Source organism: Parasutterella sp. St.1A3, assembly GCF_059728705.1.
In genome coordinates this window covers 288,358-401,933 of record NZ_BAAGFK010000001.1, presented here as the reverse complement: position 1 = coordinate 401,933, position 113,576 = coordinate 288,358, and the positions used below count along the sequence as shown (strand labels likewise).

The window sequence follows — 113,576 nt, the reverse complement described above, 5'->3', positions numbered from 1 at the left end:
CCGAGAAAAAGAGAAGTTATCGAGTTAGCTTCAAGAAGGTCGGTACTGTTACCTCCGGCCAGAAGGAAGGCCGAATCCGCTGGGACGAACACTTTTTAGCTGAGCGCCCTGAATTAAGGGATTTTATTTGCCAACGCAAGGGCAAAGACTATATCTTCACTGCGGTGAGTGAAGGCGGTTTTACTCTTTCTCAAGCAATGGCTGTCAAACAACTGCATGCGGGAGCCACGTGGGCGCTGGATCAGCTCGTTGCGCAATCTCCTATCGGAGAAGCTCTTAAAAGGGCCTTCCCACAGCGCCGAGACTATCTAACAGTTTTGTCGATTGCCTACTTCATAATGCTCAATCAAGACAACAATATTTCTAAATATCCGACCTTTGCCGAGGCGACTCGTCTTCCATGGGGCGGGGCTTTGCATCCTTCCTCAATAGGCAGGGTTTTTAGGAAAATCAAAAAACAACAAATAGAAAATTACTTTTCTGCCATCCAGGAGGGATTAATAGAGCAGAAGAAAAAAAATGGGGACGACGACAGGCTGACATTGGCTTTAGATTCGACCTCCATTTCGAGCTACGCAAATAAGCTGCCAAATGTAGAAAGAGGCAGGAACAAAGACGAGGACAACCTTCCTCAAATTAATCTGCTGATGTTGGTCGAGTCCAAAAGCGGACTGCCTATCTTCTATCGAACCTACGACGGAAACGTTCCGGACGTACAAACCGTCAGGCGGGTCATTGCTGACAACTCCAGACTAGGCATCCAAAACGTTGTTCTTGTGTCTGACCGAGGTTACAGCGGTACAAAAAACATCAATGACTGCCTGAGAAATAAAGTTGGCTTTCTGTTCAACATGAAGTGCGGGATATCAGGCAGCCTTACCCAAGAGCTCATTGATGAAGAAAGAGTTAACCTCCAGGACTTAAATCGAATGGATTGGTTTACCCAGGTCTTTCAGGTGACAAAGAAGATCAGCTGGATTTATGAACCTAATCCTGTAACGGGTCAGAGATCCACAAAAAAGACGCAGGAAACTGCGGAGCTTTACTGGCATATCTATTTCGATCGACAAATTGCTGAGAATGCCAGACAAGGGATGTTTGAGAGAATCATTCGTATACGCGAAAAGATGGCCACCGGTAAGTCTCTCGATGAAAACGAACAAACATTACTAGAAGAGGTGTTTGTAAAACATGAGAAAGACGGCACGGTCAGCTACAGCGTCGACAATAAAAAAGTGGATCAAAAGCTCCGCCACAAAGGCTACCGGGTACTGGTAAGCGACGAAATATCCGATGCTAGAAAAGCTTGGTGCGCTTACCAGGAACGCTGGATAGTCGAAGATACATTTAAAACACTCAAATCCCGCTTGGGCTGCTCAAGAAATCGAGTCTCGGACAACGAATCCTTGACTGGTAAAACGTTTGTACAGTTCCTGGCAACCTCTATTGCGATGATTGTCAGAACCAGGCTGAGAAAATACAGTGAGGAGTGCAAAAAGAATAATAGTCTGCCGATGGTGTATGACAGTGACTGCAGAGTTCTGGACTCTTTGAACAATGTAATGCAGACCAGATTCTGCGGAGGTTACTATTTCGGTGAAATCGCAGGGAAAAGGCGGATGTTATTTGAAGCCCTCGGAGTTCCGGTTCCTGATGCAGAGCCCGAAAAGGCCCAAGTCTACGAAGACGACGAAGAAGAGACAGACTTCTAAAGAAGATGCCTTCGGATTAAGAGCTGAGCCTCTGCTAGAGGCTCTAGATTCTGCAATATTTCAGCAGTAACGCATTGTATTTATTGAAGATAAAGAAAAACCCCGTAAAGCTACGGGGTCTCTCAGAATTCGGCGTGGTGCCCGGGACTGGACTCGAACCAGCACGCCCGTGAAGGCGCTAGCACCTGAAGCTAGTGCGTCTACCAATTTCGCCACCCGGGCAACCAAGAACCGTAATTCTACATAGACATCTTTAAATATGCAAATTACGGTTCTCGATAAATGTTACTAATTGTTATTCAGGCTTTCTGTGGCCTTCGACCTTGGCAACAAGCTGGCCGAGACGCATCACGTCGTAAACTTCAAACGGCTGATGAATCCAAGGATTATCGCCTAAGTATTCAACGTAATAGTCCGGTTCAACCTGCGAGCAGGACTTCCACCAAAGCACCGCGGTTCTCACTTCCGTAATGCCTTTGTAGTTGTTTCTCAGGTGCTCAGTCACGCGCTTAAACGTCAGACCGGAATCCACCAGGTCGTCAACCAGAAGAACCTTGCCTTTCAAAGAGTCCGGTCTGCTCGAGGCAATGTATTTGCCAATGTCGAGCGTGCCCTGGACAGTACCCGCTGCTTCTCGGTAAGAGCTCGTCGCCAAAATGTTCAGCGGCATATCAAAAATGCGCGACAGAATGTCGCCCGGTCTGAGACCGCCGCGAGAAAGGCATAAAAGAGAATCAAACTTCCAGCCGCTGTCGTAAACATTAAAGGCTAAAGTTTCAATTAAACGGTGATACTCATCCCAAGATACATGAAGGTCTTTCATTCAATATCCCTCAAATAAAAAATTTATTCAGCAAACGGGTCGTGAAGAAGAATGGTCTGACCTCTGTCCGGTCCGGTGGAAACCAGCGCGATCGGGCAGCCGGCAACCTCGGAAAGACGCTTCAGATACTTCTTCGCGTTTTCAGGCAGATCATCCCACTTCGTAATGCCGAAGGTGGGCTCTTTCCAGCCCGGGAAATCTTCATAAATCGGCTTGCATTCGGCAAGCATCTCGGCTCCGACCGGAGTTACGTCAATGCGCTTGCCCTGGTATTCATATCCGACACCAAGACGAACCGTCTCAAAGCCGTCAAGAACGTCAAGCTTCATAACGGCTAAACCGGAAAGGCCGTTCCACTCAACGGACCTTCTCAGCGCTGCGCCGTCAAACCAGCCGCAGCGGCGCGGACGGCCGGTAACAGCACCGAATTCATTGCCGCGTTTAGCGATCTCTGCGCCGACTTCATCAAACAGCTCTGTCGGGAAAGGACCGGAACCGACACGGGTGCAGTAGGCCTTCGTAATGCCGAGAATGTAGTTCAGTTTCTGAGGACCGATGCCGGCGCCGGGGCTAGCAAAACCCGCAACCGTGTTGCTCGATGTGACAAACGGATAGGTGCCGTGGTCAATGTCAAGCATGGTGCCCTGGGCGCCTTCAAAGAGGAACTGTTCGCCGTCGGCCATCAGCTTATTGAGTGTGTGAGAAACGTCGCAGATCTTGGAAGTGATTCTCGGCGCCATGGCAAGCGTCTCGTTAATCATCTTCTCAACGTCAACAGCTTCAGCCTTGTAGAAGTTAACAAGGAGGAAGTTGATCAGTTCGCAGTTAGCGCGAACCTTGGCGGCAAAGCCTTCCGGATCGCAAAGATCTTTCACATGCAGCGCGCGTCTTGCAATCTTGTCTTCATAGGCAGGACCAATGCCGCGGCCTGTCGTACCGATCTTCTTATCGCCAAGTGCGGCTTCGCGCGCATGGTCAAGAGCGATATGGTACGGAAGAACCAGAGGGCACTGACCGGAAACAAAAACTCTATTTTCAGCGTCAACGCCGTGCGATTTCAAATCGTCAATTTCTCTCAGAAGAGCTTCCGGACTAACAACGGCTCCGTTGCCGATGTAGCACTTGACGTGCGCATGCATCACTCCGGACGGGATCAAACGAAGCACAGTCTTGTTGCCGTTGATAACCAGAGTATGGCCGGCATTGTGTCCGCCGTTAAAACGAACCACGCCCTGCACTTTCTCGGTCAGCCAGTCAACAACCTTGCCTTTGCCTTCGTCGCCCCATTGGGCGCCCACTACAACTACGTTCTTACTCATATAGTCCTCTTTTAAATTCGACGACCGACAGATCGCTCCGTCACCGTCCAAGTTCCATCAACAAATAACAATTCTTCATCCAGTCGATAAGCTTCTTCCAGAGATTCAATACTGTCTTCCGGAAGGGACTGGACCACAATTAATCCCTTGCTTCTAAGTTCTTTAATTTTTGCGTTGAGCAAAGGGTCTTCATCGTTAATCGGGGCCAATACGGCATACGGTCTGCGGGTGTCCATCACCGCGACAATTTCTCTTAAATAAAGCGTGAAGCCAACCGCGGGTCTGCGTCGGCCGAATCTTGCGCCGATGTCGTCATAGCGTCCGCCTCTCAGCACCGCCTGATAGCGGCCCGGAATATTGACGCTGTAAGTCACACCGGTCAGATACTGATAGCCGTGAACGTCGGCAAAGTCATAGCTCACGCCGTCGGCTCCGCTCATTCTGCCGAGCCAGCGTACGTGATCCAAAATAGGAAGAATTTCAGGATAGTCGGAGAATTCTTCGGCAATCTTATCCAGAACCGATTCATCTCCAAACATGACGGCAAGTTTTAACAGCGCGTCAACCGTTCGATCCTGCAGTACTCCTCTGAACTCTTCGATCGAGGTTCTGTCTTTGTGGCTGAGCGCAAAAAGAATCTGATCCTGCACCGAGCCGGAAGCCGGATCCTTGTCCAGAATCGCCTTAACGACACCGGTGTGGCCGAGATCCAGCATAATGTTCTGAATATTAAATGTCCTGAGCGCCTCAAGACCGAGACAAATCACTTCTTTGTCACTGTAAGCGCTCGTGGAGCCGAAAAGCTCGACGCCCGCGACATACGGCTGGCGTGAAGCCATCGGATGCAGCGGTCTTGCATGCAGCACGCTTCCGACATAGCACAGTCGCGAGACGCCTTCGCGGTTGAGAATGTGTGCGTCGATACGAGCGACCTGCGGCGTCATGTCCGCGCGAATGCCCATCGTTCTGCCGGAAACCTGATCGACAATTTTGAAGGTACGTAAGTCCAGATCGCCTCCGGTCCCTGTCAAAAGAGAATCTACATATTCCACAAGCGGCGGACGGACAATTTCAAATCCGTGTGAAGTGACAAGGCTCAGAAACGAGCTCCTCATTGCTTCAATAACTCGAGCCTCCCGCGGAAGCATGTCCGCGATGTTCTCGGGAAGAAGCCATACTGACATAATTCAACCCTTCTAAAAAACTAACATTGTCGACCAAACAACAACCAACCCTAAGACTACACTCCCAAAGCCTATGATTCGGATCTTCTCGCTAGGAATTCTGGTCGATTCGCGCACGGCCCTCTTCCAGAAGTCAGGGGCGATAAAAGGTAAAAACCCTTCCAGTACAAGGACAAAGCCTATTGCACAGAGAAGGGTTTCCATTTTCTTACCTAGCGATATTTAGTTTTGAGCGCCGGCCTTTGAGTTTTTCAGATACTGGAAGAACTCGCTGCTCGGGTCAACAACCAGCATATCAGAGGGCTTGTTAAAGGACTGACGGTACGCCTCTAAAGAACGATAGAACTTCGCGAATTCCGGATCCTTGCCGAAGACCTGAGCATAAATCTCGTTGGCTTTAGCGTCACCTGCGCCCTTAATGTCCTGAGCGTCACGATACGCTTCGGACAGAATGACGGTTCTCTGACGATCCGCGTCCGCTTTAATCTTTTCTGCTTCAGCAGCACCCTTGGAGCGCTCTTCGCTTGCGACACGCTTACGCTCAGCTTCCATACGGCGGTAAACCGACTCGGAAATCTCCGGAGTAAAGTCCACGCGTTTGAGACGAACGTCGACCACTTCAATGCCGAGATCCGTTACGCGCTTCTGCAGCGCTTCGGAAATTTCAGCCATCGCCTGAGCTCTGTCGCGCGAAGTGATGTCGTTGACGGTTCTTCTGTTCACCGCCTGGTTCAGCACGTCGCGAAGCAGCGAAGACATACGGTCTTCGGCCGCTCTTTCGCTGCCCTGGAAAGAAACCCAGTAGCGGCGCGGATCGGAAATACGCCATCTGACGTAACTGTCGATCATCAGGTTCTTCTTTTCGCTTGTCTGGACCAAATCCGCAACCGGCGTATCAATCGTCAGGATGCGCTTATCCAAATAAACCACATTCTGAAGCGGAGCCGGAAGCTTCACATGAAGTCCGGGTTTGTCCACGATGTCTCTTAACTCGCCGAGCATGAACACCAACGCGTATTCGCGCTCATTGACGGTGTACAGGCAGGTGCGACCGAACAAGGCGGCAAGAAAAACAAAAATGGCAAGTACGATTATTTTTTTCATCTCTCAATCCTTATCTCAGCGTCCGGGATAAAGGACGGGAAGTGTATGAATTATCCTGAGTCTGCCCCTCAGCGCTCTTTGCAGGCGCAGCGGCCTGCGCTGCGGTGTCGGCTGCCGCAGTATCGGCAGAGAGACGAGTCGAGCTTTCGCTGCGCTTCATCAGCTGATCAAGCGGCAGATAAAGCAGATTGCCGGAGGACTTGGAATCAACCATGACCTTGGAGGTGTTGTTGTAGATCTGCTGCATAGCGTCTACATACATACGGTCACGGGTTACCTTCGGAGCTTTTTCATACTGAGCGTAAACCTGTGCGAAGCGAGAGGAGTCACCTTCGGCCTGAGAGACCACACGGGACTTGTAGGCTTCCGCTTCCTGTCTCAGGCGTTCTGCCATACCCTTGGCTTTCGGCACAACATCGTTGGCATAGGCTTCGCCCTCGTTAATCTGTCTCTCTCTGTCCTGACCGGCTTTAACAGCGTCGTTAAAGGCAGCCTGAACCTGTTCCGGCGGCTGAGCGTTCTGAATCGCCACGGAGAGAATCTGAATACCGCTGTGATAACGATCAAGCATTTCCTGCATGAGGCGCTTCACTTCTTCGGCGATCTCCTGTTTGGATTCAAATAAGACGCTGTCCATCTTCTTTCTGCCGACCACTTCGCGCATAGCCGATTCCGCTGTCTGAATAACCGCGCCCATCGGATCTCGGGTCTTGAAGAGGAATTCTGCTGCGCCGGGACCTTCCTTAATACGGTACTGAACGTTGAACATCACATCCACGATGTTCTCATCATCCGTCAGCATCAACGCTTCTTTAAGGCGCTGAGAGGAACCTCTCATACCGATTTCAGCTTTACGAACGGAGCTCACGTCAACAAGCTGAACATCCTGGATCGGATAAGGCAGATGCCAGCGGAAACCCGCGTTCATGCTTTCGGTATAGCGGCCGAAGGTCGTCACCACGCCCTTCTGGCCTTCGGGAACGATATAAAAGCCCGAAGCAAGCCAAGCGCACACCGCAATCGCAGCGGCTGCCGCGACAAAGCCTGCGGAGAAATTGCGTCCGGCCTCGAACTGAGGCGGACGGAATCCGCCGCCGCCCGTATTTCCGCCGCCGCTCGCGGGCTGCTTAAAGTCGTGGTCCTTGCGAAGCGGAGGTTCGTCAAAGTCATAATCGTCCTGCCGATCCTCGGTCTGAGGACGATTCATGTTCGCCTCAGCGTTGGATCGCGGCTGATTTTTCTGTTGTTTATTGCCAAATAAAGAATTCATACGGTCGTTGAACTGCTTCCAGAGCTCTTCCAAATCAACTTCCTGATCAGAAGCCTGAGGTCTTTTCTGCTCAGGCTGCCTGAATTCATCTTTTCCGGGTTGGACTTCTTGCTGACGATCAGTCTGAGGATTCTTTGCCTCATCTTTGTCGTTGGAAGGGTTTTCTTCCGAGCCTTTACGGCCCCAATGGGGGTCATTCAGTGACATTTATCTAAACAGTCCTTTGTAAACGCTCTATAGTCGGAGCGTCATATTAAATAATTGGACTAAGGATTCTATCACTTGATTATTAAGAACAAATATTGCGATAAATTTTGCAATACTTTTTCTTAATCTTTAATCTTCCGCCCGCAGCCGTTCAGCCCGATTCCAAACTTTACACCGCACGGCAAGACGCCGTCAAAAGCTATTCAGACAACTTCCGCGAAGCGTTTGTTTCGTGAAACGCCTATGCTAAAACCGCCTTGCGGCCGAAACCCTTAAGGATGCCGTTGCCGATCGCGCAGGCTAATTTGCGCTGGAAGGTCTGAGTCCGAAGCTTGCGCTCTTCTTCCGGATTAGAGAGGAAGGCTGTTTCCACCAGCACGGAAGGAATATCCGGCGCCTTCAGAACGGCGAAGTTCGCCTGCTCGACTTTAGACTTATGCAGCTGATTAATGCGGCTCAGTTCATTAAGAATATAGGCACCGTAAATCGTACTGTCGCTCACCTGAGCCGTAAACGACATATCCATCAGGATTCGGGCGATCTGTTTGTCTTTTGTACTAATGTTCGCGCCGCCGATTAAGTCGGCGTTGTTCTGGTTGCGGGCAAGCCACTTGTTTGAGCTCGAGACGCGTCCTTTAGTGTTCAGCACAAAAAGAGAGGATCCTTTGGCTGCCGGCTTAACCCATGCGTCCGCATGGATCGAAACAAAAAAGTCCGCCTTGGCCGCACGAGCTTTCTGCACTCTTCGCTGAAGGGGAACGAAATAATCTCCGTCGCGCGTCAGAAGCGCTCTGAAGCCTTCAAGGCGATTGAGTTCCGCTCTGAGAATTTTGGCGACGGAAAGAACGACATCCTTTTCTCGAGTGCGGTAGCGTTTACCGATCGCACCGGGGTCTTCTCCGCCGTGGCCCGGATCAATCATGATGACCAGCGCTCGGGTGCGTCTCTTGGAAGTTGTTTTTGTTTCCGTTTTCTGAGGCTTTTTCTTTGTCGAGGCGATAACGGGCGGTTTACTCTGAGAAGACGGCTTGGGTGTTTTACCCGCTGAGGGCTGCACTTCCGGTTTTACCGGCACCAGAGTTCCGCTTTCAATACCCGCAAGGATCTGCTCGAGCTGATCCGCATCGGCTTCCTCACGGTTTTCTTCCATTCGCTTCTGACCCTCGGCGACCTGCGCGACGAGTTTCTGGACCGCGTCGGGTTCCTCTTCTTCCTTCTTGAGGATCGCAAGGATCGGATCCTTCTCCTGGACCGGATAGACGTCAAAAACCGTGCGGTATTTATAGGTGCCCGCGGGCTTCAGACTAAAAATCTGAGGTGAGACGTCCTGTTTGAAATCGATCGTGATGCGAACGACCGTCGGTTTGTACTGACCGCAGCGTATCCTCTGAATATACGGATCGTTCGGCTTAACCTTCTGAATGATGTTTTTTAATTTGTCCGTGAGTCTGAGTCCGTCCATATCCACAACCAGGCGGATCGGATCAGCCACGCGGAGCATGAAGTAATTCAGTTTTAGGGGCGCGTCGCTCTCAATCGTCACGCGGGTGTATTCATCCGCAGGCCAAGTACGAACGTCGATGATCTGAGGCGTTTTAGCCGACACGGCCGGCACATACGTAAGAAATGCCGAGCAGAGAGAGCCGTAAATTAGATCGCGGCGGGTAAAGCAGCTCATTATCTTTCCAGACCTCTAACAATCCGCACGCCGTGATCGGTCAATGCGCTCACCTGAACTTCTCTTCCGTCGTCTTTGGGTAAAAGCGAGATCATCAGATCTGCGCCGGGAACGAGCGGCTCGGCTTTCTGAGTCCACTCCGTGACGCATACTCTTCCCGGGCCGAAGTTTTCTCTAAACCCCGCATCCTCAAATTCTTCCGGGTCTTCAAAGCGGTAAAAATCGAAATGGTTGAGCGTGAAGCCGTCAATGGAGTACGGCTCAAGCAGCGTAAACGTCGGGCTTTTGACTCTGCCCTCAAAACCGAGCGCTCTCAAAAGCGCGCGTGTCAGAGTTGTTTTGCCGGCGCCCAAGTCGCCGCAGAGACGAATATTCAATCCGGAAGAGAGAATTTCATCTTTATTTTCTAAGAGAACAGCGGCAAGCTCGGCTCCAAGTTCATTGGTCGCCTGCTCATCGGGAAGATACCGTTGAAAGAATACGTCAGCGTGGTTCATACATTCTTTTTAATGTGAAATCTAAAGATAACACAATGATCTTTTCGATTGTGTGAAAAAATCTCTGTTCACAATCTTTTGCCGCGCTGAATATTTTTCCACTCTCCGAGGCCCGCTCTGAAGGAAGAGCCATATTTGTTCACATGGAGCCGGGATATGAAACTTAAAAACGCTCGGTTAGATCCGACGAAAACCGCCGAATCATCTGCCGCAGGGCCAGACAAACCACTATTTGCCTAATTTTTAAATCTCTATATAATACGTTTTTCCTGTTGCCGGCATAGCTCAGTTGGTAGAGCAGCGCATTCGTAATGCGAAGGTCGGAGGTTCGACTCCTCTTGCCGGCACCATGGGATGCCTAGGTGGTGAAATGGTAGACACAGAGGATTCAAAATCCTCCGCCCTTAAAAGCGTGCGAGTTCGAGTCTCGCCCTGGGCACCATAAACAAAATTAGCATAATGAGCATGATGAGCAAAGCCCGTATTTACGGGCTTTTTTCTTGCCCTACCCCTTCGGATTTTGAGTATTATCCTGAATTCCGTGCCCTCTAGGTGATAAATCTTGGAGGCACGGCTATCTTCAGAGCTTCCATCGTCGCTCTTAGTTTCTTGGGGATTAGGTCCCAGTAAAAAGAGTTTTCTTCGTCAGATTTCCTGCTGGTTACGTCAACAGCCCCCATCATTCTCAGGAAGTCCGGTGTATCGTTCGGCAAGTACTTCGACGATGCGTCCAGCTTCGCTTCGGTTCTCTTTGCTAAGGTAAATCTCATCTTCAGATTCATTAGAAGGATCAGGCTTAAAAATAAAACGAAGACTTTTCCTTCAAGAGCTCTTTCCCGGCAGCGCATTCGACGGCCTGAGCACCGTTCTTTGAGATTGTTGAAGTTTTTTTCGATGATATCTCTCTGTCGATATATTCTGAGAGCTTCATTTGCTGAGCCTACGGTGTTCGAGACAAGAACGAACAGCCCGAGGCTGTGCGCCTTGTTTTCCCATTTCTTCGGACTGTAACTCCATCCCTGAGAGCTCTTTATGAAGAAACGTTTAATTAAATCCTTATCTGAGTCCTTGAGGGCGATTTTCTCTGCAAGTTTGTCTTGAACTTTCTTAATTTGCCTGAGAAGAGACTCATTTTCAGCGGCGGCTCGCGCCGGATCCAAATAGACATGAATGTAAAGAGGCCGCGTTTCCAAATATCCAGTTGCAGGGTCTCTGTAAGACCACGTTGTTGACGAAGTTTTAGCCTGGACGCCAAATTCCTCTAAGAATGTATCAACGCCTCCGAATCGGAGCTGGGGTTCGAAGCTGCTCAGAACAGATTTGCAGTAATTCAGATTAGTTTTAGAGCCACAAATAAATCCTAAATTCTGTTCGTAGAGCCGGTCGAGCAAAGTAGGAGAACTGAAAGCTCTATCCATCACTAAGTTCACCTGAGAGCTTCCTAAATCGGCGGCGTCCGCAAGCATTTGTCTTAAGGCTAATGGATCACTCAGAGAACCCTCCAGCACTTTGTAGTAGAGAGGTTCTCCGGAATATTCCGAGACAATCAACCCTAAATTTAATTGAGGCAATTCCGAGTTTTCTTTGCTATAGCCGTAAGCGACTTTGCGGATCGTTTCGGAATAAGACGATATTGATGTCGTATCAAAGCTCCAATAGACGTCTCCTTTAGTCTCCAGCTGCGAGTACAGCAGCCGTTTCCTCAGAAAAGACATTATCTCCGGGTTAGAGACTTGCTCAAAGAGATCAGAAACATGCTGAGAGGTAGTCGGCGTACAGGGAAGCCATGTTTGGGCGCTGTAAATTTCAAACTCAGAAGCAACTGCACCCGGGTCTGCTGCAAAAAATATAGCCAAAGAAAGAAGATAAGCAGCCCTGTCTTTACCGAAAACCGCTTCCAAATCAGCTTGTAAATGGTTTTGCTTAGCAATTTCCCATAAAACATATGAGGCACCGGCCGACAAACGTGTATCTTGATCAAGTTCATCAAGAAAAGCTTTCCTCTGCTCTGCATTTGGAACCAAAGGCGGCAAAGGACATGCGACGCCGCCAAACAATCGAACCTTCCTTCCAACAAGTTTTGCCTTGCAGTCTTTTAAAGCCGGATATTCAGCGAGAAACCTCCTTCCCAACTCAATTGAATCATCTTCCAAAAGTCTTCCAACAGTCTTTTGGAAAACCTTTTCACATTTATTGTTGTTCCAGCGGTTCTTGTAGAAAATCGCATAACGAATCCCATGATTGTTCTTCACGAACACGGGATGTATGAAACCTGTTTCTAAGAAGCACTGTTCCTGAGTTTTGCTATCCATATTTGTAGGGTGATTGGTTTCTTTCATAGGTTATAATTATCGCCTATGAAGTTAAAGAAGTCCATCCATGCATTGCTCAAAAGGGGTATAAAATCAATTGGTTAAATTGAAGATGAGACTATTTGTAAAAATAGCTCCTAGAATTTTGGGAATTCAGGGTATTATGAGCAGGAATAGAACTTTTTTAGAACTACTCACAGAACTTTTCTTCTAAAAAATTCGGAAAGTTTTACGGCAAAAAATCAGTTCTATCAGACAAAAATTTTTAGAGCTTTTTCTGCTCTGGGCAAGTTCTTTACATCAACAATTTTGTTCTAGGGGAATAAAAATGGCTTCAATTGCTCGCATCCCAAACGGAACATGGAAGGTACAGTTTTACAGAAACGGTACCAAGGCTACAAAAACATTCAAAACCAGAACTGAAGCCAAAAAATTCATGGCCATGTTGGAAATCAGTCCGCAGTCAAGCAGCTCGAAGATCACTTTTTCTCAACTTTTGGAGCAATACATGATGGAGGTCTCGCTCAAAAAGAAAGGAGCAGGCAAAGAATGCCTCCGCATCAAAGCGATCATGCGGCGCCCGATCGCAAATGTTTTTTGTCGGACCTGACTCCAGCCATGATTCAGAAGTCAATACACCAAAGGTTGGAAACACCGTCTCCAAGAGGCGGCACACTGAACCCCGCTTCCGTTCGTCGTGAGTTCGGCATTCTCCGCAGCATTTTCAATTGGGCCGTCAGAATGGAAATGCTCGATAAGCCTCCCACACAAGGGGTTCTTCTTCCAAAAGAGCCTGAAGCTCGCGAGCAGACGGCTTCCAAAAAAGACATTGAACGGTTGCTTTTTTCTTGTGATTGGGACGGGAAAAGTGTCCCTAAAAACAGCACTCAGCTGATAATGCTCACCTTCCTTTTGGCCTGCAAAACAGGGATGCGTGCCGGTGAAACCCTCAACATTGAAGAGAGTTGGATTGACGGCTCGCTCATCCACCTTCCCAAAGAAGCCACAAAAACAAGAGTGAAGCGTGACGTGGCCCTGACAGATTCGGCTCTGCGCCTGCTTCAATTAGCCAGAGCTTATAACCCCGATTCAGAAAGGATTTTCAGCGTGCTGAACGACTATGCAAGGGACGCATTGTTCAGTATGATTCGGGACAAAGCGGACCTTGGCCCCGTAAAGGATTCAAACGGGAAAATAATTTCCGAGGGCTTGCGTTTTCATGACAGCAGAGCAACGTTTGCAACGTGGGCAGCGTCTCCCAACCCGAGAACGGGCGCCCAAAGATTAGACGTGCTGACCCTTGCGAGACAGACGGGTCATAGAAATTTGAAGATGCTTCAGAAGTACTACCGCCCGACCGCCGCAACGATTGTCGAGCGGTTGAACAAGTCAGAAGAGAATGACGAGGACCCGATTTTTTTGACATTCTCTCCGCCCTGAACGACGAAGATTCTCCACTGCGTCAGCAGCTTGCGCTGCCGATCACTTCGGTGGATTCCTGCTGCTGATTCGACGGCGGTCTTTTGGACCGACCCGGATTCACTTGAGCCTGAGCATTTTTCTCAGACTCCCCACAGGGTGACTTCTCCCCGCCCTAATCGGGCGAGGAGAAATCAGTACGCACCCTTCAAATAATTTCGTTGTTTGAGTGTCCTCGATGCTCTGGGGACTAGAACAGGTCACTGTGCGATCCAGTGCGCACAAGAGTAAGAATTAAATTTACTTGATCTGAGTAATAGATCAACAACCAGTCAGGTTGGATATGACATTCTCGAACGTTTTTGTATTTTCGAGAATCTACAAGCTGATGATCTCGATACTTAGCGTCCAAAATTTCGTTATTAATAAGTTTGTCGATAACTATCCGCAGCGCTTCGGGATCAAGCCCCCTTTTCAACGCTCTTTTGTAATCCTTTTTGAACTGCGAACGGTATTTGACTTTAAGCATTTAAGGAATCCATTAGCTCGTCAGTTGTAGAAAACGGGCCAACGAGATCCTTCTCTTCAATGGCTTCATCAATTGCTTTCATGGTTTCCTGTGAAGGTTTTTCAAGCTCTAAGGCAAAAGGAAATCCGTTTCTTCTAATCATCGCTTTTGCAAAAGCATTAATAGCTGCCGAAGGAGAAAGTCCAAGTTCTTCACAAATTCGCGAGAATGCCGTTTTAACGTCTGGATCCATGCGAGCGCTAATCGTTGAGTAAGACATAACAAAACCGTTAATATGTAGTACAAATTACAGCTATTATAGTACAATCATTAAAAAAATAAGTGTCAATCACAACGAAAGAAGTCTGCAAATCGTTTCTCAGATGGCGATAGCCCGGATGTAGTCACGGACTTTATCGAAGCCCCGTCGGTCGTAGCGCTGAGAAGTATTGATCGACGAATGTCCCATTGCCTCTTTCACAATGGAAATGTCCGCTCCGACATCCAGCATTCTTGTCGCAAACGTTCTGCGAAGGTCGTGGGGAGTGAATTTCTCAATTCCAGCGGCCTTTGCCCGTTTTTCAATCATCTTGAAGATGGCCATCGGAGACATTTACTAACTTATAAGCCCTATTGAGAGTTAAATCATGCCAGCCTTCGCATACAAACGAGTTTCTACCGTCGACCAAGCTACTGACCGTCAATTAGCAGATTTAGATATTCACTTTGAGAAAATATTCGAAGACAAGGCCAGCGGGAAGGATACACACCGTCCAGAGCTCGAAAGAATGATCGAGCACCTTCGAGAAGGAGATACGCTTTACATCCATTCTTTAGACCGCTTAGCTCGTAATCTTGTCGATCTTCAAAAGACCGTTGACCTTCTCACCACCAAGGGAGTTGAGATTTACTTTGTTAAAGAAGGTTTAAGCTTCGGAAGAAACAGTCAGCAACCTGCACTAAACAAGCTCATGTTTCAAATGCTCGGAGCTTTCGCAGAGTTTGAACGCAACCTTATCAAAGAACGTCAGCGGGAGGGCATTGAACAGGCGAAAAAAAGCGGTGTATACAAGGGGCGGAAACCGATTGAGATTAAGTTATTTAACCGGACTTGTAAACGGCGGTATGAAAACCACGGAAGCAATTAAACAGACCGGAATTAAACCCGCTACTTATTATCGTTACCTGTCGAAGAATAAGTAGGTTACGTGGTAAGTTACTAAAATTTACATATACACAACTTATTGATTAATAAATATTATTATAGCCCGCCCTGGGCACCAAAACGAATTCTGAGAGACCCCTCAGCTTTACGGGGTTTTTCTTTATCTTCAATAAATACGGGGCGTTAGCCGCTGTAGCTATCCAAGGCTATACGAGACAAGCCAAAAACTTTTGCTATCCTAGATGGTATCTCGGATGGTATCCCTGCTGCTCATCAGAAGAAGCTCTCGAGTCACGACACTTCTTCGAGCAGAAAAAAATCCAAGTTCAGCTGAAGCAGACGCCTGTCTCTTAATTTTCACATTAGCCCATGGCGATATAGGCCTTTACGCATCCTTAGATAAGATAATCGCTGCAGCGATACCCGTATTCTTCATAATCGTTTGTGCATCCTCTAGCCAATACAAAGACGATGACAACTTGATCCGAGCCCCTTCCTAATAGCTCGAAGCCTATCAAGCGCTGCCGTATGGTTTCCTCACCAACCGAAGAATTCACTAAACCGGAAAAGTCAGAGTTTTTGCTCTTTCCGTTTTCTAACCAAATGGTCGGTCTTTTAAATCCGGAGACAGAATAAAAATACTTAATGCTTCCACAGAAGGCCTGTGTACCAATACGAATCGCTTTTTATCTCAATCAAAATAGCGCTTTTTAGCTACAACCTAAAGCTTAGACACGGGATTGCTCGCACCTGGAAAAGCCAATATTCTATAAACTCAGGTGACACAAGTGACTCTCTTAGCTTCGATCAGGCGTCTGGGCCTACCACTCATAATTGCTTCACAAGCTGTTTTTGTGCTGCAGGCTGCCGCGGCCGCCGATGAAGCCGCCATTGTTGTGGCTGTGCAGAACAGCAGCCAAACAGCATTGGAACGCTCATTTGCCAAAGAGACAATACGTTTTCTTTCGGACAGCAACTACGATCGAAGCATCGTCTTCAAAAAACTCCCGCTGGATCAAATAACAAAGCTTGCGCAGGAGCGCAAAATCGACTTCGCTCTGCTCGGACCTGACGCTTACGCGGCAATGGAAATCCATTTCGGCGCACATGCACTGTGCAGCCAGCGCCTGATTTCCGATGAAAGCAAAAAAGTCTCCGGTGCAGCCGTGCTCATTAGCGCAGACAACAAAAACATCAGAGAGCTTTCTGATCTCACCCGCGTCGCTGTCTCAAAAGACGAAAGCCGGGCATTTTTTGTTAAGGCGTTTAAAAGAGAACTCCTGCAGCTCGATTCAGACGCCGACAGAGGCAAAAATATCTCTATCGAGCTCTTCTCTCAGTCAGAAACACAGCTGCTTGATCTTCTTCTAAGCGGTCAAATCTCCGCTCTGCTGCTGCCTGCGGGCGCACTCGAAAAGCTCAAGAGTTCGGATGCATCTGCCGCAAAACTTCTAAAAGTCGTAGGAGAAACCTCTTCCAGTCCAAATTTGGCAAGTTCCTCTTCTTTGTATCCGGGTCTCACTTTCGCGGCCTTCCCGTCCGCAGATTCAGAAACCGCCGCCCGGTTAACGGCTTCGCTGCTTGGAATGCCTACCGCAGACGGCTACGAATGGAGCCTTCCGACAACGTTCGAATTCGTTCATGAGCTTTTGTCCGTGATTCGTGACGCGGACTACTTAAAGCGTCCCGACCAGTCTCTGCTGACACTGCTTAAAGAATACTGGATGTACCTCTGTTTCGCCCTGCTGGCTGTCCTTGCGCTAATTATCCATTCGCTCAGAACAGAGGTTCTGGTTAAGCGAAGAACCGCGCAGCTGACGCTCGCCCTAAAAGAAAGAGAAGCCATGAAAGAAGAAGTCAACGCGTACATCAAACGTTTGGCCTATATGGAACGTATCGGCATGGTCGGCGAGATTTCTTCAATGCTCGCCCACGAGCTTAAGCAGCCGCTTGCAGTGATTCATAACTATGCCCGTGCAATCACTCGAATGCTCGCAAAGGACATCGTTCCTGACAGACCGACAATGAGCTCCGTCATCGACAAAATTGATGATCAGTGCGACAAGGCTGCAAAAATCATCGACCATGTTCGCTCCTACACTAAGGATAAAGAGAAAACGAGGACCGTCTTGGACTTGTCGCTGCTCAGCCTGCTGGCTGTACAAAACTTCAAAATTCTTTTTAATCTTGATGTGCAGCACGAAATTGAGCCGAACGTACGTATTGTCGGCAATCCTTTAGAAGCTGAACTGCTTTTAAACAACCTTTTAAAAAACGCGATGGAAGCGGGAGAGGAAAACTCAGAACCGCAGGTGAAGCTGATCGTCCGCTCAAGCGGCTCTAACGCGTTAATCGAAATCAGCGACAACGGACCTCTTCTAACGGACGAAGAACTCGCCTCTATCGGTGTACCGCTTCAGTCAAGAAAAGCCAACGGTCTTGGACTCGGCCTTGTCATTGTTCAGAGAATCGTCGAATCGGCACGCGGAAAAATCCAATTCCTTAGAAATTCTCCGTGCGGTGTTCGCGTCATCGTGACTTGGCCGTTAAGTCAGAACAATCCTAATGAGAAGGAATAAAAAACTATGAGCGCAAATCCAATGTCAGTTGTCAGAATCGTGGACGACGATGAGGATGTGAGAAATTCACTGAAATTCCTTCTCGAGGCAGAAGGCTGGAAAACGCAAGTTTATGCGAACGCAGACGAATTTCTTGAAAAAGACAATGCCATGATTCCCGGCTGCCTCATTCTAGACATCCGTATGCCGGGGACCTCAGGTTTAATGCTCCAGAATCGGCTGATCGAGGCAGAATACGCGCTGCCGATCATTTTTATTACAGCGTTCGCCGAGGTCGGGACAGCCGTCATGGCGCTGCGCAGAGGCGCTTTGGATTTTCTGACGAAACCGATTAATGACGAACGACTCTTAGAAAGCGTGGAAACCGCTGTCAGCAACGATTGGAAACGCCGCTCCAGTATTGAGCACTCCAAAAAAGCGCATGAACTCGTCAGCCTCTTAACCGTACGAGAGCTCGACGTCGCGCGCCTCGTCGCTGAAGGGCTCAGCAATAAGCAAATCGCAGTCAACCTTGGAATCGCAGAGACAACGGTCAAAGTGCATCGCACCTCAATTTACCGAAAGCTCGAGGTCAAGACTCCGCTAGAAATCTTTAAGCTTCTTGAGCGATAAGAGGTAGTGAGAAGCGCTCTCTGCCGCAGTCCTTCCAAAAACAACCGCCGCAAGCTCCGAGTTGCCCGGCAGGCAGGATTTGCCGTGGACTCCCCCGACTGCTTCTCCGGCCGCGAAAAGCCCCATAATGGGCGAACCCAGCGCGTTCAGAATCTGCGCATGCGGATCTATACGCACGCCGCCAAGAGTCCTCTGCTTCACCAACGTCACTTTGACAAGCATCAGCTTCTCGCTGCCGATCCATTGGGGTAAAGCGGGCGTTTGCCGCTCGTTCATGCGCGTTGCTCGATCGGCATATGCACTAAGGTCCGCAGTCAGTGTCCGCCAGAACTGCTCGGACACAAAACTGAAACTTCCCTCCTGGACGCTTTCGCCTCTGTGCACGCAGACCGCTTCACCGATAGAAAACACTCGCCAGATCGCCTGTGCCTGAGCTTTCGGAAGATTCTCCGTCATACTTGAGGGAAAAAGCGCGTAGGCCGTATGATCAGGAGATGACAGCAGCGCCTCAGTTCGCTCAACGGAGTCAAGACCGGCAGCCAGGAGTCGGCCGTCCCTGCTCACAAGGACGGATGCCTGCGTCGGAAGACGAAGCTGTGTCGGCACGGAGTCATTGAGCACCGTCAGATAATCCAGAAAATCCATTCCTACGCAGCCCGCTCCGTTTCTGACAAGCGCTTTCAGAAAATCCGCGCTGCGGCCGTGCGTCGGATCAATACTCCGCAGTCCTTTATTTCTCGGATCATGAAAGGAGCAGATCCGATCATCGGAAACAAAACCGCCGCAGCATGCAATCACGGACAATGCGCGAACTTCTCTTATTGCACCCGAATTCTCAGCGTACGTTAACTTCCAGACTTCGTCTTTCCGCTCCAATTGTTTGACAGAAGCGGAACATACGCTGTCGACGCCGCCCGCTAAAAGCGCTTTTAATAAACACTCTCTGAATTGAGATAAATCTCTAAAGTAAGCCCCGCGCGGAAATCCCGATCCCGGGAGCTGTACTGTCTTGGGCATAAATTCCGCGCCAAGATTGCGAAGCCAAATCTTCGCATCGTAAGAACGGTAACAGAGTTCACGAACAAGTTCTGGCGAGGCGCGATAACCTGACCTTTCCAGTGTCTGCTGCATAAACAGTTCAGGGGAATCGAATATACCCTGTCGGCCCTGAGCTGCCGGATCAACCGCGTTAATCGCCCCGTCATAGAAGGGTTGTGTCTTTGTGTAAGGAAGCGGTTTTGAGGCGGATTCCAGAAGCAGAACGCGTGTTTTTGGGAAGGCTGCAGCAGAGATCGCCGCACAAACGCCTGCAAGACCTGCGCCTACTACCGCTATATCGTAATAAGCATACTCAGACATCACCCGATACTCCGCTCACCGCACTTCTTCCGGCGATTCTTCCAAAAACATGCGCTTCCGTAATCGCGTTGCCTCCAATTCGATTTGCTCCGTGGATTCCGCCGACGACTTCTCCGCAGGCAAAAAGACCTTTAATCGGAGCTCCTTCCCAATTCATCACACGGCAATACCGATCAATCAGCAGGCCGCCCATTGTGTGATGAATTGCCATATCGCACGAAGCCGCCCAGAACGGCTCCTGTGTAATGGCGTAGCGCATACTCTCTCTGCCGCGTCCGAACTGCCGGTCGTTTCCGCTCGAAACCGATTCGTTGTAATCCTTAATGGTCTTCACAAAAACAGCGGCCGGGATTCTGAGTTTTTCTGCCAATTCCGCGATCGTGCTGCCTCTGAAGACCCTCTGCTTTTTAAGCTCTTCTTCGGCGTTCTCGCGAAATGCGAGCGGACACTGCATATAGCCGTCGTTATCGACAATCACATAAGCGCGCTTATCGGGAAGCGAAAGGACTTTATCGCGAATAACGTCTCTGAACTCATCTTCTCTCACAAAGCGTCTGCCTTTTGCGTCCACAAAAAGCATTCTTTCGGTAAAAACCGCAAAACGAGAGAAGCGTACGGGAGACGGCATACATTCGATGTAATCGCAGCCTGCGGCATAGGCTCCGATCGCGATGGCTTCCAGCATGACCTCTCCGGTGGAACTTGGAGGATTGGTCGTTTCAAGTCCGCGCAGTCTGACGTCGTGCGCCTCGCACAGCGCAGCATTTGCGGCAAATCCGCCGGAAGCGAGAATGAGGGCTTTGCGTGCGCGGATAAATCGAGTTTTAGCTTTCTTGCCGCTCGGACCGGATATGTTCGAGGTCTTAACGCCAAGCACACAATTGTTTTCCGCAATGATTTCGTCCGCGGACTGAGAGTATTGAATTTCGATGCCGCGCTCGAGGCATCGCTCGACCAGAATATCTATATAGCTTTCATTCGGGTCTTGAACCAACGGAATATGTCCCCGCGGGAACATGCCGCCGTAGATTTGCGAGCAATTATCCGCATAGCGAACTCCGTAACCTTCCAGCCAGTGCAGACAGTCAAGCGCCTGAGAGCACAGTATGTGAATCAGCTCCTTGCTGCCCTTTCCGTGCGAGCTTTTAATGGTCTGAGCTTCAAAAAGCTCCAGCGAGTCTTCGATATGCATTGCCCGCTGCCGCTGCGGATCCACCGCGTTGAAGTAGCCGCAGGAGATTCTGGAGGCGCCTCCCGCAAAAGACATTTTTTCCAGAATGAGAATGCTGCGGCATCCAGCCTCATGAGCAGAAAGTGCCGCGGAGAGGCCGGCAGCGCCCGAGCCGACAATAACCACGTCAAAGGACGCGTCCCACCGGTGAGCATCTTTTGCCTGCGCACGAAACACCGGAGCGGCTGAAACTGCTCCGACATAGGTAAAAAACTCTCTGCGGGTGGGATGGCTCAGCGTCATGTTTCATTATCCTAAGCGGGGATAATTTCGCTTATTTAACCTTGAAATCAAAATTATGGCACTGGGCACAATAATTTTCAGGTTCCGCGTGCTGCACGTGGCACAGTGTGCATTCGAGCTGGTTTGAGTAATGGGGCGACGTATGCGGATTCTGAGGTTTCACGTTCTTCGTTTTCTCTACGAGCTCATCCGGATTGTGGCACTTAGTGCACTGGTTAATGTCCGGCGCGGAGATTTCATTTTTCTCTCCGTGGCATGCCGCGCAGGGGACGCCCTTGGCGACATGGCGGTCCGCACCGAACTTTCCTTGCTCGGCTGCCTGAGCGAAACCGGTGAAACACACAGCCAAGAAGCAGCTTAGCAGCATTATTTTTTTCATAGTATCTCCTTAGACAATCGGCCGCAGGGCAATCCCGCGGCCGATTCTGCGACTTAATTCGTTAAGAGTGATGACTTCTTATGATTTAGCGCAGTTTTCACCGGCCATACGACCGAATACGAGGCAGTCGAGAATGGCCACAGAGCCGAGACGAACCGCGCCGTGGACATGTCCGGTCGCTTCGCCCGCCGCGTACAAACCTTTGATGGGCTTGTCGGTTTTAACATCCAGGACTCGGCACTGATCGTCAGTGATAAGACCGCCCATAGAGTGATGAACCTTAGGCTGAAGTTCGCCAATGTAGAAAGGCGCAGTTTCAACCGGAAGCTGTTCATTATTGATGTAGCGGCCCAGAACCGGATCGTTCTTGGACTTCACGTAGCCGTTGAACTCAGCAATGGTCTTCTTCAGCTGTTCAGGATCAATGCCCTGAGCCTTCGCCATGTCATCAATCGTGTCGTACTTCATGACGAGTTTGCGCTCGATCTGCTTATCGAGCATGCCGGGTCGCTGGGCTACAAACGGTTTGATGCCGTTCGCGTCGGCAATAGCGAAGCATTTACGGCCGTTTGCCTGTTCAACCATAATCGCGTCTGCGCGAACTTTACGGTTAGCCAGTTCATTAACAAAGCGCTTGCCGGCGCTGTTGGTCCAAAGACCGTACTCGGCAGCGGCAGTCTGGTTAAACTGCCAGCCGATTCCCATGCCCTTCTCGTGAGGATTGCCCCACGGTCCGCACTGGATCCAATCGTTTTGAGCCTGCATACATCCGATATTGGAGGTTTCTCTCCAAAGCTCTGACGTAGCACCCGGCTGATTTGTTGTATCGAGTGTCGCGTTCAGTTTCGGATCCTGGATTGTTCTGTAGGGAACGTCCGCGGAGAAGCCGCCGTAGCAAAGGACAACGCCCTTATTGGCCTTAATTGACTTCGGTTTTCCGCTGCCCGCTTTCGGGAAGCGGTAGCCCTCGAACACTTCGACGCCCTGAACCCCCTCAGGCGTACGAATGATGCGGTCCACATAAGTTCTTGTGCGGACGGGGATACCAAGTTCTTTGCACTTTTCGAGTTCTTTATTGACGATACCGGCGCCGGAGCCGATCTTAGTCGTCACATAGCGCGGAACGGAATGGCCGCCCTCCTGGCCAATCGCGTCCGGCAGATACTCGACTCCGAGTTCATTAACTGTCCACTCATAGTTGGATAACACACGATCAACCATCTGACGAACTTTCTTCGGATCGTTCATATAGTTGCCGGCGACGAGAATATCTTTTTCCAGAAGTTCTTTAGAGTCCTGGATTTTGTGCATTTTCTGCTGCGGGCAGCCTGTCGCAGTCAGGATGCCGCCGTTAATGATTGAGTTACCGCCGGCCGTAGGCATTTTTTCTAAAACGACAACGTTGGCCCCGGCTTTCTTAGCCTCGATAGCGGCAGCTAGTCCGGCAAAACCGGATCCGATCACGATCACATCAACTGTTTCATCCCATGTCTTTGGCTGCTGAGCGACGGCAGCGGATGCGAAAGAACCGGATGCGACGGCGACAGCGCCGGCCATCGAACCTTTGATGAAAGAGCGGCGAGAAGTATTCTCCATTAATTTCTCCTTGTTTAAGACCTATCAAAAGATAGTGAAATCATTTTAGGATTCCCCTCTCATACGAAAAATAGTTCTATAAGCAAGTGGTTATCGCGTCGCAATGAATATATCCAGTTGATTTATCAGTAATTAATTTATTAGTTAAGCAATACTACCTACGACGTTAGGTGTACTTTACAAAGGGAGGAATCGGGATTTTATCCGAAATATTTTGATCAGTATTTGATCATTTACTTTATAACTTTTTGATTCATAAATAAATGGGTTAATTATATTTAGGGCTAAGTAGCTGAAGAATTCGAAAAATAAAAAAATACTGAAATCCCTTTCTAATTAGGCCGACGCGTAATCGACGAAGACCGCCATGCAAACAGAATTCTCGATAAGAGTCAGTACATTATTCATAACCTATTTTGTTCTTCGATCTTTCACGTTCTTCTTTAACTCTAGCACCGCCACATCTACACCCCTTAATTTGTTTTAAGCGTTTATACGAATTCAAAACTCTTTTACATAGTATCAAAATGTAATAATGTTCAATGGAGGTTATATGGACTCAAAGAAATTACTGGTAATTACAGCTCTAGCTATAGAGAGGGGGGTGTTAGCGGTTGCGCCGTACCCCAACTGCCTTCTCAACAAGCCGAACAACTTACCGTAGCTAAAGCTCAGCGTGAAATTAAAATCGGCATGACATCCGAACAAGTTGTCGAAGCCCTGGGTTCACCTAATATGGTAACAACAGACTCACAGCGCAGGGAAACCTGGGTTTACGACAAAGTTTCTACAAATGTCCAATATTCAAAGAGCAACGGTGGTGTCTGGTTGCTCTTATTCGGTGCAGGCGGCTCTGCTGGATCTCTGTCTCAAAACCAAAGAACTCTCACCATCATCGTTAAATTTAATTCTGACGGCAGAGTAAGAGACTTTGCATATAGAACTTCTTCTTTCTGAGGCCGTCATGAAAAAAACACTATTATCACTTTGCGCAAGCTCTGTGCTTCTTACGGGCTGCACGGTCCATACAGATCATCTTTATGTTCTGAACGAAAATTATCTGCAGGAACGTCAGCAGCAAACAAGGCGATTTGAGACCAAGGACGAGGAACTAATCCTTTCTTCATCCGCTCAGGTCTTGCAGGATCTTGGATTCACCTTAACCGAGAGTGAAACTAAGATGGGCTTGTTAACGGCATCCAAAGAAAGAGACGCCAAAAATGGGGGCCAAATTGCAGGGGCCATTCTTCTAGCCGCCTTAACGGGTGCTCGGATGCCTATGGATACTGTACAAACAATTCACGCCACGGTTGTTTCATCCAAAAGTAAAACTGAAGATGGCTATCTTGTGAGAGCCAAGTTTGCTCGTGTCATATTTAACGACATGGGAGGCGCAAAGATAGAAGTGATTCAGGAGCCGGAGATTTACCAAGAGTTCTTTAATAAGCTCTCGGAGTCCGCCTTCCTCACTGCAAATGATATTTAGGATAAAAAATGAAAAAAATTCTCATCGCCATTGCCGTCGCTTCTTCGCTCTTGACAGGATGTACTACTACTAATCAAGCAGTTTTAGGAACTACAAAATCTCAAGTTGAACTTAGAAGTTTCCAAAGCAGAGCCTTCGACACAACGGATAAAGCTTTTGTCCTGCGTTCAGTAGTTTCTACAATGCAAGACTTAGGCTTCATCATTGATAAAGCCGACACAACATTAGGAACTGTGAGCGGAACAAACTACGTTGTGCCTATCAGTAAGCTGACTGTATCCGTAAGGGATAACAAGGAGAAAAAGCAGATTATAGTGAGAGCCAGCGGACAAGTGGGTGTTAATCCGATCGATACTCCAAAGGCATATCAAAACTTCTTCAATGCTCTTTCTCAGTCATTGTTCCTTGAAGCTCACAATGTAGAGTAAGTTAAAAACTCTTATTCTCTGAATACGGCCCGCTGAGGTAAATCTCCTTCGAATTTTTGCCCCAGCAGGCTTCTTTTGTCTCTGAATTTAGTGAATCCGTAAAGCTATCAAAAGCTCTACCGACCTTCTGAAGATAAGGGGAGGAGCTGTAAGCAGCTTCAGGGTTAGTTTTTACAACCTCGTACAAAACTTCCTGCGCGAAAATCACATTCCAGAATTATTTTTAAAACTTCTTCCAAAGAAAAACACCGCCGGGTTCATTGATTTTTGCGACGGTGTTCTGCAGAGAAAAGAGCTGAAGAAAATAATTAATTCATTCTGTGCGGCGTATCAATTACGTCCGAGATTTCTTCCAGCCCTTTGCACTCGATCTCAATACCGAGCTTTTTGAAGCCTTCTTTTAGGCTTTCAGTAATGACCTGCTGGAGGACCTCGGGCGGAACGTCCTCTGAAAGAGAAAACCCGCCGATAGGAAGAGGCATTGCCTGGCTGCCAAGCTGAGCTTCCGCTTCGGCTACTTCTTCTTCCTTTTTGATTTTTTCAACGGCGTCTCGCAGCAGAAAGGCGCATATACACTGCTCGAGCCAGCTTTTGCGGTCTATCTGCAGCTCGTCAAGAGAGTCAAGCAAACGCTTTTTCAGCTCGTCTTCAATATCAAAAACAATCTTTGCCATTTCTAAATCTGTCTATGCGAAGGAGGATGAGTCTAACAACAAAGGCGCTCCAACAGTGAGCATTTTGTTAACGATAGTAGTTACTCTCTTTATTCTAAAGAACAAGCCTAAGAATTTAGGCCTGTCGACCGCTGATTGCCTGTTCAGGAAAGATGCTGCACCTATCACTTTTAATTTCTTAATCGAGCCCATAGTCTCTTAAAACGCTTCTAGCTCATCTGCACTCGGCTCGTAGCACAAAAGCAACTTCGCAAACTAAAAATTTTAAAATCATTCGCAAACGACGATTAACCTTTTTATGCGATTATCCAAGAAATTGAAACCTTACCTCAGGAATTGTCTGTTTATTTACCCTGCTTTCAAAGCAGCGTGTTAAGTCTAGAATAAATCTAACCCTATGATTAACAATAGAGTATTCAAGGAGAACTTATGAAACTTACAACACTTGCACTTTCAATTAGCGCCGCCATTTGTTCGACTGCAGCTTTTGCCTACACACCCGGAACCTACACCGCTTCCATCGCCGGACAGAACGGTCCGGTCACCGTCGAAGTCCAGACTTCTGCGGATAAAATTCTTTCCGTTAAAGTGCTCAAGCAGCAGGAAACTGAAGGCATCGGCTCTAAAGCTGTCGTACAGCTTCCGAAGGAAATCATGACCGCTCAGTCTGCCGACGTACAGGCTGTTGCCGGCGCCTCTGTCACATCTGCCGCCATTAAGAAAGCTGTTCAGGAATGCCTTGACAAAGCCAGCGGCAAAAAAGCCGCTCCGGTCTCGTTAAAGAACGGCGTCTTCGAAGGCCAAGCATACGGCAACAACGGCTGGCTCAATGTTGAAGTGACCATCAAAGACAACAAGATCACCGATATCAAGACACCCGGACAGCGTGAAACACGCTTCCTTGGCGACACTGCGATTAAGACCATCGGTAAAGATGTTATCGAATACCAGACTCTGAACGTGGACAATGTCGCAGGCGCAACCGTCACCAGCACCGCATTCAAGACAGCCATCGGACAGGCAATTGAAAAGGCAGGCGGCAATATCGCCAACTTCCAGAAACCGGTTCCTGAAAAAATTAAAAAAGTCGCAGGCTCCATTAAAGATCATGCCGACCTGATTATTGTCGGTGCGGGCGGCGCAGGTTTATCCGCAGCGGTAACCGCGAAAGATCTCGGCGTTAAGAATGTTCTCGTAATCGAGAAGATGCCGGTTGTCGGCGGCAACACGCTCCGCTGCGCATCCGCTTTCAACGCGGCTGATCCGGAACGCCAGAAAACGCTTCCGATGACGGATACACTCAAAGACGCCATTGTAAAAGCGATCAGCGAAAAACCGGCCAGCGAAGAACACAAACAGTTAATGGCTGACGTTAAAGCCAAGTACGAAGCCTACTTAAAGAGCGGTTCCAAAACACTCTTTGACTGTCCGGAATGGCATGCGCTTCAGACCTATAACGGCGGCGACAAAGTCGGCAAGATTCCTCTGATTCGCGAGTACGCCAACAACGTTCTCGACACGCTGCACTGGATGCAGTCCAAAGGCGCTCCTGTTATGGATCGCGTCAGCCAAGGCGCGGGCGCGCTTTGGCAGCGTACGCATCAGCTTGATGCTCCGGCGGGGCTCGGCTTAATTTCTCCGCTGTATGACAACGCTGTCAAGCAGAATGTCCGCTTTAAACTCGGCCTGAGAGTCAATGACGTCATCATCAATGACAAAGGCCGCGTCATTGGCGTCACCGCCACTGATAAAGTCGGCAACAAGTACGAAATCACCTCCAAGGACGGTGTCATTCTTGCAACCGGCGGCTACTCTCAGAATAAAGAGATGCGCCAGAAGTCTGCTCCGCACCTTACACCTGATATGGTCTCCACCAATCAGCCGGGTGCAACCGGCGACGGCATTATCATCGCGACCAAACACGGCGCAGATACAACCGGCATGAATTATGTTCAGGTCTATCCGCTTGCCACACCGGGTACCGGCGCTCTTCAGGGCCGCGCCCGCAAGATGAGCGGTCTTGATGATGTCATTGACGTCAATAAGAACGGTGAGCGCTTCGTTAAGGAAGACGCCAGACGAGATGAGTTCGTTGCCGCCATTAAGAAGCAGCCTGACGCGATCTGCTACGACATCAATGACTCTTCCATTGTTAAGCCGCTCAACAGCTTCAATGAAGACGTTGAAACTCTCGTCAAGATCGGCCGCATTTATAAAGCCGATACACTTGCGGATCTGGCAAAGCAGCTGGGTATGCCTGCTGACAAACTGGAAGCGACTGTTGCGGAATTCAACAAGATGGTCGAAGCCAAGAACGATCCGAAGTTCGGCCGCAAGCTGTTTGACCGACAGATTATTAAACCGCCGTTCTACGCGACACCGCGCGCTCCTTCCATCCACCACACGATGGGCGGTCTGATGATTTCTCCGAACGCTCAGGTTTTGGATAAGAACGGCAAACCGATCCCCGGACTCTTTGCTGCCGGCGAAGTTACGGGCGGCATCCACGGTTCTAACCGTCTCGGCGGAAACGCCACTGCGGACGTCTTAACCTTTGGGCGCATTGCCGCTAAAAGCGCTGTTTCGCAGAAATAGAAGTTAGTTGACGAAGGCCCGCTTTCACGCGGGCCTCTTATTTGGCTGTATGGCTCTCAGAGTTAATACAATAATTTCAGCGCTGCCGTCCTCAAAGTCTATGAAGCTCAGCTCGTGTGCTTTTGATCTTTCAAGCTTTCATTAGAGATCGAAGGACATTAGCTAAAGTCTGAATTTTTGCTGGTCCAAATCCAGCTGTTCCGAAAGGTTTTTTAGATCGATAAGCATGTCGTTGACGCTCATAAGCGTACTCTCAGGCACATCTGTCACTTCAGAAATCAATTCGATAGGCATCTTCGACTCATGCTGCAGCAGCTTTACTGCCTCCTCCATTCGGTACTTGACTAACCGCTTTTGCGCTTCCGCCCATCCTTCTATCCAGCCCATTATCCAGCCTTTCATCCAACCTTCCAGCCACGCCCTTTCATAAATATCCAACTCAATACCTTAACATTTTCTGCAGACGTCTTCTATGCTGTCACAGGAATTCTCTATTTCGCGCAGAACTTCGCTTTTCATTCTTGGAACCTCCTAAACAGGAGACCTTTCACGAACAAGAAAGATTTTTCTTAATTTCTCGGAGCTGCTCTATAGACAATCCGCTCACTTCAGCAATCGCTTCAAGTGACATCTGTCCGAGCCGAATCAACTTTGCAGCCACCTCCGTTTGAGCTTGTGCCCAACCTTCGGCCCAAGCTTCTTCAGCTATCTCCAGTTCAACACCTGAAAGTTCGCGGCCGCTTATTCCTGTTTCTTTAAATAAACGCATGCGTTCTGCCAGAGTATCTTTTTGCATTCTTTGAACCTTTTAATCCGAAAGGCGTCTAGGTCGGATGTGAAAGATTTTTCTTAATTTCTCGGAGTCGCTCTATGGGCAAGTCGACTACTTCAGCAATCGCTTCAAGCGGCATCTGCCCGAGTCGAATCAACTTTGCAGCCATCTCCGCTTGAACTTGTGCCCAACCTTCGGCCCGACCTTTGGCCCAAGCTTCTTCAGCCATCTCCAGTTCAATACCTGAAAGTTCACGCTCGCCTTCTCTTATCTCACGACGTAGACGATCTGACCATGTTTCTTTTTGCACTCTTTGGATCCCTTAAAGCGGAGAACGTCTAGACAGAAAGAGACAGATTCGACTTAATTTCTCGTAGCTGCTCTATAGGCAATCCGCTCACTTCCGCAATCGCTTCAAGTGACATCTGTCCGAGCAGAATCAACTTTGCGGCCATGTCCGTTTTAGCTTCTTCCAGACCTTCCTGCCGACCTTCTTCCAGACCTTCTTGCCGACCTCCTTCCCAATTACTTTCAGCTATATCCAGTTCAATACCCGAAAGTTCGCGCTGGCCCATTTTTGTCTCTTTAAAGAGGCGCATGCGTTCTGCCAAAGTTTCGTTTTTCATCTCGTCAGCTCCTTTACAAGAAAAATCATGCATTAGTTTGCCGATAGGATCTTCACCGCGATATTCACCATTTACAAAAATTATTTGCGTTCCATCTCTGAAATGAGTATTGTCCTGAACGCAGATCCTCTCAATTTGATACGCGGGCAATCCTTTTCTTTTGAAGTCTTTCTCTGTAATAAATATCACGTAACACTCATTCAGAGATGAAAAATCACTGTTCTTTTCCAAACTGTTCGTATCAAGCAGCGCAGAATGGTAACGTGCGCGCCTTTCCAAATTACTCGAAACGACGCGTTGAACCTCGATGTTGATATGATTCCCTTGTTAATCCACGGCCAATGCATCGAGCCTCACTGTTCTTTTATCCAGTGCATTAAGGTTTTTCTGAACCTCGACTTTCTTGACTTTAACCAGCGGATACCCTAACTGCTTGAAAATTTCGTGAATCACAACCTCTATACATTGCGGTTGATCTTTGAAAAAAACTTCAAAAAAGATATCGTCCATCAGACGAACGTTTTCGATATATCTCCGGGCTGATTTTTTCATTTTCGTTATGTCTTAATTTTATCGGCAGAGGCAGAAGAAAGGAAGGGTAAATTATTTTTAATAAGCTCAATAAGATAGGACTTTAATAAAACTTATCGTCTGCTCCGGTAAGACAAAAAACGTCAAAACAGCATTTGTTTGTTCGCAGAGAAACAATCTCAGGACAAACCCAAGTGGACTGCTGAAACAGTCATAAAGTGGACTGCTCTTCAAAAAGATTGTTTTGGAAAATGAAGTCAATCTTAAGGAGACAAAAATGAAAACAGCAAAAATACCCAGCTTGCTTTTATTAAGCCTCAGTTTGTTTTCGCTTTCCGCTGTCGCCGCGGACACCCTGCCTGCAAAAGACCCGGTTAACACAGACCAGTGCTTCGGATGTCATGCCTCAGCAATTAAAACGCTTTCAACAAGAGGCGCCCACAAGAACGTCAACTGCGTCACCTGCCATGACATTCCTAAGGAGCATATGAGCGCTCCAAGTAAAGAGAATCGGCCGACGACTCACTTTGAATACGCAGCATGCGGACAGTGCCACACTGAGCAGCACAAAGACATCATGGACCCGAAATATCACTATGAGTGGGCCCTGAAGAACACGCCGCCTACTTATGCTCAATTCCGAGATCTCACCGGCGACAACTCATTCCGTGATGTTCAGTTCAGGCTGCCGAGATTCCATTCCAGCATCGTGACCGACCTTGCCAACGTCCGCTCTGACGGAAGATATCAGTACAAAAAGTACACCGATCTTTCCAAGCCCGGCGCTCCGCTCTGGGAAGCACTCACTGACACCCGCCCCGAGGAAGGTGACAAGATCAAACCCTCCAAGACGCTTTCACTCACATGGCGTCCGCAAAAGGGCCGCGAAATCATGGGCCGCTCGGACTGCTTAAAGTGCAAGACGAATGACAACATGCTCGATTACGCATACCTCGGAAAGAGAGATCCGAAAGCGCCCTTAGCGTTCGACGATCCGGACCACAAGGTACTTAAGACTGTCAACAACAGCTTTAACTGTATTACCTGCCACGATCCTCACTCAGCTGAACCGCGCATTGTGTTCGATCATCTGATCGAGGCTATGTCTCATAAAGACTTTAAGGATTCCAACTATCAGAAAAACGTCGGCAAAACCGGTTACCCGAAGATTGAAGTCATCGAAATGGGTGTACGCGGATACCCGAGAAAGATTGCGATTCTTGATAAGGCAAACTCTAATTACATGTGCGGACAGTGCCATCAGGGCCACAACCGTTCGGAAACTTTCTACAAGGACAGCGACGGCTCTTTAGCGCATGAAAAGAACGCGATCGACAGAAACGGATGGTCCGTCGGTACGTATTTTGCCGGCAATCCGCTGGAGCGCTGGAATCTGGTTCGCGGCCTCGGTCTTTATAACGGAATCGATAAAGCGACCGGAGTTAAGACTGTTTCCACCGACCACTACCATATGGAAACTGTTGTTGCATCCAAGCACGGCCAAGCAGGCGTCGGATGTACAGACTGCCATTTCGCTAAGAAAGAAAACGGCACTCTCGAGCATCAGCCGAGTCTTCCGACCCTGAAGTATAAGAACACCTGCGCTCGTTCCGACTGCCATGGCAATCCGAACGGAGATAACTGGAGTGAAGGACAGGCCGCTTATATGGTCGCCACAATTCAGCAGCGCTACCGCATCCATAAGGAAAGATTAGAGCGCTACGGTTTGGCAGCTCGCGACCTCCTTATCAAGGCTAAAGTCGGTGAAGTTAAAATTCCGGACGACCAGTACAAGAAACTTCAGGACGCTTACAGTCTCTATCTGCACACCACCGGTTTCTACTTCTCTGATTACTCCAAAGGCGTACACGATCCTTCGGGATTTGAAGAAACATCTTCATACGTCATCAAGAACCTGAGAACGGCAACTGCAGAAGCTCAAAAAGCCGTAAAGTAAATCGATAACTCGTGTCGAGACCGGACGTTTGTCCGGTCTCATGCTTTTACAATTTCGATATGGCAAACAAAGTGCACCCGAGACTCGCTTCTCTGTCTTTAGACAGAAGCGAGAATTCAGAACCTCTGTCCGAGCAGCTTTACAAAGCGATATGCTCGCTCATTGAGTCCGGCAATCTGCTTGCAAATGATCCGCTGCCCTCCAGCAGGCAGCTTAGCGATCTGCTCGACGTATCCCGAAGCACGGTTTCGCATGTATACAAGCAGCTTACTGAAGAAGGTTTGATCAATTCGCGCAAAGGAAGCGGCACTTTTGTTTCCGAAACAGCAGACGCGCTCACCGAACTCTCTACTGACAGCGCAAATGCACACTCCCCTCTTCGTTTGGCCGAACTTCCAGCTTCTGCCAGAGTCGCTTCCGACGCAAGAAGTTTCAGCGTTCAGAAAAATCTGCCTTTTGCAGTTATCGCACCCGACCACGAAAGTCTGCCCGGGAAAAATTGGACCACTATTGTCAGCCGCATATCCAGAAGTCCCTGGCTGCACAACGACTATTGTGAACCGGGCGGTTTCATGCCTTATAAGGAAGCCGTCGCAGACTATCTCCGCAGATTTCGCGGCATCTCCTGCAGCGCGGATCAGGTCATTGCGACAACCGGCATTCAGCAGGCGCTCGATTTATGCGCCTCTGTCCTCTTCAAAGCTTCGGACTTAGTGGCAGTCGAAGATCCTTACTTCCAGCCGCATGTGAACCTGCTTGAATTCCGCGGTTTGAAGCCCGTACCGATTCCCGTCACTCAGGACGGCATAGACACTGACTGCTTGGAAAAACACAGCGACATCAGAGGCGTACTTGTGACGCCGTGCCACCAATACCCGCTCGGTTATGTCTTCTCCTCCCAAACAAGGGAAAAGCTCCTGGACTGGGCCGCCAAAAACTCGGCTTGGATAATAGAAGACGATTACGACAGCGAACTGCGTTACGGCAAGAAACCACACCCGGCGCTCGCGTCTTTGGACCAAAATGAATGCTGTATCTATTTAGGCAGTTTCACAAAAGTCATTTATCCGGGCTTCAACATGGGTTATATGGTCGTACCAAAGCCGCTGATCCGAGTATTTGAAGGCGCGAAATTTTTGACAGACCGACACTCGAGCGAAGTTCATCAATGTATCTTGGCAGAATTCATTGAAAGAGGCTTCTACGATTCGCACGTCAGACGCCTTAAAACTATGTATGAAAAGCGCAGACAGGCTCTGGTCCGATCAATCGGCCGACTCCTTGGCCGCTATGGCAGTATTGAAGGGGAAAATGAAGGTACGCATGTGACATTCCTTTTTAACCACCCCGTCAACGACATTGAAATCTGCAGATTTCTTGACGAAAAGTATCGAATCGAAGCTCGTCCTCTTTCTGAGTGCTATCGACTGGCAAATTCTCGAAGCGGTCTTATCCTTGGCTATGCGCACTTCACGGAAGATGAGCTTCGGGAAGCGGTTTCAAGACTGCGGGACGGCTTGGAAGTGTTTTTTAATCGGTAAGAGAGGGAAAGATAATGCGAAAGGAATTAGTGAGAACCAAACAGACTCTGTCAGAAGAGAAAACTCAGGAAATACTCAGGGACGGCGTGTACGGAGTGCTTGCGCTGAACGGAGACGACGGATACCTTTACAGTGTGCCTCTGTCCTACGTCCTTTATGACGGGGGCATTTATTTCCACGGATCGCCGCGCGGCTACAAGCATGACTGCTTTGCCAAAACAAAGAAAACGAGTTTTTCGATTGTGGAACAAAGTGAAGTGGTTCCAAAGCTTCGCGCGAATAATTACAAGAGCGTGACGGTATGGGGAACACTCGAACCGGTCACGGACCTAAATGAAAAACTGGAAGCCCTGCGCGCAATGGCGGACAAATACAGCAAAGGAGTCGAAGACAATGAGGAAGAGATTCAGCATTCACTTCAATATGTCTTTATGATGAAACTTGTGCCCGAATGCATCACCGGAAAAGAGGCTGACGAAGAGGTTCGCAGAACCGGCAAACTCGGCTAAGTACACAAGCGCTGCTTCGTAAATATCAAAGGCTCCGAAGCTTATTATCGCTGCGGAGCCTTCGCATTCCGCCGCCAGAACCCGTGGATGCGGCGGATTTGCGGAAAAATCAGATGTCTCGACTGTTAAGGTTTAGTCAACAACGTCCAGTGTATAAACATCGACCGTGTCAGGCTGAGCCATATCGGGTCTGACTTCACCCTGAATCTTTACCGGAGTGTTGGCGTTGACAACCTGACCGACAAAAACTTCATCGGGGATGTTGACGACAACTTCACCGGTCTTATCCTGGAAAACATATGTTTCACCGGCGATTCCTCTGACCAGGTTCCCGTCAAGTTCGACTAACTGGAACGGTGCCGCGTCTTCTTTGATTTCGCTGACCGTATGATCGACAGGGCCGCTTCCGTTGAACCAGCCGTTGTACTCATCATTTTCCATATTGTTAGCCTGTGCAGCTCCGCAGCTCAATGCGAAAGCACCGGCGAGAACGCATAGTAATTTGTTCATCTTCATAACTGTCTCCTTTATCAAGACAGTTTGAATTCTAATGGTTAATACCTATTTAAATTTGCAACATTTAACCTAATTTGGTTATTGTTGCAAATCATACAAACAGTTACATGAGCCGTCACAAAGGATGTGACACATGAAAAAGAACCACTAGTCGCCAGCTAAATCATTCCTATTGCTGCTGCGCCAAACAAAGTAAAACAGGACCGATGACACAAATCCCAGGAGCAAAGAAGGAAGCGCGCATTCGGACGCGATACCGCTCACGTCGATCGCGACTCCGCCTAAATAAGCTCCGATCGCGTTGGCGCCGTTGTAAGCGATCTGTCCCAAAGCGGCAATAATGACCTTGGCGTCGCCCGCCCCTTTAATCACCAGCGCTTGCATGGGACCTGCGATAAAGAAATACCCGAAAGCCGCAAGAGACATCATAAATATCGAAGTGATTTCATCGCGGGAAAGGAAATAAGCGCCGAGCGCTGCGAAAGCAATCAAAAGCTGACCAGAGAAGACGAGCGTCTCATCGTTAAAATGCTTTGTGAGCGGCGCCGATACGACATTGCCCACAAACATTGACAGGCCTGCCAGCGCAATCACCGGAGTCATCATCGAAGCAGGCAGTCCTGAGACTTTACTCATAATCGGATCGACATAAGAGTAATAAGCATAGAAGCCGCCGCTTCCGATCGCGATGCCGGCAAGAATGATCCACGGATGCGGATAACGAAGCGGCTGAATCAATTCCTTTAACGTTTTTTTCTGTACCGGAAGGCTTGGCAACCAGTAAATCAGCGCCGCAATTAAGAGAAGCGACAGCGCGGCAATCGTCATAAAAATAATCCGCCAGCTGAAGGCATATCCGATCCACGAGCCAAGCGGCACGCCGACGAGATTTGCGCTCGTCTGACCCAGCACCATCAGCGTAATATCACGCGCCGATTCGCCTTCTGCTGCGAGCCGCTGGGCGGCCACCGCGCCAAGCGCAAAGAAAATTCCGTGAGGAGAGCCGGAAATAAACCGTGCGGCAAGCATCATATAGTCGTTCTGAGCCAAGGCCGCCGACGCGTTGCCAACCAAAATTAAAACGGCCGCCGCAAGCAGCGTGTACTTTAGATTTACGCTGCGGGCAAAAACAAGAAGCACGATAATGCCAGCGCAGACGCCTGCGGCGTAAGCAGAAATATACAGACCCGCCTGAGGAATGGAGACATGCAGAGAATGAGCGACATCCGTCAGGACAGGAACAATGCCAAGTTCAGCCACACCTAGGCAGAATGTGCCGATGCACAGAGCTGCAATATGTTTATTAAGTTTCATAGAGGCTAAATCCTTTGTCAGTAACGATACTTTAAATATCGTTCGGGCTGCCTCTATAAAAATTCAGCCCAAATTCGGAAAGAATTCGGGCCTAAACCAAAAGGATAAAACCGAAGTTAAACTGCCGCCATCAACTCAACTTCCAAGCGATAGCCAAAGTGAAGTTCCTTTACCGGAACGACAACTCGGGCGGGTTTGTGCGCACCAAATCTTTCCGCGTAGAGCGCATTAATTTCCGGCCAGTCCTTCAGATCAGCAATGTAAATTCTGCAGTTAACCACTTGATTGAGATCACTGCCGCATTCGCTGAGGATTTTCTCAATCACATCAAACACAGCCTTGAACTGAGCCTTCACACTGTCTTCCGGTTTTACACCCATAGGCAGAATTCCGGAAAGATAAGCCGCACCGTTAAAAACGACGGCATGAGAATAGTGCCCGTTGGGGGCGGGAAGATCTGAAACAATTATTTCTTTCATAAAGAGAGCTCCTTAGGCTGCCAACCGTAAATACGGTTCCAAATAGCGTCAATTTTGCCGTCTTTGACAACGAAGTACTGAGGATGCTGAGCGGCCATCGCGCATGCATGATTCGGCAGAATACGAAGGCGAGTACCGACCGGGAAATCTTTCGGATCAATCAGAGAACCGTCGCGGCGAACAATGATGCCGTGTTCCTGATTGGCGGATCCGACAATCAGATCGTCATAGATCTTTCCGCTGATATCGCAGACAACGCCGTAGCCCTGGTCAACCGCCTGAGCGGAAGTCCCTCTGTCGCGCGACATGGACATCCATCCGCCGTCTGTGATAACCCAGCCTTTCTCTTTCTGATGTCCGATCACTTCAACCAGCAGAGAAAGCGCGATCTGCTCCTTCGTGCAGACGCCTAGTCCGGCCATAACCAAATCAAAAAGACAGTAAACGCCGCATCTCACCTCGGTGACGCCTTCCCAAGATTTAGCAAACACTGCGGTCGGCGTAGAACCGGCTGAAATGATGCGGCATTCAAAGCCTGCTTTTTTCAGTCGATCGGCGCAGCGCACCAGGGAGTCTCTTTCATTTTCCTGAGCTTTCTGACAGGCTTGCTCGCCGACACACTTATAGGAGTCTCCCGCATGCGTCAAAATACCGGCGAAATAAGCTTCGCCTTTGATCGCACGGGCAATTTCAATAAGATCATCCGAGTCGGGCTTAACACCGGAGCGATGGCCGTCGCAGTCGATTTCAATCAGCACTGGGCACGGAACTTTCTTCTGATCGCAGTATTGACTGAACATAACGGCCGTCTCGACATTATCGAGAATAACCTTTACATCGCAGCCCGCACTTCTGAGCGCAAGCACGCGATCAAATTTCCCAAGGCTGATGCCGACCGCGTAAATGAGATCATTAACGCCGTGCGCGAAAAAATACTCTGCTTCAGCAAGCGTGGAAACAGTGGCCGGACCTGAGGCAGAGGTCATCTGGGCCTTTGCGAAGTTAATGCTTTTACCTGTTTTTAAATGCGGCCGAAGCTGCACGCCAAGGCGGCTGCATTTGTCTTTCATAAATTCGCAGTTTGCCGTGAATTTATTCAAATCCAACAAAAGGGCCGGGGTCTGAATGGTATTGAGGTCCATAGATTTTTATCCTTCCGCACTTAGAAAAAAGGTCGGAAACTCCGGCCTCTCAGATAGTCCGTACAGCTATTGTACGGCTGTCTCTAGTCAATAGCGACTATTTGAACTTGTAGCCCTCTCGGATCAGCAGCTGCTGCCAGGGATAGGACTGAAGCTCATCCTGAATAAACTTGCCCGGGGTGCATTTAAACACCTGCTTGAACTGAATAATGAAGTACGTCAGGTTGTCGTAGCCGAGTTTGTAGCAGGCCTGTGTCGCGGGCAGCCCGTCCTCAATCATGAGACGGCGTGCTTCCGTGACTCGGCACCACTTTCTGAACTGTCCCGGCGGAACGCCCATCACTTCCTTGAAATAGTGGTGGTAGAGCGACGGTTTCAGATCAATCTGCTCAGAGATGACGCTTGGTTCCTGTTTATCGGCAATGTGATCCACAATGAGATCGGCCGCAATGCGAACCTTAGACTCCACTCTGTCAGGACGGAAGAGCTGCGAGAAAGAGGAACCCGCAGGCGTCATGAAGATGCGAAGGTAGAGGAAGCGCTTCATAAACTGACCCGCAATGCGTTCTTCAAGATCGGATTCGGCGAGCGCCGCAAGATCCTGGAATACCGTCAGCACATTGGCATCGGCCTTTGTGACAGTAAAGGCTTTCGTCGGCTGGTTCGTAATGAACTGGAAGTATTTCTCGTCCAAATATTCCAGCACATTTTCAATATCACTGACATCGATGTCGACCTCGATCGCAAGGAAAGGTTCCTTGCCCTCGGTGACATGTTCGTAGGAAAGCGGAATAGAAGTACCGGCAAGGAACAGATCGCCGGGCCCGTAAACTTTCTCTTCACCGCAGAAGAGAAGTTTCAGACCTCCGGAGACGATCAGAAAAACGGCGGCTTTTGTAATAAGAGAACCAAATTTTCTGGTTCCGTACTCATCACCTTCTTCCCAACGTATAAAGTGAACCCCTTCGAGTTCTTTTGCACATTTGCTGTCGATGTCGGTAATGGCCAATAGCTGTTTCTTAATATCGGACAAAACGCAATCTGGCTTCCTGGATAGCTTCATGGCTTTACCTCTGATGATTTTAATTGTTTTAAGTATAGTCTGTTTACATGCGGAAAGATACTAATTAATGACAAAAGACAGTATAACTTCTTAAAAAAACTGTATTTTTTTACCTTCAAACAATTCGATTCCGATTTATTTATAAAAAACAATTACCCAATTTTTGAAAACTTATTAATACCAAATTTTTAATACAACTAACCTAACAAATTGCTATTTGTTCGTAGAATCGGTGATTTTTATTAAGTTTCTCCTAAAAAGATAACTCTCTCTTTACTAATTCTGCTTGTCCATAATGAATATAGGGGTGTTTATCTAAAAGTGATCTGACGGTCCCGTCAGCAATTTAGGCGATGATGGCGTTTAGCCGTCTTTGATTTTTTCTTTAAAGCAGGGAAAATCATCAGCCCAAAGAAGAGCTGATCGCCTTTGTATTACTGTTTCTTTGAGCGGCGGTCTTGCCGGGCTTCTTAGGGTCATTAACTTTAACCCGTCTAGCCGGTCAATTAAGTTTTGCATCGACTGTTTGTTCAGCCGCTTGTACAAGTGAGCTCTTGCTCTCAGTCCTTATGCGCAAGACTTTCGTCCTCAGGATTGGGCTTCAGCGGCTCTTCCACTTGTTCAATCTGCAGTACAAATCAAATGGGCTTCAGTTTAATTCTGACTGTTTTTTTGAACAGATTTCAATGGCAAACCAACTAAAAAATTTGAAAAGTGCAATTTTCGGCTTTTTTTTATTGAAAAGTGTAGTTTTGATACCTGTTTTTCTATTGAAAAGTGTATTTTTATTGCTTCTTTTTATTTGAACCCTGCCCTCAATAGAGAACCCTTGTTGACATGTTGTTTAGGAAACTAGAGAAAAAAGTTGCTGACTCTTTGAAAAACAGCGACAAAATATTGATACTCACTGGTGCCAGGCAAATAGGAAAATCATTTCTTATACGACACGTAGGGAAAAGCTTTTTAAAAATTTTATCGAGATTAATTTAGTCGAAGACTCAGCGGGTAACAGGCTCGTTGGCAAAGTTAAAACAACTCAGGACTTTTATCTCACCTTAGCTTCTCTTGCCGGGACATCATTTGGCACGCGCGATGACACTCTAATTTTTTTAGATGAAATTCAGCAATATCCGGAACTTTTAACTCTTTTAAAATTCCTCAGAAAGGAAGGTCGCTTCCGCTATGTTGCAAGCGGGTCACTTCTTGGAATCACTCTGAAGAAATCAACGTCAATACCTTTAGGCTCCATTGAAATCGTCAGGATGTATCAGCTTGATTTTGAAGAGTTTTTAATTGCCAATAGTATAAACAGCACCGTTATTGAATACCTACGGGAATGCCTAATTACGGAACGGAGTCCGATATCTTCAATTCATGAGCGTCTCTTGGATCTATTCAAAAAATACTTGCTGGTCGGAGGAATGCCTGACGCAGTTCATGAATTCCTAGAATCACAGAACATTGTGAAAATCAGAGATATTCAAAATGCAATTCATGAGCTGTATGAATTGGATGCAGGGAAATACGACGAGGAACACCGCCTAAAAATTAAACGCATTTATGAAATGATCCCGTCAAACATGGAAAACAAAAAGAAACGACTCTTTTTTAATGCTATTGAAGGGAAAAAGGCAAGAGCTTCAAATTTCTTAGAAGAAATAGATTATTTGACGAACTCCGGAATATCTTTGGAAGTCCAGTCAAATACAGATCCTACATTCCCACTTATACAATCGAGCCGAAAAATCTCTTGAAGCTTTACTTAAATGATGTGGGAATCTTAACTTCTGTTTTATACAAAAATAACATCAATGCAATCTTAGGTGATGCAAACAGTATCAGCCTCGGCTCTGTTTACGAATCTACGGTTGCCATGCAGCTTGCCTCCCTTGGTCACAGCCTGTTTTATTATGACAATCGACACAAAGGAGAAGTAGACTTCCTGATTGATGATTACAACAATCTGACCGTTGTCCCCATCGAAGTAAAATCCGGCAAAGACTATACGATCCACAGTGCTTTAAACTCATTGCTTAACAATGCCCACAGCCGAATCAGAATGGGAATTGTTCTGTCTAACTCAGGCGAGATTAAGCGGGACGGGAAGATCCTGTACTTACCGGTGTATATGGCAATGCTGCTGAAGTTGTCTGGAGAAGAACCTAAGAAAATCACATTGTAAGAATCCCGCGTGCGATCCTCTTAATTCAGATTTTGGATCATCGCTGTTCAGCAATTTTTAACAATATGACATCGGGCTCAGTGTAAAAACAAGATCATGTCCCTCTGTCTCTACGGAAAAATATTCAAAGCAGAGCTGGAGAGGAGTAAAAGCTACTCAGTTGATCGGAAAACTGCCCGAGTTGTTTTCTGTTTTTGCGGTTTTGGTCAAGAAAAAAGGCCGGCGAGCTGATTAAAACTCGTCGACCCTATTTAGACAGCGGTCAAATTAGAAGCGATAGGTCACAGAGGCGCCTGCCATCCATGCGTTCATCTTTTCGAATTTGCCGATCTTCTGTCCGGAGTGATTGTAGAGATCGCGATCGCCGATACCGCGGATGTGGCCGTAAGCGGCATCAATCTGCCAGTTAGCAGTCGGTTTCCAAGAGAAGCCGCATGTCAGCCAGAGACGGCTGGTATCCGGAATCAGAGCGGTACGAAGTTCCTGATGTTTAATCGGGTTGGTTTCATAAGCGATACCGCCGCGAATCGTCCACTGCTCATTGATGTCGTAGTCAGCGCCCAAAGAGAAGAGCCAAACGGACTTCCAATTGTTTTCAAGAGGCATGTGGCTCAGTCTGCCCATGATCGCAGCGCCGGCAACGGGATTAGAACCTGCCGCAAACTGCCCCAGAGGGGTAAAGGAAAGATTGTCCGGATCATCCATGGTGAAATCCATGGTATCGAAATTCTTCCAGTTGGCCCAGCGCGCTAAGGCGGAAAGACGGAGGCTTTGAACTGGTTTCCAAGTACCGGTGATGTACACGGTTTCCGGAGTTTCGAGTTTGCCCTTGCCGCTTCCGGTACCGTTGGCTAAACCATTTCCGCGGATTGTGTAATCGCCGCGTGCGGTCACATGAGCGGCGGAGCGATAAGAAAGACCAAAGCGCAGATCTTCCGTCGGCGAGAACATCATGCCGAGGTTATAAGTAAACATCCAGTCACTGCCTTTGTACTCAAACTCGCCGCCGAGAGGCACAGTCATTCCCCCCATAGAAAGACTTCCGGGAAGGCCGTTCTTAAGTTTTGAGTGAGTGTACAGAGCGGAAACACCGAAGCCGAAACTAAACATTTCGTTGGCTTTCCAAGCGATATTCGGGTTGATGTCGACTGTGATGATAGAACCGCTGATACCGCGTTCCCTTGCGCTCCAGTCGTTGCCGTAGCGAATCTTCATGCCGTAGGGCGAGGTAATGCCAAGACCGGCCCAAAGAGAATCATTAATCTGATAGGTAATGAAGGTGGCCGGTACCGCTGTAGGCTTATCGCGACCGTTTTCTGTTGAACCATCAAGGCCTTTGTAGTCAATATCGAGGGCGACGTATGTGCCCGCAACCTGCATCTGCAGTCCGGGAAGAAGCGTCATACCGGCGGCGTTGTAATGCACGGCAGAAAGGTCGTCTCCGACAATACCTGCACCGGCGTGAGAACGGCCCATACCGGCAACGCTCTGCTCAGTCAGCTGAAAGCCTGCAGCGTTCGCAGCGGATGAAAAACTTAATGCTGCGCAGCAGGATAAAAAGACACAGCTCAGACGGGTATTCAGTTTATTTTTTACGATCATACGAAGAAAAAAATACAAAATTAAATGGGATGCAAGCATTCTGAAGAAGTATTGGTGAATAAAACGAGCGATTTTTTAGGTAGTTTCCCTAATTATTAAGCGTGCTCTAAGTTTATTCGCAACTACTGTTATCTCCTGCTCAGAAGCTTATTTTTTAATTTGAGGCATTTTTCCCCTACACGGCGGCTTTATGCGTCCCGCTCATACGAAAAAATCTGTATTTCTTTGCGTTTGTCTGCCCAAATCGAAAAAAGCAAAAAAATTATTTAATTTTTAAGCTACAATCCACTCAAAGACTAAGCCGCAACTCTTGAGAAAAGAGTTAATTCCACCGTTTCGGTCTCATTCGTCTTTTCATATTCCTTACCCGACCGAAACCCTTCAGGCGCTTCTTGCGAACTTTGAGGTTCTTTTATGGAATTTTGCGGTTACTTTCTATTCGTTATTTATGGAAACTAAGAGAACACGTCGCACATTCGACCCGGCATTTAAAGTTGAAGCGGCCAAAAGAGTCGTTATCGGTCATGAAAAACCGGCTGTCGTCGCTGCCGAACTTGGCGTAAACGTCGTAAGCCTGTATCAGTGGGTCAAAGAATTAGAGAAACATAAAGCGGCCATGCAGAATAAAGAAGGCCAAGCCGCTGAGAACTCGGTCCGGCCCGCTGAGAGTGTTAATCCCGTCGCTGCGTCGGAAAAACCCGCAGAGCCCCCTGCACAGACTATCAGTGAAGCCCCGACAGACGCACCTCAGGTCAATACTGCTCCGACTCAGGTCAATACCGCTCCGATGCAGGAAAGACCAAGACTGCGCCTTCCGAGAAAAAGACACGAATCAGTCGAAACAGAAGCTCCAGCCGTACAGATTGAAACCAAGCCCGCTCCTGACACACAAATTCCTACTGCTTCGCTGACAGAACCCGAAACAGTGCAGACACAGAATGCCGAACCGGCAGTTCCTGAGGAATACAACCCGCACGAATCTCGCCAGACCAACAAATTTAACCGCGGCAACCGCAAAGATCGCCAAAGAGACCGCCGCAAAGACAACGCTCAATACGCGTCTCAGCGTCAGCAGCAAATGAATTTCGAAGCGGAAGACGAGTCTGTCCAAACCGCAGCACCAGTTCAGGAAGAAATCGACAGCCGCTGGCCTCAGCCGAGCGCCGCACAGGGCAGACACTGGAAAGTGATGCACGCGCTTGATCAGCGTCCGAACTACAGAGCTGAAAGCGAAGCATACGGATACTGCGATGAATTCGATCTGCCCGCGCAGAATCTTCCCGAAGTCTGGTCAATCCTTGACCAAATGCAGAAAATCGCCGATCGAAGAGCTTTTGACAACATGGTTCACAGCAAGGAACTCAACGTTCCGCCCGAGGTTCTCGCCGATCCTCGAATCATGACGGTCCAGGGCCCGAATATCCCGAATAAACCTTGGCTCAGAAAACCGCGCCTTAACCCGATCGCCGAAGAATTCTTCCAAACAACACCGGATTACCTTAAGTCCGTTTACGAAACTTACGGCGGCCTGGTCATCCGACTCGGCAAATACAGCAGCGGCACTCCGATTCTCCTGATTGAAAAAGCCCCAGAAGGCGGCCGCAATATCACAATCAACTTCACGAAATTCGATCGCTTTGTTGATGACTTCTACGGAAACTTTGTGAGCGACTGCAAGAAGATCATGATGAAGCTCAATCCGAAAGAGTACCCGAGCCTGAACGCGTTTATCCGTATCCCGGATGAACCGATGTGGAATCCGAAACTTTGGGCCGGCATCCGTACCTTCAATTGGAGAGACGATGAAACGCTTCCTGAGGCTTGGATTCGTTATGCGTCTTCACTCAAGCGTTCTCAGAAAAAGCGCTACGTACCTGAATACTAATTCAAAGCATTAATAAGCAAAACCTTCCGAAAACGGAAGGTTTTGCTTTATTTAGAGGGCGCTGTCTTATTCAGAGGTGTTTTCTTCTCTGAAATAACGCCCGCTTTTTCCCGCCACATCGCAAGCCAGCCTTTTAAAGGCATCGAGTCTTCGATATCAACGGTTAATTTATAAGTGCCGTCGGGCAGTTCCTCAATGAGCTGATCTCTTTTAAACGGAGTCTCGCGAAGATTAACGGCTGTCTGTTTGTTGGTAAAAATCAGTTCCAGCCGAACCATCTCGGAACGCCCGTAATTGAAAGGCCCGGCGTCCACATAACGGCGTAAATCAAACCCCTTGGGCTCTTCAGCCGCAAAATCCGTGAGTTTTGCGCTTCGAATACGATGAAGCGCAAAATTTCTAATCTGAGTCGTGTCGTCATAGCAGCATACTAAATAGAGACGTACGTCCTGCTGCACAAGACCAAGCGGCGAGATTCGGCGCTCGAACTCTTCGCCTTCACTCGTGCTGTAAAGCACATCAAGTTTTTTCTGCTTAAACAAAGCCTCAGATACCGTATTAAAAATCTTCGGACGGATCAGAGGCGGAAGCTGCGGCAGCGTCCCGCTCACAAAACAGACTTTGCTGAGCCACTGTTTCTCCGGAGCGGATTTACTGTTTTCCGTCATAAAGCGCTCTGCGGCGTCAAACAGATAGGACATGGAATTTGTCAGATCGGGCGGCATTTGATAGCGCAAATGCTCACGCGCCAAAAGCAGAAGAAGAGATCCGTCAGCACCGATACCGACACGGTCCAGATCATTCGTACTGAGGGTTCGACGATAGCCGAACGGAATCGACTTTTTATCGCACTCAACGCCCATATCCCCTTCAGTGAGCGCCTTTAAGTAACGCTGCAGCGACCTGCGGTGCATCTTAAAGCCGGCCGCGGTCAGCTGCTCATAAATCTCGGAAGTCGTAATTTTGCGATTCAGAGGAATTCGCTTTAAAACGTTAAGAAGAAGCTTCGCTTCATTCAAAGAAGTCGATTCACGCACAGCGTCGGATCCTAAAAATTGCACGAAAGAAGAGCTGCATTTTAAAAAATCTCTCTTCCGAAAACCGAAAGAGAGATTTGCGTCAGACAAAGATGGGATTACTTCTTCATCAGGTTCAGTTTGCGGACAATCTCTTCCTGACTGTCATACGCCTTCTCTCCCTTCTTCGGGTTGAGCTTGGTGTAGGAACCGTCGGAATGCATTACCCACGCGTGAATATTGTCTTTGAGCTGCGGCTCAATAATCTGGTTCATGATGTTCTTGCGCAGACGCTCTTCAAGAATCGGTGTCAGAACCTCGATTCTGCCGTTGAGGTTGCGGGTCATCAGGTCAGCACTGCCGAAGTACATTTCCTCTTCGCCGTTATTGTGGAAGTAGTACACGCGGGCATGCTCAAGCAGCCGTCCGACAATCGAACGAACGGTAATCGTCTCGGATACGCCGGGGACTCCGGGACGAAGACTGCAGATGCCGCGGACGATACACTCAACTTTCACGCCTGCCCTGCTTGCTTCATACAGGACCTTCACCATTTCAAAGTCAACCAGCTGGTTGCACTTAATGATGATGTGACCGTTGCCGTGCTTCTTGTGCTGCTCAATCTCACGCTGAATCAGCGCGGTGATCTGCGGACGAAGCGTGTGCGGAGAAACTAAAAGTTCACGATACTTCTTCACAAGGCCGTATCCGGTCATGACGTTGAACAAATCCTGAACGTCATCATTAATGGCCTTATTCGACGTAAAGAGTCCAAGGTCGGTGTAGATCTTCGCGGATGCGGCGTTGTAGTTGCCGGAGCCGATGTGGGTGTAGCGCGCCAGTTTGTCTTTTTCGCGGCGCACCACAAAACAAAGCTTCGCATGAATCTTCAGGCCGGCAAAACCGTAAACCACGTTCACGCCGTTGCGTTCCATCTCTTCGGCCCAGTTGATGTTCTGCTCTTCGTCAAAACGGGCTTTGAGCTCAACCACCGCAGTCACCTGTTTGCCGCGGCGGCGCGCTTCGAGCAGATACTTGGCGACCGGAGAATCGCTTCCTGCGCGATACAGCGTCTGCTTAATCGCGACAACGTTCGGATCACGAGCAGCCTGCTTCAAAAATTCAAGCACGCAGTTGAAAGAGTCATACGGATGGTAGACCATGATGTCATGCTTGCGGATCTCGTCAAAGCAGCAGTGGTCCGAGTCAAACGCCTTGAGCATCTTCGGATGGTCGGCAGGATATTTGAGCGAGGGACGATCCTCTTTCATCAGACGGCCGAATTCAGAGAACGCGAGCGGAATTCTGCAGCGATAAACCTGGCTCGGAAGCATGTCCAGATGAGAGTAAAGGAAGTCCTGCAAACGCTGCGGCATGCCGCGCTCAATCTCAAGACGAACCACAGAGCCGAAACGGCGCTGTTCAACATAGTCACGAACCGCTGACAGCAGATCGTCGGCTTCATCTTCTTCGATCTCGCCGTCCGTGTTGCGGGTGATTCGGAAAAGGCCCTGGCTGGTGACCTTGTATCCCGGGAAAAGCGTGTCCAGACAGTTCCCGATTAAATCTTCAGAAAGAACAATCACGCCGTCGGAGGTCGCGTACGACAGATCCGGCGTCACAGAGTTGTCTTTATTGGAAACAAAAAGGAAGCGCGGCACGTTGTTCGGGCACTTCAGACGCGCAAAACGTGTTTTCACCGGAGCGTTCGGAGTCGTCGCCTGAAGTTCCATCACAAAGTTCAGACTGGTGTTGGAAATCATCGGGAAAGGACGACCCTTGTCGACCGCCTGAGGCGTCAGCACCGGAAGAATATCTTCGTTGAAGAAAAGATTCAGCGTTTCTTTCTGCGCCGCAGGAAGCGTCGAATACTTAACAATGCGAATATTGTTCTTATCAAGAGCGGGCTTCAGGGTATTGATCCAGAGATTTTCCGCAACCTCAACAATTTCCGAAACTTTTCTGCGGATTTCAGACATCTGCTTGGCGGGCGCCATCTTATCCGGACCTGTCGGCTCTGCACCCATGCGTGCCTGTCTCTGCACGTTCATCACGCGAACCATGAAGAATTCGTCGAGATTGTTGAAGAAAATCGAAAGGAAAAGAACTCTGTTGAGCAGAGGAATGGACGGGTCCATCGCGGTCTCAAGCACCTTGCGGTCGAACTCAATCCAGCTGATATCTCGGTTAATGTAGAGAGAGGGATCATCAAGCGAGATGGGGGCGGACGCAGCTGCCGGCTCTGCCGCTGCGGATACAGCCGCCGGACGACGGGTGCGCCGCGCGGGAGCGGCCTTCTTCACTGTCGAGGCGGGGATTTTCTCTGTTTTCTGCTCAGTCGCTTCAGACTGATTTGTCTTTTCCATTGCCATAATTTTTTTAAACATCTGTTACGAAAAAAAGTCAATAATTTCAAATGACTAATCTATTAATTTTCCCATTAAGGGGTGGGTTTTGTCAATATCTGAAAGAGACAAAACCACACTCGTATTCACTTAGATATTCCCGTATTTGAGTGGCGTTTTGTCCATAACCAGTAAATAAACAGACCAACCGAGGCGCAGCCTGCGCCTAAAAGCGTGTCCCAGATACGCCAGATCAGAATGGAATGGTCTCCGCCGTAGGCGTACATCAGCCAATCAAGGACGAAGAGGATGTACATCGTGATGAAAAACTGCATCAGCGCGTAATTGCGTCCGACGAAGTAAGGTATGCCCAGAGAGGCCAGCACCACAACCGTTCCGAGGACATAAAGATTTGGAATATGAGGCATCAGAAGCACTACGGCGAAGTAGCCGGCAACGGTACCCAGAATACGAAGAAGAATGCGGATGAAGCCGGAACGAACGTCCGAATTCAGAATATAAATAATCGTGATGCCGACCCAGCCGGGTTCTGACATATCAATAAACGTGGACAGCCAGAGGCCTGTCACCATAGTCAGCGCGGAAATCAGTCCGTAGGCGGTCGTATTGCGCGTTCCGCCTTCGACCATCCTGAGCTGATCAAATAAGCGGGGACCAAGCTTTTCGATGCGCCAGACATAATGGTCCGCAACGACCACCAGAGCCGCCAGCGAAAAACCCATCGCGTATCCGATGAATGCCGACAGGTTCGGCGAGAAATCAAAAACGGAGATCAAAAGAAAGACCAGGACATACTTGCCCCAAAGCCACCAGAACTTCTCCGCAAAAGTCATGAGGCTCTGCCCGAAGCACGCTGCGGCAAGAATCAGCCACTCCCCGAAAGCCAAGTGCTTCAAAGCGAGACCGACGCCGGCTGCGGCCAGCACTCCGAGAAAAGTCAGCAAAAGACCGCCCAGTCGGCTCTTTAAAGTAGACTCCGTATCACTCAGAAGCGCCATAAAGGCGCCCAGAGCCGCGAAACCGCCGATCTTCTGATCTCCGATCAAAGCGGAGATACCCAGCGCAAGCGATATCGTTATAAAAAAGCGCAGAGTGGCCGTAAGCCTCGATTTCCTTTCGAGCTTCGGATCCTGCGCGGTCACTGCCATTTTGCAGCCGCCTTAAAATCAGCCTCCGGTAACCGGCGGGAAAAAGGCGACTTCGTCTCCGTCTTTAATCTTCGTCGATTCCTTGGCCATTTCCTGGTTCACGGCAAAGCGAAGTCTCGGCATTTCTTCAAATGCGGCTTTCAGCGCTTCGTCGTTTTCCGACAGGTAATTAATCAAATCCTCGACTGTCGTGACATCTTCGGGCAGTTCAAGACTGTCTTCGCCCTTCAGAACCTTATCTTTCAGGGAAGCAAAATACAAAACTTTCACGCTCATTTATTTCTCCTTTGCGCAGCAAGGGCAATCTTCACTTCGGCTGTACTTCATATGCCACCAGCTCCAGCTGCGGGCATCCACCATTAATAGCTCACCCGTCAGCGGCTTGCCGAAACCTCCGATAATTTTAAGAGCCTCTGAGGCCTGCATACATCCGAGCGTACCCACTAAAGGCGCAAATACGCCCTTAGTCGAAGCCTTCTCGTCGGCCCCGTCATGATTTGGGAAAAGACAGGCATAACAGGCAGAGTCCGGGTCCCGATAGTCAAAAACCGTAATCTGTCCGTCAAACGCGACCGCGCCGGCCGTAACAAGCGGCTTTTTATGTCTGCGGCACAGTTCACTGATCGGGTAGCGGGAAGCAGTGTTGTCGGTGCAGTCCAGCACTACGTCATGATCTGCAATCAGCTCTTCGAGCTCTTCAAGCGAAGGACGATGCGTAAAGGCTCGAATATCAATCTCCGAATTCATCGCCTCAAGCGAAGCCTTCGCGCTGGTCGCCTTATTCATACCGATGCGGCTCATGTTGTGAATCACCTGACGCTGCAGATTGGTGAGATCCACGGTATCTCCGTCGGCGATCGTGATGCGGCCTACGCCGGAAGAGGCCAAATACAGAGACGCAGGGGAACCTAAGCCGCCCGCACCGATGATCAGCACCTTGGAAGCGCTGATTTTTTCCTGAGTATGCGCGTCAAATTCCTTTAAAAGCTCATGACGCGAATAACGATTTTCTTTTTCCATTAAGGTCCTTAATAAGGGTTGACAAGGCAGCCGCCAAGAAGCGCCGCGCGTTCAAATCATAATCAACTAAAAACGAGATTTAGCGCTGTGAAGTTTTTCCTGCAAAAACCAACCGTCTGAATCCTCGTAAACGGGTCGCTGACCTAATATTAACCCTAACAACAGAGAAACTCGTTCCTTGAAAAGACATCCCAATCGTCCTACTATGGCATGATTACAGTAATGTGCGTCTTTCAGGGCCACTCAACCTTATTGGAGATCAAGAAATGCCTTTCAAAAAGCTGCTGTGGGCGGTCTGTGCTGCCGCAGCCCTTACTGCTTCAGCCGGCGTCAGCGCTGAAGAATATGTTGTCGGTACCGGTGCTACCTATCGTCCGTTCGAATACGAAACTCCTCAGAAAGAGCTCGTCGGCTTTGACGTAGATCTGATGCGCGCCATCGCTAAAGCCGAAGGCTTTGATGTCAAATTTATCAACACTCCTTGGGAAGGCATTTTCGCTACCGTCGATAAAGGCGACAGAGACATCATCATGTCGGGTATCACAATTACCGACAAGCGCAGAGAAGCTGTCGATTTCTCCAAACCCTACTTCCTTGCCCATCAGCTCATCCTGACAGACAAGAACACCAAGATTGAAAAGCTTGCCGATCTTAAGAAAGGCAATGTCGCGGTTGTCAGCGGTTCCGCCGGTGACGTAGCCGCTTCCGAAGCTTTCGGCAAAGCCTCTACCCGCATCCGCCGCTTCGACAACACTCCGCTCGCTCTTGAAGAACTGAACCAGGGCGGTGTTGTTGCCGCGATCGGTGACGTCGGCGTTCTCGCTTTCTACGCTCGCAACAATCCGGACAAACACTTCAACATGACCCGCGATCCGAACTTCAAAGAACAGTATTTCGGAATCGCCGTCAAGAAAGGCAACAAAGCACTGGCCGAAAAAATCAACGCCGGTTTGGATAAAGTCGTAAAGAGCGGCGAATACAACAAGATTTATCAGAAGTGGTTCGGCACCGACGCCCCGAAACTTCCCGACTAATCTTTTCTTCCCGATAGAACCCGATCTTTTACAGGTCGGGCTCTTTTTAACCTAACTCGAAGGAGTAATCGTGGGCGGTTTTCGCTATGAGGTAATTACAGAGTATTGGCCCTTGTTTATGGAAGGCGCCAAGATGACGATTCAGATCACGATCATCTGCGTGGTCTTGGGCGTTATCCTGGGTATGGCATTAGGTATGGCGCGTCTTGCGGACGCGCGTCACGCACCGTGGCGGCAGATTTTGAAATATTGCGTACGCTGGCCTGTGACGGTATACGTGAGTTTCTTCCGCGGAACTCCGCTCTTTGTGCAGATCCTGCTGATGCAGTTCGCGATCCTGCCCTTCTTTATCCATCCGACCGAGGGACTGCTGATCAGCGGCGACTTAGCCAGAGAAATCCGCTCAACATACGGCGCTATGCTCGCCGGTATCATCGCAATCACTCTGAACGCCGGCGCCTACCTCTCCGAAGTCTTCCGTGCCGGTATCCAGTCTCTGGACAAAGGCCAAATGGAAGCGGCCCGCTCTGTCGGCATGACCTACTGGCAGGCAATGTTCCACATTATCCTTCCGCAGGCTTTCCGCCGCATGCTTCCGCCTTTGGGCAACAACGCGATCGCCATCCTGAAAGACTCCTCGCTGGTGTCCGCAATCGGTCTTGCCGAACTTGCCTACGCTGCGCGAACAGTCGCCGGCGCATCGGCTCGTTACTGGGAGCCGTACATCACCATCTCTCTCATGTACTGGGTCATGACACTTGCCTTGGCTTATCTCGTTAAGAAGATGGAAGAACACTTGGGTAAAGGAGATGACAACCGATGAGCGAACAGAAGCCTATCATTCGTATCTGCGATCTGCATAAGTACTTCGGCGACAACCAGGTGCTTCGCGGAATCGATCTGGACATTATGCCCGGCGAAAAGGTCGTAATCCTCGGACCGTCCGGCTCCGGAAAATCGACCATGCTTCGCTGCATCAACGCGCTTGAAGAAGCAACGAGCGGACACATTTATGTCAACGACGTCGATATCACATCGCCGTCGACCGACATCAACAAGGTACGCGAACACCTCGGCATGGTATTCCAGAGATTTAATCTCTGGCCGCACAAAACGGTCCTCGAAAACGTCGCGCTGGCTCCGAAGCTCGTCTCTAAAGTCGACAAGGCTTCCGCTGAGAAAAAAGCGCTGGAAATGCTCAAGCGCGTGGGCTTGGCCGATAAAGCAAACGCTTATCCCGCAAGTCTTTCCGGCGGTCAGCAGCAGCGCGTCGCGATTGCCCGCGGCTTGGCGATGGAGCCCAGAGCGATGCTCTTTGATGAGCCGACCTCTGCGCTTGACCCGGAACTCGTCGGCGAAGTGCTGAAAGTCATGACCGATTTGGCCAAGTCCGGTATGACGATGGTCGTCGTCACGCACGAAATCAATTTCGCGCGCGAAGTGGCCGACCGAGTCATCTTTATGGACGGCGGCGTGATCGTCGAACAGGGCAACCCGGAAGATGTTCTGATGCACCCGAAAGAGGAACGTACCAAGACATTCCTGAAGCGCGTGCTTCCTAAAGCCGAATAATTAGGTCTAAGATTTGAAAAGGAGCTGCGGCTCCTTTTCTTTTGTGCCGAGCCAATCATGGACTTCTCTCATTTCTTTTCTTCTATTCCGGTCATCTATAGGACCGCAGCACTTTTGGTTCTCTCCAACCTCTTCATGAGTTTCGCATGGTATGCGCATCTCAAAAATCTCAGCAGCGCGCCGATTTGGATCGCGATCCTCTCAAGCTGGGGCGTGGCGCTCTTCGAATACTCGATTATGGTGCCCGCCAACCGACTCGGATTCACGGACCTCTCACTCGGTCAGCTCAAAATCCTGCAGGAAGTTGTCTCGCTGTCGGTCTTCATTCCTTTTGCCGTCTTTTACATGAAGGAGCCGCTGAAACTGGATTACCTTTGGGCCGGACTCTGCATACTCGGCGCAGCCTACTTCATGTTCCGCGATAAGCTTTAACGCAAAAAAAAGCCTCGATCCGTTTTGGAAAGAGGCTCTTTAATAATTTTATGAAACCGTTCGATTAGAACACTTCAATATTGTCAATGAGACGCGTCGTGCCGATCTTAGCGGCCGCAAGCACCACCAGCGGCTCTCTGGTAAGCAGATCGTCCTTAGTCGGCGCAAGTAAGTCCTTTCTGCGGACAACCGCGACATAATCCGGCTGCCAGCCGTTCTGTCTCAGCGTCTCCATCGCCTTTTCTTCAAGCGCGTCGGCGTCCGAGCTTCCTGCTTCAAGCGCTTCTTTCACGCCTTTAACCGTACGATAGAGCAGTGTCGCCTCTTCAAGCTCCTTGTCATTCAGATAACGGTTTCGTGAGGACAGCGCAAGACCGGTCTGCTGATTTCTCTGCAGCTCCACCGGGATAATTTCAATGGGCATTCCAAACTGCTCTACCATCTTCTGAATAATACGAAGCTGCTGATAGTCTTTCTTGCCAAAAGCGGCTTTGTTCGGACGAACGATCGAAAAAAGCTTCATCACGACGGTGGCGACCCCGGTAAAGAATCCCGGACGATAAAACCCTTCAAGAATGTCAGCGAGCTTCGGATCCGGCTGAACGGTAAAAACCTGAGGCTCGGGATACATGTCTTTTTCGCTCGGCGCAAAAACAATATTCACAACGCCCTGCGCTTCGAGTTTGGCACAGTCCTCTTCGAGCGTACGGGGATACTGATCAAAATCCTCGTTCGGTCCGAACTGCAGACGATTGACAAAGACGGATGCGACAACCGTGTCGCCGTGCGCTCCGGCGGTTTTCATCAGCTGCAGATGGCCGTCATGGAGATTTCCCATCGTCGGTACTAAAACAATGTTTTTCTTATCCGCAAGCTCAGCCTGAAGATCTTTAATGGTATGAACAACTTTCATGACGTCCGTTTCCTAAAAAGAGTGCTGATCAGTCGGGAACTGTCTGCTTTTCACCGCCTGAACATAGTTGGCTACAGCCTGCTGAATGGAAGAAGCGCCTTCCATAAAATTCTTAGAGAACTTCGGCTTGCGGCCGGGGAAGATGCCGAGAATATCCTGGAGCACGAGCACCTGACCCGACGTTCCGACACCGGCGCCGATTCCGATCGTCGGGATACGGAGCTCTTTGGTGATCTTCGAGGCGATCCCGGCGGGAACCATTTCAAAAAGCACCATGTCCGCGCCCGCTTCCTGAAGCGCCATCGCTTCCTGATAGAGCTTTTCTTCGCCGCTTGCGGTTTTGCCCTGCACATAATATCCGCCGATCGCGTTGACCGACTGAGGCGTAAAACCGATGTGCGCGCAAACTGGAATACCAATCTGCTTTAGGCGGCCAACGAGCGGACAAACTTCAAGGCCTCCCTCAAATTTCACCATATTGGCGCCCGCTTTCATCAGCTTGACCGCGTTGCGAACCGCTTCGTCTTCGTTCACAAGGTAAGAGCCGAAATTCATGTCGGCAAGCACGAAGGCGTTTTTGTTTCCGCAGGCGACGCAGGCGGTGTGATACGCCATGTCGTCAATTGAAACCGGAATCGTGGTGCCGTGACCCTGAACTGTCATGCCGAGAGAGTCTCCGATCAGCATGATATCCACGCCCGCTTCATCTTCGAGCGCAGCGAAAGTCGCGTCGTAGCATGTCAGCATGACGATCGGTTCGCCCTCCTGATGCATCTTTCTGAGCGTGCCGAGCTTAACCGGCTTTCGGGTTTTGTTTTCTTCCATGAGTACATTCTCCGTTGAGATTGAGCCACTGCTTAGGGCTCTTGTATTGTTGGATTCTCTGATCTTTCACATCCGCTAAATAATCCGCGGCTTTTGTTTTGGCAGTTATCTTACACTGCGGCGCCGCTTCATTTAGAGGCACAAGGACAAACGCGCGTTCTGTCATTCTCGGGTGCGGGAGTATGACAAAGGGATCATCACTGACTTCTTCACCATAGAGAAGAAGGTCGAGATCAACGGTACGCGGCGCGTTGTGAACACCCGCGGGTCTGACGCGGCCGAGTTCGTTTTCGATACGGAGGAGTTCTGTTAAAAGCGCCCTTGCGCCCATCTCTGTTTCGATTACAAGAACGGCGTTTAGATAATCCGGGCCGCTCGAATCGATCGGCTCAGTGCGGTAAAGAGAAGAGACCGTGCGGAAGCTGACTGAATCGAGCGCACAAATTCTTAAAACGGCTTCGGGGAGCGCTTTTTCAGGCTCCCCGATATTTCCGCCCATTCCAATCACGGCGATCGTCATTCTCGGGATCTTCCGCCTAAAAGTGCTGATCTCTGCGGCGCTCTGCGGCGTCTGACCGTTCTCGGCGCACTCGGCTCGTCAGAAAAAGCTTCGGACTTTTCGGCTTCTGAAAATTTCGCCTGAGGCTTTGCCTCGCTCTTCGGTTTTGCGGCCGGAGATTTTCGTTTTGCAGCCGGTTCCTGAATAGTCTCCACAGCGGGAAGCTGCGGCGGTTCAGCCGCTGCGGCCGGCTCTTGGGGCTCGACGCTTTCGCTCTGCAGAGCGGCATTCGCGGGCTGAGAACCCGTTTTCTTCTTTCTCTTCCTTCTCGTCTTCTTCGGTTTGTCCTCTGCTCCTTCCTCTTTTGCAGAAGTCTTCCGGACACGTGCTGCGCGCTCCATTTCCTGAATCATGATGTGGCGGTCATCCTCGGAAGCGCTCTCAAACGCGGTCCACCAATCCGCCAGCTCATGCGGCACCTCGCCGCTCGAAGCTCGGATCAGCAGAAAGTCGTACGCTGCGCGGAATCGCGGGTGATTCAAAAGACGGAACGGAAGGCGGCCGCCTCTGCGCTCGAACTTAGGCTGAAGCTTCCAGATTTCCTGCATATCATTGATAAAGCGTCCCTGGACACCGACCATCACAGGGCTGTGGCTGACTTCGGCGGCAGCCTTTTCCCAGCACTGCGTCATGCTCTTAGCGTTCGAGTTCTTCTCAACATAAGATTCCACATCACGCCATAGGAGTACGGCGTAAAGGAAACTCTGAGAAATGGATCTGCCCTGACGCACACGTGCGTCGCATCGGTCAAGCGCCTTGCGCACAAATACATTCTCCCGCTCTCTCATCAGAAGCTTAAAGATCGGAAGATGCACTTCAATCTTGTACTTCGCCATTAAATCCACACACTGCAGCGCAGCCCCGCTCATCAGCATCTTGAGCATCTCATCGTTCAGTCGGGCCGCCGGAACGTTGTCAAGATACTGCTGCATTTGTGTCATCGGATCCGCGGTTTTCGGATCAATGGTGAAGCCGAGTTTGGAGGCGATTCGAACGGCGCGAAGAATACGAACCGGATCCTCCTGATAGCGAATCTGCGGATCTCCGATCATGCGAATCCGCTTTTTGCGGATATCGAGCATACCGTTGTGGTAGTCCAGCACGTCGCCGCTTGTCGGATCGAAGTACAGCGCGTTTACGGTAAAGTCGCGTCGTGCCGCGTCTTCGTACTGCTCTCCGAAAACATTGTCGCTGATCACTCGTCCGTTCTTATCTTTTTGGACGCCTTCGGCGGTCAATCCGCGAAAAGTGGAAACCTCAATCGTTTCCGCTCCTTTGATGACATGAACCAGACGAAATCTGCGTCCGATGATGATGGCGCGTCGGGTTATCTTGCGCACCTGCTCGGGCGTCGCATCGGTGGCAACGTCAAAGTCTTTAGGCGTATGCCCGATCAGAAGATCGCGGACCGCGCCGCCGACAATGTAGGCTTTGTAGCCCGCCTCCTGCAGCCTTTTGCAGACAGAAACCGCAAACGGGCTGACCTGCCTGAGGTCGATCTTATTTTCTTTATGCGGAATGACCCGCGGCTTGCGCCTGATTTTTCGGGTCCCGAAAAGATTCTGTACTGTCTCAACTATTTGGTCGATCAATTTTTTTCCTCCGCGGGGCGCCTACTGCATTTCATCTTTGGAAAACAAATCCAAAATCTCCCAGCCTCTTGCTTCGGCCGTCTGCCGAAGCAAGTCGTCAGGGTTAGTCGCCACCGCTTTTCCTCCGTTGTCCGCAATGAACTCGAGCAGCGGAAGATCATTCTTCGAATCCGAATAGAACACGCATTGCTTAATGATGTCCGTCGGTTCACCTCGCTCGAGCAGATAGTCCCTCACGCCGGTGATCTTGCTTGCCGCAAAATTTTCTTTCGCGCACCGGCCTGTGAACTCGCCGTCTGGCCCTACCTCAGGCTCCGCACACAGCAAATGATCCATATTAAAAAGCTCCGCGATCGGCTCTACCGGATATCGGTACGAAGCGGTCACCATGACAACTTTAGCACCGCTTCTGCGATAGGCCTCCACGAGTTCAACCGCTTTAGGAAGAATATGCGGTTCAATCAAATCACGCATGTATTCGACTCTGAGCCGATCCAGCTCGCTGCGCGGAAAACTCGCCAGCAGCTGCATCTCAAAATCTTCAAACTTGTGAATATCAAGACAGCCGTTGTGGTAGTCCACGTCAAACTGAAGCCTTTCTTTTCTCAGTGCCTCGCGGCTATCCTCTGCGGCGTGATCCAGCAGAGTTTCTGCCCATCGAATAGAACTGTCGACGGGAATAAGCGTCCCGTCTAAATCAAAGAAAGCGTATTTCACTTATTTTTCCTTGGTGTCATCCTGCTGAGAAAGACATTCTTTGATCAGCGGAATCGTAATCGGCCGCTTGGCGGCCATCGCGTAACGATCTAAATTATTAAGAAGCGTGGTCATGCTGTGCATGTCGCGCGGAAGATTGTTCTCCATCCATGAGATCACTTCGTCACTCACGGTAAGGCCGCGATTAGCCGCCCGCTCCAAGATAATGCGCCGCTTGTCTTCTTGAGAAAGCGGGAACAGCTCAAATACCGGACCCCAGGAAAAACGACTTGTCAGATCTTGGCGCCAGCCCTCCGCTTCAAAATCCTTAGGACTGCGGTCGGAAGCCGCGACAAGGTGTGTACCGCTATGCGCGCGGATTTCGTTATACAGCTCAAAAAGCTGATGCCGCTCACTGTCATTCAGGTTCTGAACATCGTCAACGGTGTAAAGGGAGACGCCTTCCGTGAATTTCGGCACGCGCTCCGATTGAGTCGCCAGCGCCTTCAGTAGATGTGTCTTCCCGGCGCCCTGATCGCCCCAGATAAAAAGAAACTGCGGGCCTGTCCCTGAGGCCACTTCGCGCATCGCTTCGATGATCCCCCGGTTTGAAGAAACGCCGAAAAACTCCTCTCCGCCGTCGGCGGGAACGATAAAGTTATCAAGTGTCGGCTTGTTATCCTCAAAAAAAGCCAGAGGAAGCTGTGTTTTTCTTTCTAAATTCATACGTCTGCAAAATTCGTCTTCCTGAATTTTAACCATTCGCAAGGCGTTTCACTAAGGTTCGCACAATTTGTTATTTGCTCAATACGAGAGCCGGACGTCTTCCTTCCGACTGAGATCGTTTTATCGTGGTCGGCATGTGTTAGCAAAAAGGCGGTGAAAATGAATCATCAGTTTAATGAGATGGATTGGCCTGAAGAGACCGCGGTTAAAGTTGTGAAAGGGGCGGGCGACAAGAAACTTGCCGTCTTCATGGATCCTTTCTGCGTGTACTGCAAAAAACTCAGCAAGGAAACGCTTGCGAACATGAACAACATCACGATTTATGTCTATCTTTGGCCGATTCTCGGTGAAGAGTCCGAAGAGATGGCAAGCGCCATCTTATCGAGCTCCAACCGAGCCAAAGCTCTGGTGGACTGGATGAAGTTTGATCAGATGCCCAACGGACTCTCCTCGGAAGCATCCGACCAGATCCTTGATAAAAATCGCCGCTTGGCTGAAAGACTCGGACTGCACGGCACGCCCGCGATTTTCCTCTCCGACGGCAGAGGCCCGTTTACCGCAATGAGCCCAACCGCGCTCGCGGCCAAGCTTTCTACAGAAACCGCCTAAATCGGTTCTGTCCCAAAGCCATCCTCCCCAACGCTAGCGGCACTTGAATCCGCAAGCGCTGCGGAGGATTTTTTCAGTCTGTATTAAGGCTCCTCCGAAATTCGAGTTCCTAAGGGGCTTTATCCGCTAAAATTGCCGCATTACATCCTCACTTCTCAGTACTGCCAGCAATGACTAAACCTCTTTCCTATGCAGACTCCGGAGTCTCTATTGACGCCGGCGATGAATTAGTCGAACGTATCAAACCGCTTGCTAAAAAGACATTGATTCCGGGTGTGCTCGGTTCAATCGGCGGATTTGGTGCGCTCTTTGAAATCTCTAAAGAATATAAGAACCCGGTTCTCGTGACCGGTACAGACGGCGTCGGAACCAAGCTCAAGCTTGCCTTCCTGCTGAACCGTCATGACACTGTCGGCCAGGATTTAGTCGGCATGAGCGTGAACGACATTCTGGTTCAGGGCGCCCGCTCCCTCTTCTTCCTTGATTACTACGCATGCGGCCACTTAGATGTGGACGTCGCGGAAAAAGTGGTCGGCGGCGTCGCACGCGGCTGCGAACTCGCAGGCTGCGCCCTTATCGGCGGCGAAACCGCTGAAATGCCCGGCATGTATCCGCAGGGCGAATACGACCTCGCCGGATTTGCGGTCGGTATCGTCGAAAAGGATCAGATCATCGACGGAACGACGATTAAACCGGGCGACGTTGTGCTCGGTCTTGCCTCCAGCGGCCCGCACTCCAACGGCTTCTCTCTGATCCGCAAGGTTGTGGAAGTCTCCGGAAAATCCTGGGAAACACAGCTTTCGGACGGAAAAACTCTTGCCAACGCCGTTATGGAACCGACCCGTATCTACGTCAAACAGATTCTTGAAGCGATGAAGACTGTCACGATCAAGGGTATGGCGCACATCACCGGCGGCGGCCTTCTGGAAAATATCCCGCGCGTGCTGCCCGAAGGCACACAGTGCGTGATCAAAGCAGGCTCCTGGAAGAGACCCGAAGTCTTCAACTGGCTGCAGCAGGAAGGCCATATCGAAGATCACGAAATGTACCGAGTCTTCAATAACGGTATCGGCATGGCTGTGATCGTCGCTGCTGGAGACGCCGAAAAAGCTAAAGCCGCGCTGGAAAAAGCGGGTGAAACCGTTTACACCATCGGCTGTATCGAAGCGCTCCCCGAAGGCGAAGCGCCCTGCGTCGTCAGGTAATTCAGACGCATTGACCACTAAAAACCGGAGCCCATCGACTCCGGTTTTTTGTTTAGCGATTAAAACTCTGTCTTTTTCTCAAGCCACGAGAATTCTTCATCGTCCAGGTAAGGACGCAGTCGTTTTCTGCACTCGGCGTAATAATCCCGAATCCAGTTCACTTCGAATTCACTCAGTTTTTCCGCAAGAATCGCCTTGTGCTCAAACGGCAGGAAGGTCATCACTTCAAATCCGAGGAAAGTACCAAACTCCGTCTCTTCTTCTTCGCGCACCACGATCGAGTTCTCTATGCGGATGCCGTAACGGCCGACTCTGTAAATACCGGGCTCGTCAGAAAACAGCATGCCTTCCTCAAGCGGCGTATTTCGCGCGTAAGGGAACGCAGGCGCATATTCAACGCAGATTTTTCCGGGACCTTCATGGATATTGGATACATAGCCGATGCCGTGACCGGTGCCGTGGCGGAAATTCTTTCCCTTGTTCCACAGATCGGCTTTTGCGATCGCGTCCAAAAGGTCACCGGTGGTTCCGAGCGGGAACTTTTGAGAGGCCAATCGGATGTTGGCTTTCAGCACGTCTGTGTAATCCTCTTTCATTTCTTCAGTCAGCAGACCCAGTGCGACCGTTCTTGTTAAATCGGTCGTGCCGCACTTGTACTGAGCGCAGACATCAAAAAGAAGAAAACCTTCGGCGACCACTTTTTTACTATCCTCTTTACGCGGACGGTAATGAATCACCGCGGCGTTATCCGCGAAACCGACGATCGGAAGATTCGCGGGCTGCAGGTACAGTTCTGAGCGCGCGCGAAATTCATTCAGCTTTTGACCGACGTCGTATTCGGTAATCGTTTCTTTACCGACAGTCTTTTCAAGCCAGCGCATGAGCCGAATAACCGCTGCCGCTTCCAAATCATTCGCCTTATGGATGTTCTCGAGTTCACGCGCGCATTTTTTAGCTTTCAGCGCAGCGGTTAAATCCGGCCTTTCGACAATCTCCACCGTGTCCGGCAGCGCCTCAAAGAGCGCGACCGGTGTCTTATGCGGATCTAAAACAACTTTAGTACCGGCGGCGATATGCGAGAGAAACTTCTCCGTCTCGCGGTACGGAACGAGGAATATTCCGTCCGCATCCAGCCCTTCGGCCTGCTCGGCGGTGACTTTTCTCTGATCCGTCATGAGAAGCGCAATGTCCGGCCCGACCACCATATAGGCATGAAAGAACGGATAGAGCGGATTATCGTGTCCGCGAAGGTTGGTGAGCCAAACCACATCGTCGAGTCCGCAGACAAGCGTCACCGCGCCTTCTCCTGCCGCCTCTCTGAGTTCTTTTCTGAGCGCCGTCAGCTTTTCTCTTCGGGTTCTGACAGTGAATTCCTCTTCAAGCTGATAAAGCGAGTCCTGAGGAATCCTCGGACGATCGGTCCAAATATTGAGGAAGGATTCAAGGTTCAGTTCAAAACGAATATCTCTGCTTTTCATCGCGGATTGGATGTTGCGGAAATTCGCTGTCGACAGAACGCTCGCGTCAAGCGCGAGACAGCCGCCCTGCGGAATATGGTTTCTCAGCCAATCGAAACGATCCGGATCTTTCGGATCTGAAATGCTGTAAAGCGCAAATAGTGTCGCATCCACCTGACGTTTTGCCTGTTCCGTGTAGCGGCCGTCTGTCCAGAACGCCGCTTTATCAGCGGTCACAATCGCCCAGGCGACACTTCCGGTGAAACCGGTAAACCACTGAACGGTCTTCCAATGATCTGCCACGGATTCGCTTTGGTGCGGATCGGTACAGGTCAGATAAACGGCGTCGACTTTCTTCGAAACCATCCATTTTCTTAACGCACTGAGATGTTCTGCTGAATTCATAATCTGTCCGCAAAATAAATCTAAGAATACCGCTAAAAAACGAATCATCTCAGTGTCAGCTTCCAGAGCGGACAAACCCCGAAATCCGAAAATCTTTAGCTGGCGGCTGACACGTGGCAGCGGTTTTGTCAAACCTGGGTTATCTCTATATCGAAAGCGGCAGAAGTCTGAAAGAATGGATAGTTGCTACTTACTTGTTAGCACAAATAACCAGCAAAGGAGAATTTAATGACCGACCCGAAGCCCGTATGCACCGATAAAACAAAGGCCGTCATCGCCGCCTTGCGTGCCGATCCTGTTATCGCCAAAGCGATTCAGCAGTGTGAAGAGCAGCATCAGCAGCGTATCGACGATCAGGTCAAGCTGACAGAAATCCCCGCGCCTCCCTTCCACGAAGAAGTCCGCGCTGACGCCCTGGTAGAAATGTTCAAGCAGTACGGCGTAGAAAACGCGCATAAGGATACGATCGGCAATGTTATCGGCCGCGTCAAAGGTTCCGGAAACGGCCCTGTGCTTGTCATCGGCGCGCACATCGACACCGTGTTTAAAGAAGGCACCGACTGCACCGTCCGTAAAGAAGGAAACGTCTACTACGCGCCCGGCATCTCTGATGATGCGGGCGGTCTTGCCGGCATGCTTCAGGTCATGCGCTGCGTGACTCAGAACAACATCAAGCCGGTCGGCGACATCGTTTTTGTCGGAACGCTCGGCGAAGAAGGCAACGGCGATCTTCGCGGCTGCAAAGCGCTCTTTAAGGAAAAGAACGATTATGACGGCATGATCGCAATCGATTCGGCCAATGTCCACCGCATTCTTCGCGGCGCGGTCGGCTGCAAGCGCTTCCGCATCATCTTTGAAAGCATGGGCGGACACAGCCTGCATAAATTCGGCATCGTGGGTTCTGCCATTCACGGTCTCGCCCGCGCAATCACGATGGTTGACAACCTCGAAGCTCCGCAGGATCCGAAGTGCACGTTCAATTTCGGCGTCATCAAGGGCGGCACCAGCGTCAACGCGATCGCGGCCCGAGCCGAAGCCGAACTCGACATCCGCAGCTTCAACCAGCCCTCTCTCGAAGCGTTCGTCGAGAAAATCCTCGCCACCATCAAACAGGCCTGCGAAGATGAAAACAAACGCTGGAATCTTGAAGGTGAAAACGCAGTCCGTCTCATCATCGAGCAGATCGGCGACCGTCCTGCCGGTATGAACGCTGACGACGCGTCCGTCATTCAGGCCGCTTACGGCGCACTGCTTTCTCTGGACATTTCGCTCGACAAGTACACTCTTGCCGCGACCGACCAGAACGTTCCGCTCTACTACGGACTTCCCGCGACAACGCTCGGCGCAGGCGGCACAGAAGCCAACAACCATGCGTTAAGCGAAAGCTGGGACAGCACCGACGCCTTCCAGGGACCGCAGGTCGCCTTCCTTACCGCCATGACTCTTGTCGGCGTACAGGGCGTGACCGAACCGATCCTTGAAAAAGCCAAACACGAATAAAAATTTCCTCTTGGCCGGCGTTTTGTCGGCCTCAAAATGCAGCGCCTCCTCGGAGGCGCTTTTTTTACGGTTTCTTTTATCGCACTTAAAGTGAACTTTAAGCAGAAATGCCTCGAAAACGGTAAAAATCACCGTATTTACGATAACACCGATAAAAAAAATATCTTTAAGCGAAAAAAGTCAAGATTTTTTGCGTTAATTTATTTTTAAACAACACCAATTACATCATCGGAGTTTTCAATGGAATCCATCGTATCGGCAGTAAACGACGTCGTGTGGTCGCCGGCGCTCGTTTACCTGTGCCTTGGCGCAGGCCTTTTTCTTTCCCTGCGCGGAGGCTTTCTGCAGCTGCGCCACTTAAGGCACATGTGGCAGCTCCTTTTCCAGCCTAAGGACAACGTCACAGGCGTCTCTTCCTTTCAGGCCCTCTCTATGACACTTGCCGGCAGAGTCGGTACCGGCAACATCGCGGGCGTTGCCACCGCGATCACGTTCGGCGGCCCCGGCGCCGTTTTCTGGATGTGGATGGTTGCGTTCCTCGGTGCAAGCTCCGCATTCGTAGAATCCACGCTCGGTCAGATCTACAAAGAAAAGATTAACGGTGAATACCGCGGCGGTCCCGCCTTCTACATCGAAAAAGGCCTCGGCATTAAATGGTTCGCCTGGCTCTTTGCGATTGTGACGATTTTCTCCTGCGGTCTTTTCCTGCCGGGCGTACAGGCTAACGCCATCGCGACCAGCATGGAAAACGCCTTCGGCATCACTCCTGCGATCTCCGCCGGCGCCATCGCGGCTCTTCTCTCCTTCATTGTGTTCGGCGGCTTAAAACGCATCGCGGCGTTCACAACTCTGGTCGTGCCCTTCATGGCTCAGGCCTACGTGATCTTCTCGCTTGTGATTGTGTTCATGCACATCGACATGCTCGATGACGTCGTCTCTCTGATCGTCCGCTGCGCCTTCGGCGCTGACGCGGCTTTCGGCGCGATTGTCGGTATGGCCGTATCCTGGGGTGTTAAACGCGGCATTTACTCCAACGAAGCCGGTCAGGGTACCGGACCGCACGCTTCGAGCGCGGCTTCCGTCAGTCACCCGGTCAAACAGGGTCTTGTGCAGGCCTTCTCAGTGTACGTTGATACACTGCTCGTCTGCTCCGCAACCGCTTTCATGATCCTGATCACGGGCAGCTACAACGTTGTTGGCCCCGATAACGCCAATCTCTTCATCGGTCTTAAAGACGTTGCGACGGGGCCTGCCTACACTCAGGCCGCGGTTGAAGGCTTAATGCCCGGATTCGGTCAGGCCTTTATCGCGATCGCGCTTTTCTTCTTCGCGTTCACAACCGTACTGTCGTACTACTACATCGCAGAAACCAATGTCTGCTACATCAACAGAAAACTGAAAAGCCCATTCCTCTTTGTCATTCTGAAAGTCTTCGTCATGAGCTCATGTATTTTCGGCGCGGTTAAAACCGCTGATCTTGCGTGGGCGGTCGGTGACATCGGTGTCGGTTTAATGGCCTGGCTCAACATCATCGCCATCATTCTGATGCATAAGAAGGCGTTCCTGTGCCTCAAAGACTATGAGAAACAGCTTGCCATCGGTCTTGACCCTGTTTTCCACCCGGAAAAGCTTAGAATCCGCGGCGCCGATTATTGGACAGGCGGCAGAGCCGAAGAAATTCGCGACAAAGAACGCGCGAAACTGAGCAGCGGCTCAAGAACGGATTTGGAAGGCGGAAATATTCTGAACGTCTAAGTCTGTAGTGCTCAAAGAGGCTGCCTCGGCAGCCTCTTTCATTTTCAGAACTTTCTTATAAAGCGGCGTGTGCGGCGCACTCCCATACTTCAAAACTCTTCGGATCCGTCGGATCTAAAAGCTCGGTATCCTTCATCGAACGCATCCATGTCATCTGCCGCTTCGCAAGCTGCCGAGTCGCCGCAATGCCGCTTTCCCGGAACTCATCAAACGTTTTCTTACCGTCGAGGTATTCCCACGCCTGACGATAACCGACGCACCTCATGCTTGCATAGTTTGTCGTAAGGCCGGGAATCTCTCTCAGACGCTTCACTTCATCGATAAATCCCACCTCAAGCATTTGATCAAAACGCAGTGCGATCCTGCGATGCAGCTCGGCTCGATCCGGAGGAAGCAGCGCAAAGGAACGGAGCTTCAAGACGGGCGGCTTTTGATCGGCATAGAAAGAAGAAATCGGTCTCCTCGACATCTCATACACTTCAATCGCTCGCGATATTCTCTGAGTATCCCCGGGTTTCAGGCGCTCGGCCGTCTTCGGATCAACCGTTTTCAGGCGCTCATAGAGCGATGCGAGCCCTTTTTCTTCAAGCTCTTTTGCGACACGGTCACGGACTTCGAGCGTGGTGGTCGGGACTTCGGATAAGCCGTCGCGAATCGCCTTGGCGTACAGCATCGTACCGCCTACGATCATAGGCAGTCTGCCTCTGCCGCGGATCTCTCGAACCAATCGAGTGCAGTCCTCTGCAAACTGAGCGGCTGAATAACTTTCCAACGGCGTGATGATGTCAATTAAATGATGCGGGACTGACGCGAGCTCTTCTGCGGTTGGTTTGGCCGTACCGATATCCATTCCCTTGTAGACGAGCGCGGAATCCACCGAAATAATTTCGATCGGAAGTTTTTTTGCCAAGTCGAGTGCAAACGCGGTCTTTCCGCTTGCGGTCGGACCAACCAGCAAAATCGCGTCGGGTTTCTCGTTCATTATTTGCCCCGCATAAAGAAACTGTCGAGCTCTTTAGCCGAAAGCTGAATCCATGTCGGCCGGCCGTGATTGCATTCGTCCGCTCGGTCGGTCTGCTCCATCTGACGCAGGATCGCATCCATTTCTTCAATGGTCAGGATACGGTTGACGCGTACTGCCGCATGACAGGCCATACGCGCAAGGACTTCATTACGTTTTTCAGTCATGACCGCGCTTTTGCCGAATTGCCGAATGTCGTCGAGGACGTCTCGAACAATGGTCGGACCGGACTGCGCCATCTGTGTGTCCAGGAACTGCGGCGCGCCGCGCAGACTCAGCTGAGTCGGACCCACCGCGCTGAGTTCAAGACCCAAGCGCTCAAGCTCCTCGCGGCTCTCCTCAAACACCGCCATCTGCTCGGCCGTGACCGTAAACACGAGCGGAATCAGCTGCGCCTGAATCGGCATATTTCGTTCGTCAAAACTCTTTTTCAGGCGCTCATAAAGGATGCGCTCGTGGGCGGCGTGCATATCGACGAGCACCATGCCCTGGGCGTTCTCGGCAATAATAAAGGTACCGCATACCTGTCCGACGGCCCTGCCCAACGGCTGCGGACCCTGAGGAAGGCTCTGATCGGAGTGATAAACCGCGGAAAGTCCCTGTGTTTCCGTCCTATCGACGCGCATTGCCGCAATCGTTGTCGGAAATGGTTTTGCGCTCGAAGAATGGGGACGCGACCCCGGAGAAGCAAAGTCTAAGAAAGCTTCCAAAGAACGCGCGGTCCCCTTGTGCGCGGCAGGCTGCGGAGGAAAGTCCGTGCGAGCAGTATGCTCAAGACGATTGACTGCCGACGGATCTTTTTGTTCGACAATCTCACCGCTGGAAGGATCCACAATAGTGGTTCGCGCAAGCGCTTCTTCCACCGCATGGAATACAAACTGATGAATCGCCTGTGAGTCTCTCAAACGAACTTCACTCTTTGTCGGATGGACATTGACGTCCACTCGTTTGGGATCCATATCCAAAAACAGGCAGTAGCTCGGCTGGCTTTGTCCGTGCAGCACATCGTTATAAGCCTGACGTACCGCATGGGAGAGCACTTTATCGCGTACAAAACGACCGTTAATGTAGAAATACTGGTTGTCCGCTCTTGCCCTTGCGGCGGTTGGAAGACCGACCCAGCCGTAGAGATTACCGATCGGCACAGAGGCGTCCACCGCCCGATGCGCGTCTCTAAAGTCTTTGGGCATAAGCCTTGAAAGGCGTTCCTCGGTTCCGGAAGCAGGCAGATTGATCACAGACTTGCCGTTCACAATCACACTGAAAGCGATATTCGGATAAGCGAGCGCGATCCGCTCGATGCATGTAAGACAGTGTGCAAGTTCCGTGGATTCACTTTTAAGGAACTTTCTGCGTGCCGGCGTCTTATAGAAAAGATCACTAACTTCAATGCGGGTTCCATGTGTTCCGGATGCGGGAGAAATTTCTCCGTCCATTATCGAAAAGGCGTCCGAGCCCTCGACCCTTGAAGTGAGTTTAAGATCCGCGACACTGGCGATAGACGCAAGCGCCTCGCCTCTAAACCCTAACGAAGCGACAGATTCCAACTCATCCAAATCGCGTACTTTACTCGTCGCATGACGCTTTACCGCAAGCGTCAGTTCTTCGCGCGGGATACCGCATCCGTCGTCCGCAACGGAGACGCGTTTGATGCCGCCTCCGTCCAGCCGCACTTCGATTGAAGTCGAACCCGCGTCGATCGCGTTTTCCACAAGTTCCTTCACAACGGACGCAGGACGGTCCACTACCTCTCCAGCAGCGATCTGGCTCACGAGCTGATCGGAAAGTTCACGAATTCCGCGCCCGGTGTATATATTTTTGGCTGTATTGTTCATATGATTATTTTAGATTTTCGGCGCTTTGACGCAACCAATTAATCTGTTTCGCTTTATTCATTTTCGTCTTTAATTTCCTTGTTTTGGGCCTTTCCGGCGCCGATTCTCCTTCATCTTTCTAAAATTATTTTCGGATGATTGTTTGAGCATGAAGAGATGGATTTTTTATCGGTATTTCTGGAACTTTTCCGAAACAGCGACCAATTTATCGCGCATATGGCTGCTCAGTACGGCGCCTATGTTTATTTATTCCTATTCACCGTCTACTTTCTTGAAACCGGTGTCGCAATCTGCGCGCTTCTGCCGGGAGACTCTCTGATCTTTGTAACGGGCGCTGCGGCTGCCGCAGGAATCCTGAACCCTGTCGCGGCGTTTTTCGCGATCGCGCTTGGCGCCTGCGTGGGCAACACTGTCGCTTACGGACTTGGTTACTGGCTCGGCAATAAAATTTACGACGGGTCGATTAAGTGGATCGATCAGGACTCCATGGCGAAGACAAAAGCGTTCTTTGCCAAGCACGGTAATCTGACCATCCTGCTTGCTCGATTTGTGCCGATAGTTCGGTCCTTTGCGCCGCTCGTCGCCGGTGCGGCCAAGATGAATCGACTGCGCTTTGAAGCGAGTGGAACACTCGGCGCCGTTCTCTGGGCCGGGATTATCGTGACGGCCGGTTACCTCTTCGGAAACATCCCGTTCATCAAAAACAATCTGTCGCTCATCCTTGTCGGCGGTATTGTGCTGGGACTCGCGCCCTTTGTGATCGGCTTTATTGTCAAAAAGTGGAGACAGCATCCGGACCGCTAGACTTCAGCGAAAGGCCGAAACCTCCCTAGGTTCTTCCCGTATGCGGCAATGAAACCCCTTGGGATACTGTAGAATCACTTGTTTCATGAGTCAGTCTGCCTTTTTGAATAACATGGATTTTTTCTCTCTTGCTTTAGAGCTGTTCCGCAACGCCGACCACTTTATTTTTTACATTGCCGAGAACTACGGCTGGTGGGTCTACTTTGTCCTTTTCTCGATTTTCTTCAGCGAGACAGGGCTGGTCATTGCGGCTTTTCTTCCGGGAGACTCTCTGTTATTCATCTCCGGCGCCGCAGCTGCGGCGGGCGCGCTTGAAGTATCGACGCTGATTCTTCTCATTACCCTCGGCGCGATCCTCGGCAACACACTGAACTATTACATCGGCTCTTGGCTTGGCAATAAGATTTATGACGGCTCCATCAGCTGGATTGATCAGTCCGCCCTTCAGAGAACTCATGACTTTTATGAAAAGCACGGCGGGAAAACTATTGTTTTAGCGCGTTTTATCCCGATCGTTCGCTCTTTTGCCCCCTTAGTCGCAGGCGCTGCCAAAATGGAAATGGGCAAATTCCAGCTCTACAACTGCACCGGCGCGTTTCTTTGGGTCACATCTATCGTCGGCGCGGGCTATCTGTTCGGCAACATCCCGTTCATCAAAAACAATCTCTCCCTGATTTTGATTGTCGGCATCCTCGCTGCGCTGGTACCTTTTACTTTCGCAGTTATTGTGCAGTTTGTTCGCAAAAAAATCCTGCAGAAATAAAAACATTTCCAGATGCGAAGACCCGGGCAATGTCCCGGGTTTGTTTTTATCCAGACCTCTGAAAAGAAATTATCGGGCTAAACAGTACATCTTTTCTTTCGGAACCAAAACGTCTGTTCGTTCGGTCAGACGAACGCTTTCAGCAATTCAAATCAAATCGAACAAACCCGTTGAGGCTCTTAAAAAGCGTGAGTATTTCTGAGCTCATTCTTATAATTTAATAATGCATCTCAAATGCATTCCGGAAGCTCTGTGGGAGCTATCCGACGGTCTACATAATTAAAAAAACTCTCAAGGAACTTGAAATGACGAAATTCAAAACGCTTTCGCTTTCTGTTGTACTAGCCTGCCTTCCCTTTGCAGTCTCCGCAGCTGATATCGAAAAAATCAACACCGATGTTGTCGTGGTTGGATCAGGCGGAACGGGCTTATCTGCTGCCGCGTCGGCCCATCAGCACGGCGCTAAAGTACTTCTTATTGAAAAGCAGGCATTTGTCGGCGGCAGTTCCGCACTTGCAGGCGGCGCTATAGCGGCGGGAAACACAAACCCGCAGAAGCGAGCCGGTACGCAGAATGTTTCAGATGACGGTTTCGTCAACATTTGGATTAAAGACCAGGATCGCTCCTTCCCGGGCGCCGATGAAAGCATGCCGGATGAAGCCCGCATGCATAAGATCATTAATGAATTCGACAAGACCGTCAACTGGATGGAAAAGGATATCGGCCATAAGTTTGCCGTTCCGCGCCCCTTCGGCTACGGCGGCCCGAATTATGCGCACGCACCGGCAGAATCTCCGATTCCTGCTTCCGGCAGAGGCTCTTCTCCTGCGGGCGGCCGCTTTGTCGTCAAGGCATTCACAACTTATCTCGACAATGCCGGTGTTCCGATCATGACCGGAACTAAGGCTGAAGAATTAATCACGGACAGCAAGGGCAATGTCGTCGGCGTCAAAGCCATGAAAGGCAAACAGCCAATCGAAATTCGTGCAAAAGCCGTTATTCTCGGTACCGGCGGATTTGCCAGAAATAAAGAACTCCTTGAAAAATTCGTTCCTTCCTACGCACCCTACACGGATGTGTCCAATGCGACGCCCGGCGCCACCGGTGACGGCATTATCATGGCTCAGAAAGTGGGCGCCGCAGGCTTCAAAGACGGCTGGGTCATGGGTATCAGTCCGGTTTCTACAAAGAGGGAACTGAACAATACCTTCAGAACCAAGAATGTGTACAAAGATGACGTCTTTGTGAACCAGGACGGAAAACGCTTCGTTAAGGAAGACCTGCCTTACATTGTTGATCCGATCGCCAATCAGAAAGCCGCTTGGGCAATCCTGGACAGCAAAGACACGAATAAGGCCGCTCTGCTTGCCAAATACAACGATCCGGAAATCGTTGTCAGCGGTAAAAACTGGGAAGAGCTCGCCAAAGCGATGGGCGTTCCCGCTGCTCAGCTGAAAGCCACGATGGATCAGTACAACCAGGCCTGCAAAGACAAGAAGGACCCCGTTTTCGATAAAAATCCTGAATTCCTGGTTCCGTTCGAGCAGGCTCCTTTCTACGCAGTTCGTGTCATTCCGTCAACGATGGGAACCATCGGCGGTGTCAGAACCAATGACAAGTTCCAGGTTCTTCGTGCGGACGGCTCCGTGATCAAAGGCCTCTATGCGGGCGGTGAAACAGCCAACAGACCTTTCTACCGCAGAGTCTATACATCCGGAACCGGTCTCGGACTGGCCTACACCTCCGGCCGCATCGCAGGTGAAAACGCCGCACAGGAAAAATAATCTTCCCCTGACCGGATAAGCTAAACCCGCTCTCTAACACCTCCTGAGAGCGGGTTTATTCGTTTCGAAAGACATTAAAAAAACCGGGACAAGCCCGGTTTCTGTTCTAGAACGAATTACTTCGTTCTTTCCTGCAGCGCTGCAATCGCAGGAAGCGTCTTGCCTTCGAGGAACTCGAGGAACGCGCCGCCGCCGGTGGAAATGTAGGAAACCTTGTCGGCAACCTCGAAAACTTTAGCCGCAGCAATGGTATCGCCGCCGCCAACGATCGAGAAAGCGCCGTTTGCGGTCGCATCTGCAATGTCCTTAGCCAGGTTGCGAGTGCCTTCCTTGAAGTTGTCCATTTCAAAGACGCCGAGAGGACCGTTCCAAATAATGGTCTTGGCTTCTTTGATGTACGGTTCAAGCAGCTTGCTGGTCTTCGGGCCGATGTCCAGAATCATTTCGTCGTCTTCAATATCATCGAGATCGCAGATACGGAAGCCGGCGTCATAGCCGATGTGGTGCGCAACCACGACGTCAATAGGAAGCGGAAGATGCGCGCCCTTCTCTTCCATGATCTTCATCACGGCTTTGCATTCGTCAACCAGGTCCGGTTCGGCAAGCGACTTGCCAATCTTGTGACCCTGCGCCAAAAGGAATGTGTTGGCGATACCCCCGCCCACAATCAGAGTGTCAACCTTCGGAGCAAGGTTTTTAAGAATGGTCAGCTTGGTGGAAACTTTTGATCCGCCGACAACAGCGGTCAAAGGATGCTTGGCTTCAGCAACCGCTTTCTTCAGCGCATGGATTTCTTTGGCAAGCAGAGGACCCGCGACGGCAACTTCCGCTTCTCTGGCAAGGCCGTCAGTAGTCGCCTGCTCACGGTGCGCGGTGCCAAACGCGTCATTGACATAAATATCACAGAGCGCAGCCATCTTGGCGACAAGTTCGGGGTCGTTCTTCTTTTCGCCCACGTTGCCGCGGCAGTTCTCTAATACCACCACTTCACCGGGCTGAATGTCCACACCGTTGAGCCAATCCTTCTCAAAGCGAATCGGCATGCCAAGCATGCGGCCGAAGTGCTCGGCGACTTTAATCAGACTGTCTTCTTCCGTCAGAGCGCCTTCTTTCGGACGGCCCAAGTGAGAGCAGACCATAACAGCGGCTCCGCCTTCAAGCGCCATCTTAACCGCGGGCATCGACTCTCTGAGACGATGGTCGTCAGCGACGTTGCCTTCGGCGTCACGCGGCACATTCATGTCGGCACGGATGAAAACGCGTTTTCCGCGCAGGGCGTCTTCCTTGAGAAGTTGTTCCAATGTTCTAACTTGCATACTTTTCCTTTTGCAAAAGGCCCCGTAAACGGGGCCTCGAGATAATCAAAGATTACTTGGCGTTGTACATCGCAACAGCGGTGTCGAGCATTCTGCAGGAGAAGCCCCACTCGTTGTCATACCATGCGACCGCTTTAACCAGTGTTCCGTCAATGACCTTTGTCAGAGTTGAATCGAAGATCGAAGAGAAAGAAGTATGGTTGAAGTCTGTGGAAACCAGCGGAAGTTCGTTGTAGCCGAGAATGCCTTTGAGCTCGGCGCTTTCGGAAGCTTCGCGGATGATCTGGTTGACTTCTTCAACGGTTGTCGGACGAGCGGCCTGGAATGTCAGATCAACAACGGAGACATTCAGAGTCGGAACACGCATTGCATAACCGTCAAGCTTGCCCTTAAGTTCGGGGATCACCAGGCCGACAGCCTTAGCGGCACCGGTCTTGGTCGGGATGATGTTGTGCGCGGCGGCTCTGGCGCGGCGAAGATCCTTATGCTTCACATCGGTAAGAACCTGGTCGTTTGTGAACGCGTGAATCGTTGTCATCATGCCGTCTACAATACCGAGCTTGTCTTTGAGCGGCTTAACAAACGGGCACATGCAGTTGGTGGTGCAGGAAGCGTTGGAGACAACCACGTCGCTGGCTTTCAGAACGTCCTGGTTCACGCCGTAAACCACTGTCGCATCAACGTCTTTGCCGGGAGCGGAGATCAGAACTTTCTTGGCGCCCGCTTCGATATGCTGCATCGCGCCTTCTTTATCACGGAACGCGCCTGTGCATTCGAGAACGATATCTACGTCAAGATCCTTCCAGGGAAGCTTCTTCGGATCGCGCTCGGAGCACATGAAAATGCGGTCGCCGTTGACAACAAGATGGCCGTCTTCCCAATAAACATCGCCGTTGAATTTGCCGTGCGCGGTGTCAAACTTGGTCAGATGAACGGTCGCTTCAGGCTTGGCAGTGTCGTTAATGGCAACGATCTTAACGTCAGGCCACTTGTTTTCTTCGTAGAAAGCACGAAGTACATTGCGGCCGATTCTGCCGTAACCGGTGATGGCAACACGAATTGTCATATCTTATTTCCCTTGATTAAGTAGTTGCTGAACAGTGGCCACGACATTGTCGACCGTGAACCCGAAAAGTTTAAAGAGCTCACCGGCAGGAGCCGATTCACCGAATGTATTCATACCGATAACCGTTCCGGCACCGCGGATGTATTTCCACCAGATGTCGGATGTTGCCGCTTCAATCGCGACAACCGGCTTGCCTGCGCCGAGAACAAAATCTTTGTATTCCTGCGGCTGACGATCAAAGACCGTTGTCGAAGGCATCGATACCAGACGAGTCTGGATGTTCATCGCAAGAAGCTGCTTGCGGGCTTCAGCAGCCAGCGCAACTTCGCTTCCGCTTGCAAGAAGCGTGACCTGAACGGAGGCGGCTCCTTCAGGCGCTTCAAGCATGATGTAGCCGCCCTGAGCCATCTCATCGGCATTGTATTCTTCGCGCTCCACGAACGGAAGATTCTGTCTGGAGAGAATGAGCGAAGTCGGACCGTCTTTGCGCTCAATCGCGCTTGCCCAGGCGGTCAGAGTTTCACAGGTGTCGGCAGGACGCCAAACGTCCATGCCCGGAATAATTCTGAGGCTTGCGGTGTGTTCGACAGGCTGATGCGTCGGACCGTCTTCGCCCACACCGATCGAGTCGTGCGTAAAGACAAAGATGGAACGAATCTTCATCAGAGCGGCCATTCTCAGTGCATTGCGGGCGTAGTCCGCAAAAGTAAGGAATGTCGCGCCGTAAGGAATAAAACCGCCGTAAAGCGCGATACCGTTCATAATGGCGCACATTCCAAATTCGCGGACACCGTAGTTAATATGACGGCCGAGCATATTGTCAGGCCTGAGCGCCTGAACGCCTTCCCAGTTGGTCAGGTTCGAACTTGTCAGGTCAGCCGAACCGCCAAGCAGTTCGGGAAGCGCCGGAGCAAAAGCGTTAAGCGCCATCTGACTTGCTTTGCGGGTTGCAACCGTCTTGGCTTCGCCTGCAGCCTGAACGATCGCGTCAAAAACGATGTCATCCCAGTTTTCAGGAAGTTCACCGCTGAGACGGCGTTCCAGTTCAGCCGCTTTTTCCGGATAACGGGCGCGGTATGCGTCGTATTTAGCCTGCCATTCGTCTTCCATGGCTTTGCCGGCCGCTTTGGCGTTCCAGGCGTCATAAATTTCCTGAGGAATTTCAAAGGGACCGTATTCCCAGCCGATCGCTTCTCTTGCTGCGGCGATTTCTTCTTCGCCAAGCGGAGAGCCGTGCGCTTTGTTGGTACCGGCGCGGTTGGGAGAACCAAAACCAATCACGGTCTTGCAGTCAATCAGTGTCGGCTTGTCGGACTTCTTAGCAAGTGCGATCGCGTCGGAAACCGCTTCGACGTCGTGGCCGTCGATCGGACCGATCACGTTCCAGCCGTAAGACTCGAAACGCTCACGAACGTTTTCCGCGTACCAGTTTTCAACCTTGCCGTCGATGGAAATACCGTTGTCATCATAAAGGGCGATGAGCTTATTGAGCTTCCAAATTCCGGCAAGCGAGCATGCTTCGTGCGAAATGCCTTCCATCAGGCATCCGTCGCCAAGGAACGCATAGGTGTAGTTGTCAATAATCGTGCAGTCTTCCGTATTAAATTCTGCTGCGAGCATCTTTTCTGCAAGCGCCATGCCGACTGCGTTGGCAATACCCTGTCCAAGCGGACCCGTAGATGTTTCAACGCCGGGTGTTACACCGACTTCAGGGTGCCCCGGCGTTTTGCTGTGAAGCTGACGGAAATTTTTAAGGTCGTCGATCGTGAGATCGTAACCGGAAAGATGCAGCAGCGCATACTGCAGCATGGATCCGTGACCGTTGGAAAGAAGGAATCGATCGCGGCCGAGCCAGTGCGGATCAGCGGGATTGTGTCTGAGATGTTTTGTCCAGAGGGCGACAGCGATGTCTGCCATACCCATCGGCATGCCGGGGTGACCGGAATTTGCCTTCTGAACCGCGTCCATTGCCAACGCACGAACGGCGTTGGCCATTGTCTTGCAAGAGACTGATGATGACATGATTTAAAAGAGTTTTAAAAATAAAAAAAGCGCGGGCCGACAGGGCCAGTACCTGAGGTTCGATTTTACCAACTCTCGAGAGTACGAACAAAATTTAATTTTTGGAGGCGTTTGGGATTTTTCCTTAATAATTCGGCAATTGGGTTATCATCACAAAAATTCTGAAAGCTGTGTTAACAATATATGCCTCGTTTTTACGTTCCGTTTCCCGACGCAGAAGTCGGAAAGCCAATTGTTTTACCCTCTGAGTCCGTTCATCACGCGATGCGCGTGCTTCGTCTTCGTCAGGATGACACGGTCGAAGTTTTTAACGGCAGAGGACTTTGCGCTAAAGGACCGATTCACTTTGCCGCCGATTACGCGGAAGTTGTGCCTGAGGAAATTAAACAGTCCGAGCGCGGGTTGCGTCTTATCCTTCTTCAGTCGCTCGTCAGCAATGAAAAAATGGACTGGATCGTAGAGAAAGCCTGTGAACTTGGCTACAGCAAAATTGTCGTCTTTCCCGCTGATCGCAGCGAAATTCGTCTGACCTCGGAAAAAGCCGCAAAGCGTCTTGAGCGCTGGAACAAAATCGCGGTCTCAGCCTGCAAACAGTGCGGAGAAGATTTTCTGCCGGAAATTGTTTTCAAGTCGAGTTTAAAGAGCGCCGCAGAAGAAGCCGAGGGACTGCGAATTATGCTGAGTCCGTCTGCGCAGACCCGCTCTGAAGATGAAGAAATCCGCGCCGTCACCTTTGCTGTCGGGCCCGAGGGCGGTTTCTCCGACGGTGAAATGAACACACTCCTCGGTGCGGGCTTTACAGGAAAGCGTCTCGGCGCGCGCGTCTTAAGAACAGAAACGGCAGCTATCGCTGCCGCTTCCTACGCCCAAACGCTCTGGGGCGATTTTAATTAACCCTGATTCTGAGAATCTCCCGCAAGCGACGGGAACTTCTCAAGCTTCATGTTGGCTGAGTAAGTCGCAAAATCCTTGTGATCCTGATGATCTTCCGGGAATTTGCTCGGACTGCGGGCCTGAATTCTTGCCGCCTGAATTTCTCCGTTTGCCGCCATCTGCAGATGGCTTCTCATCGAAAGAACCTTGCGGCTGTATCCGCCGTCCGTCTTGTGGTTAGCCGCGCCAACATAATATTTGAGCGCGCCCTTGAGTGAGCCGGTTTTATTCAGATATTCCTTAAGAATCTGAGTGCCGACTTCGATACCTGCTTCAATCTCATGAACCGCTTTCACGCCGCCGTACTCTTTAAAGCGCTTGGCATGAACTTTGGCATGAACCTGCATGAGTCCTTTGGCTCCCGCGGAACTGCCGGCATTCGGATTAAATGAAGACTCGGTCGCAATAATCGCAAGAATCAGCAGAGGATCGATATCGTGCTCTTTGCCGGATATGAAAGCCTGATGAACGATTTCAAGTGCATCTTCTTCCGATACCTTGGCATAGTGCTGTGAAATAAACGCGGCCGCGTTTTCCTGCATGCGTTCCAGCACGTCGTCAATCGTCTGACTTGCGGTATCACGCACATCCTGCTCTTCGAATGTGTGGTAACTTAGAGCCTTGATGCGAAGCGGCGCTTCTGCGGCTCTCAGCATCGGCTGAAAGTGTACGGAAGCAGCGCCGACAAGAACAGCACACGCGGCGGAAACACTCAAAAGGATCCTTCTCAGATTCTTTGTTTTATGCTTCGGGCAGTAAGAATTAAAGTCGGAAACCAAGGCGGCTGCCGACTCCTGTTTAACGATCTTTTGTTTAGTCATCCCGTAATAATGCCTCTCAAGATTTGGGTTGTCCAACCGAAATAGGTGTTAATACGTGACTGACTGTTAAAAACTGCTTGTCAGTGCAAGAATAATTATGCCTTAAAAAATACTCGGAAATATGAGACAGATATTCCATGCCCTCCCCTGGATTCCTCCAAAGGAACCCGACACCGTCATCAAACTCTTTCATGAGTATGGAGTCCCGCTGACATTTCATTCACGCCAGCTTTTAAAGGCCAAGGGAGAAAATAATAAGTTATATCTTGTTACAAAAGGAGCGCTGGCTTATTACATTGCCGACCAATATAAGAGCCATGCAAGTGTGCTCAATCTACTGATTCCAAATCGTGCTGCGTGCGACCTCTCTGCGCTCACTGGAACCAGAGTCAATGTGACCACTCGCGCCATCGGCACCTGCGAAGTTCTTTCCATGTCTCCGAACATCATTCCGAACTATATGCTCGAACACGCGGAGTTTGGTTTGGAAATGGCCAAGCACGTAACTATCAAACAGGAATGCTCCATTGAGGCGATGGTCGCAAACTTTACACTTGAACCGGCTGACCGCCTGCGCACTCTGCTTAAAGTGCTGCTCCTAAGCTATGACAAGCCGATCGTCGACGATCAATGGATGAAAATCCCGCTTGATCTCACCAATGAACAGTACGGATCGGTCGTCAATCTCACACGAGTCTCAGTAAGCAGACTCTTTTCCGACTGGAGCGCTAAAGAACTCATAAGAAAATCCGGCCGTAACGTCTTTGTTCGTTCAGAACTCTTTAAAGATATCTACGACTGGGTTTAATCAAACGATTAATTACGAAGAAGAAGCCTCGTCATCCTGATTCTTGTCTTTGCCTTCCGAAGCCAAATACGCAAAGATAACCATCAGGATCATCGCCAAAATAGCGCATGCCCTGACTGAATGGACTGCGCCGAACTTCTCGGAAGCCAGTCCGAGAATAAACTGCCCGATCGGAACAAAACCGAGCATCACAGCTAAATACATCGCCGAAAAGCGCCCTCGATAAATATTGGGCGCTCGGCTCTGCACCAGATTATTCGCGCTCGCCAAAGAAAATGTCAGCGATGCGCCGGCAACCAATGCGCACAGCCACTGCGAAGTCAGTGAATCCAAGGCGGGAAGTGCCGCAAAACCGATACATGTGACCCAGCCGCCCATCCATACGGTTGTTACATGGTCAATGATTCCGCGGTTTCTCTGCATCAGAACCGCGGCGGCCACCGCTCCGAAACCTAAACCGGAGGACATGGAGCCGAAACTCAGCAGCTCGCTGCCTTTCAGAGAAATCGCCGGCAGCAGTGCGACCGCAGGCATCACCAGAATGGACAGACAGGCCACCTGAGGAAGGATGTCGCGCAAGATTCGATACCGCATAAAGAGTTCAACTGAACCCATATTGACGCTTTCTTTGCGTTCCTCCTCCGTCGTACGGTTCGGAATTCGGACAATGCGCATCAAAGCGATCATCGGAATAAAGCAGACCGCGTTCATCGCAAAGCACCAGGTTGCTCCGACGCTTTCAATGATAAATACCGCAAACATCGGCGCCACGGAGCGTGCGATATTCATAATCAGAGACTGCCGCGCAATCGCTTCCGAAACGGTTTCACCGGTTTCCACAAGCATCGCGTGCATGCACGGGCCGTCAATGGATGTAATGATACCGAAACAGAGCGCGAGCAGTGCAAGCTGATACGGCCCGAGATCGCCCTCATAAGACAGCCAGGCGGTCAGAGCGGCAATCACGCAGCCGAAGGTCTGTGTGATTAAAAGAATATGGTGGCGGTGAAATCGGTCGGCGATTTGGCCCGCAATCGGAGCGAGCGGCAGAGAGGGAAGCGCAGACAGCAACGCAATCGCGCTTAGCCAAAGCGGAGACTTGGTTAACGTCCAGACAACCCAGGAGAGCGCCATGCCGTGTACAAAACGGCCGAGCGTAGAAAAACTGTAGGCGCTCCAAAAATAGGTATTTGTTCTGTGGTTGGTCTTTTGCACACTCTTCTCCCGACTGAGAGATTATTTTAGTCGTCGATAAAGTATACGTGAGCGGCTTTTGCGTTCTGAGAAGCCCGAAACGGCAAAACCGCCCGAAGGCGGTCTTGTCTAAGTTATCGCAGAAATATTACTTCTTAGCAGCGATGTTGTGATCCTTGATCGCGCTTTCCGCAGCGATACGAGCGGAGTTGACGGCGAAGCCGATTGTGGAGCCGGCCATCAGGAGGTCATAGGAGTCACCGTACATACCGCCGACGTCAGAACCGGCAGCGTAGAGGTTCGGGATTGCCTTATCTTTGTCGGTAACAACCTGCAGACGGTCGTTAACCTTGATACCGCCGAGTGTGCCGAGAGAGGAGGCAACGCTCTTGATCGCGTAGAAGGGACCCTGTTTGACCGGGAAGATGTACTGCGGATCTTTAGCAAAGAGGGCGTCATGACGCTGTTCAGCAGCCTGGTTGTACTGTTCAACACTGGCTTTCAGCTTGGCAGGATCCATACCGGTCTTCTTGGCGAGTTCGTCAAGAGTGTTGGCTTTGACTGCCCAGCCGGCCTTTTCAGCGGCATCCCATTCTTTGTCGAAGTTGGTGAGCTTGGCACCGATCGGAACCATAACGCCAACACCCTGAACAATACCGTCGTGCTTCATAGAGTCGAGGTTCTTGTTGTCATAGACAACCCACATCTGGCCGCCGATTCTTTCAAGAGCGTTACCAGCTGCGGGCCAGTCACCCATGATTGTTTCGTCGGTGAAGCGTTCGCCCTGCGGTGTCAGCCAAAGATGCGGCTGCTTAGCTGTAGCGGAAACGTGGTTTGTTGTTCCGACGGCTCTCGGACCCGGACGGTAGGACTGCTGAACTTCCAGACCTTCTTTACCGCCGCCTGCGGACCAAGCCATCTGAATACCGACACCGTTCTTGCCGGACTGAGCCAGACCGTCTGTATCCGGGAAGCGTGTGTACTTCTTCATCATTTCAGGATTATCAGCGAAACCGCCGGTAGCGATAATCACAGCCTTGGCGTTAACAGTAACGGTGTTGCCGTCTTTGTCTTTAGCGATAACGCCGGCGACCTTGCCGTCTTTCATGAGAAGCTTTTCAGCCGGTGTGTTGAAGAGCACTTCCATGCCGTATTCTTTTTGTCCTTTTTCCTGGAAGAGCTTGATCCAGCCGGCGCCGCGGCCTTCATAGATGTGCCATGTGTAGAGACCGCCCGGGTAATTGGTTGTCAGTTTTTCGAATTTAACGCCGTGTTTCTGCATCCAGTCAACGGTGTCGGCGGATTTGTCAACGAAGGCTCTGACGAGGCGGGCGTTGCTTCTCCAGTGGCCGTAAGCCATGATCTTCTTAAACGCTTCGTCCTTTGTCAGAGGAATGTAGTAGTCGCGCTGCATCTTGGAGCCGACAGCGAAAATACCTTCTGAGAAGTTGCCTGTGCCGCCGGCGATCGCTTTCTTTTCAAGACCGATAACCTTCGCGCCTTTTTCAGCGGCGGCGAAAGCAGCGGCTGTACCGGCTGCGCCCTGACCGACGACGACGATGTCAACGTTCAGAACCTTGTCGGCAGCATAGGACATTGTTGAGAAAGCAGCTAACACTGCAACAGCTAAAAGTTTTTTCATTCTTGAATACTCCTTGAGAAAAACAGCCTTTATCGGCTTTTATGAAACTATTTCTAGGACCTGTGGTGAGGTGGTCCGTGTCTTTGTTTCTATGGAGAAAATTATCGCCTCTCCCCATTAATCATGTCTGTAATTACTGTTACAGCTAAATTAGAAAAAACGTATACACGATTACATTTATAGGAAAAACCCTCCTATTTGTAGACAAATTCCCCTACACGAACAAATACCGGGTTAAATCAGCCCGCTCCCCATGAGTTCGTCATCTGCAGCCCTTGTCCGCCAAGCGATTTTTCTAATTCTATACCCCCCAATTCGTATTTTTCCCAGCCCAAGAAAACTATCTGAGCAAAGAAACCAAATCTGTCGGATCTTCCTTCCGGGCACAAAAAAGCCAGAAAATACAGATCCGGCTCCTGGTGTATCTCAGCTAAAAAACTGAATCTTAAAATTCAAGCGTCTCTCCATCCTCCGGAATAAGAGCGCTCTTCTCCATCTTGTGCTCTGCGACAAACTTCCGCATACCTGCTCTGTCTACCGTTGCGTGCGCAACTTATCCATATGGCTGATGATGGTCTTCGCATACGGCGCTTCCTTATGAACCTCTAAAACATCATGGGCGTCCATAATCAGTCTGCCGAAATACTGAAGAGCGGCACCGCAGGCATTGAGAATGATGACTTCCGGACGATACTTTTCCAGAACTGCTGCAACTTCATCATAAAAAATGGTGTCTCCTGCAATATAGAGAGTCTTCTCGCCGGGAGCCCGGAACAAAACTCCACACGCCGGTCAAGAAATAAAACTCTTCGTCGCAAAATTGGTCGCCAGCGCCTACTTCAAACTAACCCGCTCATTCTCAGCCCTGAAGCCGCTTTAGAGCCAAGAGTTAATTGCTTATACCCAAACAATGTCTAAAGCAGATGTCTTACTGAAAAAACTTTCGCAAACGGGACGACTGCGGAAAATCAAAGCCGGTCATAAAAATTAAAGCCGAAGTTTTTGGCTCCGGCTTCAATCAGACAATCGCGCTTTAAAGTGCGCCGTCTTCAATGCACTTACTAAACAAGAAGCGGCTGCTTGCTTTCTTCCACTCGTCAAACTTAACGCCGCGAGGCAGAATCTCAAAGTCCGCTGTCGGCTCCGTAACCGTTTCCGCGTTCATCTGTTCAGGTGTCAGCGCGGAATAATAGACTCGGATTTCAGCTTCGCCGTTCACCAGCCACTTTTCAAATGTTAAGTAACCGCCAGGCGTGTTCTCGTTCTTTGCGCGGTTCGGAAGCTTCCAGTTCAGATCAAACAGCGCCCCGAGATTTGCAAGGTTCGTGTCGTGCCCGACCAAATAGGTGTATTTCGGACCATGATCCAGAGAGTCAATAATCTTTTTCGCAAGCGCAGAGCCTTTATAAGCGGCAACTTCCATATCGCGGTTCAGCGCGGTAAATACACCGACTCGAAGCGGCATCAGCTGCATAATGCCGGGCCAGTCCAATACGCCCCAGCCCGCCTTTTGTCCGGGGAACTGTCCCCATTCCAAAGCAAAAATCTCTGTGATGCTCGCAGCGGAATACGGCGCGCCTTCATAACCGACTTTATGTTTGCTCGCTTTACCGCGCATTTTCCCTGTGAGCTCCCGCCCTAGGATTTTTTCGACTTCGGCTATCTCGCTGCCGTAAATCTTCGAAAAGCCTGCGGCCCGTTCCGTCAGCTTCTCGGCAAGCTCTTTCGGATACTCAATCTTGCATACTTTGGCTTTCAAAGGAGAAAAAAGGGCGGAATGCTTTTTATCTGTCGTTCGTACCTGATAGCCGCATCCCGGATACAAACCTTCATTCAGCGCTTTGGCGGTCGCGATGGTTCGCTCATCCGTATCGGCGATGATCTGAACATCATCCGGTTTAGGACAAGTCCCGTATGTAAAAGGCGCACGAGTGCGATTCAGCGCCCAAGTACGCTCTACCAGATAGTAGCCGCGCTTTGTGAGAATGCCGGGATCGACCCCGAAATTCGGCCACTTCTTCGAAGACCAGGACTCCAGTTTCTCTGCCGACTGCGTCGGAGAACGAACACCGTGTCGGGAAACCACGACGACGTTCATCAGTTCTTCGGAATGTACGCCGGGAAGCGGGCCGGTTTCAGCTGCCGACGCCCCGGCCGATGCGAGAATAAAAAGAGATACTGCAGCGGATGATGCAAGCGATGTTTTCATTTTGTCTATCCATTAGGAAGATAGTCCAAATATATACGTCGCAAGCGCCAGGAAGATAAAAAATCCGCCTGAATCGGTAATAAAGGTGAGAAGGACAGATCCGCCCATCGCCGGATCGCGGCCGAGTTTTTTCAGTGTGATCGGAACAAGAATCGCAACAATCGCACCCATCAGCATGTTCAGCAGCATCGCCAGGAACATTGTCAGCCCCAGCAGTTTGCCGTCCGGCGTGTTGTAGTAAAGCGCCCAGGCAAAAAGACCGGCAACAATGCCCCAGATGAAACCGTTCACAATCGCGACCAAGACCTCTTTCTTCACCACGTCGATTTGGTTGGCGTCCGTAATCTGACCGGTCGCTAAAGATCGAACCAGAAGCGTCAGAGTCTGGTTGCCCGAATTACCCGCAATACCGGCGACAATCGGCATCAGCGCCGCCAGAGCGACAACTTTCTCGATCGTTCCGTCAAAAGCGGAAATCACGCGGGAAGCAAAGAAAGCGGTAAAGAGGTTTACACCAAGCCACAGCCAGCGGCCTTTCGCCGATGACCAAACCGAATCAAATAAGTCCTGATCATCATCCAAACCGACGGCACCGTAAGCTTCTTCATCACTTTCTTCACGGATGACGTCAACAACTTCGTTAACCGTCAGACGACCGACCAGTCGTCCGGTCTCGTCCACCACCGGAGCACTCACCAAGTCATATCGCTCAAACGCCTGAGCGGCGTCGCTCACATCTTCCAGAGGCGAAAGCCGCAGCACTTCCGTCAGCATCACGTTCTTAACGGAATCCTCCGGATAGTGCGTAAGAATTCGATCAACCGGCAGCGTGCCCATAAGCTTCTCGTCCCGATCAATCACAAAGACCTGGTCCGTATGATCCGGAAGCTTTTTCAGCCGTCGGAGATAGCGAAGCACGATATCGAGCGTCACATCCTGCTGAATCGAAACAATTTCGAAGTCCATGCGGGCACCGACCGTGTCCTCGGGATAACTCATCGCCGCACGAAGCTGAGCTCTCTCTTCGTGCGAAAGTCCTTCCTGAACCTCCGCGACAACGTCAGGCGGGAGGTCCTCGACCAAGTCTGCGATTTCGTCGGTATCCAGTCCTTCGACCGCGTCCACAAGTTCGTCGCGGTTCATCGCGTCGATAAGCGTTTCTCGTACGCCCTCGTTTACCTCGACAAGGATCTCACCGTCTCGGCCCGCGCGCACGCAGTCCCAGACGATGAGACGCTCATCCAGTGGGAGCGCTTCAAGAATGTAGGCAATATCCGCAGGGTGCAGCCCTGAAAGCGTATCGCGGAGCAGTGTCCTGACTTCTTCGCCGACCCTTAGGTCTTTGCGCTCCTGGGCCTCTTCTCCTTCATCAAGCAGCTGCTGAATAATCGCTAAACCGCGCGCAGCCGCCTCCGGATCACGTACAGCGATGTCGTAATCCGGATCGTGAAGAGGTGTATCTGGATTGATCGTACCCAAATCAATCTCCTTAGAAATTCAAACGCGGGGTTTGAGAGGAGTTAAGCCGCAGAAGCCGTGAGCATTTTGCGAAGCGCTTCGTAGACGGAAGCGGTTTGCGGACGATGTCCCATCCAAATCTCATAGGAATCGGCGGCCTGCTCGACCAGCATGCCGAGTCCGTCAGAAGCCTCTTTTGCGCCGCCGCGTTTTGCGAGCTCCATAAAGGGAGTAGGCGCAGCCGCATAAACCAAATCGTACGCCAATGTACAGCTGTCAAAAGCAAAGGGAGAGACCAAAGGCGCTTTATTCTGAAGACTGGTCGGAGTCGCGTTGATGATGAGATCGTAATTTTCCGAACCGGTTTCATCGTAAAGAATGCTCTGAATGCCAAATTCGTCACAAAGTTCAGAAGCTCTTGCAGTACTTCGGTTGGCAACCGTCACGGATTTTGGCTGACGATCCATCAGCGCGGGAAGAATACCGCGCACGCCGCCGCCCGCACCCAAAATCAAAATCGACGTCCCTTTGACGGTAAACTTCAGACGTTCTTCAAGGTCGCGAATAAAACCGCTTCCATCCGTGTTCTCGCCTAAAATCTTGCCGCCCTGAAAAGTCAGTGTGTTCACTGCTCGGGACTGTCTGGCCTGAGAGGAGCATTTCGTAGAACAGCGATAGGCGTCAACTTTGAACGGGATCGTCACGTTGATTCCGAAATATTCTTCATCAATCAGATCTCCGATGGCACTTTCAAATTCCCCCATCGGAATCTCTATTTTTTCGTACGAAATATTGTCTCCGAACTGCTTGGCAAATAATTCGTGGATCGCGGGGGAGTAGCTATGCGCTACCGGGTTCCCAACAACTCCCAGTTTTGTAAGCTTTTTCATCGAATATCTCCTGCTCCTCTGTTTTTGTAATCTTAACTCATGCATACAGCGCTTGAATATCTATTGATTTTCAACCGCTGCAGTCTGATTTTCCCCTTCCTCGGAATCAGCAGAAAGTTTCTCCCCTGCCTCTTCTTCCTGTTCTATTTCGTCATCAAAGTCATCTTCATGCGTTTCATCGAGCACTTTGACGAGACTGCATTCCATCACCAGTTCGACATAGTCCAAATTCAAAACACGCATCAAAACCGACTGTCCGCGCGGAAGCTCCGGCAGTCCGGGCACGCGCTGAGCCATCGGAAGGCCTTCGACGCGAACCAAGTCTCCTTTAACAACACTTGCCTTAACTTCCTTAATACCTTCCTGCTCAATCCAGCGCATCGACCAGTAACGAGACATTCTTGACTGGAAGTCATTAAAGGCCGAGTAGTTGCTGTCAAAGAGCGAAATAATCGAAAACAGTTCGCTGTCGTTGCTTCGCAGCGCCGGAGTCTCCCCTTTCAGTGTCGAGATGATCTGACGCTGATTGATCAGGTCCACATAGCGTCTCAGCGGCGAAGTCGACCATGCGTAATACGGCACGCCGATTCCGTCATGCGGTCCGGGCACGCTGGTCATTTTGACGCGGCCGGCGCGCTGTGAACGATAAATTCCCGCGGTACCGCGCTCTTCAAGCCACGCGCCCCAAGTGCAGTTCGCAAAAATCATCATTTCCGCAACCAGCAAATCGAGCGGGTCGCCGCGGCGGCGGCCTTTCAGCTCGATCTCCGCATTCTCGTCTTCGCCCTTCAGACTGAAGTACCAGTCAATGCGGCCGACAGGCTCGGGTCTGCCCCGAACTTCTTCACGATTTTTAAGAAGTACCTTGGCAAAGTTCCACAGCCAAATAATCTCACTGCTGAAGGGCACATCCAAAGAGCCGCTTTTAATCGTTTCTTCCGTGACTTTGTCGGCAATCAGGTCATAGCGCAGATTCTTTTCCACACGCACCCGTTCAAGCCGGGTTTCGGTCGAAATCACGCTGAAGGTCTCGTTGTCCACGACCGCGTATAAAGAAACCGCAGGAGACGCTTTGCCCTCGTCCAGCGTAAACGCTTCAATCCAATTCTTCGGCAGCATCGTGGTCTTCAGCCCCGGTGCATAAACCGTGGACATGCGCTCTCTTGCAGCCAAATCTATAGGAGAGTCATGTGTGATGCCGAGTCCCGGTGCGGAAATATGAATGCCGACTCTTGTACGGCCGTTGTCAAGCGGTGTCACGGAAATCGCGTCATCAATCTCGGTCGTTTCCGAATCATCAATAGAAAACGCGACAGCGTCCGAAATCGGAAGCTCCTCATGAACATCTGCGGGAGGCGTGCCTAAATTTCCCGGGAAGTTTTTGCCATGCGGAAAATTGACCGTGAAGAAGCTGTCCACGTGCCAGTGCCAGGCGTTCTTAATCGCTCCGACATTTAAAAGCATGCGCAGCGGAGAAGTGCTGATCTTGTCGCTTGCTTCCTTAACCGCTTTCCATTCCAATGAATTCTTATCAGGCTTGGTTAAAAGCTCAATCGCCTTGGCTGTGATTGCCTCAGGAGCCTTATGCTCTTCAGTAATCTCGCGCACATACTCGTCTTTGACGCGTTCCTGTTCTTTCTTGCGCTCGATGGCGGCCAAAGCCAGTCTCAGAGTCTCCTCCGGCGCTTTTCGGTAGGAGCCTCTTCCCTTACGGTAGAAGTAAACCGGATTGGCATGCAGTTTGAGAAGAATCGCCGCTTTCTGCACCGCCGTAGGCGCAGCGCCATAATACTCGTCGGCAATCGCACCGAACGTGAAGTCGCCTTCGGGAGAAAACTCCCAGAGAAGATCCACATCGATTGTCTCAGCCTCTTCCTGAGCACGTCTAAGAAATTCTGTCGGACTCGGGTTCTCAAACGTAATCAGTATGTGAGAGCGTTTTGCTTTAATCCGCTTACCTGTCGGAAGTTCCACCTGACAGGCGGACGGAGTCGAACTCTTTTCCGTTCCGACTTTAAATGCTCCGTCTTCTTCAAAAAATAAATTCATGCCGGCCTTTCAGTCGCCAAGCAGGAGTTAACTCAGCGACAAATTTTTTAAATCTCGTTCTGCTGCAATTCTAAGCGAGCAGATATGTTTTCAGCTTCTTCTGCGCTTGCCGCACAGAAAACTTCTTCAGCGCGTCTACTTTAACCGTTCTTACGAGCGAAGAAACTCAAGAATCGGCTCAACATAGGGCGTAAAGTCCGAAATTCTGTGATCGCCTTTCGCTATCTCGATGATTTTGGTCTTAGCAAGCATCTTCGCTGTGACAGTCGGATCGAGAACCTCGTCCTTCAGACTCAGCAGCGTGAGGCAGCGCTCGGGGCGCGTCACTTCGCGCACCAGCATCTCATTGAGCTCATCCATGAAGGATTCGCACACGTACATCTTTTTATCAATGCCGCTGACCTGCATCCAGCCCGGGCGAAAATCCACTTTGCCCCAATTGCCGAGCGCGGGGTTCAGCAAAACCGCCCGATTAATATCAAAATGCTCGGCAAGCCAAGCCGCGTAAAAGCCGCCCAAAGAAGAGCCGACGACATTGACGTTTTCCGCGCCGAGGCGGCAAACCGTTTTTGTCAGCAGCTCTGCGACTTCCTTAGGCGACATGTAAAGCTCCGGCGCCTCAAAGGGGATACCGGCCTTTTCATGTGCCAAGCGCAGAAGGCTGCCTTTATTAGAATCCGGATGCGATAAAAATCCGTGCAGATACAGAGTGGTTCTCATCGCAGACTCTTTAGGCTTTCTGACCAAAACGAGCCTTCAGCTCATCGAGGATCATCCCATGAACCCCACCGAAACTTCCGTTGCTCATAACCAAAATAATGTCTTTCGGATTCACAGCAGCGGCTGCCTCGTGCGCAAGCACGTGCAAATCTTTATAGACATGTGTTTTGTCTTCGATCGGCCTGAGCGCTTGCTGAATATCCCAGCTCACGGACGGCCCCTGGAAAGCAAATACCTGAGCCGCCTGAGACAGACTCGGCGCAAGCGCCTGCTTGACCGCTCCGAGCTTCATAGTGTTGGAGCGCGGCTCAAATACCGCAATGACTCGCCCTCCGTCGGTCTTGGCCGCAACCGCTCGAATGGTTTCTTCTATCGCGGTCGGATGGTGCGCAAAGTCATCAATGACGCGAATTCCGCCGACTTCGCCCTTAACTTCCATACGACGCTTGACGCCGTGGAAGCGAGTGAGCGCATCCAGCGCCTCTTCCGCACTCACGCCGGCGGTCGTCGCCGCGGCTACCGCAGCGAGCGCGTTTAGACGATTGTGCTCTCCGGGCAGATCAAGCTGCATCCGGCCAAGCTCTTTACCGCCAGCCGAAACTCTCCAGCCCTCATGATCAACCAGACGCCAATCCGCGTCTTCTTCCAAACCGAAACTTTCCGCCGGCGTCCAAAGGCCCATCGCAAGAACCCTGCGCAGCGCTTCGCTCTTATTATTAAAGATGACCTTTCCTTCCGAAGGGATTGTCCGCACCAAATGATGGAACTGCCGCTCAATCGCCGCAAGATCGGAGAAGATATCGGCGTGGTCATATTCAAGATTATTCAGAATCGCAGTTCTCGGACGATAGTGAACAAATTTGCTTCGTTTATCAAAGAAAGCGGTGTCATATTCGTCGGCTTCAATGACAAAGAACTTAGAATCCGTCAGTCTTGCCGAGCAGCCGAAATTCTGCGGAACGCCGCCCACCAGGAAGCTCGGATTCAGACCCGCGTCTTCCAGCATCCATGTGAGCATGGATGTCGTTGTGGTTTTACCGTGTGTCCCGGCAACCGCAAGCACATGCTTATTCACCAGTATGTTTTCAGACAGCCATTGCGGACCCGACGTATAAGGAAGGCCCTGATTCAGGATCGCTTCCAAAAGCGGATTGCCGCGGCTGATAGCGTTGCCGATCACATATAAATCCGCGCCGAGTGTAAGCTGATCCGGGCTGTAACCTTCAATTAAATGAATTCCTGCCTGCTGCAGCTGATCCGACATCGGAGGATAAACACCTGCGTCACAGCCGCTTACTTTAAAGCCCATTGCCTTTGCCAGCTGGGCAATACCGCCCATGAAGGTTCCGCAGATGCCGAGAATATGAATATGCACCTTATGCTCCGTCAGAAAATAGTTCGGGGTCCAATATACAGCGGAGAGGACTCAGAAGAAAATACCTGAAGAAAAACTTTAGTAAGCGAGTCCTTACTAACAAATACGGTGCCATTAATTAGAAGCAGATCGTGATAATTTGATACTTTTTAGGTGCGCACAATTTTTTTGCACTCGTTATGATTGCTCTTCTTAGAGAAATAAAGAAAAATCGGTCTGAGTATCGATAAATTTCATGAAAAATAGAAACAAGTTAGAAGAATTTAGTGAATTAGCGGCAAAAACCGCCGAACTCATTGCCGAAGGTCGGGATTGGAGCGAGGCGAGAAGCAAAATCGCGGAGTTTTACGACGTACCGGTTTTCCGTCAGCCCTCAGACGAAGAAATTGAATCGGCTCTGCGCTGTCACTACAGCATTTACGACCCGCAGGGGCATGCCCTTCGACTGCTTGAGCTCAGAGAAACGGCGCTCTTTATCATGCGCGAACTTTCTGCGTTTCAGCCTCGGCTCACCAAAGGCGTTCTCAGCGGGTGCGCCGATCAATATTCCGATATCTGTCTTCAGGCGGTGAGCGAGGACTTAAAAGCGTTCCAAATCGCCCTGCTTGATCGGGATGTCGACTTTACCGTTCTGCCTAATCCAAAATCCGGCAGGAAAGAATTTGCGGAAGAAGTCGTTTTTGAGGCGCCCTTAAAACCGAACGGATACTTTGCGGTCAACCGCATGACCGTTTGGGTCCGAGTCAAGGTATTTGAAACACAGCCCCCTGTCAGACAAAAGAGCGAAAAAACTCCGGACGCATGGCAAATTCCGCTCGAAGCGGCAAAATCCGTCGACATTGACGGACTCACGCGTTTAATCGACTCGACACGAGTCTAATCCTGTATTTTTCATTATCTTCGTCTATCTTTTCTCATCGTTTTCCCAAATAGTCTTTAAGGTTATTTGAAAGAAAATCATGCAAAAGAGAAGATTTTTAATGTTTTAAATACAGTTAAGCCCTATACTTGCGAAATATTGACTTATTCCCGCTATAGCTCGGGATATAACTCTATGAAAAAAATATTATTGCTTAACGGGCCGAATCTCAATTTGCTGGGAACTCGTGAACCGGACAAATACGGGAATAAGACACTCGCGGATATCGAGTCGTCGCTTTCAGCCTACGTATCAGAAAAAGACGCGAAGCTGAGCTGCTATCAGAGCAACCATGAGGGAGACCTGGTAGACCGTATTCAGCAGGCCAAAGAAGAAGGAATTGACGCCGTTATTATTAACCCCGGCGCCTATACGCACACCAGCATCGCGATCCGCGATGCCTTTTTGTCTGTGCAGATTCCTTTTGTCGAAGTGCATCTATCCAATATCTTTAAACGCGAAGCGTTCCGCCACCATTCCTATCTGTCCGATATCGCGCAAGGCTGCGTGATCGGTTTAGGCGCCAAAGGCTATTTTCTGGCTGCGGACGCGCTTCTCGACAACTAATTAATTTATCTCTCTTATATAAAGAGGCTTTTCCATGGACTTGAGAAAACTTAAAACATTGATCGACCTCGTTCAGGCTTCAGGCATTTCTGAAATCGAAATCACAGAAGAAGGCGATCATGTCAAAATCGTCAACCGTCCGGCTGCAGCTGCCGCTGCGCCCCGCGCTCCGGAGCCTGTTGTCTACGCGGCTCCCGCTCCGGCTCCTGCCGCACCGGCTGCTCAGCCCGCAGCTCCGGCGCCCGCCGTCACCGCGAACACGCCTTCCGGAACTCAGGTCACAAGCCCGATGGTCGGAACTTTCTACCGCGCCCCGAGCCCCGGCGCCGACCCCTTTGTCGAAGTCGGCACTCAAGTCAAAAAGGGCGACACTCTGTGCATCATCGAAGCGATGAAGCTGCTTAACGAAATCGAGGCCGAAGTCAGCGGCACCGTTAAGGAAATTCTCGTTGACAACGCTTCTCCGGTTGAATTCGGTCAGCCGCTTTTCGTCATTGAATAACCAGAGAGATATCTATGTTCGGTAAGATCCTTATCGCAAACCGAGGAGAAATCGCGCTCCGTATTCAGCGGGCGTGTAAAGAAATGGGCATCAAAACCGTTATCGCCCATTCTCTTGCGGACACAGACGCAAAATATGTTCGGCTTGCCGATGAGTCCGTATGTATCGGACCGGCGCCTGTTCATCAGAGCTATCTGAATATGCCCGCGCTCATCAGCGCCGCTGAAGTCACCGATGCTGAAGCCATCCATCCGGGCTACGGATTCCTTTCTGAAAACGCCGATTTCGCTGAACGCGTGGAATCAAGCGGCTTCGTCTTTATCGGCCCGAGACCGGAAACCATCCGTCTGATGGGAGATAAAGTCTCCGCGAAGAAAGCGATGATCGAAGCGGGCGTGCCCTGCGTCCCCGGCTCCGGCGGCGCGCTCCCGGACGATCCTTCCGAAATTATCAAAATCGCTCGTCAGGTCGGCTACCCGGTCATTATTAAAGCCTCCGGCGGTGGCGGCGGACGCGGCATGAAGGTCGTCCACACGGAAGCGGCGCTCATCAATGCGGTCCAAACCACCAAACAGGAAGCAAAAGCCGCCTTCGGCAATGACACCGTCTATCTTGAGAAATTCCTCGAGAACCCGCGCCACATCGAAATTCAGGTACTTGCGGACTCTTTCCGCAATGCCATTTGGCTCGGAGAGCGCGACTGCTCCATGCAGAGACGCAATCAGAAAGTCATCGAAGAGGCGCCCGCTATCGGTATTCCCCGCCGCCTGGTCGAGAAAATCGGCGAGCGCTGCGCAGAGGGCTGCCGCAAGATCGGTTACCGCGGTGCCGGCACTTTCGAATTCCTATATGAAAACGGCGAGTTCTACTTTATCGAAATGAATACCCGTATTCAGGTCGAACATCCCGTAACTGAGCTGATTACGGGCGTGGATCTGGTGCAGGAACAAATTCGAATCGCCGCAGGTGAAAAGCTGCGCTATCGCCAGCGCGATATCCAGATTAAGGGACACGCGATCGAATGCCGTATCAACGCCGAAGATCCGTTTAAGTTTATTCCGAGTCCGGGCCGCATCACAACGCTGCATCAGGCGGGCGGCCCCGGTATCCGCGTGGACTCTCACGTCTATCCGGGCTACTTTGTTCCGCCTTACTACGACTCCATGATCGGCAAGCTGATCGCTTACGGCGACACTCGTGAACAGGCGATCGCCAGAATGCGCACCGCGCTTTCTGAAACGGTCATCGAGGGCATCACGACCAACCTTCCTCTTCATAAGGAAATGATGATCGATCAGAAATACATGCAGGGCGGCACCAGTATTCATTACCTCGAAGAAAAGCTTTCTCACCGGGCTTCCGTTCAAAGTTAAGGACTCATATGCTGCACGAGTTTTCTCTATTAGCCACAAAACAGATGGCGGAACCGCTCTCTGACTTTCTGATGGAGCACGGCGCTTATTCCGTCTCCATTGAAGACGCAGACGCCGACACCGATCAGGAAAAACCGATCTTCGGCGAACCGGGAACCGAACTTGATGACTTCGCGTGGGACCGCTCTCTTTTGAAAGTGCTCTGCCCTGACGACTTCAACATCAAAGCAGTCGTTGAACTCAGCGCACAGGAACTGGGCATTGAGACACCCACCATCGAAAACGTCGTTGAGGTCCCGAACAACGATTGGGTACGCATCACACAGGCGCAGTTCACGCCGACCCGAATCGCAGGCGACCTCTGGATCGTCCCCTCCTGGCATGAGCCCCCCAACCCGGATGCCGTCAACATTCGTCTGGATCCGGGTGTCGCGTTCGGCACGGGTACGCATCCGACAACGCGTCTTTGCCTGGAATGGCTTCATGATCATTCGCTCAGCGGCAAATCCGTTCTGGACTACGGCTGCGGCTCGGGCATTCTTGCGGTTGCCGCTAAAAAACTCGGCGCCTCCGAGGTGCTCGGTACGGACATTGATCCGCAGGCGATCGAAGCGGCCAACTATAATGCGGAAGTAAACCAAGCAGACGCGCACTTTTACCTGCCCGAACAAATGCCGGAAGGAAAGTTTGATGTTGTGGTGGCCAATATTCTCAGCAACCCGCTCAGAATCCTTGCACCTGCTCTGCTCGGCAGAGTAAAGTCCGGCGGTCATTTAGTGCTCTCCGGAATTCTGGAACGTCAGGCTGACGAGCTGATTGAAGTTTATCGCTCGTATCGCCCTGATTCTCCGCTCTCCGTATGGAAGAGCATGGACGGCTGGATCTGTCTGGCAGGACAGATCGCGTAAATACAAAGTGAGGATTTATGGAGCCAAAACTCAGCGACACTAATGTTTCTTACCATCTGCCTGACGAACCGTCTCTGACGCCGTTCGGCGAGCAGAAGTCCGACATTCCGAAAATTGTGCCGGCTGATTTTAAGGCTCCTCCGCGTGTGGTTCCCAAGCAGGAAGCAGGCGCGGTAAAGCCTGCGGCGGCAAACCCCGCTCCGGCACCCGCTGCGCCTCAGGCTGCGGCGCAGCAAAGCGCGGCACCGTCGAACACGTCCGGAACAACCTACAGCGCAAACGATCCTCGAGCCCTCATGGCTTCGCTCTCTAAAGACATTTCCGAGCTTTCTCAGCCGCGTAAAAAGGAAGAGGCGCCCGTCACTCCGAGCGAACCGGAAATCGGCGTTAAAGGAGCCGACGGCATCATGTATCCGCCGGAAGATGATCTTGGAGACCCCGAGGTTCCGCCCTCTTCCTCCGGTTTCTTCCGCTCTGTCATGCTGCTGATCTGTCTGTGCTGCGTCATTGTGGCCGCTTGGCAGGTCACACTTTTCCTTCAGCCGGAAATTCTTCAGAAAGAACCGTTCAACTCCATTTCGGAAAAGAGCTGCGACTATCTGTACTGTCCGCCTCTGAGAACGCCGGTTATTCTCAAAAGCGGCGTGGATGCTGAAGGCCCCAACAAGTGGATGCTTTCGATGCAGATTCAGAATCAGGACATGCGCTCACAGAAACTTCCGAACCTGCAGCTAACGCTCGAAGGTACGGACGGCGCAAAGACACAGAAGATTTTTGAACCGAGAGAATATAAAGTCGTTTCCGGAGAAAAAGCCATTAAGGGCGGCGGCACTATCGAAATTCAGGTACCGTTTGACTACACGGAAAGCAGACCGAAGTCTTTCAGAGTCAAAGTGTTGGAAGATTAAACATGGTGCAGAGCTACGCTCTTCACTAAAAGCCAGACCTCAGAGCCCTTCCGGATTGATAAGTCCTGAAGGGCTTTTCTTGTGAGCTTGGCGACGATCGTCTGACCCGAACATAAAACCTGAATCAAAGCGCCTGAGCCGTCAGCAAGATCGGTCAAAGCGGACACAGTGCCTTTGAGTCGGTTCTGCACCGACAGATGTGCGGGATTTTCCAGCGAGACCACAATGTCCTTTGCGGGGATCGTCATCGAAATCTTATCGCCGACCTTCAGGCCGTCAGCGCTGACCCAAAGCATGAGATCGCCTGAGGAGCGCACCGCGGCAAGATTCCACTGTTCATCGATCGAATCCACAGCGCCTCTCAGAAGCGCGCCGGAATCTTCTCCGACTTTCACCGGAATATCAATGTTGGTCAGAACCGACTGTAGCTCTCCCGAGGATTTGATTTTGCCCTGCTCCATCACAACCAGATGATCGGCCAGACGCATAACCTCTTCGGCCGAATGCGTCACATAAAGCATCGGGATATTAAGACTCTCGCGAAGTCGCTCCAGCCAGGGAAGAATTTCATTTTTTCGTTTGAAATCGAGCGCCGCCAACGGTTCATCAAACAGCATAATTGCGGGCTCTGTCGCAACGGCGCGTGCAATCGCGGCGCGCTGTCTTTCGCCGCCTGAAAGCTCCGCAGGACGGCGATTCATGAGGTGACCGATTCCAAGCAGATCGATGGCTTCGTCCATTCGCCTGCGCGCATTCTCGCTCTTTGAGCGGCGCACGGCGAACTCGATATTCTGCTTTGCGGTCAAATGAGGAAAAAGGGATGCCTCCTGAAAGACGTACCCAAGCGGCCTGTCCCATGTCGGCAAAAAGATATTGCACGCATCATCCTGCCAAAGCTGTCCGCTGATCCGAACTTGCCCGAGGGCTCTCTCCAGTCCGGCAACGCACCGCAGCACCGTTGTTTTGCCGGACCCCGACTCTCCGAATAGGACCGTGATTCCTTTATTCGGAAAGCTGAAAGAACAATCCAGCTCGAAACCGTCTGCACGCTTGAGAAGTAAAGATGCGCTACAATTTTCCGTCATAGCATTACACGCTCATTTTTGCGATTCAGAAGTGTCAGCCCGAGCAGTACGATAAAGCTGAAAGCTACCATCCCACCGGCAAGCCAATGCGCTTTCCCGTACTCCATAGCCTCGACGTAACTATAGATCTCGGTTGACACGACCTGAGTCTTTCCGGGAACATTCCCGCCGATCATTAGAACCACCCCAAATTCGCCGATCGTATGAGCAAATGTCAGAAGCGCTGCCGTCACAAAACCCGGACGCGCCAACGGTACGACAACATTCCAAAAGGCATCCCATGGACGAGCGCCTAATGTCGCCGCCACTTCCAGCGGCCTTTTTCCGATCGACTCAAACGCAGCCTGCAGCGGCTGGACGGCAAAAGGCATTGAGTAAACAATGCTGCCGATCACAAGTCCCGGAAAAGTAAACGTCAGAATGCCGATACCGAGCGCTTCCGTTAGCTTTCCCAAGGGACCGTTCGGTCCGAGTGCGACCAAAAGGTAAAAACCTAAAACACTAGGCGGTAATACAAGCGGAAGCGTCACAATCGAACTGACTGGCGCACGCCACTTTGAATTTGTGTGCGAGAGCCACCAGGCAACCGGCGTCGCGACAGCGATTAAAAATACCGTCGTGATCAGTGCGAGCTTGAGCGTCAGCCAGATCGGGAGAAGTTCTTCCGCTGTAAACATAATTACTGTTAATTATTCAAGACCGTAGCCATAGGAAAGGATAATGTCCCTGACCTTCGGGCTGGTTTCCATAAATTTCATAAATTCGGCAACATCCTTGTTGTCCTTACCGGGGTTCAGGACCACTACGTCCTGACGAATCGGCGCATACAGATCCGACGGGATAACCCAACCGGAACCGGATGTCATCTTACCGTCTTTATACACCTGGGAAAGCGCAACAAAACCGACATCTGCATTACTCGTCTTGGCAAACTGATAGGTCTTACCAATATTATCGCCTGTGACAAACTTGTCTTTAACCTTGTCAAGCATGCCCCACTTCTCAAGCGTTTGGTAAGCCGCCTCACCATAAGGCGCAAGCTTGGGATCGGCAACCGCAATCCTCTTCACCGCAGGCTCAAGAAGAAACTTCTTGCTCTCCTTTACGAAGTCAGGAGCAGCACTCCACAGCACCAACTTGCCGTAAGCATATGGTTTTGCGCTTCCCTTAACACCAAGACCCTCTTCTTCAATCTTCTTGGGTGTTTTAGCATCAGCGGCAAAAAGAACCTGGTAAGGTGCGCCGTTGCGGATCTGAGCAAAGAACTGACCAGTCGCGCCAAAAGAAGCAAGAACTTTATTTCCGGTTTCCTTTTCATATACAGCGGCAATATCTTTCATAGGAGCTGTGAAATTTGCAGCCACAGCAATATTGATATCTGCTGCCTGCGCAGAACCGCAAAAGATAAGCGCAGCGATGGAGATAAATGTGAAAGTTTTCATGGAAGCAAGTACAATAAGTAATAGAATATTTCGCTATTCTAATATGGAATAGCGAAAAAATACAACACTGCTAGTCTTAATTATGATGCTCAATATTTCGAACGCTTTATCTCAGAACGTTGTCGACAAGCGCGTGGACGTGCTTCGCAAAATCAAGCAGTGCGGGAGCATTTCTGAAGCCGCCCGAAGTGCCGGCATCAGTTATAAGGCCGCATGGCAGGCTATTGAAAATATGTCCGCGCTTGCGGGTGTTCCGCTCGTTGAAAAAATCGTCGGAGGCTCTTCCGGAGGCGGCGCGCGCCTGACGGAAGCCGGAGAATCCGTACTTGAAGCCGCGGCCGCTCTGAGCAAACTCAGAGACCAGCTCATTATCGATATTGAAAACAAAGGCAGCAGCGGACTTGCGGCGCTTGCCGCAAACACTCTGAAAATGAGTATCCGCAACATCATTCCCTGTGTTGTGGAAGATATGCACGGCGGAATGTCGATGACCAAGGTAAAACTCAAAATCTGCGAAGGAGAATACCTGCGGTCGAGCATCACGATAGAAAGCCGGGAACTGCTGGACCTTAAGACCGGGGACAAAATCTTAGCTTTATTTAAGGCCTCCGGCGCAACGATTAATTTGGACCCGGAAGCGGAACCCAAAAGCTGCTGCCTGAAAGGCCAAGTGGTACGACTTCCTCCCAAAGAAAAAGGAGGCGAAGTGACAATCCGCCTTCCCAATGGGTTTAATGTCGTTGGTTTTGCTCATAAATCCAATGGGTTATCTGTTGGTTCAGACGCCTACGCCCATATCCCCGAGCAAGCTGTTGTGCTCGCACTTTTTGGGTAATACGTCTTCATGACTCCTTTAATTCTTCAAAAAATTATCAGGGAAAATTCTAAGAAATAATCAAAGCGCCATACTTGTTTGTATAATCCTTAAAATAATATTATGAGGTTACGATCAGATACACCTCATCTGCTCGTCCTCACAACCGCTGTAAAGAGCGCTAAAAACTGCTCAATAGAACAAAGGAGTTGATCATATGTCTCAGGCCAGTAAATGGGGAACCTTTTGGCTTCTCGTCATTGGTGTCGTTGTCGGTATTCTTCTTACCGCCGCCACCGTCGGTGTCGTCCAGTGGGCGGGCACTGACAAGTTCTGTACCGGCTGGTGCCACTCTATGGACGGCGTAACTTACGCCTGGAAACAGGGCCAGCACGCCCGTACTCCCTCCGGCTATACCGCCGGCTGCTCCGACTGCCACCTGCTTAACGAAACCAACCGTCCGCTGACCCCGGTTGCCTACGTTGAACTGCTTTTCGCAAAAGCTAAAGCCGGTTCCATTTCCGGTTTCGGCGAACTTCGCGGCACTCTCAACACACCTCAGATGTGGCTCGAAAAACGTGCTGAACTCTCCAAGAGAGTGGTCGACACAATGACCGGCAACAACTTCAGAAACTGCCGCGGCTGCCACAATCTTGCTGAAATGTATGACGCTAAGAAACCGATGATTGCTGCAATGCACAAGGGCTTCATTGACAAACCCACCAACTGCGTCATGTGCCATAAGATCGCCGGCCATAACTACAAACAGGCTGATGAAATTATCAAAGAAACCGGCAAATGGCCTGATCCTGCCAAAGCTTGGGAAACCGCTGAAGCTAAGAAATAATTATGTTCCTAATCAAAAAACGGAGCGCGCAAGCTCCGTTTTTTGTTTGCATGAATTCTTCGCCGACAAAAAAAGCCCGCAGAGCGAATCTTGCGGGCTGATTTTTATGCGATGACTTAATTAGTCTTTCTTGGAACGATTGGCAAAGAAGATGTCCTTCTGAATCGTTTCTGTCGCGAGCGTGAAGACCTGGTTGGTCAGTTTTTCACACAGAGCTTCTGTTTCGGCAAGCATTTCAAGGTTGACCTTCTGCAGCAGAGCTGTCGCAGCCTCTTTGTCTGTCTTAACAAGAGCCATGTATTCTTCTTCCAGCTTGGCCTGTTTGGCGCTGAGCGCCTGTTCCTGTTCGGCAAACGCCTTCTTAACGAGCGGCGCATAAACTTCATAGTTCGTCATAACGAGTGTCTGAAGTTTGCGGAACTTCCAGTAAACAGAAGCGCTGTCAGCCTGATCCGTACCGATCTGATAGTGTTCCGGAACAGATTCGAGACCCTGATAGAACGGCATGAAGCAGGAGAGATCAGCCATACCGAAAGCGATATAGATCACATCGCCGATCGCATGCGGCATCCAAGGACGAACCTGAACCACATGCGCTTCGTATGTACGGAAAACGCTGACCGGACGCCACGGTTCTTTACCGTTAAGGCCGTTTGAATACGGATCGTGTTCGGAACCGTCAAAATGGTCTCGCATCACGCGCTTAGCGTCTTCAACGCTGAGTTTGCGTTCCGGCTTCATAAAGACTGCAAATTCTCTGCCGTCATCAACCGGCTGAATCACAGACGGATTAAAGAGCTTCTGAATCTGCCAGACGCGCGGGTCATTGTAAATACGGTCGCGCTCGTCATTGCGGGTGTAAGCGGCTGCAAAATCAAAGGGACCTTTGGCCGGATCATAGAAGCCGTTCTTTTCAGCGAACTCAACCAATGTCGGGCTTGCGAGCTGATCCTGAGCTTCAGGATCATAGAAGCTCAGACGGCCCTGGTTGCCGGAAGCAAAGTAAACGTCATCAGGAATACACTGAGCAAACCACTGATGGCCGGTACCGGTTTCGAGATACCAGATTTCTTTGTCGTCGCAGAAGCCGACACCGAAGCCTTCGCCGGCGCCGTGAGTTTCGATAATCTTGCCGAGGAGCTCTACGCCTTCCTTAGCGGTCTTGGCGCGAGGAAGAATGATATCGATGATGTCATCTTCGGTAATGCCGGACTCTTTGTTGTACGGGTCGATCGCGAGCGCATCGTCACGCGCAAAAATCGACTCGGTTCCCGTAACGGCAAGACCGACTTCGTTAAAGCCGACAGCGCCGTGCAGTTTGGTCTGCCAGTTCGGAACGGAGGTGTAGCGCATCGCGTGAGCGGGCTGCGGGTAAACAAAATCCGTTGCGCCATTATGATCCTTTGTGCGATACATTTCGCCGGCGGCATAATCCTTGGCCGGGTGAATAAGAAACAGCTGGGCCTTAAGGGCGGAGCTGTCCGCGCTGCGGGCCATGATGAATGAACCGTCTGCAGAACATTTGCCGCCAACAATAAAAGTAGTACACATATTCGGATCCTCCTTAAAAAAGTTCACGACATTCTAAAGCCGAGGACCGTTTGAGGGAATACTCAAACTCACTGCTTATATAACAAAAATGTGAAGATTTTCGACAAATAAAATATTCTCCGCTAAACACTCCGTCCTGGCTTCAGAAACAAATTATTTTGCGGTCTCCTTCGTAGACTGAGCTTTCCTCAGTTTGGATTCCTCTTTAGAAGCGGAGCTCCCACTCGTTTCCACTTTAGTGATACTCATCTGGCAGCAGCACTTCTTTTCGGGTGCAATGAAAATTTTTTTGAATAGAGATTTCAAATCCGACATAACTAATTAACCTAATAGCTGATTGAAAATAAAGCCTGTGGTGCAGGCAACAATAAAAACCGATAACAGAAAGGCGGTAAGCATCTTTTTCGTAAAGATCGAACTCAGTAATGAGACTTCCGGGATACTGGCTCCTCCGCCTCCGATCATCAATGAGATTAAAACACCCGGACCTAAACCGCAGCTTTGAAGAATGGTCGCCGCCGGAATAATTGTTTCGGTCCTTAGGTAAAGAGGAATACCAACGACAGCTGCAACGGGAATACTTAGCCAGCCGGGGATCGAAGAAAGTTTTTGAACCACGGAAACCGGAAGTACTCCGTGTATGACGCTTCCAATGGCAGCGCCAAATAGAAGATACGGAAATACTTTTCTAAGCAAAAGCAAAGAACCAATCAGAGAATTTCGAAGAGCAGTACGGATTTTCTCTCCGGTCGTTCCGCTTAACTCTGCCCAACTGAGAGACTCCTCACTTCCGCCCGTAATATTCACGTCATAGACTTCCTTTTCAAAACCAAGACGCTCCAAGAGAAGACCAAAGAAAACCGCAAAGAAAAAGGTGCACAAGCCATAGAGCACCGCAACCCTAGCTCCGAAGAAAACTCCCATAAGTGTAAGGATCGCAGGATTCAAAATGGGAGAAGAAATAAGAAAGGCTACCGAAGTTGAAAACGGCACTTTTGATTTGATAAAACCCACAAACAATGGGATCGTAGAACATGAACAAAAAGGCGTGACTGCCCCGACAAGAGCTCCGCAAGCCGCCGAAAGCAGTTTGTTTTTCCCTGCATACTGAAAGAGTCTGCTTCTGGGATTTATGAAGTATCTGCCAAGTCCGACTAAAAAGGAAATTGCAAAAAAAAGACCGACAAGCTCAGCGGTCAGCTTTAAAAAGTACAGCAAATAAGACAACATAGATGATACAAATTGCGTTTATGCGTTATCTATACGCATAATTAAACAGGTTTCCTCAGTACAGACTTCAGAGTTTTTTTGTGATTCGGCTCATTGAGATAAAGTTTTTTGAACACTGCAGGAAGCTTTTCAGGCAAGACATTTCAGCAGAGTAAATAATGGAATTGGATTTTTTCTCTGACTTAACAATCTGGGCCTCTTTCAGCACAGCCAAATGACGTGAAACAGTCGGCATTTCCAATTGAACTAAGGCGGCAAGCTCCGTTACAGTTTTTGGTCCTTCAAGCAAAGCTTCAGCCATCATTAACCGTGCAGGGTGACCAATGGCCTTAAATATCTTTGCCTGCCCCTCGTATATTTCAGGAAATTTTGCCATATTTTTTTGCCTCCAAATTACCCCATTCAAAAAAGAACTTTCCTAACTCTTTATAAAATTTATGTGTTGTCTCTTCCGTTAGAAGGCTAGACCATTTTAGGATGAAATTACTCAGGAATTTTTCAAAGAATTCCTGCTTTTCTTCTTCGTCTAATAATTCATACACTTCAAGAACGGGAACAATATGCTCCGGAAGTTCTCTGACATCCTCTTCTATCTCAAATCCCTTGCTCTGCAAATAAGATAAGTAGTCCTCGAGAACATTACTGCCCAGTTCGTTCTTCCAGCACGTTAAGTAGTTTCTTGCCAGCGGCTGCCCGGGACTGAGAAATAATCTGGTGTACTCCAGCAGCATTTCTTCAAAAGCCTGTTTGTCACGAGTCCCCTGGCTATACAGCGCATCTAGAAGACGTGCTTTTTCGGCCAGCCCATCCTCCAAAGATTCCGCGGCTCTATTAAACACATGTAACTCTCTAATTTCGTCGCTTGGCTCAAACAAGCCAACAAGCACAAGATTCAGCGGTGAAGTTTGCATAATTAAACTTAAATCGGACGGAAGAGGCACAAAGCCTCTTCCGTGTTAAAACATCAAATGCTTATCCTCGCGGAGAATACTGACCCATATAAAAGACCTTCGGAGATGTTCCTTTATCTTCCTTGAGCCTCCAAACCTCCTGTCTTTAGCCTCGTAAATTCTTCCCCAACCCCCGTGGTTGCTTAATTGTTCCCATTTTTTTAGAAGACAGATTTAACTTATATTTACTTTATATTATGCTTATGTTTTACTTTTATGATATAATGAGTAAAAATCTGATTCCGGAGAGTCTATGCCTACAATTACTCTGCAGCACTATAAACGAGGTTCTCACTACTACGCCAGCATCATCGAAACCTTTCGAGACCCGGTTACCCGCAAGAACTCTTCTCGGACTTTGGAAGCTTTAGGAGATATTTCTGAAAAAATGAAGGAGGATCCAAACTACCTTCAATCTTTAAAAGACAGAGTCAAAGCTCTGCGCTCGGATGCCTCACGTGCAGAACAACTCCAAGAGGCTGCGGTTCGGCGGATTGCGCCTGCGGTTTCTGATTCTTCGGCAGCTGCCTCAGCTCCTCGGCTGCATTACGGGATGGCTCCCATACGAAAAGTCTGGGGAAAGCTTGGCTTAAACGCATGGTTCCGTAAGGCCGGATACAACAGAAAACTTTCTTGGGATTTAGATTTGGCCGTGTTCTATCAAGTGGCCAGCCGTATTCTCAGTCCCATGAGCCGGCGGGGAATGAGAAGACAATGTCCGCGCCATTTGTTCAAGTTTGACTCTGTATCACTGGATCAACACTACGAAGCTTTAGACATTCTTGCTGCTTCTAAAACGACCATCATCAAAAAACTTGATGAAGCTGTATCCAAGGAAATTGCGCGGGATTGTTCCTTAGTCTTTTATGACGTAACCACTTTCTATTTTGAGAGCTTTGAACCTGATTGTTTACGCGAAAGAGGCATGAGTAAAGAGCACCGGACTCATGAGACACAGGTTCTTCTCGGTTTATTAATTGATCGCTGCGGCATTCCTCTGGACTATGAAGTCTATCGCGGCAATACGGCAGAAGTTAAAACTTTAATGAAGGTTGTTGAGTCGTTCCGGCAGAAATGTCCGCAGGGCAAACCCATCGTTGTGGCTGACAGAGGACTTAACAGCAAAGAGAATCTTTCCAAGCTGATTGAAAACGACTGTGCCTTTATCGTGGCGCACAGTCTTCACCGGCTCAGCAGCAAAGAGTTGGATAACTTGTTTAGCGAGGACGGCTGGAAATATAAATTTGATTCAGAAACAGGCGAGATGTCATGGAAGATGAAGACAATGGACTGTCCTGAAGCGGTTAAACAAAAAGAATCACGAGAGGTTGTTAACCCGCGTTTGATAGTGACTTGGTCGGCTAAGCGGTATGCCCACGACATGAAGGAATTAAATTTGCAATGGGAGCAAGCCAAGAAGATGATGAGCGCCGGCAGCGGCAGAATTGATGCCTCATTTAAACGAGGCTCGAGACAATTTCTGAAAAGAGTAAAGCAGTCGGATCCGGATAAAAAAGCTCAAGAGGAGCGTTATGAACTAAACCGTGAGCTTTATGAACGGAAAATAAGATTTGCAGGCTATTACGGGTTGATTACTTGCTGCGAAGACTTAAGTGATGAGGAGATTTACTCGAGACTGAGAGAATTATGGAAGATAGAGAACTGCTTCCGAGTAATGAAGTCAGTACTGTGTACGAGACCGATTTATGTAAGAACAGAGGCACATATCAGGGGTCACTTTGTTGTTTGTGTTCTGGCATTGGCTTTGGAGAGGTTCATGGCATTTAAGCTTCGTGAGGCAGCTATAGAGTACTCTCCGGAGATGATGGTTGAATTACTGATGTCTCCGACAGTCTCTCCGATTGAAGGGGTAAAAAACAAGGTGAAGCTGTACCTTAAAACGGGAGAACAAGCTGGAGAAACCGGAAAGCAGCTACTCTAAGAGCGTGGATCTGAACCAAGAAGCCGAAAAAGTGATGGCTGTCTTTGGGGTTGAACCACTCCCAACACTCACCACCGTGGTTGACATTACAAAGCGTCTCGGAGTCAGATTGCCAATATAAGTGACTTTTGTCTGCTCAAAAAATGATATAACCCTCTGAATTAAGAGGGTTTTGTTTCATTTTTACAAACTAAAGACGAGAATAAGATAAGTAGTCCTCGAGAACATTACTGCCCAGTTCGTTCTTCCAGCACGTTAAGTAGTTTCTTGCCAGCGGCTGCCCGGGACTGAGAAATAATCTGGTGTACTCCAGCAGCATTTCTTCAAAAGCCTGTTTGTCACGAGTCCCCTGGCTATACAGCGCATCTAGAAGACGTGCTTTTTCGGCCAGCCCATCCTCCAAAGATTCCGCGGCTCTATTAAACACATGTAACTCTCTAATTTCGTCGCTTGGCTCAAACAAGCCAACAAGCACAAGATTCAGCGGTGAAGTTTGCATAATTAAACTTAAATCGGACGGAAGAGGCACAAAGCCTCTTCCGTGTTAAAACATCAAATGCTTATCCTCGCGGAGAATACTGACCCATATAAAAGACCTTCGGAGATGTTCCTTTATCTTCCTTGAGCCTCCAAACCTGACCGGACTTCATTTTCTTTGAAATCACAGAATTCGGATCATCTAAATCACCAAAGACTCTGGCCCCGGCAGGGCAAGCGTCCACACACGCGGGATTTAATCCGTTAGATGTGCGGTGGTAGCAGAAGTTGCATTTTTCCACAACGCCCTCTTTTCTCTGCGCAGCGGAATCACCGGCTTTAAACAAATTGGCATAGGCAGGAAGCGCCCCTGCTTTGCGAGCGAGTTCCTGAGCTCCGCCTGTGACACCCTCAATTAGAGTAGGCCTGGTCGAAGCATCTCCTCTCGGATCAACCCCCTTTGGATTAAAACTAATCACCGAATAGGATTTCCCGTCGAGACTTTCTACTCCCAATTCCGCTGCCGAGTAGGGACAGGCATTCTGACAAAGACGACAGCCGATACAGGCTTCATCATTGTGGAGAACGACTCCCTCGGGGCTGATAAACATCGCGCCCGTCGGACAAACCTTTACACACTGCGGATTTTCACAGTGGTTGCACAGCACAGGAATAACTGCCTGAGTAGTATTTGGGAAAGCTCCTTTGGTTTCCTGAAGGAAATCGGCCCAGTTGAAACTCTGACCTTCTCCTCTTGTTCGGGTGTTGTTTTCCGCTTTGCATGCGAGCGCACACGCCCCGCAGGAAGAGCATAAATTCAAATCAATGATCATTCCAAATTTCATTTTTCTCTCCCTGGTTAGATGATTTTGGAAACTTTCTTAATGCTGACTCTTGTAAAACCACCGTTTCTGCACGAGGTTCCGGACAATCTATCGTAGTCATCAATAAGAATCTCATTGTTGTTTCCGCCGCGAGGGACTTTTCCATATTCTTTCGCCGCCACCTGACCGTATGCCCAGTGACCCTGTCCGTAGGCTTTGGCAACCGTTCCCGGCCCTACTCCTTCCCAGACCTTAATCTCTGTAACAATGGTGCCCGCCGGCGACGTAATTTCGACAAGATCATTGTCCTTTAAGCCGAGAGTCTTAGCGTCCGCAGGATTGATCTTCAACACATCTCCCCATGAGCGATCACCAGCGTCGCATTTTTTGAATTCCTGCATCCAAGGAAGGTTCGCAGAACGTCCTTCACGATTTAAGCGGCTCTTGTGATCGATAAACAGGAACGGGAACTGTGCTGCGTCGCCGTGACGCAGAGGTTCTTCATAATGAGGCATCCAGCCTTTAATTCCTCTGGCTGTGTAATGACAGGCTTCAAGGATCTGATCGGGTGTGGAATTGTATTTGGCTGAATGGTCTTCGAGTACTTTTCTTAAGGCGCCCGAAACAAATTCAAACTTGCCGCTGGGTGTGGGGAATTTACCGCCCCAATGCTTTTTGTATGCCTGAGGCGCTGAGTTATGCATGCCTTTTTGTCTAAAGTCTTCCCAGCCGTTGATCTGGTCACCGGGGATCGCTTTGGCTCCTTGTTTCCAGCAAGGCGCAGAAGCAATCTTAGTCGTGATTAGCTGGAACTCTTTCTCATTTGTCGGCTTGGCTCCGGTCTCAGGATCCGCAAACTCATTAGCATAGTAGTTCAGCAGAGCCGGCCATCCTTTCTGAGCCAACTTCTCAGCCAAGAGCCATGTAACTTCATTCTCTTCCTGTTTAACATCCCAGATTCTGTTGCAGGTCGGCTGCTGTATTGAAGTCCACGCGTGCATTGCATTGAGCCGAAGCCGGTCACTGTACCCATTCCCTCAGCCGCATTAAATGTCGACGGCAGAACGATATCTGCAAATTGTGTCATTTCAGAAGGGAACGGAACCATATGAACGAAGAACGGCACATTAGCAAGTGCTTTTTCCCAGCGCTTACCGTCGGCCGCGGCAAACGGCGTGTTCGTCCACGAACTAATCATGATCTTCACAAAGTCAGGATGGCTGAGCATGTAGTTAGCAATGTTGTTCGTAACAACACCGCTTCCGAGTTTTGCCTTCATTGCGGCAGGCATTTCTTTATCCCCGCGGCCGTCGATTTTCTTGCCTTTACCGTGGGATTTAGCCAGTTCATCTACATACTTATCGGCTGACGGATAACTGTCTTTTAAGGATTTGGCCGGATCATGGGTACCGCCGACATTGTCAACGGATCCTAAGATACCGTTCAATGCATGCACGACCATTGCGGTGTAGGTTCCTCTGGGATTCATGCAGACGCCGGGTCCCATCCAGACAATTACATTGGGTGCGGCTTTACCGAGAGTCCTTGCCACTCTCTTAATCTGTTCAGCGTCAAGTCTGCATTCCTTGGCCGCTCTTTCCGGTGTCCAGTCCTTCGCCTCCTCGTTCCAGTATGTGACTAGACCAAGAGTGTTATTTTCCTTAAAAAGAGCGGGATCGACAGTCTTGCCGGAAACAAATAAGTTTTTCCCGTTTTCAAAGTCGCCCACAAATTCTTTATGCCAGAGTCCTTCTGTGAGAAGAACATGCGCAATTGCGTTAGCGAGGGCTCCATCAGTTCCCGGAAGAATCGGAAGCCACTCTTTTGACTTGGCTGCTGCAGTCGAGAGTCTCGGGTCGACTGTGATTAATGTACCGTTTTTCTGGAGAACACCGAGTTTGGAAATGACATTGGGAACCTGACGATTTGAGGAGAAAGGATCAGTACCCCAGAACACCACGCACTTAGTATTTCCGAGATCATAATCTCTATAGGAGAATAACCCTTGTGTATAACCCGGACCCATTTTTTCAGTCTCTGCACAAAGAGCAGAAGTTGAAAAGTTGTTCGGAGAACCGTAAACCTTAGTTAAAGTTCCATAAAGCAGACCGTGAGAAGTATTTCCGTATCTGCCTTTTAGATAAAGCAGTCTTTCGGGTTCACCGCTATTGCGGAGCTCAATCATCTTGTCTGCGACTATGTCAAGAGCCTCATCCCAGGAAATTGGAACCCATTTAGGATCAACTCCACGGCCTTTTTGCGGATTTGTTCTTTTAAGCGGCTGCTTGATACGATCAGGATCGTAGTTTTCCTGAGGAATCAAATGTCCTCGCGGACAGCAAAATCCATGATTACCTTTGGAATTTTGATTGCCGCGTACACGAGTTGCTCTGCCATTTTGGTTAAAGATTTCAATCGCACAATATTGAGTACATCCTTGGCATGTCGTACCAATCCACTTGCCTTGCGAAGGGCTGCAAGGGAGAGGAAGTCTTTTCACGGACAAACCCTGAGCTTTCAGTAACGGCGAAGAAGCTATGAAAGCAGCACTGCCGACAAGCTGCACGAATATTCTTCTTGTAAGTTTCACGAGATGGTCTCCTTGAAGGAAGAAGTTGAGGTGTTTAGCTAATTTGCTACTTAGCTATATTGCTAAATATATCCCATATCATACCTCTTCAATAGAGCGTTTACCCTAATATTTTCTTACTAATTTAAGAAAGATAAACAAAAAGTAATTTTCCTCAAATGTACTTAATTTGTCCTAAACCTGCACTGATCAGACGCAGTAAATTAAAAACCATGAGATAACTTGTTTCTTTGCGCCTCTGCCGGCTTCTTTAACCCAACAATGGAGAGCTCTCAAACAGGATTTACATTACTCACTTCCCATTGAAAAAAAATCGGACGCGCTAAAATTGCAAAATCTTATATAAGAGGAAGCTGATGACAGCCAATACCAACAAAGCCGGGACCGAATCTATCGTTCATCGCGAAGATTACGCCGCTCCCGACCACAATGTGGAATCCATACACCTTACTTTTGATCTGGTACCGAATCAGACGACCGTCACGGCAAGAATGATTGTTATTCCGAAAGACGATCGTAAAAGCGATGATTTCGTCCTCTACCGCGACGATGTCTCGATGACTTACCTAAAAATCGGCGGAAAAGATTCGCTGCCGGGTCAGTACGCCTTTGTCGCAGATAAACTGATTATTCACGACATTTCAGAACCGATCGAAATCGAAATTCAAACCCGCATCAATCCGCGCACCAATCTGCAGCTCTCCGGTCTCTACATGAGCCGCAATAACTACATCACACAGTGCGAGGCCGAAGGTTTCCGAAGAATCATGTACTTCCCGGATCGCCCGGACGTGCTTGCAAAATACCGCGTCGTGATCCATGCGCCGAAAGACTACAAAGCTCTGCTCTCAAACGGCAACCTGATGGAGCAAGGCGAGCTTCTCGACGGCAGAAACTATGCGATTTGGGATGACCCGTTCCCCAAACCCTCTTATCTCTTCGCGCTGGTGGCCGGAAATTTCGTCGCACAGGAAGAGACCATCAAACTCGCAAACGGCAAGGAAGCACTGCTGCAGATCTGGACAGAACCTTCCAATCAGGGCAAAACAGACTTTGCCATGCAGAGCCTTATTAAGGCCATTCGCTGGGACGAAGAACGCTTCGGTCTGGACCTTGACCTCGATCGGTTCATGATTGTCGCCACCGACGACTTCAACATGGGCGCGATGGAAAACAAAGGTCTGAACATCTTTAATTCCAAATGCGTCCTTGCCGACAGCCGTATTGCTACAGACGAAGACTTTGCGCGCATCGAATCCGTAATCGCGCACGAATACTTCCATAATTGGACCGGTGACCGCGTCACATGCCGCGACTGGTTCCAGCTTTCGTTAAAAGAAGGCCTCACGGTTTTCCGCGAGCAGGAATTTGCGGCCGACATGCTCGGCACTCCGTCCGCGCGCGCCGTTAAGCGCATCCAGGACGTCCGTTATCTGCGCACTAACCAATTCCCCGAAGATGCGGGCCCGATGGCGCATCCGATTCGCCCGGAATCCTACCGACAAATCGACAACTTCTACACCACCACCGTCTATGAAAAAGGCGCGGAAGTGGTACGCATGTACCAGACGCTTTTCGGCAAAGAGGGCTTCCGACGCGGTCTTCTGGAGTACATCAACCGCTTTGACGGAACCGCCGCTACATGCAGCGACTTCTTAACCGCTATGGAAGAATCCAACGGCGAAGACCTTTCGCAGTTCGAACTGTGGTACTCGCAGGCAGGTACGCCGCGTGTCAGCGTCAACAGCAAATGGGATGAGAACGAAAAAACTCTGACCCTGACGCTGCATCAAAGCAACCGCTCCTTTCCCGGAAGAGCCGCGCCCAAGCCGCTTCTGATTCCGGTCTCCATCGGTATTCTCGGCGACGACGGCAAGGATATCGAACTGCAGCTGCAGGGCGAAGACAATCCTGACGGAACAACACGCACGCTGCTCTTTGATCAGCAGGAACAGACCTGGGTTTTCGAAAACATCAACAGCCGTCCGATTCTCTCGATCGGCCGCGGATACTCCGCCCCGGTTATTTTTGACATCGAATACACGAAGGATCAGCTCGCGTTCCTCGCGAGAAATGACTCGGATCTCTTCAACCGCGCTGAAGCCTTCGATCGTCTGACACTTTTGATGATCGATCAGTACATTCTGGATCTGCAGAAGAAAGGACCGAACCAGGGCCGCGACCATATTCCGGTCTCGGAAGCCTATCTCTTTACGTTCGAAGATATTCTGAACGATGAGTCACTCTCTCCTGCTTATCGGGCTGAACTGCTGAAATTCCCGGACGAGAACTACATCGCCGAGCATCGCATTCTTATTGAGCCGGCGCTTGTACGTGAAGTCTCTGATCAGATTCGCAAGAAGATCGGCACACGTCTTCGCGCAACGCTGGAAGACAAAGTCCAAAAGATGGCGACGCCCGGCGCCTACCGTCCGAATCCGATCGACGCCGGCAAGCGCGCGCTCAAGCATGTCTGCCTGAGCTATCTAGCCTTTGCGGACAACCCGAAAGCAATTCAGCAGATTCGTGCGCTTTACAAGACCGCCAACAATCTGACCGATCAGCTTGCCGCACTCAAAATTTCTGTCGAAGCCTCGCTTCCGATCGCACAGGAACTTTTGAATATGGCGGAAATCGAATGGCAGAGAGAGCCGCTACTCATGAACAAGTGGCTCACGCTGCACTCCCGTCTGCGCCACAGCCGCGAACAGAGAACCGTCGTGGAAAAGATTCACGCGCTGACTCTGCACGGCAGCTACCAGCCGAAGAATCCGAACTGCATTTACTCTCTGCTTTACGCCTTCTTCCGCAGCGGCGGCCCCGAGTTCCACCGCCCCGACGGTATGGGCTATCAGCTATGGGTGAACAGCGTCCTCTCAACCGACCAATTCAACCCGCAGGTTGCGGCTCGCCTCGCTCGTGTGCTGGAAAACTGGCGCCGCTACGAACCGTCTCTCTCTCGTATGATGTACAAAGCGCTTCGTTTCGTGAATTCCCACCGCGAACTCTCTCCCGATGTTCGCGAGATCATTGAAAATGCGCTTTACGAGCCCGTTTGATATATATTGTGAGTACTTCCTAGTTAGAGGAGAACATAAATTGTCCAAAACCCTACAGCAGTTCCTTGCGGAACAGCTCTCTGCAGGCAATATCGATCAGCAGCTCAGCGACCTGCTTAACGCGGTCGCCGACCTCAGCAAGAACATTAATGACAAAGTCACGCACGGCGCTCTTGCCGGTGTTCTCGGCTTTGCGGGCACTGACAACGTTCAGGGCGAGCATCAGAAAAAACTCGACATCATCACGAACGAAGTCTTCATCGACGGCGTGGAATGGACCGGCTCCATCGCCGCTATGGCCAGTGAGGAAATGGACCATTCCCTCAGCACGCCGGCTGAATTCCGCCGCGGAAAATATCTGATCATGTTTGATCCGCTTGACGGCTCAAGCAATATTGACATTAACGCGCCGATCGGCTCGATTTTCTCGATCTCCGAGGCCCCCGAAGGCAAAGTTACGGACGAAAGCTTCCTTAAAAAAGGCCGCTCTCAGGTCGCTGCCGGCTATGTCATGTACTCTCCTCAGACCATCCTGACACTCACTGTCGGTCACGGCGTCTATATGTTCACGCTGAACCTCGGAACCGGTCAGTACATCCTGACAAAAGAGAACATTCGCATTCCGGAACAGACTCAGGAATTTGCCATCAATATGTCCAACATGCGTCACTGGGAAGCCCCGGTTCAGAAGTATGTCAAGGAACTGCTTGAAGGCGAAACCGGACCGCTTGGAAAGAACTTCAATATGCGCTGGGTTGCGGCGATGGTCGCCGAAGTCCATCGCGTACTCTGCCGCGGCGGCATCTTCATGTATCCGCGCGACAACCGCGATCCGTCCAAACCCGGCAAACTGCGTCTCATGTATGAAGCCAACCCGATGGCGATGCTGATTGAACAGGCCGGCGGAAGAGCCACAAACGGACATGAAGACATCCTTGATCTGCAGCCGGAGAAGCTTCATCAGCGTGTTGCGGTCTTCCTCGGAAGTAAGGAAGAAGTTGATCGCGTCACAAGCTACCATAAGAACTAAGCGATGCTGATTCAGTCACAGCGGGCGGCCCAGGCCGCCCGTTTTTCATCCCGGAAGATCTGAACCTCAGTGACGCTGAATTGAAGTTAGTATTCACTTCTAAATAAAAACCTGCATTTTCATTTCGTTTCTTACATCAATGTCCGGCGCATAGACCTTGGAACCTATGTACCCGAAATGACCGCTTCTTTTTCAAAATTAATATCTCATCACTGAGTCAATAAACATTTTAAATTCAATATATTACGAATACATTCATCTTAAATATTTTTAGCAAATGTGTTCTTTCGATTCGTAATGTAAATCTTCAAAACATATCCCCTCTCGGTCTTCTTATAATCGACTGATTTAATTGTTAAGAGGTCCGCATGCTCCCACTCGATACGGCGCTGAATGATTTGCTGAATCAGCTTTCTTCAACGCTGCCCGACGCCCCCGGCTTACGGGTTTTCGAATCTTCTTTTGCGCTGAACGACAGCTTTGATGCCCTGACTTGGCTCTCAAGCCAGAGCGCCTATC

General features: G+C 50.2%; 107 protein-coding genes and 3 tRNA genes (2 of these 110 only partly in view). 43 read left to right on the top strand and 67 right to left on the bottom strand.

The window, feature by feature from the left end:
• Positions 1-1,712 carry the 3' portion of an IS1634 family transposase gene (locus AC6I1F_RS01880; RefSeq protein WP_497801586.1) on the top strand. It extends 85 nt beyond the left edge of the window, so only the last 1,712 of its 1,797 coding nucleotides appear in the window; the start codon falls outside the window, past its left edge; its stop codon occupies positions 1,710-1,712.
• A 135-nt stretch (positions 1,713-1,847) separates the two neighbouring features.
• Here AC6I1F_RS01880 and AC6I1F_RS01875 read toward each other — a convergent pair.
• From AC6I1F_RS01875 to tsaE, 9 genes are all read right to left on the bottom strand, one after another.
• Positions 1,848-1,934 (bottom strand) — tRNA-Leu (locus tag AC6I1F_RS01875).
• A 73-nt stretch (positions 1,935-2,007) separates the two neighbouring features.
• A complete protein-coding gene (locus tag AC6I1F_RS01870) occupies positions 2,008-2,535 on the bottom strand; it encodes a phosphoribosyltransferase (protein ID WP_160335058.1) in 528 nt (175 codons plus the stop codon).
• Between the two features lie 23 nt (positions 2,536-2,558).
• A complete protein-coding gene (locus tag AC6I1F_RS01865) occupies positions 2,559-3,854 on the bottom strand; it encodes an adenylosuccinate synthase (RefSeq protein ID WP_289163972.1) in 1,296 nt (431 codons plus the stop codon).
• Between the two features lie 11 nt (positions 3,855-3,865).
• Positions 3,866-5,038 (bottom strand): ATP phosphoribosyltransferase regulatory subunit, encoded by a 1,173-nt coding sequence (locus AC6I1F_RS01860; protein WP_160335056.1) that lies wholly within the window; start codon positions 5,036-5,038, stop codon positions 3,866-3,868.
• A 12-nt stretch (positions 5,039-5,050) separates the two neighbouring features.
• A complete protein-coding gene (locus AC6I1F_RS01855) occupies positions 5,051-5,242 on the bottom strand; it encodes a DUF2065 domain-containing protein (RefSeq protein ID WP_160335055.1) in 192 nt (63 codons plus the stop codon).
• An 18-nt stretch (positions 5,243-5,260) separates the two neighbouring features.
• Positions 5,261-6,142: a protease modulator HflC gene (hflC, locus tag AC6I1F_RS01850; protein ID WP_160335054.1), complete on the bottom strand. Its 882-nt coding sequence runs from the start codon at positions 6,140-6,142 to the stop codon at positions 5,261-5,263.
• A gap of 10 nt (positions 6,143-6,152) precedes the next feature.
• The gene (hflK, locus tag AC6I1F_RS01845) at positions 6,153-7,619 is read right to left on the bottom strand and encodes an FtsH protease activity modulator HflK (RefSeq protein ID WP_290144269.1); all 1,467 of its coding nucleotides are present in this window, start codon (positions 7,617-7,619) and stop codon (positions 6,153-6,155) included.
• 241 nt (positions 7,620-7,860) lie between these two features.
• On the bottom strand, positions 7,861-9,297 hold the full coding sequence (locus tag AC6I1F_RS01840) for an N-acetylmuramoyl-L-alanine amidase (protein WP_289172408.1): 1,437 nt from the start codon (positions 9,295-9,297) through the stop codon (positions 7,861-7,863).
• On the bottom strand, positions 9,297-9,794 hold the full coding sequence (gene tsaE, locus AC6I1F_RS01835; protein ID WP_160335051.1) for a tRNA (adenosine(37)-N6)-threonylcarbamoyltransferase complex ATPase subunit type 1 TsaE: 498 nt from the start codon (positions 9,792-9,794) through the stop codon (positions 9,297-9,299). The genes AC6I1F_RS01840 and tsaE overlap by 1 nt, the downstream gene beginning before the upstream one ends.
• A gap of 274 nt (positions 9,795-10,068) precedes the next feature.
• On the opposite strand from tsaE, the gene AC6I1F_RS01830 reads away from it, so the two are divergent.
• Both AC6I1F_RS01830 and AC6I1F_RS01825 read left to right on the top strand, forming a co-directional pair.
• Positions 10,069-10,144, top strand: a tRNA-Thr gene (locus tag AC6I1F_RS01830).
• Positions 10,145-10,150: 6 nt separating this feature from the next.
• Positions 10,151-10,236: transfer RNA gene (locus AC6I1F_RS01825), tRNA-Leu, on the top strand.
• Positions 10,237-10,342: 106 nt separating this feature from the next.
• Here AC6I1F_RS01825 and AC6I1F_RS01820 read toward each other — a convergent pair.
• Complete coding sequence (locus tag AC6I1F_RS01820) at positions 10,343-12,133, bottom strand: IS1634 family transposase (RefSeq protein WP_290086352.1); 1,791 nt, start codon at positions 12,131-12,133, stop codon at positions 10,343-10,345.
• Positions 12,134-12,434: 301 nt separating this feature from the next.
• On the opposite strand from AC6I1F_RS01820, the gene AC6I1F_RS01815 reads away from it, so the two are divergent.
• Positions 12,435-12,716, top strand: coding sequence for a hypothetical protein (locus AC6I1F_RS01815; protein WP_251569398.1), 282 nt, complete (start codon positions 12,435-12,437; stop codon positions 12,714-12,716).
• An 8-nt stretch (positions 12,717-12,724) separates the two neighbouring features.
• On the top strand, positions 12,725-13,546 hold the full coding sequence (locus tag AC6I1F_RS01810) for a tyrosine-type recombinase/integrase (RefSeq protein ID WP_289171882.1): 822 nt from the start codon (positions 12,725-12,727) through the stop codon (positions 13,544-13,546).
• A 229-nt stretch (positions 13,547-13,775) separates the two neighbouring features.
• Here AC6I1F_RS01810 and AC6I1F_RS01805 read toward each other — a convergent pair whose 3' ends face one another.
• The 3 genes from AC6I1F_RS01805 to AC6I1F_RS01795 form a co-directional block, all read right to left on the bottom strand.
• Positions 13,776-14,054 carry a type II toxin-antitoxin system YafQ family toxin gene (locus AC6I1F_RS01805; protein WP_251569396.1) on the bottom strand — a complete coding sequence of 93 codons (279 nt, stop codon included), beginning with the start codon at positions 14,052-14,054 and terminating at the stop codon, positions 13,776-13,778.
• Positions 14,047-14,313, bottom strand: coding sequence for a type II toxin-antitoxin system RelB/DinJ family antitoxin (locus AC6I1F_RS01800; protein WP_255453141.1), 267 nt, complete (start codon positions 14,311-14,313; stop codon positions 14,047-14,049). The genes AC6I1F_RS01805 and AC6I1F_RS01800 overlap by 8 nt, the downstream gene beginning before the upstream one ends.
• A gap of 99 nt (positions 14,314-14,412) precedes the next feature.
• On the bottom strand, positions 14,413-14,646 hold the full coding sequence (locus AC6I1F_RS01795) for a site-specific integrase (protein ID WP_289171883.1): 234 nt from the start codon (positions 14,644-14,646) through the stop codon (positions 14,413-14,415).
• Between the two features lie 34 nt (positions 14,647-14,680).
• Here AC6I1F_RS01795 and AC6I1F_RS01790 point away from each other — a divergent pair, with 34 nt between their 5' ends.
• The 3 genes from AC6I1F_RS01790 (at position 14,681) to AC6I1F_RS01780 (ending at position 18,389) form a co-directional block, all read left to right on the top strand.
• Positions 14,681-15,181, top strand: a complete 501-nt coding sequence (locus AC6I1F_RS01790; protein ID WP_289168797.1) for a recombinase family protein — start codon at positions 14,681-14,683, stop codon at positions 15,179-15,181.
• 805 nt (positions 15,182-15,986) lie between these two features.
• Positions 15,987-17,777, top strand: coding sequence for a sensor histidine kinase (locus AC6I1F_RS01785; RefSeq protein WP_289171885.1), 1,791 nt, complete (start codon positions 15,987-15,989; stop codon positions 17,775-17,777).
• 6 nt (positions 17,778-17,783) lie between these two features.
• Entirely contained in the window at positions 17,784-18,389 is a 606-nt protein-coding gene (locus AC6I1F_RS01780; RefSeq protein ID WP_160335045.1) for a response regulator transcription factor, read from the top strand.
• On the opposite strand, the gene AC6I1F_RS01775 is transcribed toward AC6I1F_RS01780, so the two are convergent.
• The 4 genes from AC6I1F_RS01775 to AC6I1F_RS01760 all read right to left on the bottom strand — a co-directional run bounded on the left by AC6I1F_RS01775 (position 18,360) and on the right by AC6I1F_RS01760 (position 23,197).
• Entirely contained in the window at positions 18,360-19,748 is a 1,389-nt protein-coding gene (locus AC6I1F_RS01775; protein ID WP_289171886.1) for an FAD-binding protein, read from the bottom strand. The genes AC6I1F_RS01780 and AC6I1F_RS01775 overlap by 30 nt on opposite strands.
• Entirely contained in the window at positions 19,741-21,222 is a 1,482-nt protein-coding gene (locus tag AC6I1F_RS01770) for an FAD-dependent oxidoreductase (protein ID WP_251569391.1), read from the bottom strand. The genes AC6I1F_RS01775 and AC6I1F_RS01770 overlap by 8 nt, the downstream gene beginning before the upstream one ends.
• Before the next feature lie 31 nt (positions 21,223-21,253).
• Positions 21,254-21,601, bottom strand: a complete 348-nt coding sequence (locus AC6I1F_RS01765) for a cytochrome c3 family protein (protein ID WP_160335042.1) — start codon at positions 21,599-21,601, stop codon at positions 21,254-21,256.
• Positions 21,602-21,679: 78 nt separating this feature from the next.
• Positions 21,680-23,197: a flavocytochrome c gene (locus AC6I1F_RS01760; RefSeq protein WP_289077081.1), complete on the bottom strand. Its 1,518-nt coding sequence runs from the start codon at positions 23,195-23,197 to the stop codon at positions 21,680-21,682.
• Positions 23,198-23,713: 516 nt separating this feature from the next.
• Here AC6I1F_RS01760 and bamE point away from each other — a divergent pair.
• Genes bamE through AC6I1F_RS01745 form a run of 3 tightly spaced genes read left to right on the top strand, consistent with a single transcriptional unit; the run spans position 23,714 to position 25,111 of the window.
• A complete protein-coding gene (bamE, locus tag AC6I1F_RS01755) occupies positions 23,714-24,154 on the top strand; it encodes an outer membrane protein assembly factor BamE domain-containing protein (RefSeq protein WP_353956811.1) in 441 nt (146 codons plus the stop codon).
• A gap of 7 nt (positions 24,155-24,161) precedes the next feature.
• On the top strand, positions 24,162-24,683 hold the full coding sequence (locus tag AC6I1F_RS01750) for a hypothetical protein (RefSeq protein WP_160335039.1): 522 nt from the start codon (positions 24,162-24,164) through the stop codon (positions 24,681-24,683).
• Between the two features lie 8 nt (positions 24,684-24,691).
• Complete coding sequence (locus AC6I1F_RS01745; protein ID WP_160335038.1) at positions 24,692-25,111, top strand: hypothetical protein; 420 nt, start codon at positions 24,692-24,694, stop codon at positions 25,109-25,111.
• 308 nt (positions 25,112-25,419) lie between these two features.
• Here AC6I1F_RS01745 and AC6I1F_RS01740 read toward each other — a convergent pair whose 3' ends face one another.
• The gene (locus AC6I1F_RS01740; RefSeq protein WP_160335037.1) at positions 25,420-25,785 is read right to left on the bottom strand and encodes a hypothetical protein; all 366 of its coding nucleotides are present in this window, start codon (positions 25,783-25,785) and stop codon (positions 25,420-25,422) included.
• 429 nt (positions 25,786-26,214) lie between these two features.
• Between AC6I1F_RS01740 and AC6I1F_RS01735 the strand changes: the two genes are divergently transcribed.
• Positions 26,215-28,380, top strand: a complete 2,166-nt coding sequence (locus AC6I1F_RS01735) for a flavocytochrome c (RefSeq protein WP_289187497.1) — start codon at positions 26,215-26,217, stop codon at positions 28,378-28,380.
• A 162-nt stretch (positions 28,381-28,542) separates the two neighbouring features.
• Here the strand turns inward: AC6I1F_RS01735 and AC6I1F_RS01730 are convergent, their stop codons facing one another.
• From AC6I1F_RS01730 to AC6I1F_RS01710, 5 genes are all read right to left on the bottom strand, one after another.
• Positions 28,543-28,782: a hypothetical protein gene (locus AC6I1F_RS01730; RefSeq protein WP_290144133.1), complete on the bottom strand. Its 240-nt coding sequence runs from the start codon at positions 28,780-28,782 to the stop codon at positions 28,543-28,545.
• Positions 28,783-28,927: 145 nt separating this feature from the next.
• Positions 28,928-29,176: a hypothetical protein gene (locus AC6I1F_RS01725; protein WP_160335645.1), complete on the bottom strand. Its 249-nt coding sequence runs from the start codon at positions 29,174-29,176 to the stop codon at positions 28,928-28,930.
• Positions 29,177-29,204: 28 nt separating this feature from the next.
• Positions 29,205-29,462 carry a hypothetical protein gene (locus AC6I1F_RS01720; RefSeq protein WP_160335646.1) on the bottom strand — a complete coding sequence of 86 codons (258 nt, stop codon included), beginning with the start codon at positions 29,460-29,462 and terminating at the stop codon, positions 29,205-29,207.
• Positions 29,463-29,490: 28 nt separating this feature from the next.
• Positions 29,491-30,093 carry a hypothetical protein gene (locus AC6I1F_RS01715; RefSeq protein WP_277612573.1) on the bottom strand — a complete coding sequence of 201 codons (603 nt, stop codon included), beginning with the start codon at positions 30,091-30,093 and terminating at the stop codon, positions 29,491-29,493.
• 12 nt (positions 30,094-30,105) lie between these two features.
• Complete coding sequence (locus AC6I1F_RS01710; RefSeq protein WP_251569383.1) at positions 30,106-30,330, bottom strand: hypothetical protein; 225 nt, start codon at positions 30,328-30,330, stop codon at positions 30,106-30,108.
• A 256-nt stretch (positions 30,331-30,586) separates the two neighbouring features.
• Here AC6I1F_RS01710 and AC6I1F_RS01705 point away from each other — a divergent pair, with 256 nt between their 5' ends.
• Genes AC6I1F_RS01705 through AC6I1F_RS01695 form a run of 3 tightly spaced genes read left to right on the top strand, consistent with a single transcriptional unit; the run spans position 30,587 to position 34,316 of the window.
• Positions 30,587-32,266 (top strand): ammonia-forming cytochrome c nitrite reductase subunit c552, encoded by a 1,680-nt coding sequence (locus tag AC6I1F_RS01705; protein ID WP_289168792.1) that lies wholly within the window; start codon positions 30,587-30,589, stop codon positions 32,264-32,266.
• Positions 32,267-32,325: 59 nt separating this feature from the next.
• Positions 32,326-33,807, top strand: coding sequence for a MocR-like pyridoxine biosynthesis transcription factor PdxR (gene pdxR / locus AC6I1F_RS01700; RefSeq protein ID WP_289187416.1), 1,482 nt, complete (start codon positions 32,326-32,328; stop codon positions 33,805-33,807).
• Positions 33,808-33,821: 14 nt separating this feature from the next.
• Complete coding sequence (locus AC6I1F_RS01695; RefSeq protein WP_251569380.1) at positions 33,822-34,316, top strand: pyridoxamine 5'-phosphate oxidase family protein; 495 nt, start codon at positions 33,822-33,824, stop codon at positions 34,314-34,316.
• 132 nt (positions 34,317-34,448) lie between these two features.
• Here AC6I1F_RS01695 and AC6I1F_RS01690 read toward each other — a convergent pair whose 3' ends face one another.
• The 5 genes from AC6I1F_RS01690 to AC6I1F_RS01670 all read right to left on the bottom strand — a co-directional run bounded on the left by AC6I1F_RS01690 (position 34,449) and on the right by AC6I1F_RS01670 (position 38,800).
• Complete coding sequence (locus AC6I1F_RS01690; protein WP_160335651.1) at positions 34,449-34,832, bottom strand: YgiW/YdeI family stress tolerance OB fold protein; 384 nt, start codon at positions 34,830-34,832, stop codon at positions 34,449-34,451.
• A gap of 147 nt (positions 34,833-34,979) precedes the next feature.
• Entirely contained in the window at positions 34,980-36,146 is a 1,167-nt protein-coding gene (locus AC6I1F_RS01685; RefSeq protein ID WP_289185617.1) for an MFS transporter, read from the bottom strand.
• Between the two features lie 116 nt (positions 36,147-36,262).
• Positions 36,263-36,625, bottom strand: coding sequence for a RidA family protein (locus AC6I1F_RS01680; RefSeq protein WP_160335653.1), 363 nt, complete (start codon positions 36,623-36,625; stop codon positions 36,263-36,265).
• Positions 36,622-37,767 carry an alanine racemase gene (locus tag AC6I1F_RS01675; protein WP_160335654.1) on the bottom strand — a complete coding sequence of 382 codons (1,146 nt, stop codon included), beginning with the start codon at positions 37,765-37,767 and terminating at the stop codon, positions 36,622-36,624. The genes AC6I1F_RS01680 and AC6I1F_RS01675 overlap by 4 nt, the downstream gene beginning before the upstream one ends.
• Before the next feature lie 97 nt (positions 37,768-37,864).
• Positions 37,865-38,800: a helix-turn-helix domain-containing protein gene (locus tag AC6I1F_RS01670; RefSeq protein WP_160335655.1), complete on the bottom strand. Its 936-nt coding sequence runs from the start codon at positions 38,798-38,800 to the stop codon at positions 37,865-37,867.
• A 926-nt stretch (positions 38,801-39,726) separates the two neighbouring features.
• On the opposite strand from AC6I1F_RS01670, the gene AC6I1F_RS01665 reads away from it, so the two are divergent.
• Positions 39,727-40,584, top strand: coding sequence for a DUF8612 domain-containing protein (locus tag AC6I1F_RS01665; RefSeq protein ID WP_308644006.1), 858 nt, complete (start codon positions 39,727-39,729; stop codon positions 40,582-40,584).
• The gene (locus AC6I1F_RS01660; RefSeq protein WP_288319557.1) at positions 40,581-41,012 is read left to right on the top strand and encodes a DUF4143 domain-containing protein; all 432 of its coding nucleotides are present in this window, start codon (positions 40,581-40,583) and stop codon (positions 41,010-41,012) included. Before AC6I1F_RS01665 ends, AC6I1F_RS01660 begins: the two co-directional genes overlap by 4 nt.
• Positions 41,013-41,279: 267 nt before the next feature.
• Here AC6I1F_RS01660 and AC6I1F_RS01655 read toward each other — a convergent pair whose 3' ends face one another.
• The gene (locus tag AC6I1F_RS01655; protein WP_160335656.1) at positions 41,280-42,614 is read right to left on the bottom strand and encodes an OmpP1/FadL family transporter; all 1,335 of its coding nucleotides are present in this window, start codon (positions 42,612-42,614) and stop codon (positions 41,280-41,282) included.
• A gap of 310 nt (positions 42,615-42,924) precedes the next feature.
• Between AC6I1F_RS01655 and AC6I1F_RS01650 the strand changes: the two genes are divergently transcribed.
• Positions 42,925-44,499 (top strand): transposase, encoded by a 1,575-nt coding sequence (locus AC6I1F_RS01650; RefSeq protein WP_290174325.1) that lies wholly within the window; start codon positions 42,925-42,927, stop codon positions 44,497-44,499.
• A 47-nt stretch (positions 44,500-44,546) separates the two neighbouring features.
• Here AC6I1F_RS01650 and AC6I1F_RS01645 read toward each other — a convergent pair whose 3' ends face one another.
• The 5 genes from AC6I1F_RS01645 to AC6I1F_RS01625 all read right to left on the bottom strand — a co-directional run bounded on the left by AC6I1F_RS01645 (position 44,547) and on the right by AC6I1F_RS01625 (position 50,049).
• Complete coding sequence (locus AC6I1F_RS01645; RefSeq protein ID WP_251452659.1) at positions 44,547-45,536, bottom strand: helix-turn-helix transcriptional regulator; 990 nt, start codon at positions 45,534-45,536, stop codon at positions 44,547-44,549.
• A gap of 98 nt (positions 45,537-45,634) precedes the next feature.
• A complete protein-coding gene (gene ppk1 / locus AC6I1F_RS01640; RefSeq protein WP_290143803.1) occupies positions 45,635-47,881 on the bottom strand; it encodes a polyphosphate kinase 1 in 2,247 nt (748 codons plus the stop codon).
• Positions 47,882-48,006: 125 nt separating this feature from the next.
• Positions 48,007-49,029 carry an FUSC family protein gene (locus tag AC6I1F_RS01635; protein ID WP_290143805.1) on the bottom strand — a complete coding sequence of 341 codons (1,023 nt, stop codon included), beginning with the start codon at positions 49,027-49,029 and terminating at the stop codon, positions 48,007-48,009.
• An 18-nt stretch (positions 49,030-49,047) separates the two neighbouring features.
• Positions 49,048-49,305, bottom strand: coding sequence for a molybdopterin converting factor subunit 1 (gene moaD, locus AC6I1F_RS01630; RefSeq protein ID WP_160335660.1), 258 nt, complete (start codon positions 49,303-49,305; stop codon positions 49,048-49,050).
• Positions 49,306-50,049, bottom strand: a complete 744-nt coding sequence (locus AC6I1F_RS01625; RefSeq protein ID WP_251569370.1) for a HesA/MoeB/ThiF family protein — start codon at positions 50,047-50,049, stop codon at positions 49,306-49,308.
• A 266-nt stretch (positions 50,050-50,315) separates the two neighbouring features.
• Here AC6I1F_RS01625 and AC6I1F_RS01620 point away from each other — a divergent pair, with 266 nt between their 5' ends.
• The 4 genes from AC6I1F_RS01620 (at position 50,316) to AC6I1F_RS01605 (ending at position 53,087) form a co-directional block, all read left to right on the top strand.
• Positions 50,316-51,083, top strand: a complete 768-nt coding sequence (locus AC6I1F_RS01620) for a basic amino acid ABC transporter substrate-binding protein (protein ID WP_251452650.1) — start codon at positions 50,316-50,318, stop codon at positions 51,081-51,083.
• A 118-nt stretch (positions 51,084-51,201) separates the two neighbouring features.
• A complete protein-coding gene (locus AC6I1F_RS01615; protein ID WP_202074596.1) occupies positions 51,202-51,906 on the top strand; it encodes an amino acid ABC transporter permease in 705 nt (234 codons plus the stop codon).
• Complete coding sequence (locus AC6I1F_RS01610; RefSeq protein WP_160335664.1) at positions 51,903-52,655, top strand: amino acid ABC transporter ATP-binding protein; 753 nt, start codon at positions 51,903-51,905, stop codon at positions 52,653-52,655. Before AC6I1F_RS01615 ends, AC6I1F_RS01610 begins: the two co-directional genes overlap by 4 nt.
• Positions 52,656-52,712: 57 nt before the next feature.
• Positions 52,713-53,087, top strand: coding sequence for a DMT family protein (locus AC6I1F_RS01605; protein WP_251452647.1), 375 nt, complete (start codon positions 52,713-52,715; stop codon positions 53,085-53,087).
• A gap of 64 nt (positions 53,088-53,151) precedes the next feature.
• Here the strand turns inward: AC6I1F_RS01605 and panC are convergent, their stop codons facing one another.
• Genes panC through AC6I1F_RS01575 form a run of 6 tightly spaced genes read right to left on the bottom strand, consistent with a single transcriptional unit; the run spans position 53,152 to position 58,398 of the window.
• On the bottom strand, positions 53,152-54,000 hold the full coding sequence (gene panC, locus AC6I1F_RS01600; RefSeq protein ID WP_290432592.1) for a pantoate--beta-alanine ligase: 849 nt from the start codon (positions 53,998-54,000) through the stop codon (positions 53,152-53,154).
• A gap of 12 nt (positions 54,001-54,012) precedes the next feature.
• A complete protein-coding gene (panB, locus tag AC6I1F_RS01595) occupies positions 54,013-54,825 on the bottom strand; it encodes a 3-methyl-2-oxobutanoate hydroxymethyltransferase (protein ID WP_289187423.1) in 813 nt (270 codons plus the stop codon).
• A complete protein-coding gene (gene folK / locus AC6I1F_RS01590) occupies positions 54,794-55,345 on the bottom strand; it encodes a 2-amino-4-hydroxy-6-hydroxymethyldihydropteridine diphosphokinase (protein WP_290432591.1) in 552 nt (183 codons plus the stop codon). The genes panB and folK overlap by 32 nt, the downstream gene beginning before the upstream one ends.
• Positions 55,342-56,976: a polynucleotide adenylyltransferase PcnB gene (pcnB, locus tag AC6I1F_RS01585; RefSeq protein WP_290432590.1), complete on the bottom strand. Its 1,635-nt coding sequence runs from the start codon at positions 56,974-56,976 to the stop codon at positions 55,342-55,344. Before pcnB ends, folK begins: the two co-directional genes overlap by 4 nt.
• Positions 56,977-56,997: 21 nt before the next feature.
• Positions 56,998-57,693: an HAD family hydrolase gene (locus AC6I1F_RS01580; protein ID WP_251452807.1), complete on the bottom strand. Its 696-nt coding sequence runs from the start codon at positions 57,691-57,693 to the stop codon at positions 56,998-57,000.
• Positions 57,694-58,398, bottom strand: coding sequence for an HdaA/DnaA family protein (locus AC6I1F_RS01575; protein ID WP_251452806.1), 705 nt, complete (start codon positions 58,396-58,398; stop codon positions 57,694-57,696).
• A 159-nt stretch (positions 58,399-58,557) separates the two neighbouring features.
• Here AC6I1F_RS01575 and AC6I1F_RS01570 point away from each other — a divergent pair, with 159 nt between their 5' ends.
• Together AC6I1F_RS01570 and purM are read left to right on the top strand one after the other, a co-directional pair.
• Positions 58,558-59,007 carry a DsbC family protein gene (locus AC6I1F_RS01570; RefSeq protein ID WP_160335671.1) on the top strand — a complete coding sequence of 150 codons (450 nt, stop codon included), beginning with the start codon at positions 58,558-58,560 and terminating at the stop codon, positions 59,005-59,007.
• Between the two features lie 170 nt (positions 59,008-59,177).
• Positions 59,178-60,212 carry a phosphoribosylformylglycinamidine cyclo-ligase gene (gene purM / locus AC6I1F_RS01565; RefSeq protein WP_290432589.1) on the top strand — a complete coding sequence of 345 codons (1,035 nt, stop codon included), beginning with the start codon at positions 59,178-59,180 and terminating at the stop codon, positions 60,210-60,212.
• A 59-nt stretch (positions 60,213-60,271) separates the two neighbouring features.
• Here the strand turns inward: purM and AC6I1F_RS01560 are convergent, their stop codons facing one another.
• Positions 60,272-62,074 carry a M24 family metallopeptidase gene (locus AC6I1F_RS01560; RefSeq protein WP_497801585.1) on the bottom strand — a complete coding sequence of 601 codons (1,803 nt, stop codon included), beginning with the start codon at positions 62,072-62,074 and terminating at the stop codon, positions 60,272-60,274.
• Positions 62,075-62,302: 228 nt separating this feature from the next.
• Here AC6I1F_RS01560 and AC6I1F_RS01555 point away from each other — a divergent pair, with 228 nt between their 5' ends.
• On the top strand, positions 62,303-63,574 hold the full coding sequence (locus tag AC6I1F_RS01555; protein WP_160335674.1) for a M20/M25/M40 family metallo-hydrolase: 1,272 nt from the start codon (positions 62,303-62,305) through the stop codon (positions 63,572-63,574).
• 240 nt (positions 63,575-63,814) lie between these two features.
• A complete protein-coding gene (locus AC6I1F_RS01550) occupies positions 63,815-65,329 on the top strand; it encodes an alanine/glycine:cation symporter family protein (RefSeq protein WP_251452801.1) in 1,515 nt (504 codons plus the stop codon).
• Between the two features lie 55 nt (positions 65,330-65,384).
• Here AC6I1F_RS01550 and miaA read toward each other — a convergent pair whose 3' ends face one another.
• Together miaA and mutL are read right to left on the bottom strand one after the other, a co-directional pair.
• Positions 65,385-66,311: a tRNA (adenosine(37)-N6)-dimethylallyltransferase MiaA gene (gene miaA / locus AC6I1F_RS01545; protein ID WP_160335675.1), complete on the bottom strand. Its 927-nt coding sequence runs from the start codon at positions 66,309-66,311 to the stop codon at positions 65,385-65,387.
• Positions 66,311-68,185, bottom strand: coding sequence for a DNA mismatch repair endonuclease MutL (gene mutL, locus AC6I1F_RS01540; RefSeq protein ID WP_160335676.1), 1,875 nt, complete (start codon positions 68,183-68,185; stop codon positions 66,311-66,313). The genes miaA and mutL overlap by 1 nt, the downstream gene beginning before the upstream one ends.
• A 156-nt stretch (positions 68,186-68,341) precedes the next feature.
• Here mutL and AC6I1F_RS01535 point away from each other — a divergent pair, with 156 nt between their 5' ends.
• The 3 genes from AC6I1F_RS01535 to AC6I1F_RS01525 all read left to right on the top strand — a co-directional run bounded on the left by AC6I1F_RS01535 (position 68,342) and on the right by AC6I1F_RS01525 (position 71,536).
• Positions 68,342-68,989 carry a VTT domain-containing protein gene (locus AC6I1F_RS01535; protein WP_160335677.1) on the top strand — a complete coding sequence of 216 codons (648 nt, stop codon included), beginning with the start codon at positions 68,342-68,344 and terminating at the stop codon, positions 68,987-68,989.
• A 112-nt stretch (positions 68,990-69,101) separates the two neighbouring features.
• Positions 69,102-69,752 (top strand): VTT domain-containing protein, encoded by a 651-nt coding sequence (locus tag AC6I1F_RS01530; protein WP_160335678.1) that lies wholly within the window; start codon positions 69,102-69,104, stop codon positions 69,750-69,752.
• A 305-nt stretch (positions 69,753-70,057) separates the two neighbouring features.
• Complete coding sequence (locus AC6I1F_RS01525; RefSeq protein ID WP_251452795.1) at positions 70,058-71,536, top strand: FAD-dependent oxidoreductase; 1,479 nt, start codon at positions 70,058-70,060, stop codon at positions 71,534-71,536.
• Positions 71,537-71,652: 116 nt separating this feature from the next.
• Here AC6I1F_RS01525 and AC6I1F_RS01520 read toward each other — a convergent pair whose 3' ends face one another.
• Genes AC6I1F_RS01520 through tkt form a run of 3 tightly spaced genes read right to left on the bottom strand, consistent with a single transcriptional unit; the run spans position 71,653 to position 75,940 of the window.
• Complete coding sequence (locus AC6I1F_RS01520; protein WP_290432588.1) at positions 71,653-72,852, bottom strand: phosphoglycerate kinase; 1,200 nt, start codon at positions 72,850-72,852, stop codon at positions 71,653-71,655.
• Positions 72,853-72,904: 52 nt separating this feature from the next.
• Positions 72,905-73,918 carry a type I glyceraldehyde-3-phosphate dehydrogenase gene (gene gap, locus AC6I1F_RS01515; RefSeq protein WP_160335392.1) on the bottom strand — a complete coding sequence of 338 codons (1,014 nt, stop codon included), beginning with the start codon at positions 73,916-73,918 and terminating at the stop codon, positions 72,905-72,907.
• Between the two features lie 3 nt (positions 73,919-73,921).
• The gene (gene tkt / locus AC6I1F_RS01510) at positions 73,922-75,940 is read right to left on the bottom strand and encodes a transketolase (protein WP_251569360.1); all 2,019 of its coding nucleotides are present in this window, start codon (positions 75,938-75,940) and stop codon (positions 73,922-73,924) included.
• A 183-nt stretch (positions 75,941-76,123) separates the two neighbouring features.
• On the opposite strand from tkt, the gene AC6I1F_RS01505 reads away from it, so the two are divergent.
• On the top strand, positions 76,124-76,834 hold the full coding sequence (locus tag AC6I1F_RS01505; RefSeq protein WP_160335394.1) for a 16S rRNA (uracil(1498)-N(3))-methyltransferase: 711 nt from the start codon (positions 76,124-76,126) through the stop codon (positions 76,832-76,834).
• On the opposite strand, the gene AC6I1F_RS01500 is transcribed toward AC6I1F_RS01505, so the two are convergent.
• Positions 76,831-77,694: a transglycosylase SLT domain-containing protein gene (locus AC6I1F_RS01500; protein ID WP_160335395.1), complete on the bottom strand. Its 864-nt coding sequence runs from the start codon at positions 77,692-77,694 to the stop codon at positions 76,831-76,833. The two genes, AC6I1F_RS01505 and AC6I1F_RS01500, sit on opposite strands and share 4 nt — an antisense overlap.
• A gap of 121 nt (positions 77,695-77,815) precedes the next feature.
• On the opposite strand from AC6I1F_RS01500, the gene AC6I1F_RS01495 reads away from it, so the two are divergent.
• The gene (locus tag AC6I1F_RS01495; RefSeq protein WP_160335396.1) at positions 77,816-78,502 is read left to right on the top strand and encodes a Crp/Fnr family transcriptional regulator; all 687 of its coding nucleotides are present in this window, start codon (positions 77,816-77,818) and stop codon (positions 78,500-78,502) included.
• 12 nt (positions 78,503-78,514) lie between these two features.
• Here AC6I1F_RS01495 and AC6I1F_RS01490 read toward each other — a convergent pair whose 3' ends face one another.
• From AC6I1F_RS01490 to mpl, 9 genes are all read right to left on the bottom strand, one after another.
• Complete coding sequence (locus tag AC6I1F_RS01490; protein WP_160335397.1) at positions 78,515-79,717, bottom strand: MFS transporter; 1,203 nt, start codon at positions 79,715-79,717, stop codon at positions 78,515-78,517.
• A gap of 127 nt (positions 79,718-79,844) precedes the next feature.
• The gene (locus AC6I1F_RS01485) at positions 79,845-81,338 is read right to left on the bottom strand and encodes an FAD-dependent oxidoreductase (protein ID WP_290432587.1); all 1,494 of its coding nucleotides are present in this window, start codon (positions 81,336-81,338) and stop codon (positions 79,845-79,847) included.
• A 534-nt stretch (positions 81,339-81,872) separates the two neighbouring features.
• A complete protein-coding gene (locus AC6I1F_RS01480; protein ID WP_251569358.1) occupies positions 81,873-82,115 on the bottom strand; it encodes an MBL fold metallo-hydrolase in 243 nt (80 codons plus the stop codon).
• Between the two features lie 256 nt (positions 82,116-82,371).
• The gene (locus AC6I1F_RS01475) at positions 82,372-83,547 is read right to left on the bottom strand and encodes a histidine-type phosphatase (protein WP_160335400.1); all 1,176 of its coding nucleotides are present in this window, start codon (positions 83,545-83,547) and stop codon (positions 82,372-82,374) included.
• Between the two features lie 12 nt (positions 83,548-83,559).
• Positions 83,560-85,017 carry a magnesium transporter gene (mgtE, locus tag AC6I1F_RS01470; protein ID WP_370267275.1) on the bottom strand — a complete coding sequence of 486 codons (1,458 nt, stop codon included), beginning with the start codon at positions 85,015-85,017 and terminating at the stop codon, positions 83,560-83,562.
• Between the two features lie 50 nt (positions 85,018-85,067).
• A complete protein-coding gene (gene aroE, locus AC6I1F_RS01465) occupies positions 85,068-85,895 on the bottom strand; it encodes a shikimate dehydrogenase (RefSeq protein ID WP_160335402.1) in 828 nt (275 codons plus the stop codon).
• Between the two features lie 60 nt (positions 85,896-85,955).
• Positions 85,956-87,944, bottom strand: coding sequence for a ribonuclease catalytic domain-containing protein (locus AC6I1F_RS01460; RefSeq protein WP_290432586.1), 1,989 nt, complete (start codon positions 87,942-87,944; stop codon positions 85,956-85,958).
• Between the two features lie 150 nt (positions 87,945-88,094).
• A complete protein-coding gene (locus tag AC6I1F_RS01455) occupies positions 88,095-88,664 on the bottom strand; it encodes a YqiA/YcfP family alpha/beta fold hydrolase (RefSeq protein WP_289184290.1) in 570 nt (189 codons plus the stop codon).
• 10 nt (positions 88,665-88,674) lie between these two features.
• Positions 88,675-90,039, bottom strand: a complete 1,365-nt coding sequence (gene mpl / locus AC6I1F_RS01450) for a UDP-N-acetylmuramate:L-alanyl-gamma-D-glutamyl-meso-diaminopimelate ligase (protein WP_290432585.1) — start codon at positions 90,037-90,039, stop codon at positions 88,675-88,677.
• A gap of 235 nt (positions 90,040-90,274) precedes the next feature.
• Here mpl and AC6I1F_RS01445 point away from each other — a divergent pair, with 235 nt between their 5' ends.
• The 6 genes from AC6I1F_RS01445 to AC6I1F_RS01420 all read left to right on the top strand — a co-directional run bounded on the left by AC6I1F_RS01445 (position 90,275) and on the right by AC6I1F_RS01420 (position 95,216).
• Complete coding sequence (locus AC6I1F_RS01445) at positions 90,275-90,919, top strand: hypothetical protein (protein WP_251451916.1); 645 nt, start codon at positions 90,275-90,277, stop codon at positions 90,917-90,919.
• A gap of 174 nt (positions 90,920-91,093) precedes the next feature.
• Positions 91,094-91,525, top strand: a complete 432-nt coding sequence (gene aroQ, locus AC6I1F_RS01440) for a type II 3-dehydroquinate dehydratase (protein ID WP_160335407.1) — start codon at positions 91,094-91,096, stop codon at positions 91,523-91,525.
• A gap of 34 nt (positions 91,526-91,559) precedes the next feature.
• The gene (accB, locus tag AC6I1F_RS01435; protein ID WP_289172110.1) at positions 91,560-92,027 is read left to right on the top strand and encodes an acetyl-CoA carboxylase biotin carboxyl carrier protein; all 468 of its coding nucleotides are present in this window, start codon (positions 91,560-91,562) and stop codon (positions 92,025-92,027) included.
• Between the two features lie 14 nt (positions 92,028-92,041).
• Complete coding sequence (gene accC / locus AC6I1F_RS01430; RefSeq protein ID WP_160335409.1) at positions 92,042-93,400, top strand: acetyl-CoA carboxylase biotin carboxylase subunit; 1,359 nt, start codon at positions 92,042-92,044, stop codon at positions 93,398-93,400.
• Positions 93,401-93,408: 8 nt separating this feature from the next.
• Positions 93,409-94,308, top strand: coding sequence for a 50S ribosomal protein L11 methyltransferase (gene prmA / locus AC6I1F_RS01425; RefSeq protein ID WP_160335410.1), 900 nt, complete (start codon positions 93,409-93,411; stop codon positions 94,306-94,308).
• 17 nt (positions 94,309-94,325) lie between these two features.
• Positions 94,326-95,216: a DUF3426 domain-containing protein gene (locus tag AC6I1F_RS01420; RefSeq protein WP_160335411.1), complete on the top strand. Its 891-nt coding sequence runs from the start codon at positions 94,326-94,328 to the stop codon at positions 95,214-95,216.
• On the opposite strand, the gene modC is transcribed toward AC6I1F_RS01420, so the two are convergent.
• The 3 genes from modC to modA are packed head-to-tail and all read right to left on the bottom strand — an operon-like array spanning position 95,213 to position 97,743.
• Positions 95,213-96,301 carry a molybdenum ABC transporter ATP-binding protein gene (gene modC, locus AC6I1F_RS01415; RefSeq protein WP_289077218.1) on the bottom strand — a complete coding sequence of 363 codons (1,089 nt, stop codon included), beginning with the start codon at positions 96,299-96,301 and terminating at the stop codon, positions 95,213-95,215. The two genes, AC6I1F_RS01420 and modC, sit on opposite strands and share 4 nt — an antisense overlap.
• On the bottom strand, positions 96,298-96,978 hold the full coding sequence (gene modB / locus AC6I1F_RS01410) for a molybdate ABC transporter permease subunit (protein ID WP_251569355.1): 681 nt from the start codon (positions 96,976-96,978) through the stop codon (positions 96,298-96,300). The genes modC and modB overlap by 4 nt, the downstream gene beginning before the upstream one ends.
• Positions 96,979-96,990: 12 nt before the next feature.
• A complete protein-coding gene (modA, locus tag AC6I1F_RS01405; protein ID WP_289077216.1) occupies positions 96,991-97,743 on the bottom strand; it encodes a molybdate ABC transporter substrate-binding protein in 753 nt (250 codons plus the stop codon).
• A gap of 82 nt (positions 97,744-97,825) precedes the next feature.
• On the opposite strand from modA, the gene AC6I1F_RS01400 reads away from it, so the two are divergent.
• A complete protein-coding gene (locus tag AC6I1F_RS01400; protein ID WP_289173972.1) occupies positions 97,826-98,578 on the top strand; it encodes a LysR family transcriptional regulator in 753 nt (250 codons plus the stop codon).
• 196 nt (positions 98,579-98,774) lie between these two features.
• Positions 98,775-99,404 (top strand): NapC/NirT family cytochrome c, encoded by a 630-nt coding sequence (locus AC6I1F_RS01395; RefSeq protein ID WP_289077214.1) that lies wholly within the window; start codon positions 98,775-98,777, stop codon positions 99,402-99,404.
• 120 nt (positions 99,405-99,524) lie between these two features.
• Here AC6I1F_RS01395 and AC6I1F_RS01390 read toward each other — a convergent pair whose 3' ends face one another.
• The 4 genes from AC6I1F_RS01390 to AC6I1F_RS01375 form a co-directional block, all read right to left on the bottom strand.
• Complete coding sequence (locus AC6I1F_RS01390) at positions 99,525-100,955, bottom strand: C69 family dipeptidase (RefSeq protein WP_290148959.1); 1,431 nt, start codon at positions 100,953-100,955, stop codon at positions 99,525-99,527.
• 321 nt (positions 100,956-101,276) lie between these two features.
• The gene (locus tag AC6I1F_RS01385) at positions 101,277-102,185 is read right to left on the bottom strand and encodes a permease (RefSeq protein WP_160335418.1); all 909 of its coding nucleotides are present in this window, start codon (positions 102,183-102,185) and stop codon (positions 101,277-101,279) included.
• Between the two features lie 67 nt (positions 102,186-102,252).
• Positions 102,253-102,561, bottom strand: coding sequence for an ArsR/SmtB family transcription factor (locus AC6I1F_RS01380; protein WP_289168572.1), 309 nt, complete (start codon positions 102,559-102,561; stop codon positions 102,253-102,255).
• Positions 102,545-103,126, bottom strand: a complete 582-nt coding sequence (locus AC6I1F_RS01375; RefSeq protein WP_251451937.1) for a molecular chaperone TorD family protein — start codon at positions 103,124-103,126, stop codon at positions 102,545-102,547. The genes AC6I1F_RS01380 and AC6I1F_RS01375 overlap by 17 nt, the downstream gene beginning before the upstream one ends.
• 262 nt (positions 103,127-103,388) lie before the next feature.
• On the opposite strand from AC6I1F_RS01375, the gene AC6I1F_RS01370 reads away from it, so the two are divergent.
• Entirely contained in the window at positions 103,389-105,077 is a 1,689-nt protein-coding gene (locus AC6I1F_RS01370) for an IS1634 family transposase (protein ID WP_497801584.1), read from the top strand.
• 190 nt (positions 105,078-105,267) lie between these two features.
• On the opposite strand, the gene AC6I1F_RS01365 is transcribed toward AC6I1F_RS01370, so the two are convergent.
• The 4 genes from AC6I1F_RS01365 to AC6I1F_RS01350 all read right to left on the bottom strand — a co-directional run bounded on the left by AC6I1F_RS01365 (position 105,268) and on the right by AC6I1F_RS01350 (position 108,968).
• Positions 105,268-105,504 carry a molecular chaperone TorD family protein gene (locus tag AC6I1F_RS01365; RefSeq protein WP_497801583.1) on the bottom strand — a complete coding sequence of 79 codons (237 nt, stop codon included), beginning with the start codon at positions 105,502-105,504 and terminating at the stop codon, positions 105,268-105,270.
• A 133-nt stretch (positions 105,505-105,637) separates the two neighbouring features.
• Positions 105,638-106,399 (bottom strand): 4Fe-4S dicluster domain-containing protein, encoded by a 762-nt coding sequence (locus tag AC6I1F_RS01360; protein ID WP_290148953.1) that lies wholly within the window; start codon positions 106,397-106,399, stop codon positions 105,638-105,640.
• 14 nt (positions 106,400-106,413) lie between these two features.
• Complete coding sequence (locus AC6I1F_RS01355) at positions 106,414-107,295, bottom strand: molybdopterin dinucleotide binding domain-containing protein (protein ID WP_290432859.1); 882 nt, start codon at positions 107,293-107,295, stop codon at positions 106,414-106,416.
• Positions 107,253-108,968 carry a molybdopterin-dependent oxidoreductase gene (locus AC6I1F_RS01350; RefSeq protein WP_290432860.1) on the bottom strand — a complete coding sequence of 572 codons (1,716 nt, stop codon included), beginning with the start codon at positions 108,966-108,968 and terminating at the stop codon, positions 107,253-107,255. The genes AC6I1F_RS01355 and AC6I1F_RS01350 overlap by 43 nt, the downstream gene beginning before the upstream one ends.
• Before the next feature lie 356 nt (positions 108,969-109,324).
• Here AC6I1F_RS01350 and pepN point away from each other — a divergent pair, with 356 nt between their 5' ends.
• The 3 genes from pepN to menF form a co-directional block, all read left to right on the top strand.
• A complete protein-coding gene (gene pepN / locus AC6I1F_RS01345; RefSeq protein ID WP_290148951.1) occupies positions 109,325-112,027 on the top strand; it encodes an aminopeptidase N in 2,703 nt (900 codons plus the stop codon).
• 40 nt (positions 112,028-112,067) lie between these two features.
• A complete protein-coding gene (locus AC6I1F_RS01340) occupies positions 112,068-113,057 on the top strand; it encodes a class 1 fructose-bisphosphatase (RefSeq protein WP_251451943.1) in 990 nt (329 codons plus the stop codon).
• 368 nt (positions 113,058-113,425) lie between these two features.
• Positions 113,426-113,576, top strand: the beginning of a protein-coding gene (gene menF / locus AC6I1F_RS01335) for an isochorismate synthase MenF (RefSeq protein ID WP_289168895.1). It continues 1,148 nt past the right edge of the window; only the first 151 of its 1,299 coding nucleotides appear in the window; it begins with the start codon at positions 113,426-113,428; the stop codon falls past the right edge of the window.

What these genes read in the sequence shown, in the direction of transcription:
- AC6I1F_RS01870 (WP_160335058.1), bottom strand. Translation starts at nt 2,535, where the DNA reads ATGAAAGACCTTCATGTATCTTGGGATGAGTATCACCGTTTAATTGAA.
- AC6I1F_RS01475 (WP_160335400.1), bottom strand. Translation starts at nt 83,547, where the DNA reads ATGAAAACATCGCTTGCATCATCCGCTGCAGTATCTCTTTTTATTCTC.
- AC6I1F_RS01750 (WP_160335039.1), top strand. Translation starts at nt 24,162, where the DNA reads ATGAAAAAAACACTATTATCACTTTGCGCAAGCTCTGTGCTTCTTACG.
- AC6I1F_RS01820 (WP_290086352.1), bottom strand. Translation starts at nt 12,133, where the DNA reads ATGAAAGAAACCAATCACCCTACAAATATGGATAGCAAAACTCAGGAA.
- AC6I1F_RS01780 (WP_160335045.1), top strand. Translation starts at nt 17,784, where the DNA reads ATGAGCGCAAATCCAATGTCAGTTGTCAGAATCGTGGACGACGATGAG.
- AC6I1F_RS01680 (WP_160335653.1), bottom strand. Translation starts at nt 36,625, where the DNA reads ATGAAAGAAATAATTGTTTCAGATCTTCCCGCCCCCAACGGGCACTAT.
- AC6I1F_RS01550 (WP_251452801.1), top strand. Translation starts at nt 63,815, where the DNA reads ATGGAATCCATCGTATCGGCAGTAAACGACGTCGTGTGGTCGCCGGCG.
- mutL (WP_160335676.1), bottom strand. Translation starts at nt 68,185, where the DNA reads ATGAACAATACAGCCAAAAATATATACACCGGGCGCGGAATTCGTGAA.
- AC6I1F_RS01555 (WP_160335674.1), top strand. Translation starts at nt 62,303, where the DNA reads ATGACCGACCCGAAGCCCGTATGCACCGATAAAACAAAGGCCGTCATC.
- AC6I1F_RS01775 (WP_289171886.1), bottom strand. Translation starts at nt 19,748, where the DNA reads ATGTCTGAGTATGCTTATTACGATATAGCGGTAGTAGGCGCAGGTCTT.
- AC6I1F_RS01530 (WP_160335678.1), top strand. Translation starts at nt 69,102, where the DNA reads ATGGATTTTTTCTCTCTTGCTTTAGAGCTGTTCCGCAACGCCGACCAC.
- AC6I1F_RS01385 (WP_160335418.1), bottom strand. Translation starts at nt 102,185, where the DNA reads ATGTTGTCTTATTTGCTGTACTTTTTAAAGCTGACCGCTGAGCTTGTC.
- AC6I1F_RS01420 (WP_160335411.1), top strand. Translation starts at nt 94,326, where the DNA reads ATGGAGCCAAAACTCAGCGACACTAATGTTTCTTACCATCTGCCTGAC.
- gap (WP_160335392.1), bottom strand. Translation starts at nt 73,918, where the DNA reads ATGACAATTCGTGTTGCCATCACCGGTTACGGCAGAATCGGCCGCAAT.
- AC6I1F_RS01610 (WP_160335664.1), top strand. Translation starts at nt 51,903, where the DNA reads ATGAGCGAACAGAAGCCTATCATTCGTATCTGCGATCTGCATAAGTAC.
- miaA (WP_160335675.1), bottom strand. Translation starts at nt 66,311, where the DNA reads ATGAACGAGAAACCCGACGCGATTTTGCTGGTTGGTCCGACCGCAAGC.
- AC6I1F_RS01815 (WP_251569398.1), top strand. Translation starts at nt 12,435, where the DNA reads ATGGCTTCAATTGCTCGCATCCCAAACGGAACATGGAAGGTACAGTTT.
- AC6I1F_RS01625 (WP_251569370.1), bottom strand. Translation starts at nt 50,049, where the DNA reads ATGGAAAAAGAAAATCGTTATTCGCGTCATGAGCTTTTAAAGGAATTT.
- AC6I1F_RS01865 (WP_289163972.1), bottom strand. Translation starts at nt 3,854, where the DNA reads ATGAGTAAGAACGTAGTTGTAGTGGGCGCCCAATGGGGCGACGAAGGC.
- AC6I1F_RS01840 (WP_289172408.1), bottom strand. Translation starts at nt 9,297, where the DNA reads ATGAGCTGCTTTACCCGCCGCGATCTAATTTACGGCTCTCTCTGCTCG.
- hflC (WP_160335054.1), bottom strand. Translation starts at nt 6,142, where the DNA reads ATGAAAAAAATAATCGTACTTGCCATTTTTGTTTTTCTTGCCGCCTTG.
- AC6I1F_RS01690 (WP_160335651.1), bottom strand. Translation starts at nt 34,832, where the DNA reads ATGAAGATGAACAAATTACTATGCGTTCTCGCCGGTGCTTTCGCATTG.
- AC6I1F_RS01495 (WP_160335396.1), top strand. Translation starts at nt 77,816, where the DNA reads ATGAGACAGATATTCCATGCCCTCCCCTGGATTCCTCCAAAGGAACCC.
- AC6I1F_RS01675 (WP_160335654.1), bottom strand. Translation starts at nt 37,767, where the DNA reads ATGGACCTCAATACCATTCAGACCCCGGCCCTTTTGTTGGATTTGAAT.
- AC6I1F_RS01860 (WP_160335056.1), bottom strand. Translation starts at nt 5,038, where the DNA reads ATGTCAGTATGGCTTCTTCCCGAGAACATCGCGGACATGCTTCCGCGG.
- AC6I1F_RS01485 (WP_290432587.1), bottom strand. Translation starts at nt 81,338, where the DNA reads ATGAAAAAACTTTTAGCTGTTGCAGTGTTAGCTGCTTTCTCAACAATG.
- AC6I1F_RS01685 (WP_289185617.1), bottom strand. Translation starts at nt 36,146, where the DNA reads ATGAAACTTAATAAACATATTGCAGCTCTGTGCATCGGCACATTCTGC.
- AC6I1F_RS01570 (WP_160335671.1), top strand. Translation starts at nt 58,558, where the DNA reads ATGAATCATCAGTTTAATGAGATGGATTGGCCTGAAGAGACCGCGGTT.
- AC6I1F_RS01370 (WP_497801584.1), top strand. Translation starts at nt 103,389, where the DNA reads ATGCCTACAATTACTCTGCAGCACTATAAACGAGGTTCTCACTACTAC.
- aroQ (WP_160335407.1), top strand. Translation starts at nt 91,094, where the DNA reads ATGAAAAAAATATTATTGCTTAACGGGCCGAATCTCAATTTGCTGGGA.
- AC6I1F_RS01535 (WP_160335677.1), top strand. Translation starts at nt 68,342, where the DNA reads ATGGATTTTTTATCGGTATTTCTGGAACTTTTCCGAAACAGCGACCAA.
- AC6I1F_RS01635 (WP_290143805.1), bottom strand. Translation starts at nt 49,029, where the DNA reads ATGGCAGTGACCGCGCAGGATCCGAAGCTCGAAAGGAAATCGAGGCTT.
- AC6I1F_RS01620 (WP_251452650.1), top strand. Translation starts at nt 50,316, where the DNA reads ATGCCTTTCAAAAAGCTGCTGTGGGCGGTCTGTGCTGCCGCAGCCCTT.
- modC (WP_289077218.1), bottom strand. Translation starts at nt 96,301, where the DNA reads ATGACGGAAAATTGTAGCGCATCTTTACTTCTCAAGCGTGCAGACGGT.
- AC6I1F_RS01805 (WP_251569396.1), bottom strand. Translation starts at nt 14,054, where the DNA reads ATGCTTAAAGTCAAATACCGTTCGCAGTTCAAAAAGGATTACAAAAGA.
- AC6I1F_RS01360 (WP_290148953.1), bottom strand. Translation starts at nt 106,399, where the DNA reads ATGAAATTTGGAATGATCATTGATTTGAATTTATGCTCTTCCTGCGGG.
- purM (WP_290432589.1), top strand. Translation starts at nt 59,178, where the DNA reads ATGACTAAACCTCTTTCCTATGCAGACTCCGGAGTCTCTATTGACGCC.
- AC6I1F_RS01745 (WP_160335038.1), top strand. Translation starts at nt 24,692, where the DNA reads ATGAAAAAAATTCTCATCGCCATTGCCGTCGCTTCTTCGCTCTTGACA.
- panB (WP_289187423.1), bottom strand. Translation starts at nt 54,825, where the DNA reads ATGGAAGAAAACAAAACCCGAAAGCCGGTTAAGCTCGGCACGCTCAGA.
- AC6I1F_RS01760 (WP_289077081.1), bottom strand. Translation starts at nt 23,197, where the DNA reads ATGGAGAATACTTCTCGCCGCTCTTTCATCAAAGGTTCGATGGCCGGC.
- aroE (WP_160335402.1), bottom strand. Translation starts at nt 85,895, where the DNA reads ATGAAAAAGCTTACAAAACTGGGAGTTGTTGGGAACCCGGTAGCGCAT.
- AC6I1F_RS01460 (WP_290432586.1), bottom strand. Translation starts at nt 87,944, where the DNA reads ATGAATTTATTTTTTGAAGAAGACGGAGCATTTAAAGTCGGAACGGAA.
- pepN (WP_290148951.1), top strand. Translation starts at nt 109,325, where the DNA reads ATGACAGCCAATACCAACAAAGCCGGGACCGAATCTATCGTTCATCGC.
- ppk1 (WP_290143803.1), bottom strand. Translation starts at nt 47,881, where the DNA reads ATGGAAAAGACAAATCAGTCTGAAGCGACTGAGCAGAAAACAGAGAAA.
- AC6I1F_RS01575 (WP_251452806.1), bottom strand. Translation starts at nt 58,398, where the DNA reads ATGAATTTAGAAAGAAAAACACAGCTTCCTCTGGCTTTTTTTGAGGAT.
- AC6I1F_RS01390 (WP_290148959.1), bottom strand. Translation starts at nt 100,955, where the DNA reads ATGTGTACTACTTTTATTGTTGGCGGCAAATGTTCTGCAGACGGTTCA.
- AC6I1F_RS01770 (WP_251569391.1), bottom strand. Translation starts at nt 21,222, where the DNA reads ATGACGCTGAGCCATCCCACCCGCAGAGAGTTTTTTACCTATGTCGGA.
- AC6I1F_RS01735 (WP_289187497.1), top strand. Translation starts at nt 26,215, where the DNA reads ATGAAACTTACAACACTTGCACTTTCAATTAGCGCCGCCATTTGTTCG.
- AC6I1F_RS01705 (WP_289168792.1), top strand. Translation starts at nt 30,587, where the DNA reads ATGAAAACAGCAAAAATACCCAGCTTGCTTTTATTAAGCCTCAGTTTG.
- AC6I1F_RS01445 (WP_251451916.1), top strand. Translation starts at nt 90,275, where the DNA reads ATGAAAAATAGAAACAAGTTAGAAGAATTTAGTGAATTAGCGGCAAAA.
- AC6I1F_RS01520 (WP_290432588.1), bottom strand. Translation starts at nt 72,852, where the DNA reads ATGCAAGTTAGAACATTGGAACAACTTCTCAAGGAAGACGCCCTGCGC.
- AC6I1F_RS01400 (WP_289173972.1), top strand. Translation starts at nt 97,826, where the DNA reads ATGATGCTCAATATTTCGAACGCTTTATCTCAGAACGTTGTCGACAAG.
- AC6I1F_RS01730 (WP_290144133.1), bottom strand. Translation starts at nt 28,782, where the DNA reads ATGAAAGGCTGGATAATGGGCTGGATAGAAGGATGGGCGGAAGCGCAA.
- AC6I1F_RS01790 (WP_289168797.1), top strand. Translation starts at nt 14,681, where the DNA reads ATGCCAGCCTTCGCATACAAACGAGTTTCTACCGTCGACCAAGCTACT.
- AC6I1F_RS01795 (WP_289171883.1), bottom strand. Translation starts at nt 14,646, where the DNA reads ATGTCTCCGATGGCCATCTTCAAGATGATTGAAAAACGGGCAAAGGCC.
- AC6I1F_RS01740 (WP_160335037.1), bottom strand. Translation starts at nt 25,785, where the DNA reads ATGGCAAAGATTGTTTTTGATATTGAAGACGAGCTGAAAAAGCGTTTG.
- AC6I1F_RS01695 (WP_251569380.1), top strand. Translation starts at nt 33,822, where the DNA reads ATGCGAAAGGAATTAGTGAGAACCAAACAGACTCTGTCAGAAGAGAAA.
- tsaE (WP_160335051.1), bottom strand. Translation starts at nt 9,794, where the DNA reads ATGAACCACGCTGACGTATTCTTTCAACGGTATCTTCCCGATGAGCAG.
- accC (WP_160335409.1), top strand. Translation starts at nt 92,042, where the DNA reads ATGTTCGGTAAGATCCTTATCGCAAACCGAGGAGAAATCGCGCTCCGT.
- hflK (WP_290144269.1), bottom strand. Translation starts at nt 7,619, where the DNA reads ATGTCACTGAATGACCCCCATTGGGGCCGTAAAGGCTCGGAAGAAAAC.
- AC6I1F_RS01810 (WP_289171882.1), top strand. Translation starts at nt 12,725, where the DNA reads ATGATTCAGAAGTCAATACACCAAAGGTTGGAAACACCGTCTCCAAGA.
- AC6I1F_RS01605 (WP_251452647.1), top strand. Translation starts at nt 52,713, where the DNA reads ATGGACTTCTCTCATTTCTTTTCTTCTATTCCGGTCATCTATAGGACC.
- pdxR (WP_289187416.1), top strand. Translation starts at nt 32,326, where the DNA reads ATGGCAAACAAAGTGCACCCGAGACTCGCTTCTCTGTCTTTAGACAGA.
- tkt (WP_251569360.1), bottom strand. Translation starts at nt 75,940, where the DNA reads ATGTCATCATCAGTCTCTTGCAAGACAATGGCCAACGCCGTTCGTGCG.
- AC6I1F_RS01380 (WP_289168572.1), bottom strand. Translation starts at nt 102,561, where the DNA reads ATGGCAAAATTTCCTGAAATATACGAGGGGCAGGCAAAGATATTTAAG.
- AC6I1F_RS01500 (WP_160335395.1), bottom strand. Translation starts at nt 77,694, where the DNA reads ATGACTAAACAAAAGATCGTTAAACAGGAGTCGGCAGCCGCCTTGGTT.
- AC6I1F_RS01525 (WP_251452795.1), top strand. Translation starts at nt 70,058, where the DNA reads ATGACGAAATTCAAAACGCTTTCGCTTTCTGTTGTACTAGCCTGCCTT.
- AC6I1F_RS01855 (WP_160335055.1), bottom strand. Translation starts at nt 5,242, where the DNA reads ATGGAAACCCTTCTCTGTGCAATAGGCTTTGTCCTTGTACTGGAAGGG.
- AC6I1F_RS01455 (WP_289184290.1), bottom strand. Translation starts at nt 88,664, where the DNA reads ATGAGAACCACTCTGTATCTGCACGGATTTTTATCGCATCCGGATTCT.
- panC (WP_290432592.1), bottom strand. Translation starts at nt 54,000, where the DNA reads ATGAAAGTTGTTCATACCATTAAAGATCTTCAGGCTGAGCTTGCGGAT.
- AC6I1F_RS01615 (WP_202074596.1), top strand. Translation starts at nt 51,202, where the DNA reads ATGGAAGGCGCCAAGATGACGATTCAGATCACGATCATCTGCGTGGTC.
- accB (WP_289172110.1), top strand. Translation starts at nt 91,560, where the DNA reads ATGGACTTGAGAAAACTTAAAACATTGATCGACCTCGTTCAGGCTTCA.
- AC6I1F_RS01655 (WP_160335656.1), bottom strand. Translation starts at nt 42,614, where the DNA reads ATGATCGTAAAAAATAAACTGAATACCCGTCTGAGCTGTGTCTTTTTA.
- folK (WP_290432591.1), bottom strand. Translation starts at nt 55,345, where the DNA reads ATGACGATCGCCGTGATTGGAATGGGCGGAAATATCGGGGAGCCTGAA.
- AC6I1F_RS01710 (WP_251569383.1), bottom strand. Translation starts at nt 30,330, where the DNA reads ATGAAAAAATCAGCCCGGAGATATATCGAAAACGTTCGTCTGATGGAC.
- AC6I1F_RS01765 (WP_160335042.1), bottom strand. Translation starts at nt 21,601, where the DNA reads ATGAAAAAAATAATGCTGCTAAGCTGCTTCTTGGCTGTGTGTTTCACC.
- modA (WP_289077216.1), bottom strand. Translation starts at nt 97,743, where the DNA reads ATGAAAACTTTCACATTTATCTCCATCGCTGCGCTTATCTTTTGCGGT.
- moaD (WP_160335660.1), bottom strand. Translation starts at nt 49,305, where the DNA reads ATGAGCGTGAAAGTTTTGTATTTTGCTTCCCTGAAAGATAAGGTTCTG.
- modB (WP_251569355.1), bottom strand. Translation starts at nt 96,978, where the DNA reads ATGTTTACAGCGGAAGAACTTCTCCCGATCTGGCTGACGCTCAAGCTC.
- prmA (WP_160335410.1), top strand. Translation starts at nt 93,409, where the DNA reads ATGCTGCACGAGTTTTCTCTATTAGCCACAAAACAGATGGCGGAACCG.
- AC6I1F_RS01395 (WP_289077214.1), top strand. Translation starts at nt 98,775, where the DNA reads ATGTCTCAGGCCAGTAAATGGGGAACCTTTTGGCTTCTCGTCATTGGT.
- AC6I1F_RS01505 (WP_160335394.1), top strand. Translation starts at nt 76,124, where the DNA reads ATGCCTCGTTTTTACGTTCCGTTTCCCGACGCAGAAGTCGGAAAGCCA.
- AC6I1F_RS01560 (WP_497801585.1), bottom strand. Translation starts at nt 62,074, where the DNA reads ATGAATTCAGCAGAACATCTCAGTGCGTTAAGAAAATGGATGGTTTCG.
- AC6I1F_RS01725 (WP_160335645.1), bottom strand. Translation starts at nt 29,176, where the DNA reads ATGCAAAAAGATACTCTGGCAGAACGCATGCGTTTATTTAAAGAAACA.
- AC6I1F_RS01800 (WP_255453141.1), bottom strand. Translation starts at nt 14,313, where the DNA reads ATGTCTTACTCAACGATTAGCGCTCGCATGGATCCAGACGTTAAAACG.